This window comes from Gordonia sp. NPDC003504 (genome assembly GCF_053587995.1).
Genome location: NZ_JBSFPC010000005.1, coordinates 111,700 through 223,655 on the forward strand (window position 1 = coordinate 111,700; position 111,956 = coordinate 223,655).

The window sequence follows — 111,956 nt, forward strand, 5'->3', positions numbered from 1 at the left end:
CCAGTGCCGCCACCACCTCCTCGAAGGGGGCTTGGGCCAGGGCGCGGGGATGCTCGGCGGACGGGGTGCCCGCCATCCCGGAATCGCGCCAGCGTCCGGCGCCGCCGAGAAACCGCGGACGCAGTGGCTCCCGACCCTCGGGGGTCAGTTCGGCCAGGGCGCGGGTGAGTTCGTGGATGCGGTAGCCGCCGAGTTGATCGGCACCTCCGTCGGCGACGAGCCGGGCCCACTCGTCGCCGATGACCTCGCCCTCCTCACCGAGGGTGAAGGTGAGCACCCGCACGTCGACGCCCTGCGCCAGATGGCGGGCGATGGTGCCGCCGGTCATGATCGTCTCGTCGTCGGGATGGGCGTGCAGGAGCAACAGGCGTCGTGACGGGGTCATCGCACATCCCAGGTGGCCGCGGTCCCGTAGACGGAGACCTGGATGGGTCCGGACAGCGGCACCCCGGTGACCGCGGGTGTCAACGCGACCACCATGCTGTCCTGGTAGAGCGGCAGATAGATCGCCGCGTCCGCCAGCAGTGGCTCCGCGTCATTGAGCAGGTCGGTGGGGTCTTCGGCCGAGAGTGCCGCTCGCGCAAGGTCGATCAGTGCCGGATCGCACACGCCCGAGATGTTGCTGGCGTAGACGCTGTCGGCACCGGAGGCATCCTGGCTCGGCGCGACACTCGTCGGGGTCGGCGGCGTCGACAAGGAGGGTTCGGTTCCCGGCTTCGGCTGGTCGCAATCGACCTGGGAGGCGAGGGCCGCGGCCGGCGGCACCCCCAGTCCGGTCCAGCCGACGACGAGATCGACCCGGGACTCGGTGAGCGCGACACCGTAGAGGTCGCTGTTGGGCAGCGGTACCACCACCGCGCGGACCCCGTTGGCACGGAGCTGATCGACGATGTTCGACGCCGCCGACGTGGAGCGCGGATCACCGCTGATCGAGCCCACCCGCACCACCAGGTCCTGGCCGTCGCGCTGATACGGCGCAACACTTTCGGGAACCGCCGGGATCGTGGTGGTCGACGACGGCTCCGACGACTCCGGAGCGGACTCGTCGGCCGGGGACGACGGGGCGGTGGTACTCGCCGACCCGGAGGTGGGGGCCGAGGAGGCCGTGCCGCTCGCCGGCGTGTTCGACGCAGTGCTCGATGCAGTGTTCGACGCCGCCGCTCCCCGCCGGTATCCGGCCGCCGCGAGCAGACCGTCGATGGCCTCGGGGCCCGGACGCGTCCGGGTGACCGGGAAATATCCCGGATCGGTCGGCGCATACACGGTGTTCGCGTATTGCGCCACCACCCGGTCACCGGCGCCGGCCAGGGTCGCGAGGTTGGTGTCGATCATGCCGAGGATCGCGCGGCGGACCTCCACCCGGCTCATCACCGGGGTCCGGGCGTTGACGCTGATCGTCAGGGCCCGCGACGTCGGGCTGCGCTGGTCGGTCACGCCGGGTACCGCCGCCAGTTCGGCGGAGGTGGCCGGACCGGCACCGACCGTGGCCATCGCCGAACCGCCGGAGCGGATCGAATCGATCATCTGCGAGTCGGTACCCGCGCGCCGCAACACGATCTGATCCAGCGTCGACGGCGTCATCCAGTAGCGGTCGTTGCGGATCAACCGCACCTCGTCGCGGGTGGTGTCGATGGAGAACACCTGAAAAGGACCGGCCGACACCGGTTTCCCGGAGTCCATGCCCGTCTGGAAACCGGCCGGTGCGCCGCGCAGGACGTGGCTGGGCAGCAGATCGGTGAACAACTCACGCCACCGCGGATAGGGCTGGGCGAACCGGACCTCGACGACCTTGCTGCCAGAACTCGACGTCACCGAATCGATCAGCCGGTACCCGGCGGGGGCCACCACATTGGGTTGCCGCGACATCTGCTGCCACAGGTAGTTGAAGTCGTCCCCGGTGACGGGGAGCCCGTCGGACCACTGCGCGTTCGTCTGGATCCGGTAGGTCACGGTGAACGGGCTCGTCGAGGTCACCTCCGCCGAGGTGACCACCGCGTCGTTGCGCTGCCACACCACCCCATCGGGCGTCTGGATGGGCAGGAAGGCGCTCGGCAGGGTCATCGCGGCGATGGCCGTGGTCACCGGGCTCTGATCGGCACCGAGATGCGGGTTGAATCCCGCACCGATCGATTCGGTGGCGACGTAGATGGTCTTCTCGTTCGGGTACTCGGCCGGGGTCTGCGGGGTGGCGGTGTCGCGCACGGGCGGTGGCGGGTCGGCGGTACACCCGGCCATCGCGAGGACCGAGACGACGGCCGCCATCATCAGCGACCACCGACGCCACCTCGAACTCACCCGTCGGTGCACCCGTGCCTGCTCCTCCACCAACCGTTCACCCCCACACCTGCATGACCCCCGACTTCAACGCCTCGTACGGATCAGCCCGCGGCGGCGTCGCGCGTCTTGGCGCGCGACCGTTCCCGGGCGCGGGTCGTGGCATCCAGGTGCACCTTACGCACCCGCACCACCTCGGGGGTCGCCTCGACGCACTCGTCGCCGGCGCAGAACTCCATCGCCCCCTCCAGATCCAGCTGCATCGGCTTGGCCAGGGTTTCCATCACGTCCGCCGACGACTGACGCATGTTGGTCAGCTTCTTCTCGCGGGTCACGTTGATGTCGAGATCCTCCGCACGTGGGTTGATGCCGACGACATGACCCTCGTAGGTGTCGTCGCCGGGATCGACGAAGAAGGTTCCGCGGTCGGCGAGCTGGATCATCGCGAACGGGGTGACGGTGCCCGCCCGGTCACTGACCAGCGAGCCGGTGTGCCGCGCCCGGATCTCGCCGGCCCACGGGCCGTAGCTGTCGAAGACGGCGTTGGCGATGCCGGTGCCGCGCGTCTCGGTGAGGAAGTCGGTCCGGAAACCGATCAGGCCGCGCGAGGGCACGGTGAACTCCATCCGGACCCATCCGGTGCCGTGATTGTTCATCTGGTCCATCCGGCCCTTGCGTGCCGCCAGGAGCTGGGTCACCGCACCGAGATACTCCTCGGGGACATCGATGGTCAGGTGCTCGAAGGGTTCGTGCACCTTGCCGTCGACCTTGCGGGTGACCACCTGCGGCTTGCCGACGGTGAGCTCGAAACCCTCCCGGCGCATCTGCTCGACGAGGATCGCCAGGGCGAGCTCGCCACGGCCCTGCACCTCCCACGCGTCGGGGCGGCCGATGTCGAGCACGCGCAGCGACACGTTGCCGATCAACTCCGAATCCAGCCGGTCCTTGACCATGCGGGCGGTCAGCTTGTGGCCCTTGACGCGGCCGGCGAGCGGGGAGGTGTTGGTCCCGATGAACACCGAGATGGCCGGCTCGTCGACGGTGATGCGCGGCAACGGAACCGGGTTCTCGGCGTCGGCGAGGGTGTCGCCGATCATGATCTCGGACATGCCCGCGACGGCGACGATGTCGCCGGCGACCGCGGACTCGGCGGGTGCCCGGTCGACGCCGATCGTGGCCAGCAGTTCGGTGATCTTGGCCCTCTCCACGACGGGCTCGCCGTCGACTTCGCGGCACCATCCGATGGTCTGGCCCTTCTTCAGGGTGCCGTTGTGGATGCGGACGAGCCCGAGACGCCCGAGGAAGGGCGACGCGTCGAGGTTGGTCACGTGGGCCTGCAGCGGGGCGTCCGGATCCCCCTTGGGCGCCGGGACGTGCTCGAGCAGAACGTCGAAGAACGGGTCGAGGTTCTCTCCCTCGGGCACCTGACCGTTCTCCGGTTCGACGGTGCTCGCGATGCCGGCCCGGCCCGAGGCGTACAGCACGGGCAGATCGAGCACCAGCTCGGCGGCCGCGGCGGCCTCCTCGTCGAGATCGGAGGCGAGATCGAGCAGGAGGTCGTGGGTTTCCTCGACGACCTCGGAGATGCGGGCGTCGGGGCGATCGGTCTTGTTGACCACCAGGATCACCGGCAACGACGCCGAGAGTGCCTTGCGCAGCACGAAGCGGGTCTGCGGCAGCGGCCCCTCGGAGGCGTCGACGAGCAGCACCACACCGTCGACCATCGACAGACCACGCTCGACCTCGCCGCCGAAGTCGGCGTGACCCGGGGTGTCGATGACGTTGATGACGACCTCGGTGCCGTCGGGCTGACGACGGTGCACCGCGGTGTTCTTGGCGAGAATGGTGATGCCCTTCTCGCGTTCGAGGTCGCCGGAGTCCATGACGCGGTCGACGAGCTCGGCGCGCTCACCGAACACCCCGGACTGCCGGAGCATCGCATCGACCAGCGTGGTCTTGCCGTGATCGACGTGCGCGACGATCGCGACGTTGCGGAAGTTGGGAGCAGCGCTCACTGAGATCTCTTTCGTGTGCTTGGGGTGGGCCGACGATCAGGCCATGGGACTGACGACAGCTGACAGGGTATCGGGTCCATCCGGGAGACCGCGATCACAGCAGGTCGACCGGCACCGGCAGGGCCGATGCTACGGTCATGGGCATGGGCAAGCCCAACCCGGCGAAGGTACGCGATCTGACGCCCAAGAAGAAGTGCTGCAGGTCGAAGACCCGCTGCGTCCGCTGCCCCGTCGTCATCCACCGGATGGCGAAACTCGACATCGCGGGCATGAGCAAGAAGGACCTGAACAAGGCGCTCAAGAAGGCTCGCGCGGCCTGAGGCGCCGGCGGCACTCACCTACCCACGGACAGCGCTCAGCTCCGCACTGACAGCGCCCTCTCCTGCGTTGACAGCGCTCACCTCCTCACTGACAGCGCTCCCCGCACCGTTGACAGCGCTTCGTACTTCACTGACAGCGCTCTCGATGTCGTTGACAGCGCCCGGCCTGACGTTGACAGCGCCCTCACCCGCAGCGATCAGCCGATCGCAGCCTCGACGACGCCGACGAGGAGTTCGCGCACATCGAGGTCGATGATGTCGGCGACCGGGTCGAGTGCGCGGATGGAGGCCAGCACCGCGATGCCGTGGATCGACGTCCACAACGTCACGGCGCGACGCCACCGACGCCCCTCCGACATGGGGGCCTCTCGCTTTCCCGACGGTGCGGTGTCGATCGCCGCGTCGAGCACCCGACGGAGTTCGGTCAGCAAGGGCACCGACAGGCTGCGCAGGTCACCTCCGGCACCGTCGAGGATGTCGTGCCGAAACATCAACGCGAACATGGCGCGTCGCCGGACCGCGAAATCGACATACGCGGTGGCGGCATCGAAGAGCCGGGTCCGCGGGTCACGATCGCCGCCGAGGATCGGCCCCAGCTCATCCGCCAGGTCCTCGAGACCCACCCGGGCCATCGACGCCAACAGGGATCGGTGCGTGGGGAAGTACCGGCGTGGTGCCCCGTGCGACACCCCTGCTCGTCGTGCGATCGCCCGCAGGCCCACGCCGTCGATGCCGTCGGACTCCAGTAACTCGATCCCGGCGGCGACGATCCGGCCGGAGGTGGAGTCCGTCGGCGTTGCACTGGCCCAACCCGTCATGTAGACATTGTCTACCAGTTTCGCCGTAGACATTGTCTACGCAGGCCGATGAGGAGGAACCATGTGGTATGCGCTGGCGAAACACGCGGCGATCGGACCGATCCTGCGCATCGTGACCCGCCCGCAGGTCATCGGACGCGAACACCTGCCGCGCAACGGTCCGGTCATCCTGGCCGCGAACCACCACGCGTTCATCGACTCACTGCTGCTGTGCCTGATTTCCGGGCGGCGGGTCACCTTCGTCGCCAAGAGCGAGTACTTCGAGCGTCCGGGTGCCATCGGCGCCGCCACCCGATGGTTCTTCTCGGCCATGGGCCAGATCCCGATCGATCGGCGCGGCGGCGCGCACTCGGATTCGGCGCTCGGTGCGGCCATCGACACGTTGAACCGCGGTAAGGTCTGGGCGATCCACCCGGAGGGCACGCGCACACCGGGTGACGCCGTCTATCAGGGCCATACGGGTGTCGTCCGGGTGGCGCAGGCCACCGGCGCGCCGATTATCCCGATCGGCCTGCGGGGCAGTGCCCGGGTGAACCCGCCGCATACCCGGATCTGGCGTCCACATCGCGTCGCCGTCGTCATCGGACGCCCCGTCGAACACGATGACATCGCGAACTCCGATCCCCGGGCCGCCACCGACCTGATCATGCGTGAGGTGGCCGTCTTGGCCGGGCAGCCCTATGTCGATACGTACGCCTCGCGACCATGAGCCTCATCGCCGCGACATTCAGCGGAGGCGCCGTCAGTGAAAAGCCGGACGCCGTCAACGAATCAAGAGCGCTGTCAACGGAGAACTGAGCGCTGTCAACGGAGAACTGAGCGCTGTCAACGGGATTGAGAGCGCTGTCATCGAAAAACCGAGCGCTGTCAGCGTCGAGGAGGGCGCTGTCAACGACGGTGGGCAGCGGAGTTCGCCGGCCGGCAATCAGCTCGGGGGTGGCGTCGCCCGGCCGTCTCCGGTGACGGCACCATCGGTCTCGGCACCGTCGGCGTCGTTCACGGCGCCGGACGGCCGGACCGCCTGGACGACGATCGCCGCGGCCACCGCCGCGATACCCACGATCTCGACGGCGGGCGGGATCTGCCGCAGCACGATCACTCCCACGACCGCGGCGGTCACCGGCAGCAGGGCGAGCAGGATGGCGAACTGCGCGCGCCCGACGCTGCGCAGGATCACCTGGTCCAGTGCATACGGCAGTGCCGTGGACAGGATGCCCAGCAGCACACCGAGACCCAGCAGCCGAAGGGTCGGGGCGTCGGGATCGAACGCGTCGGTCAGGCCCCAGGCCAGCGGCGAGGTCAGGACCGCGGCGACGACGAAACCCGTTGCGAGATCCTCGATCCCCGAACCGCGCAGCGCCACCCGTTTGCCCAACACGATGTATCCGGCCCAGCACGCGGCGGCGATGAGCGCGAACGCCAGCCCGGCCGGCGTCGCCGACCACTGCACGTCGACGATCAACGCGACACCCACGACGGCCAGCAGCAGGGCGGCGATGTCGCGCCGCGTCCGGGAGCCGAACGCGGCCACGGCCACCGGACCCAGGAACTCCAGTGCCACCGTGGTTCCCAGTGGTAGTCGGTCGAGCGCCTCGTAGAAGGCGATGTTCATCGCGGCGGTGATCAGGCCGAACACCCCGGCAAGCACGAGTCGGTCCCGACGCCAGGCCGCCACCGGCGGACGCACCCACACCACCAGGGCGACGGCGGCACCGGCGATCCGCAACCACGCCACCGCGGCGGGCTCGAGACGATCGAACAGGCCCACCGCGATCGCGGCCCCGAGGTACATCGACGTACCGCCGACGAGCATCAATCCCGGCGCCGTCAGCGTCTGTGCGAGCCGACGACTCATCGCGAGCGCTCCCCCAGCGTCGCCACCAGTTGTGGCAGCCACGCCGTGTCCGCGGGCACCATCTGTGCCGCGGCGGCCAGTGCCGTCAACTCCTCGGCATCGACCCACCGTACGGCGCGATGCTCGAGCGCCACCGGCTCGCCGTCGACGACCCGCGCCCACATCGCCACCAGGACGAGGTCGCCGCTCAGCGAAACATGTTCGCGCAGAGCCTCACCCACGCTGACGTCGACGCCGAGCTCTTCGGCCAGTTCCCGGCGCAGTGCCGCCGCGTCGGACTCCCCCGGCTCCGCCTTGCCGCCGGGCAGCTCCCAGAGCCCGGCAACCTCGGGCGGTCGGTCACGTTGCGCGAGAAGAAGTTTGCGGCCCGAGGGATCGATGATCGCCCCGGCCAGGACATGTCGGGGCGTCATGACCCGATCACCGCCACCCGTTCGGGCACCAGGCGCAAGGTGACGACGTCGCCCACGCCGACCGACGCCGGCCCGACCGCGTCGTACTCGCCGGACTCGGTGCGCACCCGTAGTCGCGGTCCGGACGGCAGGTCGGCGACGACGAGGACCGAGCCCCGGATCGCCGATCCTTCTGCCGACGATCCCTTTGCGGTCGCACCGACCGGCGTCGCCCGGACCGACTCGGCCCGCAGGCCGAGTTCCACGGAGTCCGCGGCGACATCGAGGTCGATGTGCCCGAGGCCGGTGTCGAACCGGCGCGGACCGGCGTCAGAGCCGGGGCGGGCGTCGGCGGTCGCCGTCGCCGGGATCACCGAGGTGCATCCCAGAAACCGTGCGGCCCAGGCATCGACGGGCGTGCTCCATAGTTGCGCCGGGGTGGCCGACTGGACGATCGCACCGTCGCGCATGACCGCGATCAAGTCACCCATCAGGGCCGCCTCGGCATGGTCGTGGGTCACCACGATCGTCGGGGTTCCGGCCTCCCGCACGATCTCGGCGATCTCGGTCGCGAGGCTGTCCCGCAAGCGCCGATCGAGTGCGGCGAGGGGTTCGTCGAGCAACAACAGACGCGGCCGCGGGGCCAGCGCCCGCGCGAGCGCCACGCGCTGCGCCTGCCCGCCGGACAGCGCCTCCACCCGGCGATTCCCGGTACCGGGCAACCGGACGAGGTCGAGCATCTGCGCCACCCGCTCGGCGATGGCGGCCCGTGACCACCTGCGCATCCGCAGACCGTAGGCGACATTGGCGGCGACGCTGCGTCCGGTGAAGAGTTGACCGTCCTGGAAGACCACGCCGAAATCGCGCTTATGCGCGGGGATCCGGGCGAGATCCACGCCGTCGAAGCGGATCGTCCCGGCGTCGGGTCGCTGCAGTCCGGCGACCGCCCGGATCACGGTGGATTTGCCGCAGCCGGACGGTCCGAGCAAGGCGGTCACCAGCGAATCACGTTCGCCCACAGACCAATTGAGACCGTCGATGATGGTCTCCGAACCGTAGGAGACGCGCAGACCATTGAGCTCCAACATCAGATCAGTGCCCCCGTCCGCGGCCGCAGGAACTCCACGAGGAGCACTGCACCGGCGGTGACGAGCACCAGCACCATCGAGGCCGCCATCGCGGTGGCCAGTTCGGTCGCTCCCGGTCGATTGAGTGCCGACCCGATCATGACCGGCAGCGTCGTGGTGTCGGCACGTGCGAGGAAGCTGGTTGCGCCGAACTCGCCGAGCGCCATCACGAAAGCGAACCCTCCTGCCGCACCGACAGATCGGCCGATCAGAGGCAGATCCACGGTGGCGAACACCCGCAGCGGCGAGGCGCCGAGAACCGCGGCCGCTTCACGCAACCGCTGCGGCACCGCCTCCAGTGCCGGGATGACGATGCGGACGACGACGGGTATCGCGATCAGTGCCTGTACGCACGGGATGACCACCGGCGACGCCGCGACCTCCGGCGGGAGCGCGGCGAGCACGATGAGATAGCCGAAACCCAGTGTCACCGCACTGATTCCGAGCGGGATCATCGCAAGTCCGTTGCCGATCACCCCGGCCACTCCCCGCGAGCGATGCAACGCGAGGCCGGCGAGCAGACCCACCACCACCGCGATCACCATCGCCAGCAGCGCGGTCGTCAACGAATACCGCAGTGTGGCGAGGGGCGTCACACCGTTGACGGGCACCGACATGGCCCGGTATCCGTCGAGTGTCCACCGCCCACCGACGCTCGGACGCACCGAACGGATGGCGAGCGCCAGGATCGGCCCGACGAGTAGCGCCAGTGTCCAGGCCCAGGCGCCGATGATCGCGAGCCAGGTGACGCCGACGATCGGCGGCGGGCGACGACCGGCCCGGGCCGAACCCGACGACGAGCCGGTATCACTGAAGACCCTGCTGCACACCAGGACCGCGACCACCACCACGATCTGCAGCATCGACAACAGGACCGCTTCGGGGATACGGAAGTAGCCGACGGCCTGGGTGTAGATCTCGGTCTCCAGGGTGCGCAGCGCCCCGCCGCCGAGGATGATGATCACCCCGAAGCTGGTGGAGCAGAACAGGAACACCAGGGTGGCCGCCCCGCCCAGCGCCGGCATCAGCCGTGGCGCCACCACCGTCCACCACGCACGTGACCGCGAGGCGCCCAGGGTGCGCGCGGCCTCCTCGGCGCGGGTGTCCAGCGATCGCCACGCCGCCCCGACGACCCGCACCACGACCGCCACGTTCAGGAAGGCGTGTGCAGCGAGCACGGCGGTCCACCCGTCGCCGATACCCAGCCCGTCGAGGGGGCCACTGAACAGTGCCCGAAATGCCACGCCCACAACGACAGTCGGCAACACGAACGGCACCGTCACGATCACCGTGAGCACCACCGCCCCCGCGCCCGGCATCCGGACATACAGCCAGACGATCGGGATTGCGACGACGAGCGCGAGCAGCGTCGAGGCGCCCGCCTGGGCGAGCGTGACTCCCAAGAGGTGCCAGGCGTGGGTCCGATCGATGAGCGCGCCGATCGAATCATCGGGTTTGCGCACGGTGATCGCGCGCCGGACCAGCGCCGCCACCGGCCACAGGAAGAAGATCGCCAGAAACGCCACCGGGATCACCCGGAGCGCGACTGCCCCACTGGCGGTAGCCGCCCGGCCGGGAGTTGCGACCATCAGCGACCGACCGCGGCCCGCCACTGCTCGAGCCACGAGTCCCGGTTCTGGGTGACGTACTCCGGCGGCAGGGTCACCGTCCACTGGGGTAGCGGGGCACGTTGCGCCCAGCCGTCGGGCAGCGGCGTGTTCTTCTGCACGGGATAGACGTACATCGACGACGGCAGTGCGCGCTGCACCGTCGGACTGAGCATGAAGTCGATGACCTTGCGTGCCCCGGTGGCGTTGCGGGTGCCCTTGAGGATGCCGACGTATTCGACCTGACGGAAGCACCCGTCGAGCAGGGCGCTCGTGCCGGGTGTGGCGGCCGGCGACGAGGCGTAGGACAGCACGATCGGCTTGTCCCCGTGACCCTCACCCGCACTGAACAGTTGGTTGTAGGCGATCTCCCACCCGGACACGATGGCCGCACCGCCGCCGCTGACGTCCTTCCAGAAGGACTGCCAGTTGCTCCCGAACATTCCGACCGTGGTGAGCAGGAACGCCATTCCCGGCGACGATGTCCCCGGGTCGAGCAGCGCGGCCTGCGCGGCGAACGACGGCTCGGTCAGGTCACGGATGCTCTTCGGCGGTTGCTGGCCGCGGCTGGAGTACCAGGTGTCGTCGATGTTCAGGCACACGTCACCGCGGTCGACCGCCGTCAGCTGATCTTCGGCGCCGGCGATCGCGAACTCCGAGGCACCATTGGCGGCCGCGGGAGGGGCGTAGGCCTCCAACGCCCCGGCGTCGATGGGCCGGGAGGCGAAGGTGTTGTCGATGCCGTAGACGACGTCGGCCTTGGGCGATCCGGGGGTCAGCGACACCGTCGAGGCGAGTTGGCCCGCATCGCCGCTCTTGATCACCTTGAGCGTCAGTCCGGTCTCGTTGCGGAAGGTGTCGAGGACGTCGTGGGGCAGGCTGAACGAGTCGTGGGTGAGCATCGTGACCTCGGCGCCGGACTGCGCGTTGTCGCCACAGGCGGTGATGGTCGCCGCACCGACGATCATCGTGATCAGCGCGACGCCGACACGCACGAGTCGTGCGGGCATCGGCGATCGGGGCGGTCGGACACGGCCATATGGGTTGCTCACGGGACTCCCTGTACGGGTGAAGCTGGACGGTGATGCGGTAAAGGATGGTGCGGTGAGGATCAGCGCGCCCGCGGGAGCACACCGGATCGATCTAACCAGGTCGTCGCCCGTCACACGACACCACCAGCGACGCACCATCAGTAACAATTGCATCAATAGTCACATCTGCAACAGCTGGCGCGCGGTAGGCTGCCTGGACACCGCCCCTCCCATGGGGCTTAGACTGATCCGCGACCTCGTGGGCCCGCTCCGATGTCGGCCCACACCGACTCTTGTGAGGACACCAGCCTCGTGCGACATCATGCATCGATGCGACGACCCCATCGCCTGATCGCGGCCACCACCGCCGCCCTCGCGATGTCGTTGGCCATCCCTGCCGTCGTCTCCGCAGCACCGACGACACCCGCCGCCCCGTCCACATCGGCAGCGCCGAGCACCCCGGCCCCCCAGCCGGATCAGCGCACCCTCGACTCGCTCGGCGCGTTCGCACCCGCGATCATCGGCTCGGTGACCACGCCGGGTCCCGACGGGCAGATCAATCCCGATCTGATCCACCAGGCCCAGGCCATGGCCGACAATCGCCAGCTGCCCGCCCAGGTCCGCGAGATCTGGCAGCAGATCGTCGATTTCCTCGGCGAACCGGGTGAACGGCAACTCGCCGCCGCACAGGTCGCCGAGCGCCGGGTCGCCAAGCCGGGCGAGCCGGAGATCCCGCAGGGACCGGGCGCACCGAAGATCCAGCAGTTCCTCTACCCGACATTGGGCTTCGGCTGCATGCCGGGCAACGGCAATTCCCTCGGCCGCGCCCTGGTGACCGCCGGCCCGCAGGCCGCGCCGGCCCCCGGCCCGAAGCGTGGACAGGCCGGATACGTCTACACCAGCCTCGGCACGGGCCCGGCGATCAACAGCCCGTCGCGGAAGCTGTGGGCCAGCTGGATCAACATCGACAACGGTCGTACCGGGCAGACGCAGCTCAAACGCAACGACAAGATCAATGCGACCAGCGGGCCGGGAACCTTCACCGGCATCGCGAGCACCGGCAAGGGCCGCATCATCTCCACGATCTACGGCGACGTGACCACCAAGACCAAGGGCCGCGTCATCTCCTGCACAATCGCGCCGACCATCGGGCTCGCAATCATCTGAGCACACCCACGACGCCAGCGCCCCGGCCGATCGGCCGGGGCGCTGCTGCGTTCCGAGCATCTCCCATCGATCGCGGCCACATCACAACTCGGCTTCTCAGCTTGTTCACATCGCAACATTCGTGTTCTCTTTTAACTTAAGCATCATCTGTCACATCCGTCCCACCTTCCCGGGTGGGGCGTTTTGCGCCCGAGGAGAACTATGAGCAGCGCCATCCGTACCCGACCTCGCCGCCTGGTGAGGACCGTCTCCGGCCTCGCCGTCGCGGTCGCCGTCGCGACCGGCGGTGCAGGACTCGCACATGCGGCCCCGGCCACCACTCCGGCAGCACCGGCATCCCCGGCCGCCCCCTCGACGGCGACGCCCTCGACTCCGAACGGTCTGCTGCCCGATGAGATGGAACTCGGCGCCGTGCCCCTCGACAGCGCACTGGCCCAGGGCGTGCGCACGCTGAAGGATGCCGGCGCCGATCAGATCGCCCTCAAGGCCGCCGAGACCATCAAGAACAGCGTGGGACAGATCTCTCCGGATCAGATCACCGCGTTGCTCGGTCAGTTACCTCTCGACGGGCTGACCGGTGGCGGCACCACCGTTGCCGCGAGCACCGATGTCGCCGCCTCCACCGATCCACTGTCAGTGTTGCGCACCTTGGGAATTCAGTCCTTCACGCCCTCTGTGGCACCGTTCTGCGCGGCCCCCACCGCCGACAACCCGCTCGGTCTGGTCACCGCGGGCGCCGGTGCGGTGGCCGGCCCGTGGCCGATGAAGACCGAACCGACCACCGCCCTCAACACACTGCTGCAGCAGCTCTTCCCGAACCTTCCCGCTCTCAAACCGTTCAATCTCGTCCAGGACGGCCAGACCGCATACGCGTTCGTGCCGGCCACCGCGACCACCGGCGGCAAGATCCAGGTGGCGTGGTTCAACACCAGCACCCTGCAGGGCGGTTTCGCCGACCTCGAACCCCTGGGCGGCCAGAACAACGCCATCATGTCGAAGATCTTCGACCAGCTCGGCGCCGTACGTCTGGCACCGGTGAACACCGGCAAGGGCACCATCCTCTCGGCCGTCTACGGAACCGCCCAGAACGGTGAGACCACCTGTTACTTCCTTCCCGCGGTCGGCGTCGTCAGCGCATGATCACCATCCGACGCAGACCCCGCTGGGTCGCACGCAGAACCCGGACGGCAACCGCCGCGGTGGCCACCGTGATCGCCGTGGCCACCGGGGTCACCGGATCGGTCATCGGCCTGGCCCAGGCCGATCCCGAGGCCGCCGTCGATTCGGCATCCCCGGCCGACACCACCACCTCCGCGCCGACAACATCGACGGGGACCGCGGCGATGACCGCCGGCGGACAACCCGGGACCGTCTACGCCAATCGGGAAATCCCCGGCTCGCGGCTGTATGCGGGCGCCGGGCGCGGCTATCAGTTCACGTACTGGAGCGTGGGTGCCGACGCCCAGCCGCATCTGTCGACCGGATCGCTCTACCTCCCCACCCGTTCGGCGCCGCGCGGCGGCTACCCGGTCGTGGCGTTGGCACACGGTTCCCGTGGTATCGCCGACGAATGTGCGCCGTCGGTCCACCCGACCGACGCCGACCTCGACGCGCTGCGCACCTGGCTCAGCCGTGGCTACGCGGTGGTCGGCACCGACTATGCGGGGCTCGGAACCAGTGGCACCCCACAGTATTTCGACCTCCAGGCCACCGCACGCAACATCGTCGACGCGGTGGCGGCCGGGCACGACATCTCCGACCAGCTGTCCCGCAGGTGGGCGGTGGTCGGCGAGGGTCAGGGCGCGTCCGCGGCGGTCGTCCTGGCTCGCGGCGTCTCCGGTGCCCGTAGTGCGGATATGGACTACCGCGGCTCCGCGGCCACCTCCATCCCGGCCGAATTCGCTTCCGTGATCGGCAAACTCGGGCCCGCCACCACGATCACCGCACCCCCGGTGTGGGTGGCCGACGCGCTGTACACCTTGGCCGCGATCGGTGAGACCCACCCCGAGGTCGGCCTGAACGCCTACCTGACCGACACCGGGCGGTCCTGGGTCGCCAAGGCCAAGGACCTCTGCGTCGGAGACCTCACCCGTGCGGCCACCGGACTCGACCTCGGCTCGTTGTTCAGCAAACCACTCTCCGGCAACACCGACCTCACCACGCTGCTGACGAGCGCATCCACTCTGCCGACACGCGGATTCACCCGACCGGTGCTGATGTCGCAGACCCTGCAGGACTCCGCGGTGATCGTGCCGTTGACGCTGAAGTACATCACCGACGCCCGCACCGACCGCCTCGTCGACGGCCGGACCTACCTCACGCCCGTCGCGTCGCAGGCGGAGTCCATGTCGGACAACGACGTCCGCGCCTTCGTCGCGCGTGTGACCCGGTGATCTCGCGAACCTACGTCGCCGCCGCCGCGCTCGCCTCCGTCGTCGGCGCCCTCGGATCCCGACGAGGCGCCGCCGTCACCAAGCCGATTCCGTTGGCGCTGTTGGCCGGGGCGGTCATCCGCGGATGGCGGGGCCGGTCGGGGATCGACAACGCGTTGCTCACCGCGGCAGTGACGTTCTCGGCGGCCGGCGATCGGGCGATGCTCCTCGAGGAGTTCACCGCTCCGTCGCCGGCCGACGGTGAGCGCCGGCTCGCAGTGGGGCATCCGTTGACCCTCAAGGACTCTCGGCTCGCGGGCGGCGCCACCCTGTTCGCTGGTGCCCAACTGTCCTACTGTGCGTTGCTCTGGCGACGGGGTGCTCGACCCCGTGCACGAACCCTGCTCCCACGGGTGGCGGTCCTCGGCGAGTCCGCCGCCGTGATCGCCGCGCACCGGCCTCGGCTGCTCGCGGTGCTCGGCCCCTACGGCAACACGCTCGCCACCATGTCGGCCCTTGCCGCCGACGCACCGACAAATCAGCCCGCGCTGCGCGTGGGTGGGCTGCTGTTCCTCGCATCGGATCTCACGATCCTCAACCGGCGTCATCTGATCGGCCACCCGGGCCTGCGGCAACTTACCGAGACCTGGGTGCTGGCAAGCTATTTCGCGGCGCAGGCGTTGCTCGTCGACGGCCTTGCGGACTGACGATCACCGAGGTGATCACTTGGCCTTGGCGGCCGTCCTACTCGCCCGTGCCGACAATTCCGAGTCGGCGACCGCATCCATGTCCTCGAGTTCCATCCCCTTGGTCTCGCGCACCTTGAACCTGACGAAGAAGAACGACGCCGCCGCACAGAACGCGAAGAAACCGTAGATCCAGCCGAGTCCGACGACCTTGCTCATCTGCGGGAACAGCATCGAGATGATGAAGTTCGCGATCCAGTTGAACGCAGTGCAGACGCCCAGTGCGACACCGCGAATGCGGTTCGGGAACATCTCGCCGAGCATCACCCACATGACCGGCCCCCAGGTGGCGGCAAAGGCGACGACGAACAGGTTCGCACCGATGAGGGCGATGGTGCCCCAGGGGTCGTCGAGGGTGGTCTTCGGCGCGCCGTCCACCACCGTGGTCGACGCCTGGGTGAACGCCACACACGCCATCACCAGACCGATGAACATACCGATCGAGCCCCACAGCAGCAGCACCCGGCGGCCGATGCGGTCGACGAACAGGATGGCTACGAATGTCATGCCGACGTTGATCGCCGAGGTGATCACCGAGGTCGTGAACGCGTCGTCGGTGGAGAATCCGACCGACTCCCACAGCGTCGTGGAGTAATAGAAGATCGCGTTGATGCCGACGAACTGCTGGAAGACGGCGAGCCAGATACCCACCCACACCAGCGGGTGCAAACCGAAGGACGGACCGCGGATATCCGAGAGCGAACTGGCCTTCTCCCGTTTGACCGTCAGTCGGATCTCCTTGACCCGATCAAGCGGATTCGGTTCACCGGTCACCTCCTGCAGGATGCGGGCGGCCTCCTCATCTCGGTTGCGGCCCACCAGATATCGCGGCGACTCCGGGATCGACAGGGCGAGCAGACCGTAGATCACCGCCGGGACGACACCGACGAGGAACATCCACCGCCATGCCTCCAGGCCCCACCACAATTCCTGTTCGGGACCGCCGGCGGTGTTCTGCAGCAAGGTGTCCGAGAGCAACGCCGCGAAGATGCCGAGGGTGATCGCCAGCTGCTGCATCGACGCGAGGGCACCGCGGTAGCGGGCGGGCGCGATCTCGGCGATGTAGGCCGGCGCGATGACCGACGCGATGCCGATGCCCAGACCACCGAGGACGCGCCACAGCAACAGATCCCACAGCGTCTGGGTGTAGGCCGTCCCGATCGCCGAGATGACGAACAGGATCGAGCCGAGCAGCATCACCCGTTTACGGCCCCAGACGTCGGCGAGTCGGCCGGCGAACCAGGCACCCACCGCACACCCGAGCAGCGCGATCGCGACGGCGAATCCGTTGACCAGGAAGCTCAATTCAAAGGTGTCCTGGATGGAGCTGACTGCACCGTTGATGACCGAACTGTCGAAACCGAAGAGGAAACCACCGACCGCCGCGGCGATCGACACCGCGATCACCTTGGCCGTATGTTGCTCCGCGATCTCCGCGTTGTGCGCTTCAGACATGCAGAACCCATCTGTCCGGGTCCGTCGCTTGGAATCGATCGGACGACTGCGGCTTACGCTACTCGGCCAAGTGGTGCATTCCGCGGGGTTTCACCCGGAGACCCGCCGTTCGATGTCCGATGGTTACCCGGGGAAACGGTTCGCCCTCAGTCGGGTGCAGCCGCTCAGGCCGTGGCCCGGCCACCACATGTAGAGGTCTGCGCGTTGACCATCGGCACGAACGCCAGCGCACCGATCTTCTGATGGATGGTGAACGACACCGGACCACGACCGGGGTGCAGCACCACCTCCCAGCTCACCGTCTGCGCGCGGCTCGGCACGCGCACCGTCCCGGTGCGACCGGTCGCGTTGTTGCGCCACGTGACCATCACCTCGACGGTGAACTCGAGCACGCCGGGTTTGCTCCGCGACGATCCGATCAGTGCGATAGCCGGTCCCGGCAGCCCGTCGGACGGGAAGGCGATCTGGTTGTAGACGTCCACCCACACCGGAAGCGGCGGCGCCGGCCACGGATTGGCACTGTCACAGCGGATGGTGGTGACGTAGTTGGACGGCGAACTCGGGGCCGCACCGGCCGTCGAGGACGCCCCGATCAACGCCGTGGCCGCCATCATCATCGCCACCACGACCGAACCGATGCGACGCATGAGGACTCCACCTCGTCGTATCGACAACCCCGACCCACTCCCCGATCGTCTACGTCCGGACCCACGCAGCATGGCGCTCATTCTAGGGGCACTACCCTCGGGGCATGGCGAAACTGCAGATTGCCCAGGACCCGGCCGCCGACGAGTTGCTGTCCACCGACCCGTTCGCGCTGCTCACCGGGATGCTTCTGGATCAACAGTTTCCGATGGAGCGCGCCTTCGCCGGGCCGGCGAAGATCCGCGACCGCTTCGGCAGCCTCGATCCCGCCGCGATCGCCGACGCCGATCCCGAGGCCTTCGCCGACCTGTGCGCCACCCCACCGGCGATTCACCGGTACGGCAGATCGATGGCCGGGCGTGTGCAGGAACTGGCGCGTGTCGTGGTCGAGGAGTATGGCGGCGATGCCGAACGGATCTGGACCGAAGCGTCCACCGGCGCGGATCTGCTGGCGCGGGTGCGTGCCCTGCCCGGCTTCGGTGAGCAGAAGGCCAAGATCTTCACCGCGCTGGTGGCAAAGCAGTTGGGGGTCACGCCCACCGGGTGGACGAAGGTCGTCGGCGACTACGGCAAGAAGGGCTTTCGGTCGGTCGCCGACGTGACCGACCCGGAATCCCTGCTGAAGGTGCGCGAGTTCAAGAAGGCCGCGAAGGCGGCCGCCAAGAAGTAGGCCGCAACCCCGCCGTGGAATGACGCCACCGTGGAATGACGCCACCGAGGAGTGACGCCGGCGACGATCGCCGCCTCCGATGGCCTACAGTGCGCTCATGGGTTCACCCACGGGCAAGGATGCGGGCCGACGCGACACGGGTAGCGCTCAGATCGATGTACGCGCGCTGGTCGAGTTCCCCTTCCAGATCGGTTTCGCCGTCACCGGCGTGACATTGACCGCCGCGGAATCGGCGATCAACATCGCCCGTATCACCGCCGCGAGCGTGCAGAGCGAGGTCAACCACGCCCTCGGCATCTCCGGTGACGAACTCGGCAGCACCCGGGCTCCGTTGGCGCTCCTCGGCCAACTCGCCGACCTGCTGGGTCCGGACCGGCCGTTCGGGCGGATCGTCGCGCCGGGCGGGCCGCTGGAACGCCTTCTGGTCCCCGGCGGGGTGATCGACCGACTCACCGCCGAACACGGCCTGCTGGACAAGCTCACCGCGCCGGGCGGCATCCTCGATCAGATGACCGAGGACGGCGGCATCCTGACGCGGCTGACGGCGAAGGACGGACCGCTGGACCGACTCACCCGCACGGGCGGTGTCGTCGATCAGTTCACCGAGAACGAGGGAATCCTCGAACGTCTCACCTCCGAGGGCGGCATCGTCGACAAACTGACCGCACCCGACGGCGTCCTGGAGAAGGTCACCGCTGCCGGCGGCATCCTTGATCGGATGGCCGAGGACGACGGGCTTCTCGATCAGCTCGTCGGTGAGAACGGTGCGGTGGAACGTGCCATCGCACCCGGCGGCCCCCTGGACCTGATCACCCAGCTGACCGAGGTCATCAGCGAACTCGCCCCGAATCTGCTGGCGATGCAGGACACCGTGCATGAGCTCGCCGAGACCGTCGATCTGCTGAATCAGTCGGTGGCGCCGCTCGGTGGGCTCGCCGACCGGCTGCCCAAGCGCCTGACGCGCGGGGCAAAGGGCACCGGCGACGTCACCGGGCCGCAGCGGGGCGGCCGGGAGACCCCGGACCAACCACAGATCTCGCCGTAGCGCCGCGGGCGGTCATTCGGCCCGGCTCAGCGCCGCGTACACCTCGCCGACGGCTGCGGTGAGCAATTGCACGTACCGATCCACATCCGGACAGATCCGCGGGTCGGCGATCACCGAGATCGTCACCGTGTCACCGAGTCCGTGCACTCCGTGGTTGAGTCCGTGGACCGATGACAGGGCCGGGAATCCCGCGGTGAACACCGACCTCGCACCGCCGCCGGCATCGGTGGCGCCGATCGTCAGGTCGGCGTCGCCGCGATCGACCGACGAGACCACCGTGAGTCCGTCGATCCGCGCCGGGACGGTGCCCAGGTCGGCACTGCGCACCCCGAGTATCCGCAGCGGTGCCGGCGTGAGATGTTCGGCCCGACGCGAGGCGCGCGCGGCGCCGGACTCGGGGTGGCGGGCGGCGGCGATCCCGGCCGCGATGGCCTCCGACCGCTCGCCGAGGTCGGCGATGTCGATACGCAGATCGATGCTCGCGTTCCGAAAGGTGTTGCGCGAATCCGACTTTGCACCGGTCCGTCCGACCGGCAGGGTCACCACGCACCGGTCGAGGTCGTCGCCGAGGTAGCGGGGCAGGGCCACCGAGATCACCAGGAGCGCACCGATGGTCACGGTGCGCGCGCGGCCGGACCGTAGTCGCCCGGCGTCGACGGTCACCGTCCGCAACACCCGGGCGTCACCCGGGACCTTGTTGATGCGAGACGGTGCAACACCGGATGGTTCGGCGCCTGCCGGCGGTCTCGCGGCGAGGCGCCGATGGCGATCGAATGCGACTGCACCCCAACCGAACATGAGCAACGTCTGGATCGGCAGCCATGCCAGTGCACGAACACCGGCCAGCCCGGTCGCGAGCGCCGACGGCACCACCGCCTGCCGCGGCCGGTCATCGGGAGGTATCCGATCCTCGGAAAACAGTTGTCGTGCAAGGGCGCTCGTGCGACGACCATCTCCCAGCGCATGCACGACCTGAAGCACCGCGACCACAAGATCTGTGCCACCGGAGCCGATGTCGCATCCGATCGGGGCCGGATCGTCCGGTGGGGACACTCCTTCGAAGAGGTGCAGCCGCCAGGGATGTTCCCGCGCGTCGAGCGGTGCGGTCATCTCCTCGGCGATCCGATCGAGACAGTCCTGCCATCGCATCGGTCCCGGACGTCGTCGAATCTGTTCGGCCGCTGCATATCTCGTGGCCCAGCAGGGACGGTCGAGATTCGCCGGGACGTCAACGACGTGGATGTTGAGATCTCCGAGCAGCCGAGCTCGGCGGAGTAGGGTGCCGGCCAGGTCCGCGTTCTCGGTCGTCGGTGAGGTGAAGGCGTACACCAGGAACTGGTCGCTGTGCGCCCGGCTCGCCATCCAGTACCACAGCGCGTCGGAGGGTTGCATCCGCTCCACCGCATCACCGTACCGAAGGTACGTGGATTCCGGTGTACGAAGGTACGTGGATTCCGGTGAACCGAAGGTACGTGGATTCCGGTGCACCGAAGGTACGTGGATTCCGGTGCACCGAAGGTACATGGATTCCGGTGCACCGAAGGCGCGCCGGTTACGGTGGCCCACACACGCGCGGACGGGCGACGCGAGGAGCACCGTGGTGTCCGTCGCGTCGCCCGTCGTAGGCAGCCGGGGAGCCGGGTGATCGGCCCCGCGGGGGTAGGTCAGTTGCCGGTCAGCTTGTCCTTGATGTTGCCGACGGCGTCCTTGACGTCCTCGATGCCGTCCTTGACGGCGGCCGAGACCTGATCTGCCTTGCCCTCGTTCTTCAGGTCCTCGTCGCCGGTGACGTCGCCGCCGACCTCCTTGGCCTTGCCCTTGGCGTCCTCGACCTTGTTGGAGACCTTGTCCTCGATGGCCATTGCGTATCCCTCCTTGTTGAGCCCCGTGTGGAGTGGGGCGCGTGAACGCACCGGGCCATTCCCGGCACGTGTCATTCGTTGCGCGACGGCGGGCGGATCTATCCCCGGTATCGGGATGACTGTCCGCCCGTGGACGCCGCCGCGACGTCATGGGTCGTGATCGATGCCCTCACGACGGATTCTGCAGATGCACCAGCGCCTGCACGTGGATGTCGGCTCCGTCGACGGCCGCTCGGATGTGCTCGATCGCGGGGTCGAGTGTGGCGGCCACCTCGTCGTAGGAGTAGCGCGGTGGTGCGGTGACCTCGATGCGGATGAGGCTGCGACCACGGTCGTCGACGGCCTTCACCGACGCCGCGTCGAACATGGTGTGCGCCGACAACTCGTCGGAGACGGCGGACGCCATCAGCTTCGGCGGCACCGTCATGATGCCGTCGGCGCCGCTGCCGGTCAGGACGAGGTCGTCGACCTTGCCTGGACGCGACGCCGCCGACAGCAGCCACAGCCCCCACAGCAGGGTCACGACGACGATGCCGAGCAGGACCGCCCACCACCAGGATGCGGTCGTCACGGTGGTTGCCCAGGTCGGGTCGAGCCGGTCCACCCATCCCTTGACGGGTTCCAGCCCGGCCTGCCAGGCGAGCGCCGCGCCGCCGACCGCGAGGAAGAGCAGGCCGAACAGTCCGACCGTCAGCCGGTGCACGATGACCGGACCTCTGTTCATGAGCGTCCCTCCTGCTCCCGCGCGACCTTCGCGCGAACGACCTTGCGTACCTTGATCTTCGGCGGATGTTTCAGTGCGGCCACCGCTTTCTCCGCCGGTGCGGTGAGCGCGGCGACGTCGACGTCGCCGGTGGTGGTGACGGTGATCCGGGCGGTGCGCCGACCCACGACGGTGGTCGCGTGTTCGACCCCGGCGACGGTGAGCAGCGACGCGCTGACGCGCCGGGCGACGTCGCCGCGGCGGGTCCACATCACCTGGTGATCCCCCAGTGGCACATGGGTTCTCCGCCGGGGTTTGACGGCGATCCACAACATCGCGAGTCCGACGATCACCAGGCCGATGGCGGCCGGCCACATCCAGGTCTGCCAGGTGCTCCGGGCGATCCAGTCGGCGGCGTTCTCCGACCACGGACTGCCGGAGATCCAGCCGAACCGCACGATGTGATCGCGGATGCCGATGGCGGCCACACCCAACAGCAGCAGACCGATGATCGAGCCGACGATCGCCGCTCCCGGGTAGGCGGCGGGTGCGAACACCTTGCCCTCGCCGATATCGGCGATGTCGGTTGCCTCCACCTCACGCGACGGTTCCGTGTCGGCCGGTGGCGTGGCATCGGTCTGGGCCGGCGGGGTCGAATCGACGGTTGCGCTCATGAGCTCACCCTCCTGTCCCGTGTGCCTGTGTGTCGTGTGTCTGTGTGTCGTGTGTCTGTGTCTCGAGCGGATCGTCGTCGCCCGGCCCATCGTCGCCGACGGGCGGCAGTGCGACGTAGCCGTCCTTGCGATCGTCGGTCTCGGTGGGCGCGACGAGCGCCGCGACGGTCACATCCACCTGCCCGGGACGGATGCCGGTCTGCCGGGCCAGTTCGTCGGCCACGTGGGTGCGGACCCGTCGGCAGACCTCGGCGACCGCACACGGCCACGACAGCGCGACGGTCACTGACACGACGGGTGCGGTTTCCGACATGTCCACGCGCGCAGACGGATACGAGGTGCCGATCCCGCCGGGCCCGAGAAGTGATGCCAGCCCACCGCTGTAGGCGATCACCCCGTCCACATCGAGCGCGGCGCGGCCGGCGATCTTGGTGCCGACCCGGCCGGCGATCACCAGGGAACCCCGGGCGTCCGCGGTGGCGGGTGCGGCGGTACCCACCCGGCGCGGGTCTTGTTTGGCACTGCCGCGGGTGACGGTGTCGTGTGCGGCTGCGGTTGCGGCCATGCTCAGCCTCGGTTCCGGCTGCGCAGCAGTGCGCCGAGGTCGATGGTGCCATCGCGTTGCAGACCCAGCGCCAACCCGATCGCCCCGAGGACCAGCGCGAGAACGAACCCGCCGAATCCGCCAGTGGTCACCGCCAGCGCGAGCAGCAGACCCGCGAACAGTCCGATCGTTGCGTTGTTACCCATCGTTTTTCACCTCTGTCATGTCATCACGTGATGAGAGTTGTTGGTGCCCGGCAGAATCGTCCTCGTCAGCGCCCTCGTCGCGCGGGGTGAGGCTCACATCCTCGACGGTGACGTCGATGGGCATTCCGGCGATCTCGCTCGCCACCTGCGACACCTGTTCGCCAACCGCACGGAGGTCGTGGCCGATGTCGACGATCACATGGACCTCGCCACCGGAATCGGTCAGGCGCACGCCGTTGACCCGGCCGCCGGGGAGGTAGGTCGCGATCTCCCCGAACAGCCCGCCGTGCAGTCCGGTGACCCCGTCGATCGCCGATACGGCGCGTTCGATCGCCTCGGCGGTGCCGGTCTCGGTGTCGGCGCCCTCGGCCATCATTGCACCCGCGGGGTGTCCGACGCCTGATCGTCATCGTCGTCACCGAAGTGGATGTCGTGCACGGTGACGTTGACCTCGGTGACCTCGAGTCCGGTCATCGACTCGATGGCGTTGATGACGTTGCGTCGGATCGCGGCGGCGAGTTCGTGGATGGCGACCCCGAACTCGGCGACGATGGAGACGTCCACGGCGGCCTGCCGCTCGCCGACCTCGACGCCGATGCCCTGGGTGGTGCTGACCGAGGTACCCGGGATCACCCCGCGAACCTTGCCGACCACACGCTCGGCGGCGCCGCCGACGTCGTGCACACCGTCGATCTCGCGGGTGGCGATGCCGGCGATCTTGGCGACCACGGCGTCGGCGATCATCGTCTTACCTCGATCACCTGCCGGCGTGTCGGTGCGGGCCAAGGCGAGGCCCTTGCCGGCGGCGTCGGTGTCGGGACCCGTTGCGGTGGTGGTCCGGGTGTCGGTCTGGGCTGCGTCGCTCATGAGAACTCCTCTGTACTCGGGCGCGGGCCGCTGCCCCATGGGCCGGCCCGCAGTGGACACTGCGGTCGTCCGGTACGCCGATCGGTGCACTCCACGTGATGAAAGACCGTGTGCGGGTCCCATCCTCGGCGAGATCCCGGTATCGGCGTGCCGGTATAGAGTCAGTCGTAGTGGAACCGAAATCTGCACGCGTGAGTTCGGGTGACCCTGATCACAGGGCACTCTCGGCCGCACCGGGGGTGCCTGCCACCGATGAGTCGCCGCGATCGCCGCTGGCCGTGGCCGACCTGTCCGACGAGGAGCTGGCGGCGGCCGCCGGAGTCGGTGACACCGAGGCCTTCACCGAGTTGGTGACCCGGCTGCTGCCGGTACTGCTGCGCTACCTCCGCCGGATGGTCAATGATCCTCAGGTCGCCGAGGATCTCGCCCAGGACACCCTGCTCGATGCGTGGCGAGGGCTACCGGACTTCGCATTTCGTTCCACGTTCAAGACCTGGATGTTTTCCATCGCGCATCGCAAGACCGTCGATCACCGCCGCAAGAAGCGCGACATCCCGACCGATGACACCCGTTTCGTCGACCTCGCCGCGGCGGAACCGTTACCGTCGGATGAGGCACTGCGGCACACCTTGGTCGACGCCCTCGGTGTCGAATTGCGGTCGATGCCACAGACCTCCCGCGCGGTGTGGTGGCTGCGTGAGGTCGAGGGCATGTCCCTCTCCGAGATCGCGCGGGTACTGAACATCTCGACCGGCTCGGTCCGGGGACACCTGCAACGCAGTCGTAAGTATCTGGCGACCCGGCTGGAACCGTGGCGGCCCGATCGCACCCACACCGGCGCACCGGAAGGAGCGTAGACATGACCTCTCGGATGGACGACGACCACACAGACGTCTGGCTGCGCGATGCCGGTCGACAACTCGACCCCGCCGACGGGCAGAACTTCGATGCGTCGCGCCTGGTGGCCTCGATCACCGCGCACCTGCCCCGCGCTCGGCGCCCCGGGCGTCCGCTGCTCACGGACTCCCCCGGCGTGTGGATCTCCGACCGTGTGCTCACCCAGGTGGTGGCCGTGCGGGTGCGGCAAACCGTGGGTCGGCTGGTGGTCGGCATCACCGCCGAGGGCAGCGACGGCCGCGTCGAGCGGATTCGGCTGGGACTCGTCGCCCGCTACCACGACATCCTGCCCGAGGAATCCGATCTGATCCGCGATGTCGTCACCGATGTGCTGACGCTGCTGCTGGGACCTGATCACGCACGCACGGCCGCCGGCGCCATCGACGTGCGCTGGGGCGATCTCGACACCGGCGAATGACGACCGGCCCGGGGCCTCCGACGGTGTGTCGGCGGCTCCGGGCCGGTGAGTCGATGTCCCTGCCGAGTCGATGTCCTTGCCGAGTCAATATCCCTGCCGAGTCAATATCCCTGCCGAACAGCCACTTCCGGGTGGGTTATGCGGTCTTGCGACTTCCCGCGCTCCACGCGTAGGGCAGTTCGGTGCCGTTGAGTTCGTGATCGCCGAGGGCACGCAGTTTGAAGATCAACGGGTTGTGCGCCGAGATCACCCGCGCGTTGCGCCAGTGCCGGTCGAGGCGAAGTCGTTCGGAGGTGATGGACGCGCCGCCGACCTCGAACAGCTCGGTGGTGGCATCGAGCACGGTGGTGATGACCGCGTATTGTGCTCTGGCCACATCGAATTCGAGATTGTCGAGCAGCGCCTCGTCGGTCGCCCCACCGTCGAGGAGCAGATCGAGCTTCTCGGCGATGTCAAGGACGAGGGTGCGGGAGGTGTATGCGGCCGAGGTCAGTCGGCCGATGACCTGCTGGACCAACGGATCCTCACGGGGCAGATCCGCCGAACCGTGGGTGAAGGTGCGGGTGCGCGCACGTACCCATTCGACGGTGTCATCCAGTGCGCGGGCGGCGATCCCGGCGAGTACGGACAACTGCACCAGCTGCAGGTACGAGGTGGCGTAGGTGCGGCCGGGCGCGCCGTATCCGGCACCGAGAAGCCGTTCCGGCCGGACCTGGACGCCCGTGAATTCCGTTGTGCCACTGGCGGTCAGACGCTGCCCGAAGCCGTCCCAATCGTCGTGCCGGTGCACGCCCTCGGCGTCGGCGTCGACCAGCACCGAGACACGTTCGCCATTGTGGTCGGCGGCCACCAGAATGTGATCGGAGTAGAGGCTGCCGGTGCTGTAGTACTTGGTGCCGTCGAGCCGGTATCCGCCGTCGACGTCGGTGACGGTGGTGCGGTAGCGGTCCACCGCACCGACACCGGGTTCGGTGATCGCGTTGCCGACCAGCGTGCCGTCGGCGACGGCCCGCAGCCACTGTTCACGCTCGGCCGCGTCGGTGGAGAGGAGCTGATCCTCGACGAAGGACCAGTGCACCCGCAAGGCCTGGGGCAGGTTGGATTCCGCGGTCGCCAGGTCGATCAGGAGGCGGAACAGCGAGCGCACCGACGCCCCGTACCCACCGAATTCGACGGGCACACGCAGTGCACCGAACTTGACGTCCTTGAGCCAGCCGATCTCGTCGTGGGCCAGTCGCCGGTCTTCTTCGCGGCTCACCGCCCCCTGCGCGATCCGGGCGAACACCGGGGCGAAGATCTCGTCGAGGTCGGTGTCGGTGTATTCACGAACGGTCGTGGTGCTCACGTAGTTCCTTTCATCGCGAACCAAGCCACGACAGTCTGCCCCCGCGGCAATCTCGCGCCCACCCTTGCGATCACCGCGCGCGTAAGCACGATTCGGGTCTCATCCCTCCCGGATGATTGTCGGCCGCCATATCGCGGCGACCCTCCCGGATCCGGCATCTCTGGCCTAACATCACCGTTTGCGACACCACCTGTGTGCGTCCGCGGATTCCCGTGTGCGGCACCGGTCCGGACGAGAGGCACCACGATGGCCAAAGGCCACAAGTCGAAGCCCACGGAGATGGCGATCCGGATGGACGCCCCGGCATGGTCGATGCCGCGCGGCACCATCATCCTGATCACCCTGGCCGGTCTGGTGGTGGCGGTGGCGGGCATCCGGTCGATCGCGGGTCTGGTGGCGCCGATCTTCCTGGCGATGATGCTCACCGTCGCGGTGTCCCCGGTTGCGAGTTGGATACGCCGGAAGGGCGCACCCGCGTGGGTGGCATTCCTGGTCACCCTGCTTTTGGTCTATGCGATCATCATCGGGCTCTTCGCGTCGCTGGCCTTCTCCATCGCCCGGTTCGCGACGATCCTCCCCACCTACAGCGACAAGTTCAACGACCTCGTCAAGCAGTTCCAGGACTTCCTCACCTCCCACGGTGTGAGTCAGCAAAAAGTGCACGACATGGTCCACAACGTGGACTCCAGCAAGATCATCAGTGCGGTCGGCGACGTCGTGTCCTCCACGGCCGGTGTCGCCTCGATGCTGGTGCTGGTCCTCGCACTGCTGCTGTTCATGGCCGCCGACACCGTCAACTTCGGTGACCGCATCACCATCCTGACCGCCGAACGGCCGGATATCGCCGCCGCGTTCAGCGCCTTCGCCCAGGCCACCCGCAGCTACCTCTGGGTGTCGACGGTGTTCGGTCTGATCGTCGCGGTCTTCGACAGTGTCGCCCTCGCGATCATCGGCATTCCGCTGCCGATCCTGTGGGGCCTGCTGTCGTTCATCACCAACTACATCCCCAACATCGGGTTCATCATCGGTCTGGTCCCGCCGGCCCTGCTCGGGCTCCTCGATGGCGGCGTGTCCCAGATGATCGTGGTGATCGCGGTCTACAGCGTGATCAACGTGGTGATCCAGTCGGTGATCCAGCCGAAGTTCGTCGGCGACGCTGTCGGATTGTCGACGACGCTGACCTTCGTGTCGCTGATGTTCTGGGCGTGGGTGCTCGGGCCGCTCGGCGCGATCCTCGCAGTACCGCTGACCATCATGTGCAAGGCCCTGCTGCTCGACATCGACCCGTCGACCCGCTGGGCCGACGTGCTGCTGAGCTCCTCGCTACCCAAGCGCGGTGATCCCGCCACGCCGGCCGACGATGACGCGAGCACGCCCGACGCCCCGGCGGACGACGCCGTCGGCGCGTCGGTTCCCGACGCCGACCGGCCCGGCGACGGCGATTCGCCCGCCGGCCCGGCCGATCCGCCCGCGGATGACGCCTCGGACCGCGGCTGATCATGCAGTGGGCCGAGCCGCACCCCGGCGGCCCTCAGCTGTCGGTCCACACCGGCGTGCGCTTGCCCAGGAACGCCGACATCCCCTCCTGCGCGTCGCAGGTGACCGCATTGGTCGCCATCGTCTCCGCCATGAGTTCGTAAGCGCGCGACTCACTCTCATCGATCTGCCGGTAGAACGCACGCTTGCCGATGGCGAGGGTGGACGCACTCGACGAGGCGATCCGCAGGGCGAGCTCTCGCACGGTCTCGGCGAGCTTCTCGGGGGCGACCACATCGTTGACCAGACCCCAGTCGGCGGCGGTCTGCGCGTCGATGGGGTCACCGGTCATCAGCATCTTCATCGCCCTTTTCCGGCCGACGGCGCGGGTCAGCGCCACCATCGGCGTCGAGCAGAACAGCCCGATGCGCACGCCGGGGGTCGAGAAGGTCGCCGCCGACGAGGCGATGGCGAGATCACACGTCGCAACCAGCTGACATCCCGCCGCGAAGGCCGCACCGGCGATCTCGGCGATCACCGGTTTGTCGAGTTCGTGGACGGCGGTCATCATCTCCACGCAGGTGTCGAAGACGGCGCGCTCGTCGTCGAGGGTGCGCTCGACGAGCTCGCCGAGGTCGTGTCCGGCCGAGAATGCGGGTCCGTAGCCGCGGATGATGACGACGCGGACCGCGGGATTCTCGGCGAACGCCCGCAGGGCTGCGGTGATCGCACGCATCGTGCCCGTCGACAGGGGGTTGCGGCGACGCGGGTTGGCCAGCGCGAGAATGCCCAGTGGGCCGTCCACGATGGTCTCGATCGATGCTGTGTCCGTCTGCGTCATGCCGATGCTCCTCGAGGTGCGGTGGTCCCCGGATTCCGATGCGGTGTCCGGTGGTGGCCGCCAATCAGACTGCCTCACCGGGCCCGGTTCACGCTCGCGATCGCGGCAGCGCCGGAGCCGCATCGAGGAGCCACAGGGGGCCACCAGCCGCGGTGACGGGCACCACATATCGGCCGTGACCTTGGTCACGTCAGGGGCGGATCGCTCGCCGGAATGCCGCCGACCGACACGCCGCGATGCGCAGGGGTTTCCCGGTGGGTTCACAGCGTTATCTCACCGTGATCAACAAGCCGCAGGTCGCGATGTCCGACGTGACCTTGCCGTTACCGAGCCCGTATGGTCGCCACCGGTCCGAGAATCACCCACCCCACACCGGGTGGATGAGAGGAGGAAAGATGACGACCACCATGAAGAAGCTCGCCGTCCGCGCCGGAGTCATCGGCGCCCTGGCCGTGGCACCTTTCGGAGTCGCCACCGCGACCGCGTCGGCCGACACCGGCCACAACTGGGATGCCGTCGCACAGTGCGAGAGCGGCGGAGACTGGGGCATCAGCACCGGCAACGGCTACTACGGCGGCCTGCAGTTCACGCAGTCGACGTGGGAGGCCAACGGCGGCTACGGCAACCCGGCCAACGCCTCGCGCGAGGAGCAGATCCGCGTCGCGGAGAACACCCTGGCCACCCAGGGTCCCGGCGCCTGGCCGGTCTGCGGCCAGTACCTCTGAGGTAGCGCCGCGCCACACGCATGACGGCGAGGGGGCGATCCACATCGTGGGTCGCCCCCTCGCCCATGTCTGACGCCGCCGCGCGGTCTCGGGCGTCAGCCGCCGACGCCCGGCCGGCCGTCGTCCGCGCGGTCGGCGACGACGTCGGGCCCGGCCGGGTCCGCCGCGTCGGCGCGCGTGATCAGCCGCGCCACCATCGGGAACACCAGCACGGTCGTGGCCCCGGCCGCCACCAGGGTGGAGGCCAGGGTCTGCGACATCAGTTCCGCCGCAACAGCAACCTGCGTGACGGCGACGATGATCGGCAATCCCGTCGCCGCGTACAGCGCCAGCTGCACGCGTTCCCGTCCCACCCGCAGACTCGCCTCGTGGGTGATCGTGCGTTCGGCGATCCATACCGGAAGCCCGCGCGCCACACCGATTCCCAGCACCAGCAGCACCCACACCAGCGGTTGCGAGATCACCGCACTGGGATCGATGTTCATGCCCGAGGTCACGAAGAAGGCCGGGATCAGCATGCCGAAACCGATGGTCTCCAACCGTTCGACGACCGTCGTCCCTTGAGGCAGCAAGCGGCGCAACACGATTCCCGCCGCGAAGGCACCGAGCACCACGTCGAGGTCGAAGACCGCGGCCACGGCCATCAGGGCCGCGAGCAGCGCCACCACCACCCGAACCGGTAGCTGGAAGGTGCCGCCGTTCATCTCCTCGACGGCCGCACGCAGGGCCGGGACGTGGGCCGCACGACGCGGAACGGCGGCGATGACCACCGCGGCCGCAGCGAACAACACCAGCACGAACGCCGCCGAGCCCACACTGCGGCTGGTCAACAGCAACGACATGGCGATGATCGGGCCCAGTTCGCCGACAGCACCGTGCGACATCACCGCACGCCCCAACGGCTGATCGAGCAGTCCGTCGGACTTGATGATCGGCAGCAGGGTGCCGAGTGCCGTCGACGTCATCGCGATGGCGATCGCGACATGGGCGGAGAAGTCGCCGATACCGGTCAGCACGGCCACCACCGCGGTCGCGATGAGCAGACTGATCAGCCAGGTACCGCCCGCCACCGCACCCGGCTTGCCGCGCAACAACTGCGGATCGAGTTCGTATCCCGCGAGCAGGAACAGCATGCCCAGACCCAACTGACTGACCGCCGACACCGATGCCGGGTCCGCGAAATCGAGAAGGTGCGGACCCACCACCATCCCCAGCACCAGCAGGACGACCACCTCCGGCACGTACCGGCGGGTTGCGCGTGCGACCAGTGGTGCGATCACCGCGGCCAGGGCGATCCAGAACAAGGTGACGGCGCTGGTGCGGTCGGGACTGACCGCGGCCTCGGCGAGTGTGAGCACCCGCATCATCCTGCCGCAGGCGGCGAGTCCGGGTGCAGTCGATGGTCCTGCAGGGCCCCGGTGTCTGTGCCTAAGATTGCCCATGTCCTCCCCCAGCACGCCGACGACGGCGGGCCCTGACGTCGACCCGTCCGTCCAGCCCGGAGCCGACCGGTGCACGTTGTCGATGTCGCTGCTGATGACGCCGGACCTGGCGAATTTCGCCGGGAACGTGCACGGCGGAGCACTGCTGAAACTCCTCGACCAGGTCGCCTACGCCTGTGCCATTCGGTACTCGCGGCACTACGCCGTCACGCTGTCGGTGGATCGGGTCATCTTCCGCGAACCGATCCGCGTCGGGGAACTGCTGATCCTGTCGGCGTCGGTCAATTTCACCGGCCGCACGTCCATGGAGGTCGGCATCCGGGTGGAGACCGAGTCGATCCAGACCGGGGAGCGCCGTCATACCAACAGCTGCTACTTCACGATGGTCGCGATGGGCGACGACGGTCGCCCCATCGAGGTACCGCAGCTGAATCCGCAGACACCGGTGGCCCAGCGACGATTCGCCGAGGCGAAGGCGCGCCGCGAGGCGCTGCGCTCAGCGCAGTGAGTTCACCAGTGCCGCTGCATATCAGCCGCGATCGGCGCCGTTGTCGGCATCTCCGTCGCTTGAATCCAGCGCGGATCCTTCCAGCGCACTGACGGCGATCCCGTACGGGAGGAAGCGGACCCGGCGCTTGGGGTCGGTGTTGTGCTGATTGGCGCGCAGCGCGTCGATCTCACTGGAGAACACCTGCTCGACTCGGGCACCGCCCGGCTCGTCGACAACGAACACGGCCCACACGCCGGCGCCGGCCTCGCCGGCGGTCTTCGGCTGGGGTGCGGACCGTCGCGCCGACGATCCCTCCATGAACGTCGAGAACACACTCGCCGCACCGGGTTCGGACATCGCACGTCCGAAGACCTGCCGCAGCCCTTCCCCGGCTTCCCGCGCGAAGCGGTCGAAATCCTCGGGATCGAATCCGAAGGGTCCGTTCTGACCAGCCATCGAGGGCCTCCCTTGTCGCGGCCCGGCATCGGTGACAGGCATCTACTGCGATCCAGTGTGCCGACGGACGAGCGACTTCGCCACCACATGGCGGGGCCGGCCGGGTTCGGATCCGAGTGCCGCAGTGGTGTGCTGCTCATCGTCGGATGCGAACCCGCGCAGTTTCTCTGTGGACTTGTCAAAGAACGAAGACTTGTGGTGGCCCGTTTGGTACCGGGTCAGACGTCGCGCGCTGGTCTGTTGCGGGGGTGGGTCAGGCGGCGTCGTCGAGTCGCATGGTGCGGCGGTTGTAGGCGGGCTGAGGACGTTGCTTGGGGTCGACGGTGGCTGGTGGGATGAGCCATGGGTGTCGGTCGGCGCCCATGATGACGGCCCATCCGCCGTGGTGGATGTCGTCGTGACACGACGGGCAGAGCAGGCATCCGTTGTCGAGGTCGGTGGCGCCGCCCTCGCTCCACGCCTGGATGTGGTGGGCGTGGCAGCGGGAGGCGGGTGCGCCGCATTTGATGCAGCCGTCGTCGCGGACGATGTAGGCCTTGCGTTGGGCGTTGGTGAAGAACCGTTTGCGGCGGCCGACGTTCAGTGGGACGCCGTCACCGTTGGTGGTGATGTCGGTGACGGCACTGTCACAGCTGAGCATGTCGGCGGTGGATTCGGTGACGGGCCCGGAGTGCGGCAGTGAAGCTGCGGCCGGGTCGTCGGCGGAGCGGATCATGAGGACCTCGAGGCGGGCGGTGGTGGGGATGGTGTCATCGGCCAGGCCGCGGACGGCCGCGTCGAGGAGGGTTTCGAGGGCGTCGGCTTGGCGGCGTTCGGTGGAGCGGGGATCGTTGCTGCCGTCGGGTTGGGGTACGGGGGCGGACAGCACGTCGATCGCGGTGCACAGTTTCTCTCCGACGGTGACATCCAGGTCGGCTTTCACGGCGAGTCGTCCGTCCGCATCATGGTGCAGGGACAGTTCGTTGACGCTGCGGTCCTCGGCGGCGGGGAGGCCGCCGTCGGCGTCGGCGGCGAGGTGGTTGCCGAGTTGTCGGGCGTACTTCTGGATGTCGGAGGGGGCCATTCCGGCTCCGGCGTGGGAGAGCAGGGTGATGGTGTGGTCGTGCCGCATGTCGGAGGTGACGTCTTCGGGGGAGCGGTGGGCGATGTGGGTCAGTCCGCGGATGATGGCGTCGGCGTGTTCGGAGCTGAGGGAGCCGAGTGCGGTGCTTGCGGTGACGCGGGGGATGTCGGTGGCGGCGGCTAGTCTGAGGTAGCGCTGTGCGACGGCGGGTGGATATCCCATGCAGATCAACAGTTCTCGGAGTTTCCGTCCTTGGCGGGTGGCGACGTGGAGTTGTTCGAGGTGTCCGGTGAACACCACGCACAGGTGGTCGACGAGGTTGCGGATGAGGCGCAGTTGGGTCATCACCTCGGTGGCGTGCCGGTCGGTCAGCGACTTCTGGTCGATGCTCGGTTCGGTGAGGTTGTCGATGATGACGTCGAGAATCTCGGCGAGATCGTGGTCGCTCATTCGTCCCCCTGTGTGAGTGCCGCTGCCATCTATTATAGCCGATCACCAGTTCGCCATGGGGTGGATCACAAGATGAATATGTAACGGTTGCAATGCATTTCGTACCTTCAGTGAACAGTTTCCCCTGCGGTGAACTGTGGTGAACGCAAGCCCCTGTGGTGAACAGAATTCACACGGGCGCGCATGTACGCCCCTCCGACGAAGCCCCGACCCGATCAACAACTCAGCGCGCGGTGCGCAGGCCCGCCGAGAGTCGCTCGAGAACCATTCGCGCGGTGAGTAATTCAGCTTCAGAGAGGGATGAATCCGCGGAAGCCTGGTCGAGAGCACCGGTCAGTCGCCGCCGCCAGAAGTCGTGGAGTCGCGCGATCGAGGTCTCGGCTCGTCGTGTCGCATACAACCGCACCGACCGCGCGTCGTCGGGATCGGGACTGCGTCGCACCATGTCCTTGGCCTCCAGTGAACGCAGCACGGCCGAGAAGTTGCTGCGCTTGAGGCCCGTCGCCGTGGCCCCCTCGGCGGGACACGTCCCGGGATTGTGATGAATCCAGCGCATCACCAGGACTTCGCTGCCATTGAGCGGAACGACCCCACTGACTCCGGCCGGCCCATGGGGTTCGATCTCTCGTGCCACCCGCAGAACCACCTCGGCGATATCGACGAGAAGGTTCACGCTCAACCCGGCGTGGCCCATCGACCCCGCAGCAGGGCCGTACGATTCGACATCACTCATTTGAATATGATCTCATAACTATATGGCCTCGTCGACCACCGCGTCCGTGACCAGCGAACCGCGCACCGAGCGAGCGATCACCGGTCCGCTGCTGCTGGTACTCGCGCTGCTGTCGGCGGTCGCACCCTTCGCCACCGACCTGTACCTGCCCGCATTCCCCGAGATGACCGGCGAATTGTCGGCCTCGGCGACCGCCATCCAGCTGACGCTGACCGCCTTTCTGGTCGGCGTGACGACCGGGCAGTTGGCGTTCGGCCCGCTGTCGGATCGGTTCGGTCGTCGCGGTCCCCTGCTGTTCGGCGCAGCACTGTGCGTGGCCGCCGGCATCGTCGCGGTGATCGCGCCGTCGGTGGGCGTCCTGGTGGCCGCACGCTTCGCGCAGGGATTCGGCGGTGCGGCCGGAATGGTGATCGGCCGGGCGATCATCTCCGACCTGGCAGCCGGCCGGGCCGCGGCACGGGCGTTCAGCCTGATGATGATCGTCGGTGGCGTGGCCCCTGTCCTCGCACCACTGCTGGGCGGATTCCTGGTGAACCCGATCGGCTGGCGCGGGATTCTCGGTGTGGTACTGGGCATTTCGGTCCTCATGCTGGTGTCGATCATCGGCGTCGTCCGCGAGACACTGCCCCCGGACCGACGTCGGCGCGATGCCGCGGCCACCACCGCCACGGCCGCCGCCGCGGCCTCACCGCGTGAGCTGCTCCGGCCGGGATTCCTCGGCTACGCCGGCACATTCGCGTTCTCGTTCGCGGTCATGATGGCCTACATCTCCGCGTCGCCGTTCGTCTATCAGGACATGATCGGACTCAGCAGCGGCGGCTACGGGCTGGCATTCGGCGCCAACGCGCTCGCCCTGATGGCCATCAGTGCACTGGCCGCACGACTGGTCGCCACCCGCCAGGTCCGCCACCTGGTCGGCATCGGACTATCGGTGATGTCGTTGGCGGTCATCACCTTCGGGATTCTCGTCGTCACCGCCGCACCGGCGATGTGGCTGGCCGTGCCACTGTTCGTGATGGTCGGGAGCCTCGGCATGATCTTCGGCAACGCGACCGCCCTGGCGATGTCGGCGGTCGGCTCGCACGCCGGCAGCGCCTCGGCGGTGCTCGGCGCGCTGCAATTCGGTCTCGGCGCACTGGTGTCCCCACTGGTCAGCATCCAGGGCCCGGACACCGCCGCCCCACTGGCCGTGGTCATGCTGATCGCCGCCGTGATCGCGATCGCTTCCTTCCTCGCCGCCGGACGCGGGAGGCCGACACCGGTCCCCGAACCCGTCTGACACGGACAGATCCGGGCCGACCCCGCTACTCCCACCCGGCATCGTGGACGAGGATCGCCACCTGAACCCGGTTCGCGACACCGAGTTTCGCGAAGATGTGGGTGATGTGTGCCTTGACCGTCGCCACGCTCATGTAGAGCGCCGCCGCGATCTCCGCATTCGATGCCCCCTTGGCCAACCAGATCGCCACGGTCCGTTCCCGTTCGGTCAGCGAGTCGAGGTTCGCCCGGGCCCGGACCGTGCCCGCGCGGTCGGGGGAATCCACCACCTGCTTGATCAACGCCGCCGTGACCGACGGACTGAGTGCGGGCTGACCGGCGAGCACATCGGCGATCGCCGCGACGATCTTCTCCGGCGGGGTGTCCTTCAGCAGGAATCCGTCGGCGCCGACGGCCAACGCACGCATCACATAGTCGTCGGCGTCGAAGGTGGTCAGCACGATGACCGCGGGCGGTGCCTCGAGTTCCTTGAGCGCCACGGTAGCCGCGATCCCGTCCATCACCGGCATCCGCAGATCCATCAGCACCAGATCCACCGGATCGGCGGCGAAGACCTCCAGTGCCGCACGACCATCGGGTGCCTCGGCCACGATCGACAACGCCGGATCGCCACCGAGCAACAACTTCAGCCCCGATCGGACCAGTGGATCGTCGTCGACGATCATCAGACGTGCCATGGCGGTCACCACTCCCTCACTCGGGCGCACCCGTGCCGGGCAGCCACACATGCAGAATGAACATCCCGTCGTCGGTGCGCGTCGTCGAGTGCCGACCGCCGCTGAGTTCCACTCGTTCGGCGACACCGATCAGCCCGAGACCCGAACGCGGCAGGGCCGCGGGGACACCGCCGATCGGCAACGGATTGACCACGAGCAGATCCACACCCGACTCGCGGCCCGCCTCGATCCGCACGGTCACCGCCGACGACGGAGCGTGCTTACGCGCGTTGGTCAACCCCTCCTGCACACAGCGATACAGGGTTCGCACGGTGCTCGCCGGCATCTCGTCGAGATCCGCTGTGCGCGTGTAGGTCACCCGAATACCGGTGTCGTCGGCCGCTGCGACGAGATCATCGATCTCGGCCGGACCCACCTGCGGCTGCTCCGGATCGGCGTCACCCGGACCCTCACGCAGCACGCCGAGCACCTCACGCAGTTCGGTCAGCGCGAGCCGGGAATTCTCCTCGATGGTCCTCGCGGTGTCGGCCACCTCGTCCGAGCTCAGATCGGTACGGTAGGCCAACGCCCCGGCGAACATGCTGACGGTCGAAATCCGATGCGCCAGAACATCATGCATCTCCCGTGCGATACGCGCCCGCTCCACCGAGCGCGCCTGGGCGACCTTGGCCTGCTGCTCCTGTTCGGCGAGCATCGCCCGAGATCGCCAGGTGGCCAGCAGTTCTCGACGCGATCCGATGTACATACCCCAGGCCACCATGACCGCGGTGATGGCGGTGAGGAACACCAGCAGCACCAGAAGGGGTTCTCTCGCACCGCCATCGCTCGACGTCCGGAAGATCTCCTCGGACATCAGCCCGCAGACCAGACCCAGCACGGCCTGCGGGATGATCTCCCGCCAGCGCCGCCGCGTCGACAGCGACACCAGGGCGAGCGCACCGGCACCGGTCGAACTCAGTGACACCGCACCACACAGGGTGGTGAACGTGCACACCAGAACCGGGTGCGAGCGCCGCCACCAGGTGGCCACGTAACTCGCCACGCCGAGTCCGAGGTCCACCGCCAACCACCACGTGGTACCGCCCAATCCGGTGTCGGCCCGTGAGCTCACCACCAGGCCCGAGATCGCCAGCATGAGCAGCAGACGCCAGATGTGACTCCACCACGTCAGTGGTGGTTGATAGTCCTCGGGGCGCACCCCCTCACCGTAGTGGGGGGCAACCCTGATCCGCGTCCCACCGGCGGCCACCGTGCATCCGACTTTGGTCGTAGACCGATCCCGGCCTCATGCCCGATGCACACGACCATTCGTCACGCCGACGATGGGACACATGATCACCGTCACCGAACTCACCAAGCGATACGGCGAGTACACCGCCGTCGACAACGTCACCTTCACCTGCCGATCGGGGCAGGTCACCGGCTTCCTGGGCCCCAACGGCGCAGGGAAATCGACCACCATGCGCGTGATGACCGGGCTCACTCCCGCGACGTCGGGCACCGCACTCATCGACGGGGTCGCCTACCGCGACATCCCGAATCCGGCTGCCGAGGTCGGCGTCCTGCTCGACGCGTCCGCCCAGCATGCCGGGCGTACCGGCGACGAGATCCTCCGCCTCGCGGCCATGACCATCGGCGCACCCCGCAGCCGGGTCGACGACATGCTCGAACTCGTCGGCCTCACCCCGGACGAGGCGGGACGACGCGTCCGGAACTACTCCCTGGGCATGCGTCAGCGTCTCGGTCTGGCCAACGCGTTGATGGGTGACCCACGCATCCTGATCCTCGACGAACCCGCCAACGGTCTCGACCCCGCAGGCATCCACTGGATGCGGTCACTGCTGCGCAACTACGCCGATCGCGGTGGCACCGTCCTGTTGTCGTCCCACCTGCTCCACGAGATCGAGATCATCGCCGACGACCTCGTCGTCATCGGCAACGGCCATATCGTCGCCCAGGGCACCAAGTCGGAGTTGCTCGCCGGCACCGGCACCGTCGTCGCCTCCACCGACGACCGAACACTGGCTGACGCGCTCGATCGCGCCGGCCTCACCGTCACGCAGACCGCGACCGGTGGCCTGTCCGTGGACGCCGAACCCGTCGACGTCGGACGCATCGCCGCCGAACACTCCATCGCGCTCACCGAGTTGCGGCGCGGCGACGGAGCACAACTCGAGGAGATGTTCTTGTCCCTGACCGCCGATACCCAACGCGAACAACGACTCACCGCAGGAGCCTTCTGATGACCGCACTCGCCGCATCCCCCACCGCCACCATGGCCGTCGCCCCCGAACGGGCCACCGCCATTCCGATGAGCCGTCTGATTCGGGTCGAACTCCGCAAGCTCGTCGACACCCGTGCCGGATTCTGGCTCGCCGCCTCCATCGGACTCGGCTCGGTGATCGTCATGGTCGCCATGCTGATCGCCAACCGCGACAACCCCGCGAACCTCACCTTCGGCCAGTTTTTCGGCATGATGAACATCCCGATCAGCATCATTCTGCCGGTGATGGCGATCCTGCTGGTCACCGGTGAATGGAGCCAGCGCACCGCACTGACCACCTTCACCATGGAACCCCGCCGTGAGCGCATCGTCGCGGCGAAGCTGACGACGGCGCTCCTCGCGGCCGTCGGGGCCGTCGCGGTGGCGCTGGCCATGGGAGCCCTCGGCAACGTGATCGCCGCGATCGCCCTGCCAGACCCGGCGGGCGCGTGGTCGTTCACTGCCGCCGGACTCGTCAATTCCTTTGTCACACAATTGTTCGGCCTGCTCCTCGGTTTCGGGTTCGCCGCCCTGTTGCTCAGTACTCCCGGTGCGATCGTCGCGTACTTCGCCCTGCCCACCCTGTTCACCCTCATCAGCCAGGTCGTCCCGTGGTTTGCCGACCACCTCGGCCAGTGGATCGACATGGCCGCCACCCAGGAACCGTTCCAGACCGAGTTCTGGCCGAGCGGCGGCGAGTGGGCCAGGATCGCGGTCACCGCGCTCATCTGGATCGCCGTCCCCCTCGCGATCGGTGTCGCACGCATCCTGCGCAGTGAGATCAAATAGATCTGCACCCGCAGATGACGGCGAAGTGTCAGAGAATTCTTGATGTTTCGCTTGGCCTCCTCTCAGCGAGCGTCGGCAACGTGGTCTGGTGACCAGCGATCCCCATTCCGAGACCACCGGACCGGGCACCACCGGACCGGACACCACCGGACCGATCGGACCCCAGCCGACCATCCCGATGACACAGGGCGCCCACCCCGGCCCGACCGCCGACGTCCCGCCGGAGTGGCGCCGTCCGGACACGCAGTGGACCGACCCGTATCCTCCCGGCACCCACCAGGTGCCGGGAGGATACGCGCCGCCGCCGATGCCTCCGGTCACCGGAGTGCTGCCGCACCACGCCGCACCTGCACCCGTCGCGCGACGGAGATCGACGCTGAAGCCGATCATCGCCACCGCCCTCATCGCCGGCCTCTTCGGCGGGGCGGTGGCGCTCGGGGGCGCCACGTTGATCGATCACACCACCACCGCTACACCACAACTGGGGACGGCGGCCACCGCTCCGGCGCAACCGTCACAACCGGGCTCGGTGACTTACGCGGCGGCTCAGGCCTCGAAGTTCACCGCGGACATCGAGGTGGCGACGGCCCAGGGCACCGCGATCGGCAGCGGGATCGTGTTGTCCCCAGACGGCTACGTCCTGACCAACAATCACGTCGTGAACGGTGTGGGTAGCGGTGCCCGGATCCAGGTCACCACTGCCGATCAAAACACCCATGCGGCAACGGTTATCGGCACCTCACCGTCCTACGATCTCGCGGTCATCAAGCTGCAGAACGTATCCGGTCTCACCGCGGCACCACTGGGCAGCTCGGCGAATCTCCAGGTCGGCGAGCAAGTCGTCGCCGTGGGCAGCCCCGAGAGCCTCTCGAACACGGTGACCTCCGGCATCATCAGCGCGCTGTCGCGGACGGTGACCGCCGGCGACGAGCAGGGTTCGCAGGTGACGGTGTACAACGGCCTGCAGACCGACACGCCCATCAATCCCGGCAATTCCGGTGGGCCGCTGGTCAACCTGTCCGGACAGGTGATCGGCGTCAACTCGGCCGTCGACACCGGCCAGTCCGCACAGGGTGGCGTCCAGGCATTCGGCCTCGGTTTCGCCATTCCCATCGACACCGCACGACGCGTCGCCAACGAACTACTCCAGGACGGGAAGGCCACCAAACCCGTTCTGGGCGTGACCGGTTCGATCAGCGATACGCGCAATGCCGCCGCCGGCGGGGTCAGTGGCGCGCAGGTGACCGGCGTGACCCGCGACGGCGCCGCGGCAGCGGCGGGTATCGGTGCCGGCGACGTCATCACCAAGGTCGGCGACCAAAAGGTCGACTCGTATGCCGATCTGATGGCCCAAGTCCTCACCCACACGCCCGGTGAGTCCGTCCCGGTGACCGTGTCCGGCAGCGGGGGCGAACGCACCGTGTCGGTGACGCTCGGCAGCGCCGTCGACACCGAGCAGACCACGGTGCCCGGCAACGGCACACCCTGAGCGCCTCGAGACCCGACGACGAGCAGCCGTCACCGCAGGATGAATGTCACTGCGGCGGCGGCCACCTCGTCGAGGTCGTCACCGAGGTGACCGCCGATCCACTGTTCGGCGAGCGCGGTCATCGCACCGGTGTACATCGCCGCAGCCACTCTGCCGCCCACGACATCCCGACCCCGACCACCCGAGATCTGCTGTCTGCTCAGCGTTTCCGCGAGCACCGAGGTCATCAGCAGTTCCTCGGTGGCCGCTCGGCGCTCCGCCAGCACCGGATTGGCCCGACCGTGGGTGAACAGAATGCGGCCACGGCGCACGTCCTGCGAGCAGAATCCGAGAACCGCACGGATTCCGGCGGCCGTACGCGCCCGAGCCGAACGGCCGGCGGCCGTCACCGCCGCCGACACCTCCCCGGCCAAGTCCCGTGCGACCTCGTCATAGACTGCTCCGAGCAATTCGTCGACGCCGGTGAAACTCTCGTAGAAGTATCGCGTGTTGAACCCGCAGGCGCGGCAGACCGACCGCACCGACAGGACATCGGGGGTCTCGCCGCCGACTTCGGCAAACGCGGCATCGATGAGCCGGGCGCGCCGATCGGCACGCCGATCACTCAGGGGCACCCCCGCCCATCGGGTCGCATTCGCCATCGCATCACCGTACGACGGGATCGGCGCCCGGCGAAACCCTGGTCACGTCCGTGACCAGAATGTAGTCTGGGTACACCTGTGACCAGACCCTCTTACCCGGGAGGCCCTGCCGATGTTGTCGCTCGCCACACTGCCCCGCCGGGTCACACCCACCGGCCCGCTGCGCCTGCCCGAGTTGCCGGTCGTGCCCGTCGGGTCGCCGGTCCCCCTGCCACACCAGCTCCTCGGACAGTGGTTCAACCAGTTCTTCGATACCAACGTGCGCTCGAAGTTCTTCCGCGGCATGGTGTTCGATCAGCCCACCGGCGATCCCGGGTGGTTCGGTCCCGACAGCGCCACGTGGTATGTCCACTCGCACACGCCGGCGCTGATCTTCGGCCTGCAGTGCGCGTCGTATCTCGAACGCCTCGATCCGAGCATCTACTGGATGGGAATGCACCATTCCCGACTCGTCGAGCAGTCCGACGACCCAGCAGCACTGCCACGTCTCGATCCCGACGGCGCGGCCACCCGACTCGGCCACTCGCTCGCCTTCTTCATCGGCACCGCCTACGGCACCACCGACACCGCCGAACGTCTGGCGCGAACCGTGCGCGCGATGCACCACACGATCAAGGGCACCCGGCCCGACGGCGCGGCCTACGACGCCGACGACCCGGACTGGTTGCGCTGGAACTATGCGACGGTCGTCTGGGGAATCGCCACCGCCCACGAGATCTATCACCCGCGCCCGCTGCGCGGCGACGACCTTGATCGGTACTACGCCGAGTTCGTGCGCGTCGGGCACGCGTTGGGCGCCACCGACCTGCCGGCGACCAAGGCCGACACCCTCACCTGTCTGCGGGAATATCTTCCCCGACTGTCCCTCACCTACGGCGCCGCCATGGCGACCGGCAGCAACGTCACCGATCCCACTCAGGCCGCCGTGGACTGGGCCATCCGCGACACCATGCCACGGTGGGCGGCCCAGTTGGTGATGCACCGGCCGCCGTCACCGATCGAACGGCGCGCGCGTCGCGCGATCGTGTGGAGTCTGCTCAACGGTCTGCGGGCCACGATGGGCGACACCCCGGAGTTCGAGCAGGCCCGACGGCGGGTGCCGGCCGGGACGACCGCCGACCACACCGCGCCCACACACGTTCCTGGTAGCGACCTCCCACTGGATCGGACCGAGGTCGAGCGCCGCATCTCCGCCGCCCAGTTCTGAGTCGCCGGGCGATCAGGCCCGCGACAGCCGCTCGAATCGAGCCAGATGCGCATCGGCGGAACCGAATTCGTACTCGATGACAGTCAGCCGACGGAAGTAGTGTCCCACCGCCAGTTCCTCGGTCATCCCCATCCCGCCGTGCAGTTGCACCGCGTTCTGCCCGATGAACCGTGCCGCCCGACTGATCGTGGCCTTGGCCGCCGACACCGCCGCCGCACGTTCGGCCGGTTCAGAATTCAGTGACAGTATCGCGAGATACTGTGCGGCAACGGCCTGTTCGAGTTCGATGTACATGTCCACCATGCGATGGGCCAGTGCCTGGAATCCGGCCAGGGGGCGGCCGAACTGCTGACGCTGCTTGGTGTACTCGACGGTGTCGGCCAGCACCTTGCGCATCAGGCCGACGGCCTCCGACACGACCGCCGCGGTGGCGGTGTCCCAGGCCTGCTCGAGCAGGCCCAGTGCCTCCTCGCCGGAGGCGATGAGCGCCGAATCCGGCAGGCGCACACCGTCGAGGTTGATGTCGGCGGCCTGCCGGTCGTCGACGGTGCGGAACGCGTGCAGCGTCAAACCGTCCGGTGTCGCGTCACCGAGCGGGATCAACAACAGCGCGGTGCCGTCGCGGTCGTCGGCCTCGCCTGCGGTGCGCGCGGTCAGGATCAGATGCCCGGCGATCGGGGCGGTGGTGACAACGGTCTTGGCGCCGTTGATGATCCATTCGTCACCGGAGCGATCGGCGGTGGTGGTGACGTGATGGAGCCGACCGCCCGAACCCTCCTCGAGTGCCGCGGTGGCGAGCAGTTCGCCGCCCTCGGCGACGGCACGGGCCACCGCGAGGGCGCCTTCGTGTCCGGTCCGGGCCAGCAGGGCCGCACCCAACACCACGGTGTCGACGAACGGCTCGACGACCAGCGCATGGCCGAGCGCCTCGGTGACCACCATCAGTTCCTCGGGGCCGCCGTCGAAACCACCGACCGACGACGGAAGGCAGGCGCCGACCACGCCCAGTTCGTCGACGAAGGCACGCCAGATCGCCGGCTGCCAGCCGTCGCCGACCTTCGCGGCCTTGCGGCTCTCGGTGAGGTCATATCGGGAGTCGAGAAATTTCGTGAGTCCGTCGGAGAGCAACTGCTGCTCGGCGGTGAGATCGAAGTCCATGGGTTCCTACTCGGTATCGGGCCGCGCGGCCGGTCAGAATTGGGGCAGGCCGAGAGCGGCCTTGGCGAGGATGTTGCGCTGAATCTCGTTGCTGCCGGCGTAGATCGAGCCGGCGCGATCGTTGAGGTACAGCAGCGGCGCAACCGCCTGCCACGGTTCGCCGGAGACGTATCCGTCGGCCGGAGGCACGTAGTCGGCGATCGGGCCGCCCGGCTTGGCCGCAACGGGCTGGTAGGCGCGACCGCGGGTTCCGGCCGCCTCCACGGCGAGGGTGGTGATCTCCTGGCTCAGTTCGGTGCCGAGCACCTTGAGCATCGACGAGATGGCACCCGGGTTGCGGCCGGCGTTCATCTCCGCGAGGGCACGGAACTCGAGAATCTCGAGAACCTTGGCGCGTGCCCGCGCATCGGAGATCTTCGCGGAGAACGCCGGATCGTCGGCCAACGGAACGCCGGCGGGCCCGATGACCGTCGCCGCGTGCTCGGTGAGGTTTTCCACCATCACCTGCAGGGCGGGTGCGGCCGCGCCGCCGCCACGCTCGAACACCAGCAGGTACTTGGCGACGGTCCAGCCGTCGTCGATCTTGCCGAGGACATTCTTCTTGGGCACGCGAACTCCGTCGAAGAAGACCTGCGCCTGCACCTTCTCACCGGAGGCCATCACCAAGGGCTGCACCTCGATGCCCGGCGAGTTCATGTCGATGAGGACGAAGGTGATGCCCTCCTGCTTCTTCCCGGTGCGTGAGGTGCGCACCAGGCAGAAGATCCAGTTCGCCTCTGCGGCATGGGTTGTCCAGATCTTCGAGCCGGTGCAGACGAGGTCGTCACCGTCCTCAACGGCCGACATCGACAACGACGCGAGGTCCGAGCCGGATTCGGGTTCGGAGTAACCCTGGCAGAAGAACACCTCCCCGGTGAGGATGCCGGGCAGGAAGTAGTCCTTCTGCTCCTGGGTGCCAAAGGCGATGATCGCGTGGCTCACCATCCGGATACCCATCGGCGAGAGCGCGGGCGCACCGGCGAGCACCGATTCCCGGCTGAAGATGTAGTGCTGGGTCAGCGACCAGTCACAGCCGCCGTGCTCGACCGGCCATGCCGGAGCGGCCCACCCCCGCTTGTGCAGGATCGCCTGCCACTCCATCGACGCCTCGTGGTCGGTGTAGACGCTGGTGCGCAGGCGGCCCGCCTCTCGCAGCTCTCGCGTGAGTTCGGCGTCGAGGAATTCGCGCACCTCGTCGCGGAACGCGATGTCCGCGTCCGAGAAGTTCATGTCCATCGGTGTGCCACCTTGTCCGTGTCGGCCAGTATGCGTATCACATATATGATCGCACTCAATCTACGACATAGATCACTCTGCGTACACCGCGGGGCCGCCTCACACAGCCCATGCGCGAACTCAACTCCGCAGCGCCGTCGACGGTGGACGGCCGTACCGTCGTCGGTACGCCGCCGCGAACCGGCTCGCGCTGCTGAATCCCCAGCGGGCCGCGATGTCGCTGACCGTTCCCGCGCAGGCCTCCACGTCGCGGTGTGCCCGCGCGAGCCGGATGTCACGCAGCGCCACCGTCGGACTCACCCCGAGATGTTCGGCGAACGCTTCCTGCAGGCGCCGCACACTCGTCGGCGCCTGCGCGGCCATCTCCGCGAGGGTCCACGGATGCGCGGGGTCCGCTTCGAGGGCATCGAGGACACGTTTGACCGTGCGCGGACGCAGCGGCCGCGCGGCGTCGACGGGTTCGGGACCCACCATCAGCAGGAACGCCGCCGTGACCGCGGTCGCCAGTTGTGGACCGACCAGCGGATTCGCCAGCAGATCGACGGGTTCACGTTGCTGCGCCGACAACGCGGTCACCAGGTTGAGCCACGAGCGGCCCTCGTCGGTCCGCAGGTCGACCTGCTCGGGGAGGACCAGTCGTCCGTGCGAGCGCGCCGCGTGCACGCGGTCGGCCTCCCGCTCCAGATGAGCGGCGTCGAACTTCACGCCGATCACGTCACAGTCGGCCGTCCAGCGACTGATCAGCGACGCCCGGCCCGCGGTGAACACGGTGCCCCGGCCGGGTGTCGACACGATGTCGGTGACGTCACCGCGCGACGCCCGCGACCGGGAATGCAGGCGTCCCGACAGCGGGATGTTGACCTCGTAGGCACCCGGATAGGCGCATTTGATCGCGACGTCGGTGCCCCAGGACAGGCGGCCGATGGTCACCGCGCCGAGTTCGACGGTCTGCAGCGACAGGTCGACCTTTCCGTCGCCGTCGAGATCGGTGAGCTCGTGCGGGAAGTACGCAGCGGCGACCGCCCGGTGGGCGCTGTCCCAGTCACGGGTGGCGGAGCCGTCACCGTGAGCGCGTTCGGTGGACATCGAGTGCGTCTTTCGGTCTGTTCTGGAGTCGGCGGGCTGAACCGACCCACACCTTGTCTACCTCACAGTCACCCGCGATAGCGATGCCCGTCACAATCTCGCCGCGCATTTCGTACCACCGCCGCGTGGTCGGTGTCGTGGACCGACGCCGCACACCCCTACCGTCGGCGACACGTCATCAGTCCCCGACTTGTGAGGAACGCACCATGACCACGACGCTGACCTGGATCGACGAGATCACCATGACCGAACTCGAACGCAACCCGTACCCGGTGTACGAACGGCTGCGGGCCGAGGCACCGCTCGCCTACATCCCGGTGCTGGGCTCCTACGTCGCCAGCACCGCGGAGATCTGCCGGACGATCGCCACCAGCGATCGGTTCGAGGCGATCATCACCAAGGCCGGCGGCCGTACCTTCGGGCATCCCGCCGTCATCGGCGTCAACGGGCCGATCCAAGAGGACCTTCGGTCGATGGTCGATCCGGCCTTGCAGCCGCAGGAGGTCGATCGGTGGATCGACGATCTGGTCCGTCCGATCGCGCGACGCTACCTCGAGCAGTTCGAGGACGTGGGCAGCGCCGAGTTGGTGGCCCAGTACTGCGAACCGGTGAGCGTTCGCGCCCTCGGAGACCTGCTCGGACTGCACGACGTCAGCTCCGACACGCTGCGCGAGTGGTTCCACAAACTGTCGCACTCGTTCACCAACGCCGGGGTCGACGAGAACGGCGAGTTCACCAACCCGGACGGATTCCGTGAGGGCGACGCGGCGAAGGCCGAGATCCGGGCGATCGTGGACCCCAAGATCGATCACTGGATCGCCCATCCCGACGACAGCGCGATCTCGCACTGGCTGCACGACGGGATGCCCGACGGCCAGACCCGCGATCGCGAATACATCTACCCGACGCTGTATGTGTACCTGCTCGGCGCGATGCAGGAACCCGGCCACGCGATGGCCTCCACCTTGGTCGGACTGTTCACCCGGCCCGATCAGATGGAGCAGGTCGTCGACGAGCCCGGCCTCATCCCGCGCGCCATCTCCGAGGGCATGCGCTGGACCTCCCCCATCTGGTCGGCGACCGCGCGGGTCGCGATCACCGACGTCGAAGTGGCCGGCGTCGAACTGCCGGCGGGCACCGTGGTGCTGATGTCATATGGGTCGGCCAATCACGACAGCGCCACCTACACCGCGCCGTCGGAGTACGACCTGTCGCGACCACCGCTGCCGCACTTGGCCTTTGGTGCCGGAAACCACGCCTGCGCCGGCATCTACTTCGCCAATCACGTATGCCGGATCGGTCTCGAGGAACTCTTCGAGTCCATCCCGAACCTCGAGCGTGACACGTCCTCCGACGTGGAGTTCTGGGGCTGGGGTTTCCGCGGACCGACCTCGTTGAACGTGGTGTGGGAGGCCTGAGATGGACCCCGTGACCCATCAGATCGTCATCGATGGCGCGGTCGCCGGAGATGCCGAACGCTCGGTGGACTGCACCGAGGATCAGACGCTGCTCGACGCCTTTCTCCGCAACGGTGTCTACCTGCCCAACTCCTGCAATCAGGGCACCTGCGGACCTGCAAGGTGCGACTGTGCACCGGGAGCGTCGACACGCCTGACATCCCCGACACCGTCCTCGGAGCCGACGACCGGGCCGCCGGCCACGTTCTCGCGTGCCAGTCGCGGCCACGGTCGGCCGCCCGGATCGTCGTGGACACCGCAAGCGTTTCCGGTCCGGCACACCGTCTTCGCGATGTGGACGGCACCGTCACGGCACTGCGGCGCGTCGCCGAGGACACCGTGGCGATGCATCTGGAACTCGATGAGCCGCTGGAGTTCTCGGCCGGACAGTACGTCGAGGTGGAGATTCCGGGGACAGGTCATCGACGCCAGTATTCGATGGCCAACACACCATCGGAGAACTCGACGCTGGAGTTCCACATCCGGCGGGTGCCGGGCGGCGCGGCCACCGACAACTGGATCTTCGCCGAGCTGGCGGTGGACCATCGCGTCCGGGTACGCGGCCCGTGTGGTGACTTCGTCCACGACGACGCCACCGATGCACCGTTGGTCCTGGTGGCCGGCGGCACCGGGCTCGCACCCTTGAAAGCGATTGCGCGGCAAGCACTCACGATCAACCCCGACCACGAGATACATGTGTATCACGGCGTTCGCCACCAGGGGGATCTCTACGACCTGGACTTTTGGGCGGAACTCACGCGGAACCATCCGCACGTGAGGTTCACGCCGTGTCTGAGTCGCGAGGAGTGGGACGGTCGGCGTGGCTACGTGGGAGATGCACTGCTCGAGGACTTCGCATCGCTGCGGGGATATGTCGGTTACCTGTGTGGGCCGCCGGCGATGGTCGACGCGACGGTCAAGGCGTGCAAGCGCCGCCGGATGGCCGGACGAAACATCAACCGAGAGCGGTACTCCGCTGCCGCCACCACCCCCGAGTCGACGGAACTCACCGCCTGATCCGTGACGCTCGCTACCCTGACACCGTGGATGTACTACGCAGCGTCATAGTCCTGGTGCACATCATCGGCTTCGCCGTGACCTTCGGCGCGCTGGTCGCCGAGGCCGCGGCACGCCGGTTCCGCTTCACCCGCGTGATGGATCACGGACTGCTGGTGTCGCTGCTGACCGGCATTGCCCTGGCCGCACCGTGGCCCGCGGACTTCGAGCCGAATTACCCGAAGATCGGCGTCAAGCTGGTCATTCTGCTGATCCTCGGGGGTGTGCTGGGGATGGGCAGCGCACGTCAGCGTCGGACCGGTGAACCCGTTGCACGTGCGCTGTTCGTCCTCGCGATGGTCCTGTCGGCGGGGGCAGCGGCGGTCGCGGTCATCTGGTGAGTGCGCCCGGTCACCACCGCAGGCGGTATCCGGCCCGCACGCCGGCGGTCCCGGCACCGCGGTCGAGCGCCAGAATCAGTACCACAACCGATCCCGGAGATCGGCAGACTACTACCTAAACTCTGGGCGAAGGACAACGCCGACAACACGCCCGCGGTGGTGGCGACCGCGGTGCGGCGGGGCGGTGGTCGTGGCCGCCCCATGATGTCAGCGCATGTGAGGTCAGCGCACGTGAGGTCAGTGCATGTGAGGTCAGTGCCGAACGGTGACCACCCGAGCCGCACCGAACCCGTTGAACGCCGACGCGGTGACCGTCGTGTACGCCCCCATCATCGGGCTGATCACCAATTCACCGGCGGCCATGGGCGGCATCGGATGATCCACGACGATGACGTCGGTGCTGTCACAGGTGGGGCCGGCGAGCACCACCGGCGTGACGGCGTCCACACCGTCGAAGACCTCGGCGCCGGCGAGGATGGCCGGCCAGATCCGTTCGGTGAGGATGTTGGAATACGTGCCGTAGATCCCGTCGTCGAGGAAATGCCACCGCCGACCGGCCCGAGTGGTCGACCCGATCACACTGCTCAGCAGCGTCATCGCCGGGGCGGCCAGCACTCGTCCGGGTTCGGCGATGATCCGGAAGTCGGTACGCCGCGCGCCGAATGCCGCGTCGATCGCCATCGCGAAATCGGCCAGCGAATACGGCAACGCCGCCCGGTAGGCCACCGGGAAACCACCTCCGATGTCGATCGTCGCCATCGACGCACCGGTGGCCGCGGCGACGGCGTCGACGATCTCGAGGGCGGTGCCGATCGCGACCGAGAACGCGGCCGGGTGCACGCATTGGCTGCCGACGTGGAAGCTCACCCCGCCCGGCCGCGCTCCAACGGCCAGGATGCGCTTGACCAGCGCGACCACCTCGTCGGGCGTAACGCCGAACTTGGCGGAGAGATCGAGGTGAGCGGCCGGTATAGCGGCGTCGCCGGTATCCGGCGGCGCGAACCGCACGAGCAGCTCCGGGACGACCGGCAGCGCCGCGAACCGCTCGATCTGTTCCTCGGAATCGACCACGAAGGTCCGGATCCCGGCGGCGACGGCGTACTCGACGTCCGAGCGTGTCAGGTGGGGATTGGTCACGATGCAGCGATCCGGTGCGATGCCCGACGTCACCGCCAGCGTCACCTCCGACCGCGACGCGAGGTCGAATGCCGCCGAATGATCCCGCAACACCGACAACATTTCCCGGTGCGATTGGCACTTCACCGCGAAATGCCAGTCGATGTCGGGCATCAGCGAGCGCAGCTCGCAGATGACGTCGCCGACCGCTGCCGGGTCGAACACCAGCAGCGGGGTACCGTGCTCGGCGACGAGTCGCGACCAGTCGTGGCGAGCGGCGCTATCGGCCAGCGTCCTCACCAGCTGCCGGCGATACCGTGAGTCCATGCGGGTGTCCTTCCGGGGTTGCGTCGTAGCGCACGACGCGAGAACGATTCAGTTCGTAGGAGACAATGGCGCAGGCGTAGAAGATGCTGTCCGACAACAGCTTTCCGATAACCCAGCCGAGCGCGGTCCAGCCGGCCGAACCCGACGACGCCGAGCCGGCCAGCAGCAGCGGCAGCGGCAGCAGATAGTAGGCAAGGGGACGGATGATCATCGAGTCGACGATCTCACCCGACCCGAACTCGATGAGGATGCTGCGCAACGACCATCCGTTCGCGGCGAGGATCCCGACGCCCTGTGCCCGATAGGCACGGATCGCCCGCACATAGTTGGTCGCGTAATAGCCCACCGTGGCACTGATCGTGGCCGCGACCGCGGCCGCCACCAGCGACCCGGTCGCCAGATAGACCAGCGCCGCGCCGCCGAGTTCGGCTGCGGTGCCGATGATCTCGCCGGGTAGATACCGTGTGCACCACTCGAGGGCCTTGTGCCGCCACCTCTGTTCGGACATGGCACAACCGTCGCGGCTGCGAAGGAAAACGGCACGAGTAGGCCGCTACCCGTCCGACGCCGGCCGAAGCCGAGCGCGTCGCATCCACTACCTCATCGGCGCGTCGCGAAAGGTCGGGTACGCCGGTCGGATTACGGTGGTCGTCGTGGCCACGCCCAACCGCACCCGCGCACGCCGATACGCTCGACGCCGCAAACGCCGGATGGATGCCGTCGAGCACGACCTCACCGCGGCGCAGTGGTATCGGCTGACGTCGCTGTGGGACGGGTGTGCCTACTGCGGACAGACGGGGACACCCGTCCAGAAGGATTGCGTGCTGCCCATCTCCCGAGGCGGGCGCTACACGGTGACCAACGTGGTGCCGAGTTGCCGATCCTGTAACGCCGGCAAGTGCAATCTCGAGGTCACCGCCTGGATGCGCCGCAAGCGTCTCGACGAACGCCGGTTCCTGTTGCGCCATGCCGAGATCTGCGCGCTGATCGGCTCCGACGACGAGTGAGGGTTTCACTCACGGAACCCTCATCACCGGAGTCGATGGTGATACTTCTGGCGGCAATACGCCGAGCCCGTGACGAAAAGGAATCTCCATGCAGACCGACCGGCCCGACGCACCGACCCCGGTGAGCACCGAACGACGGCTCAGCGCCGCTCTTGCGTTGATCGCCGGTGCCGCCCTCATCGTCGTCACCGCGCTGTTCCTGATCCACCACGGGGTGTACCTGGTGTTCGGACTCCTAGGTCTGGGGATCGCCGCCACGGGCGCGTGGTTCGCGATCACCGAGCGCGACCGGCGAAGGATCATCGGTTCGTCCGTGGCGATCATCGGGTTGGCGATCGTCATCCTCGCCTTGGTGCTCGCCATCGTCGACACCGGACGGTTCGTCATCACGATCATCGTCCTGGTCGGGCTTTTCGCGGTGGCCACCGGCTGTGCCCGGCACGCACTGACACCACATCTGCACGAACTCGACCGGCTGCACCAACCGTTGCGGCCACGCCATCCGGTGCTGATCTGCAATCCCAAGTCCGGCGGCGGCAAGGTCGAACGTTTCGGCCTCGTCGAGCACGCACGGGATCTGGGTGTGGAAACGATCGTCCTGGCGCCGGGCGACGATCTCGAACAACTCGCCCGTGATGCGATCGCCCGGGGTGCCGATTGTCTGGGGATGGCCGGTGGCGACGGTTCACAGGCGCTGGTGTGCTCGGTGGCCGTCGAACACGACGTCCCGTTCGTGTGCGTGAGCGCGGGAACACGCAATCACTTCGCCCTCGATCTCGGCCTGGACCGGCTCGATCCACGCACGAACCTGACGGCGTTCGTCGACGGGGTGCAACGACACGTCGACTACGCGACGGTCAACGACCGCGTCTTCGTCAACAACGTCTCCCTCGGCGTGTACGCCGCGATCGTGCAGCAGGACTCGTATCGCAACGAGAAGGCCCAGACCACCGCGGCCATGCTGCCCGAACTGCTCGGCAGCACGGCGCAACCCTTCGATCTGCAGTTCCGGACCCCGGACGGCCGTGACATCGACGGGTCCTTCCTGATCCTGGTGTCCAACAATCCGTATTCGGGTGCGCTGTTCGACGCCGGGAGTCGCCGGCGGATGGACACCGGCACCCTCGGGGTGGTCGCCGTCTCGGCACAGACCGGCGCCGACGCCGCCCGACTGGTCGCATTGTCGGCGGTGGGCCTGCGCAAGACCAGCCCGGCGTGGCACGAGTTCACCACCGACGAGTTCGAGGTGCGCTCCCGAGGCGGCCAGGCGTATGCGGGAATCGACGGCGAGGCACTCGATCTCGCCACGCCCCTGGTATTCCGGAGTCATCACCGCGGTCTGCGACTGTTGGTGCCCGCCGACAATCCGCTGGCCGAGTCGCGTCGGCGCGCCCGTAACGTGGATCTGCGGGCGATCGTCCAGATCGCGCTGCAGCACAGCACCGTTCGCTGATCCGCCTCAATCGACCGGGCGCGCGGACCGGGCCGCGAAGACGGGGTAGTCCGCGCTGATCGACTCAAAGTCGGCGACGGGTTGTGTGTAGGCCACCGGTATGTGAGTACGGGCTCCGGGAACCTGCCGAAGGTACTCCCGGAGCAGGGGTGGGCGCGCCGCGACCGGAACCTCCACCAGGTGCACCCGGCGTCGCCCGCGTCTCTCGATGATCGCGTCACCGTTGTTGGCGCGGACGTTGCGCACCCAGTTGCAGTCGTTGCCCAGCATCGCGCCCAGATAGTCCTGCCCGTCGACGGTGGCCATTCCGAGAGGAAACCGGGTGGGATTCCCGGTCTTTCGGCCGGGCACCTCCAGCGTCACCCAGCGCCTGCCCGGCATGATGCCCTTGCCGAACGCCCACGCCCAGACCCGGGCGAACCGTCGTGCGGTGGCATTGCCCTTGCCGCCGGCATACATCGCGCGCAACGCGTCGCCGCGGCGGGTGACGAGCGCGCGGACCGCCCGGTCGAACGTCATACCGCCGAGTGTAGTGCGCCGGTGTGGACCGGCCCGCGTATCCGATAGCCTCCCCATGGTGGCCCTGTCTGCTCCCCTGCCGGTCCGCGACGGTGTCGGTCCCACGCGCCTGCGCGTCCCGACGTCGGGACCGTGGTCGACGGTCGCCGACTTCGTCGTCGAGCGGTTCGACCACCTCGACCCCGACGACCTTCGCCGACGATTCGACGCCGGCGAGATCGTCGACGACGACGGAACGCCGATCACACGCGAGACCCCGCTGGGCACAATCGAATTCCTCTGGTACTACCGACAACTTCCGGCCGAGGAGCCGGTGCCATTTCACGAGGAGATCCTGTATGTCGACGACGACCTCGTCGTCATCGACAAACCACACTTCCTGCCGACCACACCGGGCGGCCGCTTCCTTCGGGAGTCGGCCCTCGTCCGACTGCGCACCCGCCTCGACAACCCCGACGTGACGCCCATCCATCGGCTCGATCGTGCGACGGCCGGGCTGGTGATGTTCTCGGCCCGGCCGGCGTCGCGCGGCGCCTACCAGTCGCTGTTTGAGAAGAGGGAAGTCACCAAGGTCTACGAGGCGGTCTCGGGGCGGCCGGCCGCCTGGGATGCCGACGCGCAGATCCCGGCGCGATACGCCACTCCGTTCGCGTACCGCAACCACATCTGTTCGCGCCGTGGGGAACTGCGGGTGATCGTCGACGACACACGAGAACCCAACGCGGAGACGCTGATCGAGGTGCACGGTACCGGTACCAGCGCCTCGGGACGGACCGTCGTACACACGAGGCTGCGGCCCCACACCGGACGCATGCATCAGTTGCGCGTCCACCTCGCCGCTCTCGATCTGGGCATCCTCGGCGACCGCTGGTATCCCGACCTGCAACCCGAGGAGCCCGACGATCATCGGCTGCCCCTCCAATTACTGGCCCGCGAACTGGGTTTCACCGATCCACTGACCGGACGACGACGCCGGTTCGTCACCCGCCGGACGCTGAGCGAGGTGCCCGTGCGACACGGCTGAGCCGATGGGTCGTTCATGCCAGGTGACGAATCGTCGATACTGAGAGTCCGTCAGCAGCGCACCGCGGGCGGTCGTGACCGCCGGTCGACGTCGGTCGTGATCGTCACCCACCGAGTGAGAAAGGGGGACGTGTGAGCGTCGTCGCCATCTATCTGGTCGTCACCTTCGGACTGGGCGGCCTCGCCCTCGCGATCCGCCTGCCGCCGCTCGTCGGTTTCCTGGCCGCCGGATTCGTACTCAACGCGGTGCACGTCGAACATCTCTCGGGATTGGACACCCTCGCCGATCTCGGCGTCACCCTGCTCCTGTTCGCCATCGGTCTCAAGCTCAACGTGCGCATCCTGTTGCGCCGGGAGGTGTGGCTGACCACCTCGATCCACATGCTGGTCAGCGTCGTCATCGGGGGTGCGTTCCTGTGGCTGGCCGCGGTCGTCGGCGTGACGATGCTCTCCGGCGCGAGCCTGACGACCATCGCACTGTTGAGTTTTGCGTTGTCGTTCTCCAGCACGGTGTTCGTCGTCAAGATCCTCGACGAACGCGGCGAATCGCACTCGCTGTACGGGCGTGTCTGCATCGGCATCCTCGTGATGCAGGACCTCATCGCCGTCATCTTCCTGACGGCCACCAGCGGTCACGCGCCCAGCCCGTGGGCACTGACGCTGGTGGCTCTGTGGCCGGTCACCCTGCTCGCCCGTCGGATCTGGGGCGGCCTGGGCCACGGTGAGATGCAGTCACTGTTCGGGATCGTCATGGCTTTGGTGCCCGGCTACGTGTGGTTTTCCTCGGTTGGGCTCAAGGGCGATCTCGGGGCGCTCATCGTCGGTGTCCTGCTCGCCTCGCACCCGGCCGCCACCGAACTGTCCCGGTCGCTGTTCCACATCAAGGAACTGCTGCTGGTGGCGTTCTTCGTGTCGATCGGCCTGACCGGTCTCCCCGATGCACCCACCATCGGTGTCGCGTTGCTGATGATGCTGCTGCTGCCCATGAAGGCGATCGGATACACCGCACTGCTGGCCGTGCTGAAGCTGAGGTATCGCACCGCGATTCTGGCCGGGCTGGGGTTGATGAACTATTCGGAGTTCGGCCTGATCGTGGTGTCCGTCGGGGTGAGTGCCGGACTGCTGACCCAGGCCTGGCTGGTCGAGTTGTCCATCGCCGTCGCGTTGAGCTTCGTCATCTCCGCGCTGGTCAACGGGCGCGCGAATGCGCTGGCGGAGAAGATCGTGGCGCGTCTGCCCGACCAGGACGAACACACTCTGCAGCCAGAGGAACGGCCCGGCGACGCCGGCGACGCCGAGGTCGTCGTCATCGGCATGGGTCGCGTCGGATTTGCCGCCTACCAGCGCCTGACCGAACAGCACCGCTTACGCGTGGTCGGCGTCGATTACGACGGCAGCCGGATTCAGCGACTCTCCGATCGCCGAATCCGGGTCATCGAGGCCGACGGCACCGACCTGGACTTCTGGATCCGGCTACGTCATTCGGACTCGGTCCGGTACGCGGTGCTGGCCATGCCCAGTCACAGCGCCAATGTGGTCGCACTCGAGTGCCTGCGAAAGTCCGGTTTCAGTGGTCGCATCGCGTCGGCTGCTCGATACGAGGACGAAGTGCAATGGGCCAAGGATCACGGCGTCGACATCGCGTTCAACGTGTACTCGGGTGCCGGCCTGGAACTGGCGGATCAGGTGGGTCGCAGTGCCACGGAGCCGCCACCTGCCCCGCCTCCACCCGACCCCGCACCCGACACCGACCGGTGATCACGCCGGTTCTCGCATCACCCCGGCATGTCGCACGATGCCCGACACCTCCGGCAGTACCGACGGGGCGGTCCAGGTCCGCATCCCGTCGCCGCTGTCGGAGTAGAGATACTTCCCGGCCTTGTAGGAGTCCAGGTAGATGCGCCAGGTTCCGTTCGGCAACTGGACAACCTCGGGGCCTTCCACGAAGGTTCCCCAATTGCCGGGCGTCACAAAGGAATACGGACCGATCAGCGACGACGACACGGCGTGTTGGACGAATTTGTGCGTCTCGTTCTTGGTGAATGCGTGATAGGTCGATCCCACCTTGACGATGGTGGTGTCGATGTGGTCGGCGCCGATGCCGAGGATCGGGACGGGCGCACTCCACGATCGCAACGACGAGTCGTTGGCGGTCATCAGGTAGGGCACGAAGCCACCGCCGGTCGACATCGACAGGATGACGTGGACCCGCCCACCGTCGACGAACCAGTCGGGCGCCCACGCCTTGGTGGTGAACGGCGAGAGCGACGGGATGTCGACCGACCCCGCCGACCCGAGCGACCCCGTGCCATCTCCCGTTCCGGGAAGCAGAAAGCAGCACAGCGGGACCGGGTGGTTCTGCAGGAATGTCCAGTTGATGCGGTCTTTGCTGCGCGCGAACCCGATGTTCGCCCCGTCGGCCGTCGTGTAGGTGACGTAGTACCACCCGTCGGAATGGCGGAAGATGCTCGGATCGCGCACGCTGCCGGCCGGAGGGGTGAACGCGTCCTTCTTGAGTACGTGATACGTGGTGCCGTCCGACGATTCGTAGACGTCCATGGCGCGGTCGCTGGCGTTGCTGAACGCCACCATCGTGTAGCGCCACCCGGCTGGCGGTGCCGCCGCACCGACTCCGGGCACCGCGATCAGCAGCGCGGCGACGGTCAGCAACGCCACCGACGCGATGGACAGCATGGTTCGAGCGGGAAACCTCACCGGAGCAGTATCGGTGAGGACCGGCCCACCGCGCATCACTTCGGCCTCGGACGCACCACATCGTTATGCGCGACGGCGCCGGCCCGAGATGTCAGCCCTTGGTCAGATCCTGGGCGAGCATGACGAGAATGCCGCTCGGGCCGCGCAAGTAGGTGAGCTTGTAGACGTCGTTGTAGGTGGCGACGCCACGCAGTGGATGGCACCCGTGCCCGGCCGCCACCTCGAGGGCCGCATCGATGTCGTCGACGGAGAAGGCGACGCGGTGCATGCCGATCTCGTGGGGAAGGGTGGGTGACGTGGCGATCGCCTCGGGGTGGATGTATTCGAAGAGCTCGATGCGGCCGTGCCCGTCCGGGGTCTGCAGCATCGCGATCTTGGCGTGATTGCCGTCGAGTCCCACGGCGGTGTCGGCCCACTCGCAGCTGACGGTGTCCCGCCCGACGACGGTGAGGCCGAGGTCGGTGAAGAAGGCGATCGCGGCGTCGAGATCTTCCACTGCGATACCGACGTTCTCGAGTGTGATGGCCATGGGCGACACCCTACTGCGGAGCAAGATTCCTTCCCCTGCCTTCGGCAGTCGTCGGCTCAGTTCTTTCGGGTTTGCGCCGCGTGACCAACGGCCAGAACCGGCGCGCCGGATCCCGCAGATTCACCGGTCTGCGATCTCCTCAATCCGAGCACCCCTCGCCTGATAGGTGGTTCCCACCCGCGCATTTCGCGTGACCACCGACGGCGTCAGTTGCCGAGCCTCGACCAGGTGCAGCAACTCCACATGAGTGAGAACGGGAAATCGGTCACGCAGAATCTGTGTCACTCGGTGAGGCCACTGGACGTGCCGAGTTCGCTTTCAAGGTCGGTCAGTCCAGCGATGCCCTCGATCATCGCAGCCTGCTGCTTCGAGGCGATGAGCCTGCGCAACGCGAGGTCGATCACGGCCCGGTTCGAGCGCTCACCCGCGAGGGCTCGGGCACGCTCGACACTCAACTACACGTTGAACCGGAACTCCACCACGTCACCATCGGCCATGACGTAGTCCTTGCCCTCCATGCGCACCTTGCCCGCGGCCTTGGCCGCGGCCATCGAGCCCGCGGCATCGAGGTCGTCGAAGGAGACGATCTCGGCCTTGATGAAGCCCTTTTCGAAGTCGGTGTGGATGACGCCGGCCGCCTTGGGGGCGGTGTCACCCTGGTGAATTGTCCACGCGCGGGACTCTTTTGGACCGGCGGTGAGGTAGGTCTGCAGTCCGAGGGTGTGGAAACCGGCGCGGGCGAGCGACCGCAGTCCGGGCTCGTCCTGCCCGATCGAGTCGAGCAGTTCCTGCGCGTCCTCCTCGTCGAGTTCGAGGAGTTCGCTTTCCACCTTGGCGTCGAGGAACACCGCATCCGCCGGCGCCACAGTCTCGCGCAGCTGCGCCTTCTTCGCGTCGTCGGTGAGGACCGACTCGTCGGCGTTGAAGACGTAAAGGAAAGGCTTGGCCGTCATCAGGTGCAGTTCGCGCACCGACCCGAGGTCAAACGAACCCTTCTGCGAGAACAGGGTTTTGCCGCTGTCGAGGAGTTCCTGCGCCTGATTGGCGGCGGCGAGGGTCTCGGCGAGGTCCTTGTTCTTGCGCGACTCCTTCTCCAGCCGCGGGATCGCCTTCTCCAGGGTCTGCATGTCGGCGAGGATCAACTCGGTCTCGATGACCTCGATGTCGGCGAGCGGATCGACGCGACCGTCGACGTGCACCACGTCGTCGTCGGCGAACACGCGCACCACCTGACAGATCGCGTCTGCCTCGCGGATGTTGGCCAGGAACTGGTTGCCCATCCCCTCCCCCTCGGAGGCACCCTTCACGATGCCGGCGATGTCGACGAAGGACACCGTCGCGGGCAAGATGCGCTCGCTGCCGAAGATCTCGGCGAGCCGGCCCAGCCGGGCGTCGGGCAGCTCGACCACACCGATGTTGGGCTCGATGGTCGCGAACGGGTAGTTCGCGGCCAGCACGTCGTTGCGGGTCAGCGCGTTGAACAGGGTGGACTTGCCGACGTTGGGCAATCCGACGATACCGAGGGTAAGACTCACGGGCGATCAGTCTATCCGCCGCGGGCCGGCGGTAGGCCGCGCCCTCACCTCAGGTGGCCGCCGCGCCGGACGGTTCCGGGTCATCGACGGGATCGGCGTCATCGCCGCCGCCGCCGTCGTCATCCCCGTCGCCCGGCTCCCCCGACGGCGGCAGGGCCTCCCCGGCACGCAGGGCGATCTGCTCGTTGAGGTAACGCAGGATCACCGCGATCGTCGCCGCGGCCGGCACCGCGAGGAACGCGCCGGTGATGCCGAACAGGCTGCCGCCGAGCGTGACCGCGAGCAGCACGATCACCGCATGCAGATCCATCGACTTCGCCTGCAGCCATGGTTGCAGGACATTTCCCTCGAGTTGCTGCACGGCGATGATGATCGCGAGCACGATCAGCGCGGTGGTGAATCCATTGGAGACCAGCGCGATGAGCACCGCGAGGGCCCCGGCGACGAACGCACCGACGATCGGGATGAACCCGCCGAGGAAGGTGATCACGATCAGCACACCGGCCAGCGGCACCTGCAGGACGAGCAGGCCGATACCGATCAGGGAGGCGTCGACGAAGCTGACGATCGCCTGGGTCCGGATGAAACCTCCGAGCGCATTCCACATGCGCTGCAACACTTCCCCGATGTGCGCACCGGCCGGGTGGCCGACCGTCCGACGAAGCCACGGCACGAACTTCGGGCCGTCCTTGAGGAAGAAGAACACCAGCACGATCGTGGTGAACACGGTCACCAGCATCGACGTCGCGGTGCCCACACCGGTGAACACACCGGCCGCGATGGTGCTCGCACTCGACTTCACCTTGCTGGTGATCGCGGCCACTGCGTCGTTGAGTTGCTCGTCGCGCACATTGAACGGCGGCCCCTGCACCCACTCCTGCAGTTCGTGGACCCCCTTCACGGCGCCGTCGGCAAGCTGCGGCGACTGATCGACGATCGACGGCACGATCACCGCGATGACCCCCGCGAGCACACCGATCCCCACCAGCATCATCACCAATGAGGCCGCGGCCGCCGGGACGTGGCGGTCACGCATCCATCGCACCGGCGGCCACAGCAACGTACAGACGATGATCGCGAGCAGGACCGGCAACAAAACCACCCAGGCGCGGCCGACCACCCACATCAGCACGGCGAAGGCGGCGACGACGATGACGAATTGCGCTCCGACGACGGCGGATGACCGCAGTCCGTTGAGCAGCACCCGCAGCCGCGTGGGTGGGGTCGGGTTCTCGGGCGGTCCGTCCGGGGTCGCGTCGCCAGTTGCGGTCACGCGTCGATCCTCACATACCCGGCACACGCGGGCACGCGGGTGTCTCAGCGACGACGAACGAGCCGCATGAAAAACGCGCCGAGCGCGTCGAACGCCAGGAGTTCGGCCTCCAGGGCGGTGATGGCGGGTTCGGCCCGGTCCACCGGCGGCGGCTCGGGCCGGGTCCGCGCGCGCCCGCGTTCACATTCCGCGGCGACGGTATCCGGGCCGTACAGGCCGCGCATGATGTCCAGTGCCCACTCGGGGAAGTCGTGCAGGTCCATGTGTGCGCCCCGAACCTGTCGGACGCCGCGAGAGTACGTGCCCATGCGCACATCGTGACATGAAATATGATCTACGTCACCCGAATCGGTGAACTGATTGAGCACGGAGAGCTGTCGTGCGGCCGTGTCCGATTCCCGCCAGATTTCTCCGGTTCGGGAATGCCAGAGTGGAGGGGTGACGACGACCGACCTGGATTTCGACAGCTGCTACCGCGCACTGTGCGCACGCGATGCGCGCTTCGACGGCCAGTTCTTCGTCACCGTCCGCACCACCGGGATCTACTGCCGGCCATCGTGCCCGGCGCAAACCCCCCGGGCACACAACGTGGACTTCGTGGTGACCGCGGCGAGCGCGGTGGCCCGCGGTTTCCGTGCCTGCCGACGCTGCCTGCCCGATGCGGTACCCGGATCACCCCGATGGAATCTCGGCGAGGATCTGTCGGCACGCGCGATGCGACTGATCGGCGACGGCATCATCGAACGCGAGGGGGTCGACGGCCTGGCCGCCCGACTGGGCTATTCACCACGCCATGTCACCCGGGTACTCACGACCGAGTTGGGTGCGGGTCCACTCGCCCTGGCACGCGCGCACCGCGCGGCCAATGCCCGGGTCCTCATCCAGTGCACCGACCTGCCCATGGCCGACGTCGCCTTCGCCGCCGGGTTCAGCAGCGTGCGTCAGTTCAACGACACCATCCGCGAGGTGTTCGCGTCGACGCCGCGGGCACTGCGCAGTCTGCGTCCGGGGCAGTCGGGCACCGGGTCGGCGTCGGGGGTGTCGGCGTCAGGGGTGTCGGCGTCGGGGGTGTCGGCGTCGGGGGTGTCACTGCGGCTGGCTTTCCGGGAGCCCTTCGATCCCGCCTGGTTCCGGTGGTATCTGGGGGCACACGCCGTCGACGGACTCGAGCATCTCGACGTCGACGCCGACGGCGGCTGGACCCATCGCCGGGTGCTGACCCTGCCCCATGGGCCCGCACTCGCCGAGATACGGCCTGCGACAGGGTTTCTGCGCGTCGTCCTCGATCATCTGGACCTGCGCGATCTCGGCGTCGCCGTCAACCGGGTGCGGCGGATGTTCGATCTCGACGCCGACATCGTGGCCGCCACCGACGTCCTCGCCGACGATCCGGCCATGGCGCCGCTGGTGGCCGCCGCACCCGGCATTCGGGTTCCCGGAACCGACGACGGCGCACAGACCCTCATCCGCACCATGATCGGCCAGCAGATCAGTGTGAAGGCGGCGCGTGCGCACATCACCCGCCTGGTCGAGGCGCTCGGCGAGCCCACCGGATGGGCGGACGGTTCGTGGCGGCAGTTCCCCACGCCCACCGCCATCGCCGAACACGGCACCGAGGTGCTGCGCGGTCCGGGCCGTCGGATCGACGCGGTCGTCCACGCCGCGCGGGCGATTGCCGAAAATTGGGTGGAACCGAATGCGGGGGCCGCTGCGTCAGATCTACGTGCGCACCTCCTCGAGCTTCCCGGTGTCGGTCCGTGGACCGCCGACTACGTCACCATGCAGGTCACCGGCAACCCCGACATCCTGCTCCGCCACGACCTCGTGATCCGGCACGCCGCCGACGATCTCGGTCTCGACCTCGACGATCACGTCCGGTGGGCGCCCTGGCGGTCGTATGCGTCCATGCATCTGTGGCGCCATCGCCTGCTGCCCCGATCACCCGCACCCGACACACCGTCACCGAGCGTGTCGACGCCACCGCCCCCGCTGCTCTCCACCATATTCCCCGAAATGACAGGACATCCCCGATGACGATCACCGCACCCGACAGCTCCGACACCACCGACGCGGCGCCCACGGCCGGCTGGACGACGGTGTCCACCCCCGACGGACCGTTCACCGTCGTCGTGAACGATTCCGGCACTGTTCTGGCGTCCGGCTGGACGTCGGAACCCGAATACCTCCTCCAACTTGTCCATCGTGACCTTCGGCCGGCCGACATCGGCCGGTCCGCCGGCCTGTCGGCGATCGGTGAGGTCGTCGACGCGTACTACGCGGGTGAGCACGACGCACCGCAGTCGGTCCCGGTGTTCCAGCATGGTGGACCGTTCCTCGAGAAGTCCTGGACCGCCCTGCGCACCGTGCGTGCCGGCGCCCCGGTCACCTACTCCGATCTGGCCGGGCTCGCCGGCGAACCGGCCGCGATACGCGCCGCGGCCACGTCGTGCGCCCGCAACGCGGCGGCGTTGTTCGTCCCCTGTCATCGAGTGCTGCGCCGTGACGGCAAACTCGGCGGTTTCCGCTACGGGGTGGAGCTCAAGCAGCGGCTGATCGACCGCGAGGCCACCACGCCCACGAACTGACGTCGACGAGGTGCTGCTCGTGGTCGGCGATTCAGTCGGCGATTTCAGTCGGCGATTTCTGTCGGTGGCATCCGACAGGATCGTGGCCATGACATCCACCCTCGTCGCTCTCGTCATCGGACTCGCCGTCGGCGTCGCACTCGGCGTGGTGCTCGGTTGGCTCGCATGCACCGGACGATCCGCCGGTGCCGTCGCCGCGGCGCGCGCCGAGGCCAAGGCGTTGCGGTCGTCGCAGGATCTCGTCGGCCAGTCCCTGGCCGCGGCCTCCGAGGACGCCGCGCGGCGGCAGTCGGCCGCGATCGGCGCGCAACTGACCCACATCGTCGAACCACTGCATTCGCTGGTCGGGCAGATGGGAGACGAGCTCCGTCGCGTCGAGCGCGACCGGACCAGCGCCTACGCGGGACTCAGCGAGCAGGTGCGTGGGATGCATGTGGCGTCGATGCGTCTCGGTGATCAGACCCAGGCGCTGGCCACCGCGCTGCACACCCCGCACCTGCGCGGCCGGTGGGGCGAGGTGGCGCTCGAGCGGGTGGTGGAACTTGCCGGCATGACCCGGCACTGTGATTTCGACACGCAGGTTTCGGTGCGATCGACGCTGACCGGGGATCTGCGCCCGGACATGGTCGTCCACCTCGCCGGGGGCCGCGACATCGTCGTCGACGCGAAGGTGCCGCTGCAGGCCTACCTACAGGCCGCCGACTGCGATGATCCCGAGATGCGTCGGGATCTGCTGTCCGATCATGCGCGGGCGGTTCGGTCGCACATCTCGGCGTTGTCGTCGAAGGCGTACTGGTCGGCCTTCGACCAGTCACCGGAACTCGTCGTGCTGTTCGTGCCCGCCGACGGCGTGCTCGAGTGGGCGGCCCGCGCCGACCCGACACTCATCGAATTCGGCATCACCAAGAATGTGGTCCTGACCACCCCGTCGAGCCTGGTGTCGTTGTTGCGAACCGTCGCCCTCGGGTGGCGTCACGACGCGATGGCCCGCGACGCGGCGGTGATCCACGAGCTCGGCGTCGAACTGCATCACCGACTCGAGACCGTCCTCGGCCACCTCGATCGGGTGGGCGTGGGCCTTCGTCGAGCCGTCGAGGCGTACAACTCGACCGTGGGGGCACTGGATTCGCGCGTGGGTGTGACGGCCCGCCGACTCGCCTCCCTCGAGGCGCTCGGCGACCTGCCCGAGCCGACGGCACCACGTCATGTCGACGATCCCATCCGCACCGCGAGTCGGACACACGGCGTCGGCATCGATACCTGACGGATCACCACGACACGTCGGTTGCCGGGAAAGCAGCCCACAACCGGTACCGTCTAGGGGTGCCCTTTCCGCAACGAAGCTCCTCCGCGGTACCACTGGATCAGCAGTCGGTGCTGCCGACCGTCCGTGGTGTGCCCTGGTGGGGCGCCGTCCTCATTGCGACGATCCTGACCGCGATCGGTGCCGTCATCGACGCGAAGAACAATGACAGCCTGGGTGCGACCTTCAACTTCTGTCTGCTCGTCGGTTGCTGCCTCGCTGCGCTGGCGGTGCGTCGCCGCGCGCTGTTCACCGCAGCGGCTCAGCCTCCGCTGATCGCCTTCGTCGTCGGCATGCTCGCGCTCTACGGACTCAACGCCGACGATTCGTCGGGTCTGCGGTCGCTGGTGCTCAAGGTGCTGCTACCGATCGCCGCGAACTTCCCCTGGATGGCCATCACCTTCGTGGTGACGTTGATCCTGGTGCTGCTGCGGTGGTACCTGACGCGTCCCGCCTCCACACCGACCCCGACCACGGCGAAGCGCACACCCACCCGGCGTCGTGCGTCCGGATCGCCGGCGCCCGAGGCCCAGCCCGGTCGCCGAACCCGGGCCCGGGCCGACGCCGCGGGTCAGCAGTCGCCACGCCCGGATACGGTGCGCGCTCAGAAAAGCAGCGCGACACGGGCGTCGCGCGCAGGTGAGCGTCCCCGACGCCGACGCTCCGACGAACCGACCGCGGTTGCCGCCACGGCGAGTCCGTCGACCCGTCGCCCCGCCGGTGAGACGCCGCCGCGCGGGACCGAACGTCCGGTCGCGGCAACCGAATCCGCCGACCCCGGTCGCCGACGTGCCCGATCCGCCGCCGCCGATCTCGATCGATACGAACCCCGGGCCGCCGGCGCGGCGCCCTATCGGACGAGCCGCGAGGGCGGCAACCGCGCCTGAACCCCAGGACACGGTGGCGGTCAGCGCCCGGTGTCGGTCAGCGCACGGTGCCGATCAGCGAACGTTGTCGGTCAGCCAGGCCCCCAGGCGCGCGGCCGCGTCGTCGACCAGCGCCGGCCAGTCCATCGCCCCTTCGTCGGCGGTGTCGGTGACGACCTTGACCAACCGGCATCCGACGCCGAACGCGGCACAGACGTGGGCGATCGCGGCGCCCTCCATGTCGACGAGGTCGGCCTGCTGCGCGAGACGGTCCCGGTGCGCCGGGTCGGCGACGAAGGTGTCGCCGGTCGCCAGTACCGTGCCGTCGCCCTCGGGAAGATCCCAGCGATCGGTGACCGGATAGCCCATCGCGATCAGTTCGGCGCTGCTGATGTCGTGTTCGACGACCACCGACGGCACGAACAGCCCACTGTGGTGCGTGCGCAACGCGCCGGCGGTCCCGATGTTGACGACCTCGCGGACCGCGGGTCCGGTCGCGAGTTCACGGGTGAGCGCCAGTGAGGTGGCCACCTTCCCGATACCGGTGATGAGCAGACGGGCGCCCGGGGGAACGTGAGCCGCCTCCGACCGTGTGGCGGACACGATCAGGACCGTGGAATCGGTGTGCATCAGATGATTGTCGCCAAGTCCAGCGTCGCCCGCGCCGCCCGCCCCAGTTCATCACCGTAGGACGGTCCGTGCCCGGCTGCGTGGACGGCGAGCGGATGAAGTTGATGTACCGGTATCCGCTCACGCCATCCGGCGCGCAACGGGTGGGCCGCGAGGTAGCCGTCGAGAATCGCCGACAGCTGCGGCGTCCCGAACAGTGCCAGCATCGCCAGGTCGGTTTCGCGGTGCCCGCCGTGGGCGGCGGGATCGATCATCACCACCCCGTCGGGTGTCCACATCACGTTCCCGCTCCACAGGTCGCCGTGCAGACGGCTGGGCGCCTCGTCGTCGTCGAAGGCGCCGTCGGCGATCGCCTCGCAGGCGCGTCGCGTGAGTCGTTCGTCCGCGCGCGTGAGGTACCCGGCCCGCACCGCGGTGTCGAGGTAGGGCTCCACTCGCTCGCGCGCATAGAACTCGCCCCACCGGTCGTGGGTACGGGAACTCAGCGGTCGTTCCCCGATGAACTGGCGGCCGGTGTATCCCTGCGGCGGCGACCCGAATGCCGGCGCACCCGCATCATGTATCGCCGCGAGTGCGGCCCCGAAGGTGCGGGCCGCGACCGGGTCGGGTCGTGTGGCGGCCAGTCGACGCAGCTCGATGGCGTCGCCGGACACCGAGATCACCTCGACGACCGGGGCACCGGCCGCCGCCAGCCAGCGCAGGCCGGCGGCTTCGGCGGCAAAGAAGTCGGGATCGGAGCCGCGACTCGACTTCCGAAAGACGTTGTCGGTCAATGGAGATCAGCTTTGCGGGGAGCCGATCCCGGAGTCGGAGTCGACCGCCTCGCCCCGGGCGGAAGCGCTGATCCGGGCCAGTCGCGCGAAACGGTCGTTGGCGATCCGCATGACGATTTCGTAGGGCAGGGCGAACTTGCGCGCCCACCAGTACCCGAACCGGATGTCGAACGAGGTGTAGACGAGGAACCGATTCTTCTTGATGCCCTTGATGATCGACGACGCCGCCTTGTCCGGACTGACGGCGACCTTGTGGAAGTTGTCGATCTGACGGGCCACCCGCGGATCCGCACGATCAATGCCGGCGATCTCCACGGTGTTGACCAGCGGGGTGTCCACGCCGCCGGGACAGACCAGGCACACCCCGATGTGATGACGCCGCAGGTCGAAACGGAGGACCTCCGACACCCCGCGGATACCGAACTTCGAGGCGCTGTAGGCGGCATGCCAGGGCAACGCGAGCAGCCCGGCCGCCGACGACACGTTGACCAGCTGCCCACCGCGGCCTCGCCGGACCATCTGCGGCACAAAGCATTCGATGATGTGGATGGGCCCCATCAGGTTCACATCGACCATCGTGCGCCAGTGCCGGTGCTCCAGATTCTCCACCGTTCCCCACGCCGAGACGCCGGCGATGTTCATCACCACGTCCATCACGCCGACCTCGGCGTCGACCTCCCGCGCGAACCCGCACACCCAGTCGAAGTCGGAGACGTCACCGGCGGCATGGAACACCACACTCGCGCCGTCGCCCACCAGATCGGTGACGGCACGGTCGAGCGCATCCGCGTGTAGGTCGGTGAGAACCAGTTCGGCGCCCTCACGTGCCGCAGCGCGCGCGGTGGCCAGACCGATCCCGCTCGCCGCTCCGGTGATCAGGACCCGGCGCCGGCGCAGGGTCGGTACGGGCGGAGCCATCCAGACGAGATCTCGAAGTGCCATGCCTCGACCCTAATCGTGGGGGTTCGGATCACTCAGCCGATCGGGAGCTTTCCGCCGAACAGCCCGTAGATCACCTCGAGCATCGCGTTGAGCACCTGCGCGGAGGCGTCCTGCCCTTCGGTGAGCATCAGTTGGGCGATCTCGGCCGGATCCTCGGTGCCCAGCAGTTTCTGGATGAACGGCAGCACGGCCGAGAGTTCGGAGTCATCCCCCGACGGCGTGGTCGTGGTCGTCGGCGGTGTGGTCGCCGCCGCGCCGGGAGCGCTTGTCGTCGGGGCGCTCGACCCCGAGGTGGCCGCAGCACCCGAGACGTAGTTGAGGATGCCGTCGGTGATGGCCATCGAGTACTTGAGCTGGCCGTCACGCCCGGACAACGCTGCGGCTTCCTGCGGGTTGGACAGGTTGCCCATCTCGATGAACACCGCGGGCACCTTGGTCAGGTTGACCGCCGCGATGTCGGAGCGGGTCTGGATGCCGTTGACGACCCCGGCGTAGTTGGCTGCCGGGAACCCGGCCTTGAGGAACGCATCGCGCATCAGGTTCGACGCGGTGCGTCCGCCACTGCCCTGGACCTGGTTGACCGTGGCGTCCGGCACCGGCAGCGTCGGCACGATCATGTGGAAGCCCTTCTTGGTGGCATCCGATCCGGTTGTCGTGGAGTCCGCGTGCAGGCTCACCGCGACGGCCGCACCCGAGCGGCTCGCCGCCGCGGCCCGCTCGTCGACGCATCCTCCCCAGCCGGTGTCGTCGTTGCGGCTGAGCACCACGCGGGCGCCCTGACTTTCCAGTCCGGCCTTCACCAGCTGGGCGATGTCCCAGTTCACCGTGTGCTCCGGTGTGCCGTTGACTCCCGTCGCGCCGGTGGTCTGGCAGTCCTTGGTGCCGCCGCGACCGTCGGGGACCTGCTTGGCGAGGTCATGTCCGGCGGCGCTGCCCTGGTGACCGGGATCGAGGAAGATCGTCTTGCCGGTCAGGGCTCCTACCGTCGGGGCCGCCGCGGCGGGTGCGGTTCCTGTTGTCGCGGTCAGCAGCGCCGAACCGGCCAGGGTGGCGGTGGTGACCGCCGCGATCGACAGCCGCAGTCGCGAGAATCGTGTCTGGGTCATTGCGGTACGGGTGCGCATGCCCGGTCGGCAGTCGCACCACACTCCTTCCATCCAGCAACAGTGGCCACAATAGTCACAGCTGTCACACAGTCAAACAGTCCTGGTCCGGAAGGGGAAATCGGTGACCTGACCCGATCGGATTCGTTAGCCAGCTGTGACGTGACGCGGACTGCGCCGAGACCGAGCGGCGACGGTCACCGCGTCGGCAGATGTCGGGTGATGTGCAGAATGCCGTGTTCATCGTCGCCGGTGGCCGCTGTCGCGACGGCCGCCCGCAGCCCCGTGAGCACCTGCTGCTCGTCCATTCCCGCACCGATCGCCACCAGCGACGTCGATCGTGGACGACCCGACCACGATTCGCGCCGGACCTCCACGAATCCCCCGACCCCGTGCACGACGAACCGCTGCCGGCGTCCGGGCAGATCGAACCACACGATTCCCTTGATGCGGTAGCAGCCGGCCGGTGGCCGCTCCAGAAAGGCCGCCAGAGCTCGTGGGTCCATCGCCTCGTCGGTGCCGAAGTGGACCGAGGTGAACGAATCGTGCAGGTGCGGGTGCGGATGGCCATGGCCGACGTGGTCGTCGGCATGATGGTCGTCGGGATCGGGGCCACCGGCACGGTCGTCGGATTCGGCGAGCAGCGCGTCGAGCGTCAACTGTTGCGGTCCACGGCCGGGGCCGGCCGTGCCCGCACCGTCGGCCGCCACCGGATCGAACAACACCTGCGGGTCGATCCGGGCATCGGTGACCGTCACCTGCGCCGCGGTCGAATTCAGCTCGGCCAGCGCGGTGCGCAGGTGCGCCAGGGCGTCCGCGTCGACCAGATCGGCCTTGTTGACCATCACCAGATCGGCAACCCCCACGTGGCCGTCGATCTCGGGATGCTCGGTCCGGATACGCTCGAACATGGCGGCGTCGACGACGTAGATCAGACCGCCGTAGCGCATCCGTGGATCGGCGGCGGAGACGACCATCCGGATCAGGGCCTTCGGCTCGGCGATCCCGCTCGCCTCGATGACGATCGCGTCCAGACGTGCCGACGGTCGCAACAGCGAGTCCAGCGCCGCTTCCAGACCGTCACGGTCGACCGAACAGCACATGCAGCCGTTGGTGAGGCTGACCGCCCCGTCCGCCTGCCCGGCGACGAGCATCGCGTCGATGTTCACCGCCCCGAAGTCGTTGACCAGCACACCGATTCGCGTACCGGACGCCGCACCTCCGGTGCGCAGGAGATGGTTGAGCAGGGTCGTCTTGCCCGATCCGAGGAACCCGGCGACCACGATGACCGGGATGGGGGCTCGACTCATCGCTCCCCGACGAGGCCGGACACCGATTCCGCACTCGCCGAATAACATTCAGCACAGATCACCGCGAGATCGCGTCCCAGCCGGTCGGGATGGTTGGCCACATTACTTGTCGGACTGCCACATTCGACGCAGGTGGAGATCACGGTGGCGCGTTCGGTGAAGTCGACGGTCATCCGCTTGTCGAAGACGTACAGCGATCCCTCCCAGAGCCCGTCGTCGCCGAACTGTTCCCCGTAGGTGACGATGCCGCCGTCGAGTTGGTAGACCTCCTCGAACCCGCGATGGCGCATGAGTGCGGTGAGTACCTCGCAGCGGACACCGCCGGTGCAGTAGGTGACCACCGGCCGGTCCTTGAGATCGTCGAATGCGCCGCTGTCGAGTAGCGGAAGGAAGTCCCGCGTGGTCTCCACGTCCGGGGTGATGGCGTTGGCGAACCGCCCGATGGACGATTCGATGCGATTGCGGCCGTCGAAGAACACCACGTCGTCGCCCCGGGCGGCGATGAGTTCGTGGAGTTCGGTGGGACTGAGCCGGGTTCCCCCGTCGATCACGCCGTGCGCATCGACGGCGACCTCCTGCGGAGCACCGAAGGTGACGATCTCCGGGCGCACGCGCACGGACAATCGCGGAAAGTCATCACCGATGCCCTCGGACCATTTGATGTCGGCATCGGCGAATGGCCGGTAACCGCGGGTCGCTCTGACGTAACGTTTGACCTCGGCCAGATTTCCGCCCACGGTGCCGTTGATGCCGTGAGGTGACAAGATGATCCTGCCGTGGAGCCCGAGCGACTCACAGAGCGTCTGCTGCCACAGTCGAATCGCCTCGGGATCCGGCAAGGGGGTGAACACATAGAACAGGACGATCTTGGGGGTCGACACAGTTGTCAGATTACGGAGTTCGACGACGTCGGCGTCTGGCACTCCCGGCGAGTGCCGCGCTCATCGTCGGAGCCGGCGCAGTGATCACCGCGTGTGCGATGTCGAACGACACCGAATCCACCTCGTTGGTGCTGCCGCCGACCGACCAATTGACAACCGAATCGGACACATCGAGTTCCTCGTCGTCATCGACCTCCCGCATAGCGGAGACCGCCACCGAGTTACCCGATTGGAGTATCGGCCGAGTGATCTCACTCGCACCCCGCGCCGATAATTCTCGATATCACGATGGGGCCACCGGGCCGCAGCAGCCACTGGAACAGACATCGGGTTTCCATTTCTCCACCCCCGACCGCACGGTCAATTGCTCAACCGGCGTCAACGGCAACACAACACTCGCCTGTCGGCTCAACGATCAGCCGGCCGAGGGAAACCCGCCGGCGTCGACCCCCTCCGGGTGCCAGTGGGAGGCAAATCTCGCCGTGTTGGACTCCTCCGGACCCCAGCGCGGCGCCTGCGCCGACGACACCACGGTGCTCTACCGTTCGGCGATAGTCGACTTCGGAACGACTATCGCAATCGGACGATTCTCATGCTTGGTCGAGACCGATGGAACTTACTGCCTGGAATCGAGTTCGGATACCGGATTCGCGCTCACCACAACGGGTTACCGCAAGATATACGCAAACGAACGAGCCCCGGCGGCGTTGATCGGAACCAGTGATACAGATTCCATTCCATCGACAACCGCCACCCCCAGTTGATTCGCCGAATCATAACCGAATCGACGGAGCGAAAATCAGTAAGGCTCACGTCCACGAATTCAGCCAAGTCTTAAAGTCGGGGGCTATGATCGACGCTGGCAGCGGTAACTCAGAGGAGCCGTCTCCGGAAGAGGGTTTGACATTCACCGAGACGCGTCCCCACGATTTGTCCACAGCGATTTGCCCACGCAGACTCAGGAGATTTGACATGGCAAAGGTTCAGTCCGTCCAGATCGTCGACGACATCGACGGCAAGGTTCTCGACAAGTACGAAACGGTGCGCTGGGCGATTGACGGCAAGGAGTACGAATTCGATACTTCGACCAAGCACGCTCAGCAATTCCGTGATGCGGTGGCGAAGTATCTCGAGGTCTCGCGGACCGCGGATGCCGGTCGTGCGGTGGCCGCCAAGCGTCGCATCGTCGGCGGCGCCCGCAGCAAGGAGCAGACCCAGGCCATCCGCAAGTGGGCGGTGGCTAACGGTTTCGAGATCAGTGACCGGGGTCGCATCCCGGCGAATGTCCTCGAGGCATTCGAAGCCGCCCACTGAGCCGACGACGGGGTCCGCGCCGCACCCATTACAGTCGAGTGCGTGACCGACTCGCGGAAGAAGGCCAACGCCGACGCCTCGCGCCGTCGGAAAACCGATACATCGACGCGGCATCAGCCGAAAGCGACGTCGAGTAAGGCCACCTACGTCCTCCTCGGCGTCGCCGTGGTCGTGGTGGCCGCGCTCGTGGTGATGGGCATCATCTTCAACGCGAACAAGAAGGATCTGGGGCCGGTCAGCGACACCGTTCTCAACGAGAACGCCGCACTGATCGTCGGCGAACCGGCAGCAACCACCACCATCGATGTCTTCGAGGATTTCCTGTGCCCGGTCTGCCAGGAGTTCGAGAAGGAGTCCGGGCAGGCGATCGTCGACGCCGTGAACGCCGGCACACTGCGCGTTCGGTACCACATGTTGACCTTCCTCAACTCGAAGTCGGCGTCGGGCGACTACTCCGAACGAGCCGCCGGAGCACTGCAATGTATCGGCGATGCCAAAGACCCCGCCCTGTTCTTCCGATTCCACACGGCGCTGTTCGTCGACCAGCCCAAAGAGGGCGGCGACACCGATCATTCCAACGCCGATCTCGCCCGGATCGCCGCCACCCAGGGGGCGTCGCCGGCCACCCAGCAATGCATCTCCGCCAACGCGAAGCTCGTCGAGGCCAAGGCGGCCGCAAAACAGTCGACGACGCAGTTGCAGAAGGCACTCGACGGTGCCGTCGCCACTCCGACGGTGTTGCTCAACGGAGAATCGGTGCCCGACATCACAGAGGGCCCGCAGTGGTTGGCAACGATCCTGACCAAGGAGACCCAGTGACGTTCCGGTGAATACGCGGCGTCGCCAACCAACTCACTGACCAGGCGATTTGTTGCCCGCCGACACAATGGTGTAACTTCCTCAGTGCCCATTTCGAGGGGCGAGATCAACACGATACGGGGCTATGGCGCAGCTGGTAGCGCACCACACTGGCAGTGTGGGGGTCAGGGGTTCGAGTCCCCTTAGCTCCACAGCAAGAAACCCGCTCTGACCTGCGTCGGAGCGGGTTTCTTCTTGCCTAGACAGTTGGCTACGTCCTGGAAGTTGGCTAACTATTGGCTACGGCTTTCGAGATTGCCGCCGACGCAGCTGCCAACCGCTCGTCTGACACCCGCCCGTAGACCGCCTGCGTCATCCGCTCTGAGTGCCCGTGCCACGCCGCCACGACGTCCGCAGGGACACCGGCCGCCCGCATCCGCGACACCGACGAGTGCCGCAGGTTCCGCAACGTGATCGCCGGGAGCCCGGCCGCCTGCCGCTGATCGCTGAACAGGTCGCTGTAGGCGCGGACGGGTAGCACGGTGCCGTCCTCGCGGGACATGAGCAGGTCGTCGTCAGCCAGAGGTCGACCGACCGCCATGCGCTCGCGTAGGTGGGTGCGTCGCATCGCTTTCAGCATCGTCAGCTCGCGCGCCGGGATCGGCAGATCGCGGGTACTCCTCGCGTTCTTCGGGTCGCCGATCACGTCGCGGCCGTTCACGTCGACGCGCGCCTGCCTGATCCGCAGCTCTCCGGCGTCGAGGTCGATGTCTGACCATCGCAGCCCGCCGACCTCCTCACGTCGCAGCCCGAGGAGCGTCAGCGCGAAGCAACCGCCGAGCCGGTGCGTGCTGATGTGGTCGAGGAACCCGGACATCTGCGCAGGGCTCCAGATGTCGCCCTCGCCGACTGCCACGATGACCTTCTGCGCCGGGGGCTCCAGATGTTCGGTCGGGTCGTAGCTGATCCACCGCATACGCACCGCGTGGCCCATGACCGACTTTACGGTGACGATCGCTCGCCTCTTGGTCGACGCAGCCAGCGGACGCCCCGGCGTCTCGGTGCCGTCACGCTTGCGCTTGGGCTTGGTCGTCAGGTTTAGCGACCAGTCGGTGAGAGCTTGGGGCGTGAGCTTCTGCACCGGCGTCTCGTCGAACGCGCGGCGTGCGTAGGCCAGGCTCTCGCGGTCGGCGCGCACCGTGTTCGCGCGGGTCGAGTCGTCTGCCTCGCGGACTTTCAGCCAGTGGTCGGCGACCTCGCCGAACGTCCGTTCTGACTTGGCCGTCCACGTGTTCGCGGCCCACTTCTTGCGCTCGTCGATGATCCACGCCTGCGCCGCCTTCTTGGTGGGGAACCGCTTGTAGACGCGCACCTGTTTGCCCGTCGTCGGGTCGGTGCCGAGCGTCGGGCGTGCTGCCCAACCCTTGCCGTCCGGTAGCCGCCGGATCGCGTCGTCTGCGCGTTCTCCACGCTTGCGCTCACTCATAGCTCTTGACTCCTCTCGGTAGCTCTCCGGGCTGTAGGTACCCGTGCTCTTCGGCTTTCCGTAGCCGTGTGTCGACCGTCGACGGGGATAGGTCGAGTCGCTGACTCAGGAACCGCCGCACCGGCTTTCCGTCGCGGACCGCCTGCCGTGCAAGCTCCGCGACTCTCCGGTGATCGTCGTCTGTCAGCTTGGGCGGTCGCCCGCGTGGTCTCGCACGCTTCGGGGGCCGGTCGGGTTCACCGAACGTCGACCAGTCCAGATCGGTCACGCCGCTGCCCGGTAGCGGTATGACGTTGCCGACTGCCGCCGCTATCCGCCGCAGCGGTACGGCGCGCAGGTCCGCGACCGTCAGGGGTCTCCCGCCGTCGGTCGTTAGCGATAGAGCAACGACGTGGGGACCGGTTGCGCCCGTCTCGCAGGTGGCCGTGTATTCGAGGTCTCGACCGTGCAGCCGGACCACGCCGGTGCCAGCCGTGCCCGTCACGCGGACGCTCTCGACTCGACCCGAGTCGCTATTTACCTTCGCCATAGTTGAGACAATACAGGATGGACAAACCCTAGTTACTCGACGAAATTGGATGGCATGACTCAGATACAGCAGACGGGCACGCTCGTCGATCAACTCCGCTCCGCCCCAACGGCTTCCGTCGAGACTTCCGCCCACGTACTGGGGGTCAGCCGCGCTTACGCCTACGCCCTCGCTCGCTCCGGTGAACTCCCGACGATCAAGGTCGGCAACCGTATCCGCGTGCCGTCCAAGCACCTGCTGAAGCTCATCGGGGAGGACTGAGCCGGACGGCCGGAACCCGAGACCGGCCACCACGACGCCCAGCCCTCACCGATCAGAGAAAGCCGCCGATGACCACAACCCACGAACGACGCCGCCCCGCGACCGGGGCAGGTGCGGGGCGAGCCGAGACGACAGGAACCGTCGACCCCGAGACTACCGCCGCCCGCGCCGCCGAGGACTTCACCGCCTGCGTCCTCGCGTCCCGCGCCCCCGTCGCCCTCAACGTGCTCGACCGACTCGACCTCGAAGCCGTCGCCCGCGTCGACCAGCCCACCGGCCGCGTCCTCACCGCAGCCCACGCCCTCGCCCTCCACGACGTAGACCCCACTCCGGTCCTGGTCCTCGACGAACTCCGCCGCACCGGCAACCTCGACGACGGACACCGGGGCCGACTCACCGCGCGCCGCCTCTCCGCCGCCGCGACGAACTACCAACCGGCCGAACGACTCCGCCCGCTGTGTGCCGCTCTCGCGGCCGAACTCCACCGCACGCGGGGAGTGACCGCCGGTGAGGCTATCGCCGCCGCCTACCGCAGCCTGTCCGAGTCCGACGCCTACACGACGTTGTGCCGTGAGGGTGCAGCGGTCCGACGTGCTCACGACCTCGTGGCCGATCTCCGCGAAGGGGCCGGACAATGAACGAAAGATATTCCCCCGCAGACGAACACGACCAGTCCGGGGCCGACGCCCTCAACGCTGTAGAGATGTTCCTACGGCAGTTCGTCGCCTACCCGTCCGACGCCGCCGTGATCGCTCACGTCCTGTGGATCGCTCACGCGTGGCTCATCGATGCGTGGGAGTCGACGCCGCGAATCGCGTTCCTCAGCCCCGAACCAGGCTCCGGGAAGTCCCGTGCGCTCGAAGTGACCGAGCCACTAGTTCCACGCCCGGTACACGCGGTGAACACGACCCCGGCGTATCTGTTCCGCAAGGTGTCCGACGACGCCGGACGCCCGACGATTCTGTACGACGAAATCGACACAGTGTTCGGTCCGCGCGCGAAGGACAACGAGGACATTCGGGGAATGCTCAACGCCGGGCACCGTAAGGGTGCGACCGCCGGTAGGTGCGTGATCCGGGGTAAGGCCGTTGAGACCGAAGAACTCCCGGCCTACTGCGCCGTTGCGCTCGCGGGCCTGGATGACTTGCCCGACACGATCATGACGCGCGCGGTCGTGATCCGAATGCGCCGCCGGGGTCCGGGTGAGCGGGTCCGACCGTGGCGACTGCGTACGTGCGGAGCCGAGGCCGAACAGGTCGCGCTCGCGATCAAGGGCTGGACTTCCCGTGTCGCGACCGAGGTCGGTAGACGCTGGCCCGATATGCCACCGGGAGTGGAGGACCGCGACGCCGACGTATGGGAGGCGTTGTTAGCCGTCGCCGACCTCGCGGGTCACTGGCCCGACCGTGCCCGCGACGCCGCCGTGACGCTGGTCAAGGCGTCCAGGGACCGCGCGCCGACGCTCGGTGTGCTGCTGTTGCGCGACCTGCGCCGCGTGTTCGGTACCGCCGAGAGGATCACGACTACGGCACTACTGACCGCGCTCAACGGAATTGAGGAATCACCGTGGTCGACGATCCGCCGGGGGGAACCGCTTGACGCCAGGGGCCTATCCAACCGACTCGGCAAGTACGGCATCAAGCCGCACCTGTTCCGCGACCCTGAACCGGTACGCGGCTATGCGCGCGCAGACCTTGCCGACGCGTGGGGTCGTTACCTTCCGCCACTTGACGACCCGGAGGACACCGCCCCGGTAAGCCCCGACGAACGCGTTACATCCGTTACAGCCGCTACAACCGGCCCACGACGTAACGGTGTAACGGCTGTAACGGATAAATCCGGGCCTACCCACACCGGCGACGGTCAGACGACGATCGACGACCCGACGCGATGCACGGTCTGTGGCGAGGGGCCTATGACGCTCGCCGACGACATCAACGCGGGCGCACACATCGGCTGTCTGAGCCTCCCCGCACCACGACCGCTCACCACGACCACCGGAAGGAACCACCGATGACTGACCGACCGACCCTTGCACCGATCTACGACGAACTACGCGTTCACCGGCACCTCTGGGAGCGGGTGCGCGACCTGGACCACACACCCGAGTTCCCGGTGGACGACACCGAACCCGCCGAGGTCGCCGCCGACCGAGTGCAGTCTCATGTCCGTCTCTGGGAGGCACGCCGCCAGTGGGAGCGTGAGCAGCGCGACCTGGACGCCAAGGCCGCGAACCTCGCACGCATCGAGCGTGAACGCCTGCGCACCGTCGCCGACCGCAACACACCGACACCCGAGCAGCAGGCCGAGCGCGCCGCCGAGCGTGACTACCGCGACCGCGTGGCCCGCGTCCGTCTCGCCGCCAGCCAGGCCGGACTGGAGCACCGCGTGGACTACCTGCGCCTGCCCGGCGCGAATGACCGCGAGACACACCGCCTCCTCGCCCCCGAGGGCCACCCGGCACTGCGCCGCGTCCACCCGTGGGAGCCAGACCCGTCACCGACTCGCCTCGCTGGCCTCCTCACGGTCGACGTCGGCGACACCCTGGAAGACGTCGAGGACTGGCTAGGACTGCCGCACAACGGCACCGGACGCCGACGCGACCACGACGCCGCCACCGGTCGCGCCCTGGAGAGCACCCGATGACCGGCCCAGTGCTCGCCCTGCGCGTCGAGGGATACACGATCGAGGAGATAGCTCACCTCCTCGCCCTGGACGCCACAGAGGCCCGCCAGCAGCTCGCCGCCGACCTGGACGCCAGCCCGTACGCCCTACTCGGTGAGACCGTCGCCGTGCACCTTCACCGGTGCGACGTCCTCGCCGCAGCACTGGAACTCGCCGAGAGCCGACCGTGCACGCCCGCGCACACCGCGCTCATCGACCAGCACCGAGCAGCCGTCGACCACCTCCGCGACGCCGCCACCGACCGAGCAACCGAACGCGCCGCCGACCACCTCGCCGAGGCAGCTATAACGCGGGCAGATCGAGACCAGCCATGAGCCGCCCCGGTGCCAGCCGACCCGACCGCATCGACCACCGCGCCCGCGCCGCCGAAGCCGTCACGCTCCGCACGCAGGGAATGACCTACCGGCAGATCGCCGACCAACTCGGCTACCCGACCGAGAACGCCGCGAACAAGGCCGTGCTTGGTGTCCTGCGCCGCGCCGAGGTCGAGGCAGCCGACGCCCTGCGCGTCCTGGAGGTCGCACGCCTAGACCTGTTGTGGTCCAAGACAATTCGAGGCATCACCGCCAGCGAGAGCAGCCCGCAGGGACTCTCTGCCGCCCTGGTATCCGCCGCCGTCCGGGTGTCCGAACGCCGCGCCCGCCTGTTGGGCCTGGACGCGCCGACGCAGCTGGAGAACGTGTCACCGGTCGACATCGAGCGCGCACAACGCGAGTTCGAGCACCTGATCGAGCTTGCGTACGCGACGCCGCCCGAGGACGCGCCTCGATAGTTAACGAACTAGTCGAATCCATGCCAATGCCCGACCTTCGGTGATTCCTTAGCTCGGCACTGGTTAGGGTCAGGTGTGTCCTTGCCTCCGCTGCCCGATACCAACTGCTTCTTCTGGCTGTATGGCCACGAAGCCGCACCTTCACGTGGATTTTTGGAACTCCCCAAAAGCGGACTCGCGGTAGCGACCGTCGACGAAGTTCTCCACGATGACCCGACTGTTTCGGAACAACGTGAAGAGGGCCAATACTCGCTAGCCATCTCCGCTGAGGCAGACAAGCAAGTTAAGTCGTTCGCGGCGCGTGACGTTCATTGCACCCTGGATTCAGGGGACTTGGTGAGTCTGCTCCGAGCTAATAACCACGGAGGCACTGGTCACCATACCTATCCCGAATATCGATCGAGACGTGTCGTGTTCGGCGCACATGTCGCAGATACGCAGGTCTATTCTGCGATGCGCTTCCGACTGGATGCGCGTTGGTGGCTAAGCCACATAGTCGATGGTGAGACCGCCGAGGTGCCTGACGATCGTTCTGTTCTCAGTTTTGAGGTCCACGGGGATGAGGCTTGGTTGGTCTACGAGGCAGCTCGGCCTGCAACGCTTGAGGGGCTGTCACGCAGAGTAATTTCCGCGTGCCGATTTCTTTCCTGGCTCACATTGGGTACAACACTGGAAGTTCTAAGGACTGAAGTTCGAGCATGCACTGAGGGGCAGTGGATGAGAGTCTATGGCCAGTCCTTCGAGAGCGAGGAAGGCGCAGAGCGGACGTCCCTCTTTCTCGATCCGGCGCTCCTCACACTTGAACGTTTTGCCGGATGGATTGCGGTCCATGAGCAACTCGATGGCCTGGACTGGGCAGTGAAAGAACTGACTGGCGGTGGGCCTGTCCAGGTCCGAACTCTCCTCGGTGCCACCCTGATCGAGGGCTATCACCGAAGGCTTCGGTCGTTTAGCGACGGTACGATGCGCTTCCCCCAGCGGCGGTTTCCGGAAGCGTCCAAAAGCGAACTTCGCAACGTTCGCTTGGCGGCCAAATCCGGCGCAGAGGTTGAAGCGACGAAGTATGCAACCATCGACGCTGAAGTCATCGCCAAAGCGACGAACGACGCTCTGAGCCACCTTGGCGATGTGGGATTTGCCAACCGAGCTGTCGACATCCTTACAGACATCGCTGACGTGGTGCCGGACTTGATTCAGTCGGTGCCTAACCTGGCCAAGGTGGTCAAGGACGCACGAAACGACCTGGCTCACCACCTGACTGGACGGGACGGCCCGGGTGGCACTGCGTTCCATCGATGGACGATCGTGGCCCACTCGATTCCTTGGCTGTTGCGGGCGTTCCTCTTGGGCTTGGTTGGGTATGAGAAGGATCGACTTAACAGGGCCTTCTTGCAATGTCAGCAGTACGAGTTCGCATGCGCGAACGTCCGCTTGTTCATTGAAGAACTGGAACAGATGGAAGCATGACTTGGAAAACTGGGCCGGGAACACGTTCGAATCGCCGTGCGATTGGCTAACTATTGGCTACGACGCCGCGCCATACGCTGACACTCAGTAGACACAGAACTACGGGAACATGCAGGTAGGCGCGACGTAGTGACACCCGACGGACACCCCGATACAACCCCCTTCACACTGGCAGTGTGGGGGTCAGGGGTTCGAGTCCCCTTAGCTCCACAATCGAGAAACCCGCTCTGACTTCGGTCGGAGCGGGTTTTTCTCTGTCCTGAGCGGACTCGGCCGCGGCCGGTCTGTCCTGGCCCTGTCTTTTCGCATTCGAGATCGTGACCGCGGCGGGGGCCAGACGCTCCCGCGGTAGCTCTATCGCTCAGCGGGCTAGGTGCTCCAGACGCAGAATCCATTCCGTCACTTCAATTCTGGAACTCTGAACCATCACTGAGACGATTGCGACCAACAGCCGGAAGCCCGATTCGAAGGGATGACCACGCGATGAAATGGACCCTGGCTGCGCGATATCACCAGCCGCACCGACCACTTCTTCTATCCCAGGGCCCGCGAGTACGCGTGGAGTAAGCGACAGACCATCCAGGTCAGACGCACCCTGAAGGCCGTGCAGCTCGTGTTAACCGGCGCAAATCTCCGCTTCCGCGCCTCCGACATTCGCGCAATGCACAACTACGACGAACGCTTGGCCTCGATCAGGTGACGAGTGGAGTGGGCGATGAACGGTCCGTCCTGCCGGATGAGTTCGTCGAGGTCACGGAGCCGATCCCGGTACTTCTCCACCGTGAACCCTGGCACCCACCAGACCACCTTCCGCAGCAGGTACACCACGGCCGCAACATCGTGGATCACGATCCGCAGCTTCGCTGTTTGCAGATTGACGATCTCCAACCCGGCGGCCTCTGCCGCGGCTGCCTCGTCGTCAGGGTGGCGTCCTCGCCTGGCTTGGGGTTGCGGGCCGAGGAAGAACTCGATCAGCTCGAACACGCTCGCCGGTCCGACGTGCTGGGCGAAGTAGGTGCCGCCGGGCCGGAGCACGCGGGCAATTTCCTCCCACCAGATCGTCGCGGGATGCCTGCTGGTGACCAGATCGAACCCCTCGTCAGCAAACGGCAACGGAGGCTCGTCCGGGTCTGCCACGACGACAACACCGCGAGGATGCAGCAGCCGGGTGGCCTTCGCGACGTTCGGCGGCCACGACTCCGTCGCGACAGCGGTGGGAGGGAAGGACTCGGCCTCGGCGAGAACCTCGCCGCCGCCGGTCTGGACATCCAACGACGCTGATGCCCTGCCAACCCGCTCGGCGAGCTGGCGGGCATAACCCCAGGCGGGGCGTTCCTCGGTTGCTCGTCCATCCACCCAGGAGAAGTCCCAGCCGGACACGTCAGCAGAAGCTCCGGCCTCGATTAGTGAGTCGAACGTGTCAGGCATGAGGAACATACTCCCTGACAGCGTGCCAGAGTGGTGGGGTCGCATCTTCGATGTGGCGCGAGCGACATGGGCCGGCCGTCGAGGATCACCGTGGCGTCGGGCACACACCGGACGGTCGGGCGCGTCGCCGGGCGAATGACTCAGACACCCTCACCCGGTGCGTCCTCGACCAGCCGCGTGAGCAGCTCGCCGAACACTGAACGCTCCTGCACCGAGAGGCGTCCGAAGGACTCCTGCATGACGCGGTCGATCGCCACGTTTGCGGCCTTGAGCACCTTCTCGCCTTCGGGAGTCAACTCAGGCCGGATGGCACGTCCTGGTCCGCTCACGCGACGTATCAGTCCGCGCCTCTCCATCCGGGTGGCGAGGGTGCCGAATGCCTGGTCGGTCTGAAAGGTCAACACCGCGAGGTCATGCAACGAGGCTCCGGGGTGAGCATGTAAGTGGCGCAAGGCATCCCACTGCACGATCGAGATGTCCAGCGCCCTCAACGCATCGTTGCCGGCCCGGTGGTGTTTGACCTGTAGACGTTTCACGGCCTGGCCGAGCTGCTGGATGGTCATCGCCATGTCCTGATGGTAGGACATCGGAACAACTTGCTTATATAAATATCCTTATCTAAGGTTGTTTATATGATGGCGAAACACCTCATGAACAGCGAATCCACGCTCACCGTAACCACTTCGGCAGGCCGAATCCCGATCACGGTAAGCGATCGTGGCATGGGCCCGGCCGTGCTGCTGCTGCACGGTGGCGCCGGCCCGGACTCTGTCGCCGGCTTCGCAAACCTGCTCGCAGACCGGACTGGCAGTCGCGTGATCACGCCGGTTCACCCAGGCTTCGGAGGTACCTCCCGCCCCGAGGCCCTGGCCACCATCGGGGGGCTGGCCGAGGCCTACATCGCATTGCTGGACGCGCTCGACATCGACGACGTCACCGTGATCGGCAATTCGATCGGCGGCTGGACAGCCGCCGAGATCGCCGTAGGCCGGCCGTCACGGCTCGGTCGCCTCGCACTCGTCGACGCGGTCGGCATCGATGTCCCCGGTCATCCCGTCGTCGACTTCTTCGTACTGACCCCGCGTCAGATCGCCGAGCGCAGCTTCCACGATCCCGCGAGATCTGTCGTCCCCGACGTCGCGACACTGCCACCGTCCGTACGGGCGATCACCGAGGGCAATCGCGAGGCACTGCGCGTTTACGGCGGTCCGATGACCGAGCCCGGTCTGCTGGAGCGGCTGGCCTCGATCGATGTGCCCACGACTGTGATCTGGGGTGAGAGCGACGGTATCGCTGACGTCGATTACGGCCGCGCGTACGCCGACGCGATCCCTCGTGCACAGTTCATCGTGCTCGAGGGCGCCGGACACGTCCCACAGATCGAGACCCCCGAGACCTTGTTGGGTGCGCTGACCCCGGTGCTTGGCTAACCTGTCCGGCGCCCGCACCGCGCAAGTGTTGACCTTCATGTTGGTTGAGACCCGACAATGAGCTGGCGACCGGCTATCGGTACTACGCGCCTCCCAGATTCCGCGGGCGATACAAATTCGGCAGCTCCGCGATATCGGCATGTCGCTGCCGACGATCGCCCAATACCTCGCGTCGAACGATGCGATGCAACGCAGCTGATCGACGACCGTGCGCGTCGAACTGCGCAAGCTCGTCGACACGCGCGCCGGCTTCTGGCTGATCGTGTCGACGGGGAGTGATCACCGTGGCCGTCGTGGTCACGATGCTCATCGCGAACAGCACAAAACCGGAGGTGTTGAACTTCGGCGAGTTCTTCGGCAAAACCAATATCCAGACCGCCATCATCTTGCCTGTACTCGCGATCCTGCTTGTCACGAGCGAGTGAAGTCAACGACACGCGTTGACCACCTTCACGATGGAGCTTCGACGCGAACGAGTCATCCTCGCCAAACTCGGCGCCGCACTCATCGCAGGAGTCAGCGCCGTGGTGTTCTCGCTGATCGTCGGGGCGATCGCCACAGTGCTCGCGCGGGTCATCTACGGTTCGCCCGCCTGCGAATGGAGCTTGACCGCTGCCGGAGTGGTCAACTCTTTCACCATCCAGATGTTCGGGCTGCTCGTCGGATTCGCCTTTGCCGCACTCATCCTCAATACCCCCGGCGCCGTCGCCTACTTCGCCTTGCCAACCGTCTTGTCCATGCTCACCGAGTTGGTGCCGTGATTCAAGGACAACCTGAGCGGATGGATCGACATGGCGTCGACGCAGACGCCCTTCCAGTCCGGAGACTGGGCCACCGGCGGGGAGTGGGGGCGGCTGATGGTCTCGACACTCGTCTGGATCGCAATCCCATTGACGCCGGGTGCGATCCGACTATGCGGACAGAGGTCAAGTAGCCGTGAGGTGACGGCACTCTGAACGCACGAACTACGCGGACCCGCATCCCTCCGGGTCCGCGTAGTTCCCCCTGATCCCATATATTGGTACTGGCGTGTCCCCCGTGAACCGGTCCGGTTGGTTTTAGAGTCCTGATTGCCCTGATGAGGGCACGAAGGGACGATAGGGATCATGGCAGGACGTAAGCGTCACTCGGCGGAAGACATCGTGCGCAAGTTGCGCCGGGCAGACGAGCTGGCCGCCGAAGGCAAGACCGGCGAGGAGATCGCCGCCGACCTCGAGGTGTCGGCGGCGACCCTGTACAACTGGCGCCGCCAGTACGGCGGCATGGACGGCGACGCCGCCAAAGAACTCAAAGAACTGCGCGAACAGAACAGCCGGCTCAAGCGGCTACTCGCCGACGCCGAACTCGAGAAGGACGCGCTGCGGGAGATCGCGAAGGGAAAATTCTGAGCCCGACCGCCAAACGCGCCGCTATCGACATGCTCAAAGACGTGATGAACATGTCAGAACGCAAGGCGTGCAAGGTTGTTGGGCTCGCCCGCTCCGCCTATCGGCAGCTACCTCAAGCACAGACACCCGCCGACCCCGACGCCGGCCTGCGTGAGCAGCTACGGACCTACGCCCGCAAGAATCCCCGTCATGGGTTTCGACGTGCGTGGGCGTGGCTGCGTTTCGACGAGGGCGATGAGGTCAACAAGAAGAAAGTCCACCGGTTATGGAAGGACGAAGGATTGCAGGTGCGCCGCGCTCCGCGCCGTAAACGGGCTGGCCAGTCGTCGGTACCGATCATGGTCGCCGATGCACCGAAAGTGGTGTGGGCATTGGACTTTCAGTTCGACTCCACCGTCGACGGGCACAAGATCAAGATCGCGTCGATGGTCGATGAACACACCCGCATGTCGCTGCTGGACATCGTGGACCGCTCGATCACCGCCGAGCGACTGATCGAGGAGTTGAAGAAGGTCTTCGCGATCTGGGGCGGCCCGCCGATGGTGCTGCGCATGGACAACGGCCCTGAGTTCATCTCCGAGGCCCTGCGCGCGTTTTGTGCAGGGTCGGTGGGGATCGCCTACATTCCGCCCGGCACGCCGTGGAACAACGGGTTCATCGAGTCGTTCAACAACCGGCTGCGCGATGAGTGTTTGAACCGCAACTGCTGGCCCACCCTGTTGGAGGCGCGCGTGGTCATCGGCGACTTCAAAGACGACCACAACCACCGACACCGGCATTCGGCACTGGGCTACCAGACCCCGGCCGAGTACGCTGCCGGATGCACCCACCAGCATCACCCCGTGGGCTGCGAGATCGACTGACCAAACGTAAGAAGGAACTGGCTCTAGCACCGACTGGACCGGTTATCGGGGACCTGCCAGTACCAGGTTTCCATTGTATGAAATAGGGATGATAGTCTTCACACACGGTACGCAGAATCTGATGTCGTGCCGACACGGTGACCACCCGCATCACCCCTCGCCCTTCTCGTATGTCTCCCGGTGGTGGTGTTCCATGCTCGCGTCCCAACCTCTTCCGCCAAGCTCCATGGCTTTCAACGCCATTGGCGGATCAGCAATTCGTGACCTGCTGAAGGTCACCGAACAACCGGGAGTCCTCAGCCTCGCCGGCGGACTGCCCGCAACGGAGTTCATTCCGACATCCGCGATCGCCGCAGCAACCCAACTCGTGATGACCGACGACGCGGCGCTGCAATACACGGCCAGTCGCGGCGCGGCAACGTGTCTCCGCGCCGTCGCTGCCTTCATCGGCGGCTCACCCGACGAAGTGTTGATCACCCACGGCTCTCAGCAAGCGCTGTCGATGCTGGCGCATGCGTTTGTTGATCCCGGTGACGTCGTGATCGTCGACGACCCGGTCTATGTCGGCGCGCGTCAGGCATTCCAAGCCGCACGAGCACGCATTGTCGCGCTCCCCATCACCGCGACCGGTACCAACACCGCACACCTTGCTGAGCTACTCGAGTCGGGTCTCCGACCGCGGATCGTGCACACTGTCAGCAACTTTCACAATCCCAGCGGCGTCACCGCCGATCCCGACACTCGACAAGCACTCGCCGACCTTGCACAACAGTACGGCTTCTGGATCATCGACGACGACCCGTACGGATGCCTGCGCTTCAGCGCCGACGACGGCCGTCGCCGGATCGCACCCGACCCGATACCCGGCGACCGGGCCATTCGACTCGGCTCTGCGTCGAAGATTCTTGCTCCGGCGTTGCGCGTCGGCTGGTTACAGGGACCCACCGGTGTCATCGATGTCGTCGAGCGCCTAAAACAGAGCGCGGACCTCTGCGGTTCCACCTTCAGCCAGCTCGTGGTGGCTCAACTGCTCTCCGACACCCAGTGGCTCGACGAGCATATCCGCACGCTGTGCGTTGAGTACGGCGCCCGCGCAGCAGAATTGGTGAAGTCGCTACACCGACACCTCGGCGACGGCGTCGAGCTGACGGTGCCCTCGGGCGGAATGTTCTGCTGGGCAAGACTTCCCGGCATCGACAGCTCGGCACTGCTCGACGCCGCACTCATCGAAGGTGTCGCATTTGTGCCGGGCGCCGCATTCGCGGTCGACGCCGACTTCAGCGACCACCTGCGACTGAGCTTCGCGACGTTGCCACCCGACCTGCTCGGTGACGCGATCCGTCGACTCGCGATCGCGCTCGACCGGACACACTGACGTGCCGCCCGTCGACACCACCGGGCATGTCACGGATCGGTGGGAACGCCGAACATCCAGGTGCGCAACGCATCTCGGCGGTCGGAGCCATTTCCCCGATGAGTAGCTCGACATCGAGGCACGGCTCAATCGTCGGCCGCACCTCGCTCCCCCACACCCAACGATGAGGCTCCTTCACTTCGAGTGAAGGAGCCTCATCAGAGTGGGAATCGCTCAGCTCGCGAACTTGGCCGTGACCTTGGCAATGCGCTCGTCGCGCTTCTCCTTCTTCTCGGCCTTCTTCTCCTCGTGGATCTTCTTGCGAACAGCGTCGGAACAGCTTCAGCGGCGTCCTGCTGCGCCTCGATCTCAGCGAGCACCTCGTCAAGTGGGCGACGGACGATCGCGCCACCGTACTTGGCGACGAGGGCGTCGAACGCTGCGGTGTCCGCCTCATCCGTCTCTGCCAGAATGGCATTGCCGCCTGGTCGAATGGTCTTGCCGAACTCGGTGATCGCGACGTCGCAGTCATCGGCGCGGCTCGCGTCGACCAGCGCGCCTCCGGCTGCACCGAGACCGAATCCCAAGAGCACACCGAGCGGTCCGCCGAGCACGCCGATCAGCATGCCGAGCAGTGAGCCGCCGACGGTGGCGTCGCCCGACTTGACGTCGCCGCCCTCGGTGACATTCAGCCGTCCGTTCTCATCACGCCGGAGGATTGCTGCGGCAGTCACCCCAGCCGACGCGGAGTTGCACCTCGGTGGGCAATCCATCGCCGACCGACGCCGCGTCGCTGCTCGATAGGTGCCGGCCCGCCGTCGTCGAGCTGGCACAGGTGCTCAACGCACGCGGCGAGATCGGCGAGGGCGACGTGATCCGCGCGCTCCGCAGCCCGCCCGGACCGGCGGGAGATCGGTATGTCGCCGAGCTGCAATCCGGCTACCGGGCGGTATCGTGACCAGCACGGGCACACAGCCCGTGAGCGGGTGATGTTTCGAACTCGGGTTGTCCACCTACCGTCCGTTACCTGTACCAACACCGCCGTCCTGCGAGGCCATCGAGGGGCGGCGGTGTTGTCTGAGCCGGGCCATGTCCGTACCAATCCATAGAATTTGAAGAGTTGGTCATCGTCACCAGGAGGACGAGGCCCCTATGCCCGACGTACGCTACAAGTTTCCTGCCGATATCAAGCGTGAGCTAAGGCGCACAAGAGGATTCGGCTGGCGACCTCGCTCCCGGGTCCGGCTGGCGAATAGCGAACCAGTGGTTCGCAGCCGTCCACGGCTTTGCGATGTTCGAGCTGGTGCGGGTACATCCGATCCGATGACGGCGTCGAGAAGGTACTACTCCCGCTTCTCGACGATCCGCTCGCAGGCCTGGCCGCCGGTCGAGTCCGGCTCGAGGACGGCAAGCCTGCCGGATCTCCATTCCGCCGGAATCGTTGCACGGGAGGACACTTCACCAGACCAGTGCGCCGGCTGGGAACGCATCGACCGATCTGCTCCCAGTTTTCCCACGGCTCGTTGGTCGTTCAGATGGCCTGAGCGCCCAGCATTCTCCAACGGCCCTGGCTTCGCGTGCCGGTGCGGTGTGTTGGCGCGCCTGTGACGCCGGACGATCCCGCGGGCTCAGGTCGGCCCGGTCGCTTACACCAGTCCGTTCATGTACGCGAGAGCAACGAGGTGCGCACGGTCACGAGCCTCGAGCTTTCGCATCGCATGGTGTGCGTGGGTCTTCACGGTCAGTGGGGCAATGAACAGCTTCTCGGCGATGTCGGTATTGCTCAGGCCGATTGCGATGAGGGCGACGATCTCCCTTTCACGGGGCGTCAGCTGTTCAACCGGTGGCGACGGCGTCGACGCCGCGGTGGCAGGCGTCGCGACATAGGAGTCGATGAGCGCCCGAGTTGCCGTTGGCGACAGGGTGGGCTGCCCGGCGGCGGTATCTCGTACGGCGGCAAGCAGATCGTCAGGGCTGATGCCCTTGCCGACAAACCCGAGGGCACCTGCGCGCAACGCCTCGGTCACGTAATCGTCGTTCTCGAACGTCGTCAGGATCAGGATCGCAGTGTCGGCGAGGGCTGGATCGGCCCGGATGCGCCTCGTAGCCTCCACCCCATCGAGATCTGGCATCCGCACATCCATCAGCACCACATCTGCTCGGGTGCGTCGCGCGATGTCGAGGGCCTGACATCCCGTCGACGCCTCGCCTACCACCTCCATATCGCTCTGAGCGTCAAAGAGGGCGCGAAACGCGTTGCGCAACAAAGCATGATCGTCAGCCAAGAGGATTTTAATGCTCACGACACCACCCTTGAATTCCTCATTTCCCGATCGCTCGCAATGATCGGAAGCCGGGCGTGGATCACGAACTGATCGTCGCGATAGCCCGCATCGATCGACCCCCCGAGGCCACGACGGTGTCGCGGAGCCCGGTGAGTCCAAGCCGCGTGCCCTCACCCTGAACCGCCGGACGCGCGGGATTGATGACCTCGATGTCGATGATCCCGCGCACCATCCTGATCCGGACTGTCGCCGATGCGGCGGTGCCGTGCTTCCGAGCGTTGTGCAGAGCGTCCGCGAGAACACGGTAGGCGGCCACCGATCCCGGGGTCCGTGCGACGCTGCCCGTCATCGGTCCTCCGTCGACGGGTTCACCCATGCCGTATTCGGTGTGCTCGATGGTCATTCCCGCCGATCGAAACGATTCGATCAGCTCGGCGCGGGCGTCGAAGTGGGCGACCGGCAAGCGATTCACGTCGGGTGCGGACGTCAAGAGGCCGACCGTCGATCGCAATTCATCGAGTGCGAGCCTGCTCGCCTCCTCGATCGCCGTCAACGTCTCGGCGACCTTCGTCTCCGACTCCGAGTGCGGTGTCGCCATGAGGTAGCGGGCAACCCCGGCCTGCGCGTTCACCAGAGTGATGTGATGCGCGACGTCGTCGTGCAGGTCGCGCGCGATGCGCATGCGTTCGGCCTGTACCCGCTGATCGGCTTCGCGCTCCCGCGACGCAGCCGTTGCCACCGCCTGTGCGCGCACCGCGTCGATCCGTTCGGCACGCGTGCGCACCATCGTGCCGACGGCCACCGCGATCACCACATAGTCGAACACCACCAGGTGGGTCAGCTCGATACTGTCGGGTGTCACCCAGATGAATGATGCCGCGGTCAGCCACATGCCGATCACCACCCCGACCAGCCAGCCGACACCCACCCAAAAACGTGTCGACGATGTGGCGAGGTAGATCGCCGCAATCGAGGCCAGCGGTATCCAGGGTGTGTGTGGGGGCACCGCAACCAAGAGGGTCTCGGTCACGACTGCGGCGGGCAGAGCGAACCACGGTTGTCCGCACGCCCACAGGACACAGACCCCCGCAATGAAGGCCAGCACAACCCGGAGCGGCAGAGTCGAGCGATCGCCCGCGAACAGGACGACCACCATCGGGAGGCACGCCACACACGCTGCAGCGATCCACTGCGACGTGCTCCCTGAGAAGCTCCCGTGTGTCCTCGTCACAGACGACGCCTCCTATCCGGTTATCCAGTATGCCCGGACACGCGCTGCTGGTCGTGGTCTGCGGACGGCGCTGCGGCATCATCGTCATCCGCTGATGCCTCTATCGAGAGGTTCGGCAGCAGTCGTCCCAGCCATCGGGGCAGCCACCAGTTGGCGCCACCCGAGACGAACATGAGCGCTGGGATCATTGCGAGTCGGACGACGAATACGTCGAGTAGGACGGCAAGTGCCAGGCCGAGGCCGAACTCAGCGATGAGCCGGACCCCGCCCGCGGCGAACGAGGCAAAGACACTGAACATGATCAGCGCGGCGGCGATCAGCACCGGCGCGGTGTGCGTGACACCGTCACGAATCGAACGCCTGGTGTCGCCGGACTGATGCCAGCGTTCGTAAATGCTACTGAGCAAGAAGACCTCGTAGTCCATTGACAATCCGAACATCACACCGACGATCAGCACGGGCACCACGGACTCGACCGGACCCGCCGATCCTGCGCCGAGCAATGCCGAACCCCACCCGTGGCCGAATACCAGCACGATGATCCCCGCAGCAGCGCCGAGCACTGCCGTGTTCGCTACGGCGGCGATCACCACGATGAGGACACTCCGAAATGCCATGAGCAGCACCAGCATCCCAGCGATGAGCATGATCGCCACCAGTATCGGCAGCTTGTCAGTGATGGTGTCGGCGAAGTCGAACCCACCAACGGCGGCCCCGGTGACCGTGACACGAAGCGATGTATCGGCCGCCGCAGAAGGGATCACGGCCGCCCGCAGGTGTTCGACGAGGTCCTCCGTACGCTCATCCGACGGTCCGGTCTGGGGGGTGACCGTCACCACAGCCCGACCCGGTGCCACCTGACTCTCGGTGACGCGTGCGACGCCGGGCACATGAGGCAGTTCTGAGATCAAGGTCGAGTAGGCCTGCTCTGCAGCCGGATCGGGCGCATCGATCAGCAGCGTGAGGGGACCGTTGATGCCGACGCCGAAGCCCTCGGCCAGCATGTCGTAAGCCTGGTGCCGTGACGTCGATTCCGGTGCACTACCAGCGTCTGCTGCGCCGAGGCGCAACGAAAGCGCGGGGATCGCGACGAGTGCCATCACTGCCGCGGCGCTGATCGCGACCACCACGGGGCGTCGTTCGACGAAGGCCACCCACCGCCTGGTGCGAACACCCGCCTCGGTGTCGTCGCCGATCCGCTCGCGCTGAGCAGCACTGAGCGCTTTGCGTCCCGCAACCGATAGCAGCGCGGGCAGCAACGTCAGCGCGGCGACGAGGGTCAGCAGCACGGTAAGGGCGGCGCCGATGGCCATCCCGGTGAGTGTCTGCACGCCCAGGACGGTCATGCCGAGCAGCCCGACGATGACCGTGGCCGCGGCGAACACCACCGCACGACCCGACGTCGACACCGCGCGTCACACCGCGACGTCGACTGCGGCGCCACGCATCAGCTCCCGGCGAAAGCGATAGGTGATGAACAATGCGTAGTCGATGCCGACTCCGAGACCAATGAGCGCTCCGAGAGTCGGTGTCGAGTCCGGAATTGCTCAGCAGCATTGCGGCCATCAGTCCCGCGACAACGCCGGCTGCCCCGGTGACAATCGGCAACAGCGCCGCCCACGCCGAACGGAACATCACCACAAGGATGATCAGCGCGCCTGTCACACCCACGATCTCAGTGATCTCCGATACCGCGATCGTGCCCGCAAAGGCCTGCCCACCGGCCGCCTGAGTGAGTCCGGATTCCGCAGATTCCGACTCGAGGATGTCGGTGACGACGTGCTCCGCTCCCGACGAATTCGGGCCGAATGTGACCACCGCGTACGCGGTACGGCCGTCGGCGCTGACCTGCCCCGGATGGTCGATGGGTGAAGCCACTGAAACGACTCCCTCGGTCTGACCGACCTTGGTGAGCACGGAGTCGATGTGGTTGTGCCCGTGAGCCAGTACATCGTCGCCCTGCCAGACCACCTCACCGGTCACCGCCGTCGCGCCGCCGGTGGCGGACTCGAACGATGCCCCCACCGACAGCGCTGCACCGGTGAGCGTCACGATCGCCAGCACCCATCCGATGATCACCCCGATCCTGTGGTCGTGACACCATCTGCCAACTGCCGACATCCGTCTCCTCCTCAGCTGAACTCGGGCCCGTTGGCCCCGTGTTCCAGTCAAGTGGAGGACGATGCGCGGCGCCTCATGCCCGCCGACGAGATCCGACTACTCCATTCGTAGTAGTTCTCCATTCGTGGTAGCCGGCACATCTCGGGCCGGTCCTCGACCGGCCCAGGTCGTCGGATCACGCCGCCTCAACGGAACTCCCACTGGCACAGTGGTGATCATGGCTTCACGCATCGCCGAAACGTTCACGGTCGCGACATTCAACGTCAACGGCATCCGGGCAGCGCGTCGCCGCGGCTTCGACGAGTGGCTGGCACAGCGATCCGCCGACGTCATCGCACTGCAGGAACTGCGGTGTCCCGCACCGGAGGTGGGGGTGTTCCCCGGCTATTCGACCGCCCTCGACGTCGGATCGGTGCCGGGGCGTAACGGTGTGGCCGTGCTGACCAGAACACCCGCCGCCGCGGTTCGGACGTGGGTGACCCACCCACCCCGGGCCCGCGTGCTCGGCGAGTTCGCAAAGCACGGTCGCTACATCGAGGTCGACCTGGCCGACCATCCCGTAACGGTGGCCTGCCTGTACCTCCCCAAGGGCGGACTGCCCGCACACCTGCAACGTCCGGGCTCTATGCGTGAGCAGCCCGACGGTGGGGCGAAGTACGAACGCAAGCAGCGATTCCTCGCCGCGTTCGCGCGCGAGGTGAACCGCAACCGACTGGCCGCCCTGCGCGCGGGGCGCGAGTTCCTCCTCGTCGGCGATCTGAACATCGCCCACACCCGGCACGACGTGACCAACTGGCGCGCCGCACGCACCATGGACGGTTTCCTCCCGTCCGACCGCGACTGGTTCGACGAACTCCTCGGCACGCGCAGGCTCGTCGACGTGGTGCGCGCCGTCCACGGAGACCGGCCGGGACCGCTGACCTGGTGGAGTTGGGCGGGTCAGTCCTTCGTCAAGGACGTGGGTTGGCGGGTCGATCATCAACTCGCGACGCCCGGACTGGCTCGGCTGGCCACCCAGGTCACCGTCGACAAGGAGCCGTCGCCCGCCGAACGACTGTCGGATCACGCACCGCTCGTGGTGACCTACGGATGAGTCGAAAAACCGCGGCTGTCAACAGCTTCCCGGAAGTCAGCCGGGTGAGGCGACCCCGGACCGCGACTTCGCGTTTCGACGACGCGCCACCCCTGCCGCCACGGGGATCGCGACCGCGGCGATCATCACCAGCGTCGAACTGAGCGCGGCCGGCAGACCCGCGGCCGCATCGGTCGCCGAGGTGAGGTTGAACGCGGTATGCCACAGCGCGACGATCAGCACGCTATGCCCCGAGCGCGCGTAGATCCAGGCCAGCACGATCGAGCCGGCCGTCAGACCGACGAGCCATCCGACGGTGCCCGCCACACCGAAGTCGCGAAATGATCTGACCACCCAGAACATCGGCAGGTGCCACAGCGCCCAGGGCAGCGCGACGATCAGACCGGTGGTGGTGATGCCGAACCGCCCCAACAGCCCCTCGGCGAGGTATCCGCGCCATCCCGTTTCCTCGCCGAGTCCGTTGACGACGACGACGTAGATCAGCATCACGACCACCGGCCATGCGCCGACGCCGGAGTACGCGGCGAAGTCGGCGGCCGTGGGCGCAGCCGAGTCCGATAGCCACGCCGCCGGATAGGCGAGCAAGGCGCATGCGGCGGTGGCCAGCACCAGGACAAACCACCACCAGGACACTCGCCACCGGATCACCCGCGCCCACAGCCGCCGCAGGCCTTCCCGCCCTTCGGTCACCGCGACCACGACCACCGCGGCCACGGCCGGCCCGAGCAGCCCAGGCAGATGACTGGGCCATCCCTGACCGGGACCCACCGCGACATCGGTGAGCGCCAGCGGAATCCACCACGACCACGAGAACGCACAGGCCAGCAGCCAGTAGGCCACCAGTCGACGCCACCGCACACTCTGATCGCCGAGGGGACCCGCACTCGCCTCCACGTCCCCACTGTGGCCCGATCCGCCACAATCGGGCAAGTGCCGTTGGACACCATTGGCCGATCCGTCGGTCGCTCCCCACCGCATTCACCCACCCTGACTTCAACCGTGGCATTCGGCACCCCGCAGCGATTAGCTGTGCGGCGTAGACGATTCCCGACACCACAAGGACATCCGATGACACGACAGCTGCACCTCGGCGGCTTCCTGATCGCCTCCCCCGTCACCCACTCTCATGCGGCGTGGCGGCATCCGGGCTCGGTGACCGACTACTTCGGGCCCGACCACTATCATCGCGTCGGCCGCATCCTCGAACGCGGAAAGTTCGATTTCGCCTTCTTCGCCGACCTCCTCGCGGCCCCGGTCCGGTTCGGCGGTGACCAGTCCGAGCCGTTCCGACGCGGCACCCAGGCCGCGGCCACCATCGATCCGTCGCTCGTGGCCGCCAGTATCGCCGCCGTGACCACTCACCTCGGCATCGCGGTCACCAAGTCCACCACCTACTTTCACCCGTATGAGCTGGCGCGTGTCTTCGGCTCGCTCGATCACCTCACCCGCGGCCGCATCGCCTGGAACATCGTCACCTCGCTGTCGGAGGCCGAGGCCCACAACTTCGGACGTGACACCCACGTCGAGCACGACGAACGCTATGCGCGGGCCGAGGAGTTCGTGCAGACCGCGGTCAAGCTGTGGTCGAGTTGGGAGGCCGATGCCGTGGTCGCCGACAAGGAGTCCGGCGTCTGGGCAGATCCCGCCAAGATCCGGACCGTCGACCACGACGGGAAGTATCACCGCACGCGCGGCCCCCTCAACCAGCCACGCTCACCACAGCATCGTCCGGTCCTCATCCAGGCCGGATCGTCGAACACCGGCAAGGACTTCGCCGCCCGCTGGGCGGAGGCCATCTTCGAGATCGACCCCACCCCGGAGGGACGCCGCGCCTACTACGACGACGTCAAGTCGCGCGCCGACAATTTCGGCCGAAATCCCGATCACGTCAACATCTTTCCGTCGTTCATTCCGTTCATCGGGGAGACCGAATCGATCGCGCGGGAAAAGCAGGCATTCCACAACGAACTCGCCGACCCGATCTCCGGCCTCATCACGCTCTCGGTGCACACCGACCACGACTTCTCCCAATACGACCTCGACGCACCGGTCGAGGATGTCCAGGTGAGCGGAACGCAGGGACTCTTCGATGTGGCACGTCGCCTGAGCCACCGCGATCAACTGACGTTGCGCGACATCGGGAAGCTCTACGCCCAGGGCGTCTTGCTGCCGCAGTTCGTGGGAACCGCCTCCGATGTCGCCGACCAGATCGAGCAATCGTTCACCGGCGGCGAGGCCGACGGGTTCATCGTCTCCAGCGCGCAGACACCGGGAACGTTCAACGACTTCGTCGACTACGTCGTCCCAGAGCTGCAGCGGCGCGGGCTGTTCCGACGGGAGTACCAGGGCAGTACTCTGCGCGAGCATTTCGGCCTGGGATCACCGGACGAGGATCTGCCCGCCGACATCCGAGAGGGTTCGGGACTCGTCGCGGTCTAAACTGCGGTGTGACGTCCGCAGCGCAGGATCCGATGAGCGTGCGGCGAGCAGCACTGGTGCCGGTGGCCGCCGGTGACCTCGCCGCCACCCGCGAGTTCTACGCGCACCGTCCGAGTGGGGTGGGTGCACAGTCGCTCGACGAGGTGCACCGCGCGCGGTCGGCGCACACAGCGCCGCCCGCGGCCGGGCGCACGTCGGCCCTCACCATCGAGACCGGTGACCGCGAGGTCGCGATACGCATCACCCTGCCGCACCGATCTGCGATCACCGGCGTCCACCTCGCCATCCACGGTGGCGGTTTCTACCTGCGGCCCTCGGCCCGTGATGACGCCCGGAACGAACGCATGGCAGATGCGTTGGGTGTCGCCGTGATCGGGGTCGACTACCGTTTGGCTCCGGAGAATCCGTGGCCCGCGGCACCCGACGACTGCGAGGCGGTGGCCCACTGGATCATCGACCACGCGCAGCATCGCTTCGGCACCACCCGGCTCACCATCGGTGGGATGTCGGCGGGCGCGACCCTGACGATGACCACCCTGCTGCGGCTTCGGGATCAGGGATCGGCCGAGAGTTTCGCGGGGGCCGTACTCGAGGCGGGAACCTACGACCTCAGCGGCGCGACCCCCGCCGGGGCCACCATCACCGGCGAGTATTTCATCGAGGCATACGCCGGGCACGTCCGCGATCGCACGATTCCGGACATCTCCCCCATCTTCGGTGAGGTGTCCGGGCTCCCACCGACGCTGGTCGTGATCGGCACCGACGATGTGCTCCTCGACGACAATCTCGCAATGGTGGAGCGTCTGACCGATGCCGGAAACAACGTCGACCTTCGCCTGTATCCCGATGTGCCCCATGGCTTCACCGGTCATGCCACGCCGGTCGCCACGCAGGCGCAACGAGACATCGACAACTGGTTGGGCGGCCGGGCCGATGGCCACGGCCGTGGTACACCGGGTCAGGAGTGATCGGCAAACGCGAGCACCCGTTCCACCGGCCACGTCGTGAGGATCCGATCCGGCTCGATACCGTGCTCCTGGGCGCGCCGCGCACCGAGAATGGGGAACTCCAGCTGACCGGGCGCGTGCGCGTCGGAATCGATGGCGAACAGACATCCCCGATCCCGCGCGATGTCGATCAGGTCGTCGGGTGGGTCGACACGCTCGGGACGTGAATTGATCTCCACCGCAGTGCTGTTCGCCGCGCACGCCTCGAAGACGGCGTGCGCATCGAAGGTGGACGGCGGCCGGTGACCGCGACCGGTCAGCACTCGACGGCCGGTGCAGTGCCCCAGGACGGTGACCCGCGGATCGCTCGCCGCCGCCACCATCCGCGCGGTCATCGCATCGTGATCCATCCGCAGTGCCGAGTGCACGGACGCCGTCACGACGTCGAGACGGTCCAGCATCTCGTCGGACTGATCGAGCGAGCCGTCGTCGAGGATGTCCACCTCGATCCCGCGCAACAGACGAAATCCGGTGCCGGATCGAGCATTCCACTCATCGATCTCATCGATCTGTCGGCGCAGTCGCTCGACACTCAACCCGTTGGCGACGGCGAGTCGGGGCGAGTGGTCGGTGATGGCCATCCAATCGAGCCCGAGTGCTTGTGCCGCAGCGGCCATTTCGTCGATCGATGCGCCACCGTCACTCCAGGTGGTGTGGGCGTGCAGATCTCCGCGCGCCTCGGCGACGAGTTCGGCGGCCACGCCGGGGTCATGGGGCGAACCCTCATCCTGCAATCGCGCGAGGTAGTCCGGTAGCCGACCATCGAGCGACTCCGCGATGACGGCGGCGGTGGTCTTCCCGATTCCCGGAATCGCCGTGAGAGTCCCCGCCACCGCGCGCGTGGCCAGATCCCCGGCCGGGTGCCCGGCGACGGCATGCGCCGCCCTACGGAAGGCCTCGACGCGGTAGCTGCTCTCCCGGCGGCGCTCGAGCAGCCACGCGATCCGCGTCAGGGCCGTCTCCGGCGACAACGGAGCCTCTACGGGCGCGAACGGCATCATCGAGCCAGGGTAACTGCCGATAGCGGCGATCTTGCGGCCAAGCTATTACTCAGTTAGAGTAATTTCATGTTCGCCACCACCCCCACCGACGCGATCACGCTCATCGAGGCGGCACGTCGACCCGCCGACGTCTTCAGCGGATCGGCCACCGACCCGGCCGATCGACGAGCAGCCCGTCGTCGCCATCGCATCCTTCTCGGCGCCGTCCATCCCGACCGCGCCGTATCGGTGGGCATCGACCCCGACGTCGCACGTGACGCGACGATGACCCTCAACGCGCTCTACGCCGCATTCACCGCCACCGCGGACGTCTCGGCCCCCACCGAGCCACATGTCCGTGGCTCATCCGGCACATACGCTCTGCGAGAAAGGCTCTGGGCGACCGACTCCGTGGCCGGCTATCGAACCGACAACCCGTCTGTACGCATCGAGATCGCCCGCACGCGATCAGCGAACGATGCCATCGGCACCGTGGGTCACGCGATATGCCGGCTGGACCGACACGGGATGTCCCGATTCGCCGCCGACATCGTCGACGACGCCGTCACCGCCAACCGACGCTGGATCGCCTATCGGCTCCCCGACGGACTGGTGTCGTTGCGTGCGGTGCGTGCCGCGAGCCCGCAGGGACTCGACGGGCGGGACTGGGCCTGGATGGCACGTCGCATCCTGATGACCCTCGACGCCGCGGCCACCCGTCACGGAAACCTCGGACTCGACACCGTCCTGATCCACCCGGGCGACCACGGTGTCGTGCTCACCGGCTGGTGCGGAGCACACGGCGGAGCCACATCCGACGGCGCCGCCCTGGCCGACCTCTTCGCGACGATGCTCGCGGATCGGGCACCGCGGCAGACCACCTTCGCACGGCGCAGCGCCGCACTCACCCCACGGGAGTCGCTCCGCGAATACGACCTCCTGATCGGAGTCCTGCACGGCCCCCGCAGATTTCGACCCTTCACCACACCCGTTCGAGAAAGGAATTGATCATGGGACAGGGATACTGGGACACCGGCGCCTACCAGGCGGCCGCCGACGCACGCCGCGCCGCCGGAGCCGACGATTTCGGCTACTCGGCACGGATGCGTAACACCCCGCGCCACCTGCGGATGGCCGCACCGGCACTCGATGCGTATGGCGCCACCGTCCGGGAGGCACGAGACAGCGCCGATCACCCCCGCTCCACCCCGATCGTCGTCCTGTACGACGTCACCGGTTCGATGGGCCGGGTACCGATCACGGTGCAGAAACGATTGTCGGATCTGCTCGGGTTGTTGACGCGCGGCGGCTACGTCGACGACCCGCAGATCATGGTGGGCGCCATCGGCGATGACCAGTTCGATGCCGTCCCCCTGCAGATCGGGCAGTTCGAATCCGACAATCGGATCGACGAGCAGTTGCGTGAGATCTACCTCGAGGGCGGCGGCGGCGGCGACAAACGCGAAGGGTACGCCCTGGCCGCCTACTTCCTCGCCACTCGCTGCGTCACCGACGCCTGGGAGAAGCACGGGCGCAAGGGATATGTGTTCTTCATCGGCGACGAGATGAACAAGCCCGCGCTGTTCGCCGACTCGGTGCGCCGCTTCGTCGGCGACGACATCGGTGAGGATCGTGACGTCGCCGACGTGTACCGGCAACTGGCGCAACGCTTCCACGTCTTCTACGTGCTGCCGAATCTGACGAGTTACTACGACGATCCGGAGGTCGAAGACCACTGGCGAGCCATCGTCGGGGAACGCTTCGTCAAGCTCGACGATCCCGACGGGGTCGCCGACCTGATCGCCGTCACCATCGGTGTCACCGAGGAGTCGATCAGCGTGGCCGAAGGGGTGGCCGACCTGGATGCGGCCGGAAGCAGTGCCGGTGCGGCGGTCGGGACGGCGCTGGCACGACTCACGCCCATCGCCGACGGCGGTGGCATCCTGCCGACAGATCTGTAAGGAGCGCACCATGACTCACCAAGAGAACCGGACGCCCGCCACCCGTCCCCACGGGTCACCGATCGTGGTCGTCGGCCTGGGGTACGGCGATGAGGCCAAGGGTGCGACCGTCGATGTCCTGGCGTCGACGATTCCCGACACGGCCGCGGTCGTCCGGTTCTCCGGGGGCGCGCAGGCAGCCCACAATGTCTGCCACGGCGCCCGGCACCACACCTTCCGGCAGTTCGGTTCGGCCTCCCTGCTGGACGTGCGTACCATCTTGCGCGCACCGATGATGATCAACCCGCTGCTGCTGGCGGTCGAGGCCGCCGGGTTGGCGCGCCTCGGCGTCGTCGAACCGCTCGGCCTGATCGGTGCCGACGCCCGCGCCCTGGTCACCACGCCGATCCATGCGGCGATGAATCGCGCCCGGGAATCGTTGCGCGGCAACGCCCGTCACGGCTCGTGCGGGGAGGGCATCGGGGAAACCCGGGCCTATGACCTGGCCGTGGCACGCGGCGCCCGCGCCGGCGAGACGATCGGGAATTTCCGGGTGTACGCCGACGCTCCCGATGTCGCGCCCCTGACCATGGGAATGCTGCGTGACCGGCGGGCCATCGTACGGTCCCTGGATGCGTTGAGCGCCTTTGCCCGACCCTTGTTGACCGCGGCCGGTGCCGATGGGATCGAATCGGTCGGGACGATCGCCGACGCGCTGACCGACATCGCGTCGGCGATCACCATTCTCGACGACGCCGACGCACATCTGGCGGCGACGCTGGCGTCGGGCACCGTGATCTTCGAGGGCAGCCAGGGTGCCCTGCTGGACGAGTGGCACGGTTTCCATCCGCACACCACGTGGTCGACGGTGCTGCCCGGTGCGCTGCGGCGAGAGCTCACCGCCGCCGGACACCGCCCGACGGTGCTCGGAGCGACCCGGTGCTACGCGACCCGCCACGGCGCGGGCCCGATGCCGACGGAGGCGGCCCATCCGGAGTTGCCCGACACCCACAATCGGGAGGGGCGATATCAGGGCGCGTGGCGGACCGGGCACCTCGACCTGCCGGCCCTGCGGTACGCGGCGGCGATCTGTGGTGGACTCGACGGCGTCGCGGTGTCGCACCTCGACGTGCTCGGCACACCGGGATTGGCGGTGGCCGACAGCTGGAACGGCGTGCACACCCCGGTGCGCCCGACCCCGGCCGGGGATCTCGACCGGTTGGGCGAGCTGACCCGCATCGCCGCGGCGGCGCGCCCGGATCTGCGACCACTGCCCACGTCGGCGGGTGAGGTGACTAGGTTGATCTCCGAGGCAACCGGCGCTCCGGTCGTGATCACCGCGGACGGGCCCCGACGGACCGACAGGAGCATCACGTGGCCAGCGCCGACAAGAACACCACCGACGAGCCCGGCGCCGACCGCACGACCTCGGGCGGTATCGACCCGGCCATCCTGAGCGTCGTCAGCGTCGACGTGGTGGCGCTGACCTACGACGTCTCCGCGCGCCGGGTGCTGGTGGCCACCCATGCGCGCGAGACCGAACCGTATCGGGGCCGGCGGGCGCTACCGGGCGTGGTGGTGCGCAGCGGTGAACGTCTGCGCGAGGCGGCCCTCCGGGCGGTGACAAAACTCGGCATCGCCGCGGTGCCGAGCGCACTCGGTCAGTTGCAGACCTTCGACGAGCCCAGCCGGGATCCGCGTGGGCCGTCGTTGTCGATCGCAATGTGGGCAACCTTCTGGAACGACGGGAGCATCCACACGGCCCGCACCCTGTGGGAACCACTGGATCACCCTCCGGCACTCGTCTTCGATCACTCGACGATCGTCACCACCGCCCGCCGGTTGCTCGCCGAACGGCTGTGGCGGGACCTCGATTTCACCCGGGGACTGACCGGCGCCGAATTCACCGCCACCGACGCCGTCGCCATCACCCGGCAACTCACCGGCGCCGAGGTCCACCGCGCGAACCTCAATCGCGATCTCGCCCGGATCGATGTACTCACCGAGGCCGGCGTGGCACCGACCTCCGGCGGACGCCCGCCCAAGTTGTGGCGGTGGGCAGCCGACCAGGTGGACCTGACCTAGGGCATTAGCCGAGTGCGGCGTCCACCACTTCCTGCGCCTGCACCTGGACCTCCTTGAGATGGTCTGCGCCCTTGAAGGATTCGGCGTAGATCTTGTAAACGTCCTCGGTGCCGGACGGGCGGGCGGCGAACCAGGCGTTGTCGGTGGTCACCTTGACCCCGCCGATCGCCGCGTCGTTGCCGGGTGCGTGGGTCATGATGGCGGTGATCTTCTCGCCGGCGAGTTCGGTCGCGGTGATCTGATCCGACGACAACTTCGACAGGACGGCCTTCTGCTCCCGCGAGGCCGGTGCGTCCACCCGCGCGTAGGCCGACTCCCCGTACTCGTCGGCGAGTTCCCGGTACCGCTGCGACGGCGTCTTGCCGGTCACCGCAAGGATTTCCGAGGCCAGCAGGGCCAGGATGATGCCGTCCTTGTCGGTGGTCCACGGTCCACCGTCGAAGGTCAGGAAGGATGCTCCCGCACTTTCCTCACCACCGAAGGCGATCGACCCGTCGAGCAGTCCGCCGACGAACCACTTGAAGCCGACGGGTACCTCGACGAGTCGGCGGCCGATACCGGCGACGACGCGGTCGATCAGCGAGGACGACACGAGGGTCTTGCCGACTCCCGCGTTCTCCGACCATCCGGAACGGTGGGTGAACAGGTAGTCGATGGCGACGGCGAGGTAGTGATTGGGATTCATCAGGCCGGCGTCCGGGGTGACGATGCCGTGGCGGTCGGCGTCGGTGTCGTTGCCGGTGGCGATGTCGTAGTGATCGCGCGCGGCGACCAGCGATGCCATCGCGTTGGGCGAGGAGCAGTCCATCCGGATCTTGCCGTCGGTGTCGAGGGTCATGAACGAAAAGGTCTTGTCCACGGTCGGGTTGACGACCGTGAGTTCCGGCAGGTTGTAGCGGAATCCGATTGCGGCCCAATATCCCACCGCCGCCCCACCGAGCGGGTCGGCGCCGATCCGGATGCCCGCCGAGCGGATGGCCTCCATGTCGATGACCCCGGCCAGCGCATCGCAGTAATGCCTCATGAACGGATACTCCGACACGTACTCACTGGCCCGCGCGGTCTCGAACGGAATGCGTTGGACGCCGACGAGATTCGCCCGTAGCAACTCGTTGGCCCGGTTGGCGACCCACGAGGTGATGTTGGTGTCGGCGGGCCCCCCCGACGGCGGATTGTATTTGAAGCCACCGTCGCGGGGCGGATTGTGCGACGGAGTCACCACGATGCCGTCGGATTCCACACCGGGATTCTCCGCATTGAACTTCAGGATCGCGCGACTGACGGCCGGTGTCGGGGTGTACCCATCCCCCTCCGCGGTCAGGGTGGTCACCTTGTTGGCGGCGAGCACCTCGAGCGCCGAACGCCACGCCGGGATCGACAACGCGTGCGTGTCGTAGCCGATGAACAGCGGGCCGGTGATCCCGGCGCCGGTGCGATATTCGACGATCGCCTGCGTGGTGGCGAGGATGTGCGCTTCGTTGAACGCGGTATCGAGGCTCGAACCGCGGTGACCCGAGGTGCCGAACACCACCTGTTGCAGCGGGTTCTCGGGATCGGGAATGTTGTCGTAGTAGGCCTTTTCCACTGCGGCCACGTCGATGAGGTCTTCGGGCAGTGCCGGAGTGCCGGCGCGAGGATGTGCCATATGCCAAATTGTGCCATCGATCCGCCGGTCCGGAAGGCCTGCCGAGCCGAACGGTTACTGTGAATCCCAATTGCCATTCGGTTGTGAAAGGAACCCGCGTGACGCTGTTCCCCCTGCGCCCGGCGGCCACGCCGGAGTTGTTGGTCCTGGTGTTACCGGGCGGCACCGACGCCAGCTATCGACGCTTCTCGCCCTGGCAGGGCTCGGCGCTGCGGATGTATCCGTTCACCTGGTCGATCCGGTTGCGGTTCGGTCGCCGCGTCGAGGTCCGTCAGGTGCGCTACCGCGTCTACGGCTGGAACGGCGGACAGGCCTCACCGATGCCCTACGCACGGGCCGCCCTCGAGGCGATCACCCGCGACCATCCCGACACCCCGGTCGCGGTGATCGGCCATTCGATGGGCGGCCGGATCGCCGCACGACTCGCCGCCGACGAACGGGTGAGCGGTGTGCTCGGCCTGGCACCGTGGTGGCAATTCGCCGACTGGCGCGTCATCCACGGCACCGCCCGGGTGGTCGCGATCCACGGTGAGGCCGATACGGTGACGTCCGCCAAGCGAACCGCTCAGGGTGTCGCGGAACTGCGCGCGGCCGGGAACGATGCCACCTACCTCCCGGTGCCCGGCGGAGGACATCCGATGCTCGATCACCTCCGGCTATGGCAGGGTGCGGCACTCGATTTCGTGCGTGATCAGTTGGTGCGCGGTGGTCACGATGACGTGGCGGTCGGGCGCGGCGAACCCAGCGAGTCGACGAACCCCTCGTAGAACTCCACATACTCGCCGCCGGAGAACACGTACACCGCGTCGTCACCGGCGCCGGAGAACGATTCCCGCCGTAGGTCCGAGCGCATGTTCTTGAAGGTCGAGGTGTGTTCGAGGTGATCGGTGATCCGGACGAAGAGCGGTACGGCGTAGCCCGGTAGACCGTCGGCGACGTGGCGGGCCAGATCGGCGGCGTCGAAGGTCGCGCCCTCGATGAGGCTGACCGCGGCCATCCCGGCCTTCCCGTCGGCACCGGGAACCGGCACGCCGAACACCACCGCCTCCGCGACGGCCGGGTGGGCATCGAGGACCGCCTCCACCTCCGTGGTGGCGACGTTCTCCCCCTTCCACCGGAAGGTGTCGCCGATGCGATCGACGAACCCGATATGCGAAAAGCCTTGGTCGCGAACCACATCGCCGCTGTTGTACCAGCGGTCGCCGGTCTTGAAGGCGTCGGTGACGATCTTCTTCGCCGACGCCTTCGCATCGGTGTACCCGTCAAAGGGCACCCGGCGATTGATCTCGGCGAGCAGCAGTCCGGTACCACGTCTGCCGACCTTGATGACGCGGCCGGCGGCGTCGCGTCGCGGTTCACCGGACTCCTCGTCGTACGCGACGATGGCGTACTTCAGAACCGTCCATCCTGCCGTCTTCGGGATGCCGAGGATGTTGACGAATCCGATGTTGGCCTCGCTGGCGGCATACAGCTCGACGATGCGATCGATGCCGAAACGCGCGGTGAACTCGTCCCAGATGTCGGGTCGCAGCCCGTTGCCGACGGCCAGCCGGAGCCGATGGGCGCGGTCGGTGGGTTTGGCCGGCTGCGCGAGCAGATACCGGCACAGTTCGCCGATGTAGCAGAACGCCGAGGCATCGTTCTCGATGATCTCGTCGATGAACCGCGACGCGGAGAACGTTCGGCCGACGGCCAGGCACGCCCCCGATGCCAGCACCGACGACACCGAGATGGTCAGCGCGTTGTTGTGGTAGAAGGGCAGCGCGGTGTACATGACGTCGTCGCTGCGCAGCCGGATCCCCACGCCCCCGATGCCCGCCATCGCGGTGAGCCACCGGAAGTGACTCATCTTGGAGGCCTTGGGATATCCGGTGGTTCCCGAGGTGAAGATGTAGAAGGCGGTGTCGCCCAGGGTGATCGCGTCGGTGGCGACCGGGTTGACCGGCGAGCACGTCGCGACCTCGCGGTGCAGTTGGTCGAAGGAGACACGCAGCGGCGGGAGCACCTGCTCGGAAACCGATTCGAAGGCCTCGGCGAGGTCCTCCTCGTAGATCACCAGGGACGCATCGATCAGCCCGAGGCTGTGTTCGAGCACCGCCCCGCGTTGATGGAAGTTGAGCATGCCCGCGATGGCGCCCACCTTCACGATCGCCAGCATCGTGATCACCACGTCGGGGTGATTGCGGGACAGCACGGCGACGACGTCGCCCTTCGAAATACCTTGGCGTGTAAGATAATCGGCGATCCGATTGGCCTGGGAATTGGCCTCACGGTAGGTGATCGACCGGCCCTCGAATCGCAGGAAGTCGTTGTCCGGGTACTTCTCGGCGGCCTGCACGAACCGCTTCCCGATCGACATGCGCCGGGTCGGCGGTTGCGGGATCAGGGCGGGCAGCGTCCGCACGATGCTGCCGAGGTCGCAGCGGAGCGACCCGATGCCGCGGAGGATGTCCCACAGTGAGATGTCGGGCAACAACCCGGAATCGGATGTCGTCTGTGCGGACTCGGATGTCGTCTGTGCGGACATGGTCCCTCCTGAACTCATTGGACAACGATGACGCGTGGGCAACACTAGCGGGTCGGTATGACATAGAACACAGCCAGAGCTCAGTGAATCACCGACGACGGCATCAGTTCCCCGGAAGCGCTGCCACCCCTCCGGCGATGTCGCTGCTCCGACAGCCGTTGCGATCCACCGTGATCGGACACGTCGGCGGGGAAGTCGATGCCGCCGTCCACGGTGAACCGCACCACCACCTGCCCGTCGTGGGCAGCGATCGACGTGACCGACCCGACGGGCAGACCCGTGCCGAACGCCTCGACACCGATCGATCCGCCGACCGACGCGCCGAGCACCACCAGCACCGCCACGGTGCCGCCGCCCACGATGCCCGCGGACCAGATCCGCACCCGCGGCTCGCGGCGGTCGCGAACAGTTCGAGCAGCCGACCGAGCGTCGCGATCGCCGAGCCCGCGGTGGACACCACGCGCCCCGCAGACATCTGCTCGAATCGCTTCACCGTCGCCAATGCCACCCCATTGTTCGATTCGCGAACCAATGTGCAGAGATTTCAAATTCTGGCTCATTTTCACGTTGTCGCCGCCATTCAGGCGTTTTGCCACTTCAGAGGGCATTTGAACCTGGTGGCGGATTGCCCCGGAGGCCCGTCCCCGGCCACACTGAAGGGATGAGCGCTTCCGCATCCCGGCCGACGGCACCGTCGAACGACGAGCCCACCGGCCCCCTCGACGGGGTCACCGTGCTCGAACTCGGCACCCTCATCGCCGGCCCGCATGCCGCCCGGCTCCTCGGCGACATGGGCGCCGACGTGATCAAGATCGAACCGCCGAATCGACCCGACCCGATCCGTACCTGGGGGCAGGCCGAGGTCGACGGGAACCGCTTCTACTGGACCGTGCACGGCCGCAACAAGCGGGCCATCACCCTCGACCTGCGCTCCGATCGTGGCCGGGAGATGTTTCTCCGTCTCGCCGACCGCGCCGACATCATCGTCGAGAACTTCCGGCCCGGAACGCTCGAACGTCTCGGCATCGGACCCGACGTGCTCCTCGAACGCAATCCCGGCATCGTGATCGTCCGGGTGTCCGGGTACGGACAGACCGGACCCGATGCGTCGCGTGCCGGATACGCCTCGGTCGCCGAGGCGGCGAGCGGGTTGCGCTACATCAACGGCTATCCCGGCCAATTGCCGCCGCGATTGTCGCTGTCACTCGGCGACACCCTGGCCGGAATGTTCGCCACCCAGGGCGCGCTGGCCGCACTGTATCGGCGCAGCGTCACCGGCAAGGGGCAGGTGGTCGATACCTCGCTGCTGGAATCCTGTGTCGCCGTGCAGGAATCGGCGATCGCGGACTACGACGTGGGTGGCGTGGTGCGCGGACCGTCGGGTACTCGACTCGACGGGATTGCCCCGTCGAACCTCTACCCCACCGCCGACGGCACGCACGTGATCATCGCCGCCAACCAGGATTCTGTGTTCGCGCGGCTGTGCGCGGCGATGGGGCAACCCGAGTTGGCCACCGATCCGCGTTTCGCCGATCATGCGGCGCGCGGCCGCAATCAGGACGAGCTCGATGCGCTGATCGGTGAATGGTCGACGCAGTTCTCCGCCGACAAGCTCACCGACGTGCTGTCGGAGGCGGGCGTCGTGGTCGGCCCGGTGAACACCATCGCCGAGGTGGTCGCTGACCCCCATCTGCAGGCGCGCGGCATGATTGCCGACCATTTCGACGAACGGGCCGGTCGGGTGGTGCGCGGTCCGGGTGTGGTGCCGCAGTTCAGCGAGACGCCGGGACGGATCCGCAATGCCGGTCCACCCGAACCGGGATGTGACAACGCGGCGGTTTACGGTGAGGTGCTCGGGCTCTCCGCGGAGCAGGTGGCCGAGTTGGCCGACGAGGGAGTGATCTGATGGATGTGACCATTCGCGACGTCGCGATGCGCGACGGCCTGCAGATCGAGGAACCGATCTCCACGGCCGCGAAACTCGAACTGCTCGAGGCGATCTGCGACACCGGCGTGCGTGAGGTGGAGGTCACCGCCTTCGTCTCGCCGAGTAAGGTCCCGGCGCTCGCCGACGCCGCCGAACTGTGTACCCACCTCGATCGCTTTCCGGGCGTGAGCTTCTCGGCCCTGGTCGCCTCAGTGGGCGGGGTGCGACGCGCCCTTGACGCGGGGCTCACCAACCTCGAATACGTGGTGTCGGCGTCGGATGCGCACAGCCGCGCCAATGTCGGCCGGGACACCGAGGCGTCGGTCGCCCTCATCGAAGGGATCGTCGCGATGGCACATGCGGCGAACGCCGGCGTCGAGGTGATCGTGGCGACCGCGTGGGATTGCCCTTTCGACGGTCCGACGCCCCCGGAGCGGGTCACCGGAGTGATCTCACGGGCCGTCGACGCGGGCGCGGACCGCATCAGCGTCGCCGACACCATCGGCACCACCACCCCGGGGCGCGTGCGTGATCTTGTCGCGCAGGTGGTTCCGCTGATCGGCGAACTGCCGTTGGGCGCGCATTTCCACAACACTCGCGGCAGCGGCCTGGCGAGTGCGTATGCCGCTGTGCAGGCCGGCATCTCGCGTCTCGATGCATCGGTTGGCGGCCTCGGCGGCTGCCCGTTCGCGCCCGGGGCGAGCGGCAACATCGCCACCGAGGACCTCGTCTATCTGCTGCGCGACAGCGGCGTCGAGACCGGAATCGACCTCGACGCCGCGATCCGTGCCGGGCGGGTGGCGATCGGAGCCGTCGGCGGTGGAACCGGGAGCGCGTTGATGCGTGCCGGCGATCGGACGTTGGTGGCGCCCGCGGTGGCGCGGTGAGCGGTCGGCCGAACGAGTGTCTCCTCAGCCGTGACCAGCATCAGACTGCGTGCGTTGAGATTCCGTTGCCGAGGCAGAGGTGGACGCATGCCCGCCTCGGACGTCACTTCCCGGGCGTCCCACCCATTGCGTGGCTGAGGGTCCACGAGCTACGCAGGCATCGTCTCGCGGTTGATGTCCAGCGGAGCCACGGTCCCGTCGGGCCTTTTTCACCATGAGTTCGAGTTCACTGCCGAGCGCCTCGACGTACTTCTGCAACGTCGAGCCCGTGGTGGTGGCCAGGTCACCCTTCTCGATTCGTGACACACGGTTCTGTCCAACTCCCACGATGTCAGCCACCTCCTTCTGCACCAACCCCGCATCCCTACGGAGTTGCACAAGCCGATAGATCGCGGTGTCGTGATTCATCTGGGCGCGAACGCGGTCGATCCGCTCACGGTTTCCGGGACGGCGTGCGCGGAGGTCATCGAGCGTGGTCGTCGCTTCTTCCCCGTCTTCTTCCCTGCGCGGTCTGCTTACGAGATTCACGTTGCACAGCCCGTCGTACCACGCTGACCAATTCCCTCCCGCCCGCATGGCACTCACCCACATGGCACGCCAGGAATGAAATGTGCCCCCTACCTGACATAGGTAGGGGGCACATCGCTGTGGAGCTGCCGGGAATTGAACCCGGGTCCTCCGTCGTGTCAGCGGGGCTTCTCCGTGTGCAGTTCACTGTGTCTCTACTCGGATCTCCCGGTCACGCGAACAAGCCGAGATGACGATCCCAGTCGCTGTTGAATGTCCCATCCGCACCCGCGACCGGTGCGAACGGTGAGCTCCCGAAGCTGATGCCGGCACCGGATCCGGGAGCATGATCCGGGCCGACAGATTACGGGCTCGCTGTCAGGCAGCGAGGGCGTAATCGCGCTGATTCTTATCGGCGCTTAATTGGTTGCCGCGACGCTTATACGGTGGTCTCTGGCCTGCACCGACACGCTTCCCCCGCCTCGGCGAACGTAGTCGAAACCGATCAGCCCCGAGACGAGACCCGCCCGGTGAGGGGCGAGCAGTTCATTGTAACAACCCGGACGGACAGGTTCATTCCCATTTCTCGCAGCCGTCCCCGCACCGCCGCGACCACGTCACTGAATCGACAGCATCGCGGTGTCGGCGACACCCACGGGAACCGACAACTGCCCGTCGGAGGCCTGGTAGCGCTTACCGGTCCAGGCGTCGACGCCGGCCACCGACGCATCGCCGTTGAGACCGAGACTGGTCAGCGACACCGACATCGTGCGCGCATGATCGCCCCGGTTGGTCAGTGAGACGACGAGGCCCTTGTCGCCGAGTGCCCGACTCCAGATCTCGGGATCGTCACCGACCATCGCACCGGCGCGGACCCGCGGGTCCTGATCGACGCCGATAATCGCGTCATTGGCGAGGATGTCGCGGGTCTGGGTGCTCATCGTGGTGAGGTCGTTGCCGGCCATCAGCGGCGCGGCCATCATCGCCCACATCGACATCTGGGTGCGTTGCATCGCCGGCGTGAGTGCGTTGCCGACCCCGACCACCAGCATGTCCGGATCGACGAACCGACCATCGGAGACCCGATTGCCCAGCGGAGCAGCGGCGTCGACGATGTCGGTGATGCCCTGATAGCCCGACGGTCCCGCGTCGGTGGACCATGCCGGGGTGATGTCGTTGGTGGCCCGCGTCATCGTTGCCACACCGCCCCAATCGAATTCGGCTCCGGGCACCGATCCGGACACGCCGCTGTTCGGGTTGATGCCGTAGACGATGGGCCGCCCGGTCGCCCGGATCGCGTCGCGCATCGCGGTGAAGGCCGAGACCTGATCGTCGTGCGAGGAGGTACCGGAGCACCAGTCGTACTTGAGGAAGTCCACTCCCCACGACGCGAAGGTCGCCGCGTCGGTGCTCTCGTGGCCACCGCTTCCGGTCGCGCCCGGATAGCTTCCGGTGTACTGCGCACACGTCTTGTCCTGCGCGCCGGCGTAGATGCCGAACTTCAGTCCGCGGGCGTGGATGTAGTCGGCGAGTGCGGCGATCCCGGCGGCGAAACGCGTGGGGTCGGCACGTAGTCGGCCGTCGTCGTCCCGGGTCGGGGCCATCCAACAGTCGTCGACGACGACGTAGCGATACCCCGCGTCACGGAGTCCGGAGGAAACCAGCGCATCGGCCTGGGCGCGCACGATCTGCTCGGTGATTCCGCAGCCGAAGGTGTTCCAGCTGTTCCAGCCCATCGGCGGGGTGGCGGGTAACCCCGCGATCGCCGGCCCGGAGCCGCCGATCTGTTCGGCAGCGGACTGCTCGGGGGCACATCCGGCCAGCGACAGCACCGCGACGACCAGAGCGCTCAGCCAGACCACCCACCGTCGACGACGGCGACCGAGTCCGGGCGCTGTCACCGCAGCGATCACATACCCTTCACGCGCCGGCCGACCTCGCGGGCCACCTCACGCTGGGCGGTGCGCCGGGCGAGATCCTGGCGCTTGTCGTGGGCCTGCTTACCGCGGGCCAACGCGATCTCCACCTTGGCCCGACCGTCGTGGAAGTACATCGAAAGCGGCACCAGGGTGAGATTGCCGTCGCGGATCTTGCCGATCAGGTTGTCGATCTCGCGACGGTGCATGAGCAGTTTTCGGTTGCGGCGCGGTGCGTGGTTGGTCCACGACC

General features: G+C 67.3%; 115 protein-coding genes, 1 tRNA gene, 1 other RNA gene and 5 pseudogenes (2 of these 122 only partly in view). 56 read left to right on the top strand and 66 right to left on the bottom strand.

Annotated features, from left to right (window positions below):
- The 3 genes from mshB to typA all read right to left on the bottom strand — a co-directional run.
- A protein-coding gene (mshB, locus tag ACWDPV_RS11610; RefSeq protein ID WP_449743081.1) for an N-acetyl-1-D-myo-inositol-2-amino-2-deoxy-alpha-D-glucopyranoside deacetylase crosses the window boundary here: on the bottom strand, positions 1-385 show its 5' portion. 488 nt of this gene lie to the left of the window's left edge; only the first 385 of its 873 coding nucleotides appear in the window; its start codon is at positions 383-385; its stop codon lies off the left edge, out of view.
- Complete coding sequence (locus ACWDPV_RS11615) at positions 382-2,265, bottom strand: ABC transporter family substrate-binding protein (RefSeq protein ID WP_449743272.1); 1,884 nt, start codon at positions 2,263-2,265, stop codon at positions 382-384. The genes mshB and ACWDPV_RS11615 overlap by 4 nt, the downstream gene beginning before the upstream one ends.
- A gap of 113 nt (positions 2,266-2,378) precedes the next feature.
- Complete coding sequence (gene typA / locus ACWDPV_RS11620; RefSeq protein ID WP_348807226.1) at positions 2,379-4,289, bottom strand: translational GTPase TypA; 1,911 nt, start codon at positions 4,287-4,289, stop codon at positions 2,379-2,381.
- A gap of 143 nt (positions 4,290-4,432) precedes the next feature.
- Between typA and ACWDPV_RS11625 the strand changes: the two genes are divergently transcribed.
- The gene (locus ACWDPV_RS11625) at positions 4,433-4,609 is read left to right on the top strand and encodes a hypothetical protein (RefSeq protein WP_348807225.1); all 177 of its coding nucleotides are present in this window, start codon (positions 4,433-4,435) and stop codon (positions 4,607-4,609) included.
- Between the two features lie 197 nt (positions 4,610-4,806).
- On the opposite strand, the gene ACWDPV_RS11630 is transcribed toward ACWDPV_RS11625, so the two are convergent.
- A complete protein-coding gene (locus ACWDPV_RS11630; RefSeq protein WP_449743082.1) occupies positions 4,807-5,427 on the bottom strand; it encodes a TetR/AcrR family transcriptional regulator in 621 nt (206 codons plus the stop codon).
- A 61-nt stretch (positions 5,428-5,488) separates the two neighbouring features.
- Here ACWDPV_RS11630 and ACWDPV_RS11635 point away from each other — a divergent pair, with 61 nt between their 5' ends.
- Complete coding sequence (locus ACWDPV_RS11635) at positions 5,489-6,136, top strand: lysophospholipid acyltransferase family protein (RefSeq protein WP_449743083.1); 648 nt, start codon at positions 5,489-5,491, stop codon at positions 6,134-6,136.
- A 216-nt stretch (positions 6,137-6,352) separates the two neighbouring features.
- Here the strand turns inward: ACWDPV_RS11635 and ACWDPV_RS11640 are convergent, their stop codons facing one another.
- From ACWDPV_RS11640 to ACWDPV_RS11660, 5 genes are read right to left on the bottom strand one after another with little or no spacing between them, the layout of a single operon-like run.
- Positions 6,353-7,282: an EamA family transporter gene (locus ACWDPV_RS11640; RefSeq protein WP_348807222.1), complete on the bottom strand. Its 930-nt coding sequence runs from the start codon at positions 7,280-7,282 to the stop codon at positions 6,353-6,355.
- The gene (locus ACWDPV_RS11645) at positions 7,279-7,695 is read right to left on the bottom strand and encodes a (deoxy)nucleoside triphosphate pyrophosphohydrolase (RefSeq protein ID WP_348807221.1); all 417 of its coding nucleotides are present in this window, start codon (positions 7,693-7,695) and stop codon (positions 7,279-7,281) included. The genes ACWDPV_RS11640 and ACWDPV_RS11645 overlap by 4 nt, the downstream gene beginning before the upstream one ends.
- A complete protein-coding gene (locus ACWDPV_RS11650; RefSeq protein WP_449743084.1) occupies positions 7,692-8,762 on the bottom strand; it encodes an ABC transporter ATP-binding protein in 1,071 nt (356 codons plus the stop codon). Before ACWDPV_RS11650 ends, ACWDPV_RS11645 begins: the two co-directional genes overlap by 4 nt.
- The gene (locus ACWDPV_RS11655; protein ID WP_449743085.1) at positions 8,762-10,390 is read right to left on the bottom strand and encodes an ABC transporter permease; all 1,629 of its coding nucleotides are present in this window, start codon (positions 10,388-10,390) and stop codon (positions 8,762-8,764) included. The genes ACWDPV_RS11650 and ACWDPV_RS11655 overlap by 1 nt, the downstream gene beginning before the upstream one ends.
- On the bottom strand, positions 10,390-11,418 hold the full coding sequence (locus ACWDPV_RS11660; RefSeq protein ID WP_449743086.1) for a thiamine ABC transporter substrate-binding protein: 1,029 nt from the start codon (positions 11,416-11,418) through the stop codon (positions 10,390-10,392). The genes ACWDPV_RS11655 and ACWDPV_RS11660 overlap by 1 nt, the downstream gene beginning before the upstream one ends.
- Before the next feature lie 351 nt (positions 11,419-11,769).
- On the opposite strand from ACWDPV_RS11660, the gene ACWDPV_RS11665 reads away from it, so the two are divergent.
- From ACWDPV_RS11665 to ACWDPV_RS11680, 4 genes are all read left to right on the top strand, one after another.
- Positions 11,770-12,606 carry an Rv1157c family protein gene (locus tag ACWDPV_RS11665; protein ID WP_449743087.1) on the top strand — a complete coding sequence of 279 codons (837 nt, stop codon included), beginning with the start codon at positions 11,770-11,772 and terminating at the stop codon, positions 12,604-12,606.
- Between the two features lie 201 nt (positions 12,607-12,807).
- Entirely contained in the window at positions 12,808-13,746 is a 939-nt protein-coding gene (locus tag ACWDPV_RS11670) for a hypothetical protein (protein ID WP_449743088.1), read from the top strand.
- Complete coding sequence (locus ACWDPV_RS11675) at positions 13,743-14,999, top strand: alpha/beta hydrolase family protein (RefSeq protein ID WP_449743089.1); 1,257 nt, start codon at positions 13,743-13,745, stop codon at positions 14,997-14,999. Before ACWDPV_RS11670 ends, ACWDPV_RS11675 begins: the two co-directional genes overlap by 4 nt.
- A complete protein-coding gene (locus ACWDPV_RS11680; RefSeq protein WP_449743090.1) occupies positions 14,996-15,685 on the top strand; it encodes a lysoplasmalogenase family protein in 690 nt (229 codons plus the stop codon). The genes ACWDPV_RS11675 and ACWDPV_RS11680 overlap by 4 nt, the downstream gene beginning before the upstream one ends.
- Positions 15,686-15,700: 15 nt before the next feature.
- Here the strand turns inward: ACWDPV_RS11680 and ACWDPV_RS11685 are convergent, their stop codons facing one another.
- Both ACWDPV_RS11685 and ACWDPV_RS11690 read right to left on the bottom strand, forming a co-directional pair.
- Entirely contained in the window at positions 15,701-17,179 is a 1,479-nt protein-coding gene (locus ACWDPV_RS11685; protein ID WP_449743091.1) for a sugar porter family MFS transporter, read from the bottom strand.
- A 164-nt stretch (positions 17,180-17,343) separates the two neighbouring features.
- On the bottom strand, positions 17,344-17,826 hold the full coding sequence (locus ACWDPV_RS11690) for a hypothetical protein (RefSeq protein ID WP_449743092.1): 483 nt from the start codon (positions 17,824-17,826) through the stop codon (positions 17,344-17,346).
- Positions 17,827-17,930: 104 nt separating this feature from the next.
- Between ACWDPV_RS11690 and ACWDPV_RS11695 the strand changes: the two genes are divergently transcribed.
- Both ACWDPV_RS11695 and ACWDPV_RS11700 read left to right on the top strand, forming a co-directional pair.
- Positions 17,931-18,494, top strand: coding sequence for an HhH-GPD-type base excision DNA repair protein (locus ACWDPV_RS11695; protein WP_449743093.1), 564 nt, complete (start codon positions 17,931-17,933; stop codon positions 18,492-18,494).
- A 97-nt stretch (positions 18,495-18,591) separates the two neighbouring features.
- Complete coding sequence (locus ACWDPV_RS11700; protein WP_449743094.1) at positions 18,592-19,539, top strand: hypothetical protein; 948 nt, start codon at positions 18,592-18,594, stop codon at positions 19,537-19,539.
- Positions 19,540-19,551: 12 nt separating this feature from the next.
- Here ACWDPV_RS11700 and ACWDPV_RS11705 read toward each other — a convergent pair whose 3' ends face one another.
- The 8 genes from ACWDPV_RS11705 to ACWDPV_RS11740 form a co-directional block, all read right to left on the bottom strand.
- The gene (locus tag ACWDPV_RS11705) at positions 19,552-20,931 is read right to left on the bottom strand and encodes a hypothetical protein (RefSeq protein ID WP_449743095.1); all 1,380 of its coding nucleotides are present in this window, start codon (positions 20,929-20,931) and stop codon (positions 19,552-19,554) included.
- A gap of 272 nt (positions 20,932-21,203) precedes the next feature.
- A complete protein-coding gene (locus tag ACWDPV_RS11710; protein ID WP_348807209.1) occupies positions 21,204-21,401 on the bottom strand; it encodes a CsbD family protein in 198 nt (65 codons plus the stop codon).
- 169 nt (positions 21,402-21,570) lie between these two features.
- Entirely contained in the window at positions 21,571-22,125 is a 555-nt protein-coding gene (locus ACWDPV_RS11715; RefSeq protein ID WP_449743096.1) for a hypothetical protein, read from the bottom strand.
- Positions 22,122-22,778 (bottom strand): DUF6286 domain-containing protein, encoded by a 657-nt coding sequence (locus tag ACWDPV_RS11720; protein ID WP_449743097.1) that lies wholly within the window; start codon positions 22,776-22,778, stop codon positions 22,122-22,124. The genes ACWDPV_RS11715 and ACWDPV_RS11720 overlap by 4 nt, the downstream gene beginning before the upstream one ends.
- A 4-nt stretch (positions 22,779-22,782) precedes the next feature.
- Positions 22,783-23,343, bottom strand: coding sequence for an Asp23/Gls24 family envelope stress response protein (locus ACWDPV_RS11725; protein ID WP_449743098.1), 561 nt, complete (start codon positions 23,341-23,343; stop codon positions 22,783-22,785).
- A 2-nt stretch (positions 23,344-23,345) separates the two neighbouring features.
- Positions 23,346-23,528 carry a DUF2273 domain-containing protein gene (locus ACWDPV_RS11730; protein WP_348809073.1) on the bottom strand — a complete coding sequence of 61 codons (183 nt, stop codon included), beginning with the start codon at positions 23,526-23,528 and terminating at the stop codon, positions 23,346-23,348.
- Positions 23,521-23,904: a hypothetical protein gene (locus tag ACWDPV_RS11735; protein ID WP_449743099.1), complete on the bottom strand. Its 384-nt coding sequence runs from the start codon at positions 23,902-23,904 to the stop codon at positions 23,521-23,523. Before ACWDPV_RS11735 ends, ACWDPV_RS11730 begins: the two co-directional genes overlap by 8 nt.
- Positions 23,901-24,395 (bottom strand): Asp23/Gls24 family envelope stress response protein, encoded by a 495-nt coding sequence (locus ACWDPV_RS11740; RefSeq protein WP_348807203.1) that lies wholly within the window; start codon positions 24,393-24,395, stop codon positions 23,901-23,903. The genes ACWDPV_RS11735 and ACWDPV_RS11740 overlap by 4 nt, the downstream gene beginning before the upstream one ends.
- A 239-nt stretch (positions 24,396-24,634) precedes the next feature.
- Between ACWDPV_RS11740 and ACWDPV_RS11745 the strand changes: the two genes are divergently transcribed.
- Both ACWDPV_RS11745 and ACWDPV_RS11750 read left to right on the top strand, forming a co-directional pair.
- A complete protein-coding gene (locus ACWDPV_RS11745) occupies positions 24,635-25,252 on the top strand; it encodes an RNA polymerase sigma factor (RefSeq protein WP_348807202.1) in 618 nt (205 codons plus the stop codon).
- A 2-nt stretch (positions 25,253-25,254) separates the two neighbouring features.
- Positions 25,255-25,710, top strand: a complete 456-nt coding sequence (locus tag ACWDPV_RS11750; RefSeq protein ID WP_449743100.1) for a hypothetical protein — start codon at positions 25,255-25,257, stop codon at positions 25,708-25,710.
- A 136-nt stretch (positions 25,711-25,846) separates the two neighbouring features.
- On the opposite strand, the gene ACWDPV_RS11755 is transcribed toward ACWDPV_RS11750, so the two are convergent.
- Complete coding sequence (locus ACWDPV_RS11755; RefSeq protein ID WP_449743101.1) at positions 25,847-27,055, bottom strand: acyl-CoA dehydrogenase family protein; 1,209 nt, start codon at positions 27,053-27,055, stop codon at positions 25,847-25,849.
- Positions 27,056-27,367: 312 nt separating this feature from the next.
- Between ACWDPV_RS11755 and ACWDPV_RS11760 the strand changes: the two genes are divergently transcribed.
- The gene (locus ACWDPV_RS11760; RefSeq protein WP_449743273.1) at positions 27,368-28,552 is read left to right on the top strand and encodes an AI-2E family transporter; all 1,185 of its coding nucleotides are present in this window, start codon (positions 27,368-27,370) and stop codon (positions 28,550-28,552) included.
- A 34-nt stretch (positions 28,553-28,586) separates the two neighbouring features.
- Here the strand turns inward: ACWDPV_RS11760 and ACWDPV_RS11765 are convergent, their stop codons facing one another.
- Positions 28,587-29,372 (bottom strand): enoyl-CoA hydratase, encoded by a 786-nt coding sequence (locus ACWDPV_RS11765; RefSeq protein WP_449743102.1) that lies wholly within the window; start codon positions 29,370-29,372, stop codon positions 28,587-28,589.
- Positions 29,373-29,767: 395 nt separating this feature from the next.
- Between ACWDPV_RS11765 and ACWDPV_RS11770 the strand changes: the two genes are divergently transcribed.
- Positions 29,768-30,097: a transglycosylase family protein gene (locus ACWDPV_RS11770; RefSeq protein ID WP_348807197.1), complete on the top strand. Its 330-nt coding sequence runs from the start codon at positions 29,768-29,770 to the stop codon at positions 30,095-30,097.
- Positions 30,098-30,192: 95 nt separating this feature from the next.
- Here the strand turns inward: ACWDPV_RS11770 and ACWDPV_RS11775 are convergent, their stop codons facing one another.
- Positions 30,193-31,461: a cation:proton antiporter gene (locus tag ACWDPV_RS11775; protein WP_449743274.1), complete on the bottom strand. Its 1,269-nt coding sequence runs from the start codon at positions 31,459-31,461 to the stop codon at positions 30,193-30,195.
- A gap of 160 nt (positions 31,462-31,621) precedes the next feature.
- Between ACWDPV_RS11775 and ACWDPV_RS11780 the strand changes: the two genes are divergently transcribed.
- Positions 31,622-32,047: an acyl-CoA thioesterase gene (locus tag ACWDPV_RS11780; RefSeq protein WP_449743275.1), complete on the top strand. Its 426-nt coding sequence runs from the start codon at positions 31,622-31,624 to the stop codon at positions 32,045-32,047.
- A gap of 21 nt (positions 32,048-32,068) precedes the next feature.
- On the opposite strand, the gene ACWDPV_RS11785 is transcribed toward ACWDPV_RS11780, so the two are convergent.
- The 3 genes from ACWDPV_RS11785 to ACWDPV_RS11795 form a co-directional block, all read right to left on the bottom strand.
- Complete coding sequence (locus ACWDPV_RS11785) at positions 32,069-32,485, bottom strand: hypothetical protein (protein ID WP_348807195.1); 417 nt, start codon at positions 32,483-32,485, stop codon at positions 32,069-32,071.
- Positions 32,486-32,738: 253 nt separating this feature from the next.
- Entirely contained in the window at positions 32,739-33,998 is a 1,260-nt protein-coding gene (locus tag ACWDPV_RS11790) for a DUF222 domain-containing protein (protein ID WP_449743103.1), read from the bottom strand.
- Between the two features lie 223 nt (positions 33,999-34,221).
- Positions 34,222-34,731: a MarR family winged helix-turn-helix transcriptional regulator gene (locus ACWDPV_RS11795; RefSeq protein ID WP_449743104.1), complete on the bottom strand. Its 510-nt coding sequence runs from the start codon at positions 34,729-34,731 to the stop codon at positions 34,222-34,224.
- A gap of 22 nt (positions 34,732-34,753) precedes the next feature.
- On the opposite strand from ACWDPV_RS11795, the gene ACWDPV_RS11800 reads away from it, so the two are divergent.
- Positions 34,754-36,010, top strand: coding sequence for a multidrug effflux MFS transporter (locus tag ACWDPV_RS11800; protein ID WP_449743105.1), 1,257 nt, complete (start codon positions 34,754-34,756; stop codon positions 36,008-36,010).
- A 25-nt stretch (positions 36,011-36,035) separates the two neighbouring features.
- Here the strand turns inward: ACWDPV_RS11800 and ACWDPV_RS11805 are convergent, their stop codons facing one another.
- Positions 36,036-36,686 carry a response regulator gene (locus tag ACWDPV_RS11805; protein ID WP_449743106.1) on the bottom strand — a complete coding sequence of 217 codons (651 nt, stop codon included), beginning with the start codon at positions 36,684-36,686 and terminating at the stop codon, positions 36,036-36,038.
- Positions 36,687-36,702: 16 nt separating this feature from the next.
- Positions 36,703-37,884: a sensor histidine kinase gene (locus tag ACWDPV_RS11810; protein WP_348804271.1), complete on the bottom strand. Its 1,182-nt coding sequence runs from the start codon at positions 37,882-37,884 to the stop codon at positions 36,703-36,705.
- Between the two features lie 124 nt (positions 37,885-38,008).
- Between ACWDPV_RS11810 and ACWDPV_RS11815 the strand changes: the two genes are divergently transcribed.
- The 3 genes from ACWDPV_RS11815 to ACWDPV_RS11825 all read left to right on the top strand — a co-directional run bounded on the left by ACWDPV_RS11815 (position 38,009) and on the right by ACWDPV_RS11825 (position 41,227).
- Entirely contained in the window at positions 38,009-38,929 is a 921-nt protein-coding gene (locus tag ACWDPV_RS11815; protein WP_449743107.1) for an ABC transporter ATP-binding protein, read from the top strand.
- Entirely contained in the window at positions 38,929-39,738 is an 810-nt protein-coding gene (locus tag ACWDPV_RS11820; protein ID WP_449743108.1) for an ABC transporter permease, read from the top strand. The genes ACWDPV_RS11815 and ACWDPV_RS11820 overlap by 1 nt, the downstream gene beginning before the upstream one ends.
- A 376-nt stretch (positions 39,739-40,114) precedes the next feature.
- Complete coding sequence (locus tag ACWDPV_RS11825; RefSeq protein WP_449743276.1) at positions 40,115-41,227, top strand: S1C family serine protease; 1,113 nt, start codon at positions 40,115-40,117, stop codon at positions 41,225-41,227.
- Positions 41,228-41,256: 29 nt separating this feature from the next.
- Here ACWDPV_RS11825 and ACWDPV_RS11830 read toward each other — a convergent pair whose 3' ends face one another.
- Entirely contained in the window at positions 41,257-41,868 is a 612-nt protein-coding gene (locus ACWDPV_RS11830) for a TetR/AcrR family transcriptional regulator (protein ID WP_449743109.1), read from the bottom strand.
- Positions 41,869-41,980: 112 nt separating this feature from the next.
- On the opposite strand from ACWDPV_RS11830, the gene ACWDPV_RS11835 reads away from it, so the two are divergent.
- Positions 41,981-43,075, top strand: a complete 1,095-nt coding sequence (locus ACWDPV_RS11835) for an oxygenase MpaB family protein (RefSeq protein WP_449743110.1) — start codon at positions 41,981-41,983, stop codon at positions 43,073-43,075.
- A 12-nt stretch (positions 43,076-43,087) separates the two neighbouring features.
- On the opposite strand, the gene ACWDPV_RS11840 is transcribed toward ACWDPV_RS11835, so the two are convergent.
- From ACWDPV_RS11840 to ACWDPV_RS11850, 3 genes are all read right to left on the bottom strand, one after another.
- Positions 43,088-44,233: an acyl-CoA dehydrogenase family protein gene (locus ACWDPV_RS11840; protein ID WP_449743111.1), complete on the bottom strand. Its 1,146-nt coding sequence runs from the start codon at positions 44,231-44,233 to the stop codon at positions 43,088-43,090.
- A 33-nt stretch (positions 44,234-44,266) separates the two neighbouring features.
- Positions 44,267-45,508, bottom strand: a complete 1,242-nt coding sequence (locus tag ACWDPV_RS11845; protein WP_449743112.1) for an acyl-CoA dehydrogenase family protein — start codon at positions 45,506-45,508, stop codon at positions 44,267-44,269.
- A gap of 120 nt (positions 45,509-45,628) precedes the next feature.
- A complete protein-coding gene (locus ACWDPV_RS11850; RefSeq protein ID WP_449743113.1) occupies positions 45,629-46,594 on the bottom strand; it encodes an AraC family transcriptional regulator in 966 nt (321 codons plus the stop codon).
- 206 nt (positions 46,595-46,800) lie between these two features.
- Between ACWDPV_RS11850 and ACWDPV_RS11855 the strand changes: the two genes are divergently transcribed.
- From ACWDPV_RS11855 to ACWDPV_RS11865, 3 genes and pseudogenes are all read left to right on the top strand, one after another.
- On the top strand, positions 46,801-48,012 hold the full coding sequence (locus tag ACWDPV_RS11855; protein WP_449743114.1) for a cytochrome P450: 1,212 nt from the start codon (positions 46,801-46,803) through the stop codon (positions 48,010-48,012).
- Between the two features lies 1 nt (position 48,013).
- Positions 48,014-49,068, top strand: a pseudogene (locus tag ACWDPV_RS11860) (2Fe-2S iron-sulfur cluster-binding protein).
- Between the two features lie 26 nt (positions 49,069-49,094).
- Complete coding sequence (locus tag ACWDPV_RS11865) at positions 49,095-49,448, top strand: Fe-S protein (protein ID WP_449743115.1); 354 nt, start codon at positions 49,095-49,097, stop codon at positions 49,446-49,448.
- A gap of 252 nt (positions 49,449-49,700) precedes the next feature.
- Here ACWDPV_RS11865 and ACWDPV_RS11870 read toward each other — a convergent pair whose 3' ends face one another.
- Both ACWDPV_RS11870 and ACWDPV_RS11875 read right to left on the bottom strand, forming a co-directional pair.
- Positions 49,701-50,891, bottom strand: coding sequence for a type III PLP-dependent enzyme (locus ACWDPV_RS11870; protein ID WP_449743116.1), 1,191 nt, complete (start codon positions 50,889-50,891; stop codon positions 49,701-49,703).
- Complete coding sequence (locus tag ACWDPV_RS11875; RefSeq protein WP_449743117.1) at positions 50,845-51,399, bottom strand: hypothetical protein; 555 nt, start codon at positions 51,397-51,399, stop codon at positions 50,845-50,847. Before ACWDPV_RS11875 ends, ACWDPV_RS11870 begins: the two co-directional genes overlap by 47 nt.
- A 145-nt stretch (positions 51,400-51,544) precedes the next feature.
- Here ACWDPV_RS11875 and ACWDPV_RS11880 point away from each other — a divergent pair, with 145 nt between their 5' ends.
- Both ACWDPV_RS11880 and ACWDPV_RS11885 read left to right on the top strand, forming a co-directional pair.
- Positions 51,545-51,898, top strand: coding sequence for an HNH endonuclease (locus ACWDPV_RS11880; protein ID WP_449743118.1), 354 nt, complete (start codon positions 51,545-51,547; stop codon positions 51,896-51,898).
- Positions 51,899-51,986: 88 nt separating this feature from the next.
- On the top strand, positions 51,987-53,351 hold the full coding sequence (locus ACWDPV_RS11885; protein ID WP_449743119.1) for a diacylglycerol/lipid kinase family protein: 1,365 nt from the start codon (positions 51,987-51,989) through the stop codon (positions 53,349-53,351).
- Between the two features lie 6 nt (positions 53,352-53,357).
- Here ACWDPV_RS11885 and ACWDPV_RS11890 read toward each other — a convergent pair whose 3' ends face one another.
- Positions 53,358-53,870 (bottom strand): nitroreductase/quinone reductase family protein, encoded by a 513-nt coding sequence (locus tag ACWDPV_RS11890; protein WP_449743120.1) that lies wholly within the window; start codon positions 53,868-53,870, stop codon positions 53,358-53,360.
- 55 nt (positions 53,871-53,925) lie between these two features.
- On the opposite strand from ACWDPV_RS11890, the gene ACWDPV_RS11895 reads away from it, so the two are divergent.
- Positions 53,926-54,894 (top strand): pseudouridine synthase, encoded by a 969-nt coding sequence (locus ACWDPV_RS11895; protein WP_449743121.1) that lies wholly within the window; start codon positions 53,926-53,928, stop codon positions 54,892-54,894.
- A 131-nt stretch (positions 54,895-55,025) separates the two neighbouring features.
- Positions 55,026-56,651 (top strand): cation:proton antiporter domain-containing protein, encoded by a 1,626-nt coding sequence (locus ACWDPV_RS11900; protein WP_449743122.1) that lies wholly within the window; start codon positions 55,026-55,028, stop codon positions 56,649-56,651.
- On the opposite strand, the gene ACWDPV_RS11905 is transcribed toward ACWDPV_RS11900, so the two are convergent.
- The 6 genes from ACWDPV_RS11905 to ACWDPV_RS11930 form a co-directional block, all read right to left on the bottom strand.
- Positions 56,652-57,587 carry a glycoside hydrolase family 43 protein gene (locus ACWDPV_RS11905; protein WP_449743277.1) on the bottom strand — a complete coding sequence of 312 codons (936 nt, stop codon included), beginning with the start codon at positions 57,585-57,587 and terminating at the stop codon, positions 56,652-56,654.
- A 112-nt stretch (positions 57,588-57,699) separates the two neighbouring features.
- Positions 57,700-58,137, bottom strand: coding sequence for a VOC family protein (locus tag ACWDPV_RS11910; protein ID WP_449743123.1), 438 nt, complete (start codon positions 58,135-58,137; stop codon positions 57,700-57,702).
- 281 nt (positions 58,138-58,418) lie between these two features.
- Complete coding sequence (locus tag ACWDPV_RS11915; protein WP_449743124.1) at positions 58,419-58,592, bottom strand: type II toxin-antitoxin system VapB family antitoxin; 174 nt, start codon at positions 58,590-58,592, stop codon at positions 58,419-58,421.
- Entirely contained in the window at positions 58,593-59,672 is a 1,080-nt protein-coding gene (ychF, locus tag ACWDPV_RS11920; protein ID WP_449743125.1) for a redox-regulated ATPase YchF, read from the bottom strand.
- 49 nt (positions 59,673-59,721) lie between these two features.
- Positions 59,722-60,945: an AI-2E family transporter gene (locus tag ACWDPV_RS11925; RefSeq protein WP_449743126.1), complete on the bottom strand. Its 1,224-nt coding sequence runs from the start codon at positions 60,943-60,945 to the stop codon at positions 59,722-59,724.
- Positions 60,946-60,989: 44 nt separating this feature from the next.
- The gene (locus ACWDPV_RS11930; protein WP_449743127.1) at positions 60,990-61,253 is read right to left on the bottom strand and encodes a hypothetical protein; all 264 of its coding nucleotides are present in this window, start codon (positions 61,251-61,253) and stop codon (positions 60,990-60,992) included.
- Positions 61,254-61,383: 130 nt separating this feature from the next.
- Here ACWDPV_RS11930 and ACWDPV_RS11935 point away from each other — a divergent pair, with 130 nt between their 5' ends.
- The 4 genes from ACWDPV_RS11935 (at position 61,384) to ACWDPV_RS11950 (ending at position 65,720) form a co-directional block, all read left to right on the top strand.
- Positions 61,384-62,979, top strand: a complete 1,596-nt coding sequence (locus ACWDPV_RS11935) for an AlkA N-terminal domain-containing protein (RefSeq protein WP_449743128.1) — start codon at positions 61,384-61,386, stop codon at positions 62,977-62,979.
- On the top strand, positions 62,976-63,530 hold the full coding sequence (locus tag ACWDPV_RS11940; RefSeq protein WP_449743129.1) for a methylated-DNA--[protein]-cysteine S-methyltransferase: 555 nt from the start codon (positions 62,976-62,978) through the stop codon (positions 63,528-63,530). Before ACWDPV_RS11935 ends, ACWDPV_RS11940 begins: the two co-directional genes overlap by 4 nt.
- A gap of 88 nt (positions 63,531-63,618) precedes the next feature.
- A complete protein-coding gene (locus ACWDPV_RS11945) occupies positions 63,619-64,794 on the top strand; it encodes a DNA recombination protein RmuC (RefSeq protein WP_449743130.1) in 1,176 nt (391 codons plus the stop codon).
- A gap of 59 nt (positions 64,795-64,853) precedes the next feature.
- Entirely contained in the window at positions 64,854-65,720 is an 867-nt protein-coding gene (locus ACWDPV_RS11950; RefSeq protein WP_449743131.1) for a DUF6542 domain-containing protein, read from the top strand.
- A gap of 54 nt (positions 65,721-65,774) precedes the next feature.
- Here ACWDPV_RS11950 and ACWDPV_RS11955 read toward each other — a convergent pair whose 3' ends face one another.
- From ACWDPV_RS11955 to ACWDPV_RS11985, 7 genes are all read right to left on the bottom strand, one after another.
- Positions 65,775-66,329, bottom strand: a complete 555-nt coding sequence (locus ACWDPV_RS11955; RefSeq protein WP_449743132.1) for a nucleosidase — start codon at positions 66,327-66,329, stop codon at positions 65,775-65,777.
- Positions 66,329-67,102, bottom strand: coding sequence for a fructosamine kinase family protein (locus ACWDPV_RS11960; RefSeq protein ID WP_449743133.1), 774 nt, complete (start codon positions 67,100-67,102; stop codon positions 66,329-66,331). Before ACWDPV_RS11960 ends, ACWDPV_RS11955 begins: the two co-directional genes overlap by 1 nt.
- Before the next feature lie 6 nt (positions 67,103-67,108).
- Positions 67,109-68,044, bottom strand: coding sequence for an SDR family oxidoreductase (locus tag ACWDPV_RS11965; protein ID WP_449743134.1), 936 nt, complete (start codon positions 68,042-68,044; stop codon positions 67,109-67,111).
- 32 nt (positions 68,045-68,076) lie between these two features.
- Positions 68,077-69,150, bottom strand: coding sequence for an N-acetylmuramoyl-L-alanine amidase (locus ACWDPV_RS11970; protein ID WP_348804305.1), 1,074 nt, complete (start codon positions 69,148-69,150; stop codon positions 68,077-68,079).
- Between the two features lie 194 nt (positions 69,151-69,344).
- Complete coding sequence (locus tag ACWDPV_RS11975) at positions 69,345-70,457, bottom strand: CobW family GTP-binding protein (RefSeq protein ID WP_449743135.1); 1,113 nt, start codon at positions 70,455-70,457, stop codon at positions 69,345-69,347.
- Positions 70,454-71,338 carry an oxygen-dependent tRNA uridine(34) hydroxylase TrhO gene (gene trhO, locus ACWDPV_RS11980; RefSeq protein WP_449743136.1) on the bottom strand — a complete coding sequence of 295 codons (885 nt, stop codon included), beginning with the start codon at positions 71,336-71,338 and terminating at the stop codon, positions 70,454-70,456. The genes ACWDPV_RS11975 and trhO overlap by 4 nt, the downstream gene beginning before the upstream one ends.
- 10 nt (positions 71,339-71,348) lie before the next feature.
- Complete coding sequence (locus ACWDPV_RS11985; RefSeq protein WP_449743137.1) at positions 71,349-71,555, bottom strand: hypothetical protein; 207 nt, start codon at positions 71,553-71,555, stop codon at positions 71,349-71,351.
- A 28-nt stretch (positions 71,556-71,583) separates the two neighbouring features.
- Here ACWDPV_RS11985 and ACWDPV_RS11990 point away from each other — a divergent pair, with 28 nt between their 5' ends.
- The 4 genes from ACWDPV_RS11990 (at position 71,584) to ACWDPV_RS12005 (ending at position 73,662) form a co-directional block, all read left to right on the top strand.
- Positions 71,584-72,102, top strand: a complete 519-nt coding sequence (locus ACWDPV_RS11990; protein WP_348804309.1) for a hypothetical protein — start codon at positions 71,584-71,586, stop codon at positions 72,100-72,102.
- Positions 72,103-72,310: 208 nt separating this feature from the next.
- Positions 72,311-72,652, top strand: a complete 342-nt coding sequence (locus ACWDPV_RS11995; protein WP_348804310.1) for a histone-like nucleoid-structuring protein Lsr2 — start codon at positions 72,311-72,313, stop codon at positions 72,650-72,652.
- 174 nt (positions 72,653-72,826) lie between these two features.
- Positions 72,827-73,471 carry a DsbA family protein gene (locus tag ACWDPV_RS12000; RefSeq protein ID WP_348804562.1) on the top strand — a complete coding sequence of 215 codons (645 nt, stop codon included), beginning with the start codon at positions 72,827-72,829 and terminating at the stop codon, positions 73,469-73,471.
- A gap of 118 nt (positions 73,472-73,589) precedes the next feature.
- Positions 73,590-73,662 (top strand) — tRNA-Ala (locus ACWDPV_RS12005).
- Between the two features lie 77 nt (positions 73,663-73,739).
- Here ACWDPV_RS12005 and ACWDPV_RS12010 read toward each other — a convergent pair.
- Positions 73,740-74,936 carry a tyrosine-type recombinase/integrase gene (locus ACWDPV_RS12010; RefSeq protein WP_449743138.1) on the bottom strand — a complete coding sequence of 399 codons (1,197 nt, stop codon included), beginning with the start codon at positions 74,934-74,936 and terminating at the stop codon, positions 73,740-73,742.
- Positions 74,929-75,465, bottom strand: coding sequence for a hypothetical protein (locus tag ACWDPV_RS12015; protein WP_449743139.1), 537 nt, complete (start codon positions 75,463-75,465; stop codon positions 74,929-74,931). The genes ACWDPV_RS12010 and ACWDPV_RS12015 overlap by 8 nt, the downstream gene beginning before the upstream one ends.
- A gap of 54 nt (positions 75,466-75,519) precedes the next feature.
- Here ACWDPV_RS12015 and ACWDPV_RS12020 point away from each other — a divergent pair, with 54 nt between their 5' ends.
- The 7 genes from ACWDPV_RS12020 to ACWDPV_RS12050 all read left to right on the top strand — a co-directional run bounded on the left by ACWDPV_RS12020 (position 75,520) and on the right by ACWDPV_RS12050 (position 80,650).
- The gene (locus tag ACWDPV_RS12020) at positions 75,520-75,726 is read left to right on the top strand and encodes a helix-turn-helix domain-containing protein (protein WP_449743140.1); all 207 of its coding nucleotides are present in this window, start codon (positions 75,520-75,522) and stop codon (positions 75,724-75,726) included.
- Between the two features lie 68 nt (positions 75,727-75,794).
- Positions 75,795-76,364 (top strand): hypothetical protein, encoded by a 570-nt coding sequence (locus ACWDPV_RS12025; protein WP_449743141.1) that lies wholly within the window; start codon positions 75,795-75,797, stop codon positions 76,362-76,364.
- 293 nt (positions 76,365-76,657) lie between these two features.
- Entirely contained in the window at positions 76,658-77,743 is a 1,086-nt protein-coding gene (locus ACWDPV_RS12030) for a DUF3631 domain-containing protein (RefSeq protein WP_449743142.1), read from the top strand.
- Positions 77,740-78,372 carry a hypothetical protein gene (locus tag ACWDPV_RS12035; protein ID WP_449743143.1) on the top strand — a complete coding sequence of 211 codons (633 nt, stop codon included), beginning with the start codon at positions 77,740-77,742 and terminating at the stop codon, positions 78,370-78,372. The genes ACWDPV_RS12030 and ACWDPV_RS12035 overlap by 4 nt, the downstream gene beginning before the upstream one ends.
- Positions 78,369-78,725 (top strand): hypothetical protein, encoded by a 357-nt coding sequence (locus tag ACWDPV_RS12040; protein WP_449743144.1) that lies wholly within the window; start codon positions 78,369-78,371, stop codon positions 78,723-78,725. The genes ACWDPV_RS12035 and ACWDPV_RS12040 overlap by 4 nt, the downstream gene beginning before the upstream one ends.
- Positions 78,722-79,183, top strand: a complete 462-nt coding sequence (locus ACWDPV_RS12045; RefSeq protein WP_449743145.1) for a hypothetical protein — start codon at positions 78,722-78,724, stop codon at positions 79,181-79,183. The genes ACWDPV_RS12040 and ACWDPV_RS12045 overlap by 4 nt, the downstream gene beginning before the upstream one ends.
- A gap of 81 nt (positions 79,184-79,264) precedes the next feature.
- Positions 79,265-80,650 carry a HEPN domain-containing protein gene (locus ACWDPV_RS12050; protein WP_449743146.1) on the top strand — a complete coding sequence of 462 codons (1,386 nt, stop codon included), beginning with the start codon at positions 79,265-79,267 and terminating at the stop codon, positions 80,648-80,650.
- Between the two features lie 669 nt (positions 80,651-81,319).
- Here the strand turns inward: ACWDPV_RS12050 and ACWDPV_RS12055 are convergent.
- On the bottom strand, positions 81,320-82,078 hold the full coding sequence (locus tag ACWDPV_RS12055; RefSeq protein WP_449743147.1) for a class I SAM-dependent methyltransferase: 759 nt from the start codon (positions 82,076-82,078) through the stop codon (positions 81,320-81,322).
- 140 nt (positions 82,079-82,218) lie between these two features.
- Complete coding sequence (locus tag ACWDPV_RS12060) at positions 82,219-82,647, bottom strand: MarR family winged helix-turn-helix transcriptional regulator (protein WP_348804313.1); 429 nt, start codon at positions 82,645-82,647, stop codon at positions 82,219-82,221.
- A gap of 63 nt (positions 82,648-82,710) precedes the next feature.
- Here ACWDPV_RS12060 and ACWDPV_RS12065 point away from each other — a divergent pair, with 63 nt between their 5' ends.
- From ACWDPV_RS12065 to ACWDPV_RS12085, 5 genes and pseudogenes are all read left to right on the top strand, one after another.
- The gene (locus ACWDPV_RS12065) at positions 82,711-83,508 is read left to right on the top strand and encodes an alpha/beta fold hydrolase (RefSeq protein WP_449743148.1); all 798 of its coding nucleotides are present in this window, start codon (positions 82,711-82,713) and stop codon (positions 83,506-83,508) included.
- A gap of 208 nt (positions 83,509-83,716) precedes the next feature.
- Positions 83,717-84,442 (top strand): annotated as a pseudogene (locus ACWDPV_RS12070) (ABC transporter permease).
- A 172-nt stretch (positions 84,443-84,614) separates the two neighbouring features.
- Positions 84,615-84,782: pseudogene (locus ACWDPV_RS12075) on the top strand (transposase); the annotation flags it as partial.
- Positions 84,749-85,759, top strand: a complete 1,011-nt coding sequence (locus tag ACWDPV_RS12080) for an IS3 family transposase (protein ID WP_449743278.1) — start codon at positions 84,749-84,751, stop codon at positions 85,757-85,759. The pseudogene ACWDPV_RS12075 and the gene ACWDPV_RS12080, both read left to right, overlap by 34 nt.
- A 226-nt stretch (positions 85,760-85,985) precedes the next feature.
- Positions 85,986-87,134 (top strand): aminotransferase-like domain-containing protein, encoded by a 1,149-nt coding sequence (locus ACWDPV_RS12085; protein ID WP_348804315.1) that lies wholly within the window; start codon positions 85,986-85,988, stop codon positions 87,132-87,134.
- A gap of 197 nt (positions 87,135-87,331) precedes the next feature.
- Here ACWDPV_RS12085 and ACWDPV_RS12090 read toward each other — a convergent pair whose 3' ends face one another.
- On the bottom strand, positions 87,332-87,847 hold the full coding sequence (locus ACWDPV_RS12090; RefSeq protein ID WP_449743149.1) for a DUF1269 domain-containing protein: 516 nt from the start codon (positions 87,845-87,847) through the stop codon (positions 87,332-87,334).
- Positions 87,848-87,873: 26 nt separating this feature from the next.
- Between ACWDPV_RS12090 and ACWDPV_RS12095 the strand changes: the two genes are divergently transcribed.
- Positions 87,874-88,071 carry a hypothetical protein gene (locus ACWDPV_RS12095; RefSeq protein ID WP_449743150.1) on the top strand — a complete coding sequence of 66 codons (198 nt, stop codon included), beginning with the start codon at positions 87,874-87,876 and terminating at the stop codon, positions 88,069-88,071.
- Positions 88,072-88,759: 688 nt separating this feature from the next.
- On the opposite strand, the gene ACWDPV_RS12100 is transcribed toward ACWDPV_RS12095, so the two are convergent.
- The 5 genes and pseudogenes from ACWDPV_RS12100 to ACWDPV_RS12120 form a co-directional block, all read right to left on the bottom strand.
- Positions 88,760-89,416 carry a response regulator transcription factor gene (locus ACWDPV_RS12100; protein WP_348804318.1) on the bottom strand — a complete coding sequence of 219 codons (657 nt, stop codon included), beginning with the start codon at positions 89,414-89,416 and terminating at the stop codon, positions 88,760-88,762.
- A gap of 61 nt (positions 89,417-89,477) precedes the next feature.
- Positions 89,478-90,428 (bottom strand): sensor histidine kinase, encoded by a 951-nt coding sequence (locus ACWDPV_RS12105; RefSeq protein ID WP_449743151.1) that lies wholly within the window; start codon positions 90,426-90,428, stop codon positions 89,478-89,480.
- 221 nt (positions 90,429-90,649) lie between these two features.
- Positions 90,650-91,729: an MMPL family transporter gene (locus ACWDPV_RS12110; protein ID WP_449743279.1), complete on the bottom strand. Its 1,080-nt coding sequence runs from the start codon at positions 91,727-91,729 to the stop codon at positions 90,650-90,652.
- 36 nt (positions 91,730-91,765) lie between these two features.
- Positions 91,766-92,173, bottom strand: a pseudogene (locus tag ACWDPV_RS12115) (MMPL family transporter); the annotation flags it as partial.
- 10 nt (positions 92,174-92,183) lie between these two features.
- Positions 92,184-92,750: pseudogene (locus ACWDPV_RS12120) on the bottom strand (MMPL family transporter); the annotation flags it as partial.
- A gap of 217 nt (positions 92,751-92,967) precedes the next feature.
- Here ACWDPV_RS12120 and ACWDPV_RS12125 point away from each other — a divergent pair.
- Positions 92,968-93,843 carry an exodeoxyribonuclease III gene (locus tag ACWDPV_RS12125; protein WP_449743152.1) on the top strand — a complete coding sequence of 292 codons (876 nt, stop codon included), beginning with the start codon at positions 92,968-92,970 and terminating at the stop codon, positions 93,841-93,843.
- Positions 93,844-93,879: 36 nt separating this feature from the next.
- Here the strand turns inward: ACWDPV_RS12125 and ACWDPV_RS12130 are convergent, their stop codons facing one another.
- Positions 93,880-94,737, bottom strand: coding sequence for a CPBP family intramembrane glutamic endopeptidase (locus ACWDPV_RS12130; RefSeq protein ID WP_348804326.1), 858 nt, complete (start codon positions 94,735-94,737; stop codon positions 93,880-93,882).
- A gap of 174 nt (positions 94,738-94,911) precedes the next feature.
- On the opposite strand from ACWDPV_RS12130, the gene ACWDPV_RS12135 reads away from it, so the two are divergent.
- Both ACWDPV_RS12135 and ACWDPV_RS12140 read left to right on the top strand, forming a co-directional pair.
- Positions 94,912-96,282: an LLM class flavin-dependent oxidoreductase gene (locus tag ACWDPV_RS12135; RefSeq protein ID WP_449743153.1), complete on the top strand. Its 1,371-nt coding sequence runs from the start codon at positions 94,912-94,914 to the stop codon at positions 96,280-96,282.
- 32 nt (positions 96,283-96,314) lie between these two features.
- The gene (locus ACWDPV_RS12140; RefSeq protein WP_348804328.1) at positions 96,315-97,250 is read left to right on the top strand and encodes an alpha/beta hydrolase; all 936 of its coding nucleotides are present in this window, start codon (positions 96,315-96,317) and stop codon (positions 97,248-97,250) included.
- Here the strand turns inward: ACWDPV_RS12140 and ACWDPV_RS12145 are convergent.
- Positions 97,241-98,290: a PHP domain-containing protein gene (locus ACWDPV_RS12145; protein WP_449743154.1), complete on the bottom strand. Its 1,050-nt coding sequence runs from the start codon at positions 98,288-98,290 to the stop codon at positions 97,241-97,243. The two genes, ACWDPV_RS12140 and ACWDPV_RS12145, sit on opposite strands and share 10 nt — an antisense overlap.
- A 66-nt stretch (positions 98,291-98,356) precedes the next feature.
- Between ACWDPV_RS12145 and ACWDPV_RS12150 the strand changes: the two genes are divergently transcribed.
- The 4 genes from ACWDPV_RS12150 to ACWDPV_RS12165 are packed head-to-tail and all read left to right on the top strand — an operon-like array spanning position 98,357 to position 102,294.
- Positions 98,357-99,277, top strand: coding sequence for a hypothetical protein (locus tag ACWDPV_RS12150; RefSeq protein ID WP_449743155.1), 921 nt, complete (start codon positions 98,357-98,359; stop codon positions 99,275-99,277).
- Positions 99,278-99,279: 2 nt separating this feature from the next.
- Complete coding sequence (locus ACWDPV_RS12155; RefSeq protein WP_449743156.1) at positions 99,280-100,230, top strand: hypothetical protein; 951 nt, start codon at positions 99,280-99,282, stop codon at positions 100,228-100,230.
- A 10-nt stretch (positions 100,231-100,240) separates the two neighbouring features.
- Entirely contained in the window at positions 100,241-101,665 is a 1,425-nt protein-coding gene (locus ACWDPV_RS12160) for an adenylosuccinate synthetase (protein ID WP_449743157.1), read from the top strand.
- A complete protein-coding gene (locus ACWDPV_RS12165) occupies positions 101,647-102,294 on the top strand; it encodes an NUDIX hydrolase (protein ID WP_449743280.1) in 648 nt (215 codons plus the stop codon). Before ACWDPV_RS12160 ends, ACWDPV_RS12165 begins: the two co-directional genes overlap by 19 nt.
- Positions 102,295-102,298: 4 nt before the next feature.
- Here ACWDPV_RS12165 and pgm read toward each other — a convergent pair whose 3' ends face one another.
- Positions 102,299-103,939 (bottom strand): phosphoglucomutase (alpha-D-glucose-1,6-bisphosphate-dependent), encoded by a 1,641-nt coding sequence (gene pgm / locus ACWDPV_RS12170; RefSeq protein ID WP_449743158.1) that lies wholly within the window; start codon positions 103,937-103,939, stop codon positions 102,299-102,301.
- Between the two features lie 98 nt (positions 103,940-104,037).
- On the opposite strand from pgm, the gene ACWDPV_RS12175 reads away from it, so the two are divergent.
- On the top strand, positions 104,038-104,706 hold the full coding sequence (locus tag ACWDPV_RS12175) for an alpha/beta fold hydrolase (protein WP_449743159.1): 669 nt from the start codon (positions 104,038-104,040) through the stop codon (positions 104,704-104,706).
- On the opposite strand, the gene ACWDPV_RS12180 is transcribed toward ACWDPV_RS12175, so the two are convergent.
- Both ACWDPV_RS12180 and ACWDPV_RS12185 read right to left on the bottom strand, forming a co-directional pair.
- Positions 104,649-106,466, bottom strand: coding sequence for a long-chain-acyl-CoA synthetase (locus tag ACWDPV_RS12180; RefSeq protein WP_449743160.1), 1,818 nt, complete (start codon positions 106,464-106,466; stop codon positions 104,649-104,651). The two genes, ACWDPV_RS12175 and ACWDPV_RS12180, sit on opposite strands and share 58 nt — an antisense overlap.
- An 80-nt stretch (positions 106,467-106,546) precedes the next feature.
- Positions 106,547-107,143, bottom strand: a complete 597-nt coding sequence (locus ACWDPV_RS12185) for a hypothetical protein (protein WP_449743161.1) — start codon at positions 107,141-107,143, stop codon at positions 106,547-106,549.
- Between ACWDPV_RS12185 and ACWDPV_RS12190 the strand changes: the two genes are divergently transcribed.
- Together ACWDPV_RS12190 and ACWDPV_RS12195 are read left to right on the top strand one after the other, a co-directional pair.
- Positions 107,128-108,372: a CaiB/BaiF CoA transferase family protein gene (locus ACWDPV_RS12190; RefSeq protein ID WP_449743162.1), complete on the top strand. Its 1,245-nt coding sequence runs from the start codon at positions 107,128-107,130 to the stop codon at positions 108,370-108,372. The two genes, ACWDPV_RS12185 and ACWDPV_RS12190, sit on opposite strands and share 16 nt — an antisense overlap.
- A complete protein-coding gene (locus ACWDPV_RS12195) occupies positions 108,372-109,280 on the top strand; it encodes a hydroxymethylglutaryl-CoA lyase (RefSeq protein ID WP_348809434.1) in 909 nt (302 codons plus the stop codon). Before ACWDPV_RS12190 ends, ACWDPV_RS12195 begins: the two co-directional genes overlap by 1 nt.
- Before the next feature lie 24 nt (positions 109,281-109,304).
- On the opposite strand, the gene ACWDPV_RS12200 is transcribed toward ACWDPV_RS12195, so the two are convergent.
- The 4 genes from ACWDPV_RS12200 to smpB form a co-directional block, all read right to left on the bottom strand.
- Positions 109,305-109,871 (bottom strand): helix-turn-helix domain-containing protein, encoded by a 567-nt coding sequence (locus tag ACWDPV_RS12200; RefSeq protein ID WP_449743163.1) that lies wholly within the window; start codon positions 109,869-109,871, stop codon positions 109,305-109,307.
- 54 nt (positions 109,872-109,925) lie between these two features.
- Positions 109,926-110,300, bottom strand: a transfer-messenger RNA (tmRNA) gene (gene ssrA / locus ACWDPV_RS12205).
- A gap of 104 nt (positions 110,301-110,404) precedes the next feature.
- Positions 110,405-111,688 carry a glycoside hydrolase family 27 protein gene (locus ACWDPV_RS12210; RefSeq protein ID WP_449743164.1) on the bottom strand — a complete coding sequence of 428 codons (1,284 nt, stop codon included), beginning with the start codon at positions 111,686-111,688 and terminating at the stop codon, positions 110,405-110,407.
- Between the two features lie 8 nt (positions 111,689-111,696).
- Positions 111,697-111,956: the 3' portion of an SsrA-binding protein SmpB gene (smpB, locus tag ACWDPV_RS12215; protein WP_348804345.1), read on the bottom strand. 214 nt of this gene lie beyond the right edge of the window; the window shows 260 of its 474 coding nt (coding positions 215-474); the start codon falls outside the window, past its right edge; it ends in the stop codon at positions 111,697-111,699.

Bases quoted from the DNA above. Each gene is read 5' to 3' on its own strand.
- ACWDPV_RS11945 (WP_449743130.1), top strand. From the start codon at position 63,619: ATGACATCCACCCTCGTCGCTCTCGTCATCGGACTCGCCGTCGGCGTC.
- ACWDPV_RS12145 (WP_449743154.1), bottom strand. From the start codon at position 98,290: ATGATGCCGTTCGCGCCCGTAGAGGCTCCGTTGTCGCCGGAGACGGCC.
- ACWDPV_RS12135 (WP_449743153.1), top strand. From the start codon at position 94,912: ATGACACGACAGCTGCACCTCGGCGGCTTCCTGATCGCCTCCCCCGTC.
- ACWDPV_RS11890 (WP_449743120.1), bottom strand. From the start codon at position 53,870: ATGACGTTCGACCGGGCGGTCCGCGCGCTCGTCACCCGCCGCGGCGAC.
- ACWDPV_RS11660 (WP_449743086.1), bottom strand. From the start codon at position 11,418: ATGCCCGCACGACTCGTGCGTGTCGGCGTCGCGCTGATCACGATGATC.
- ACWDPV_RS11905 (WP_449743277.1), bottom strand. From the start codon at position 57,587: ATGCTGTCCATCGCGTCGGTGGCGTTGCTGACCGTCGCCGCGCTGCTG.
- ACWDPV_RS11775 (WP_449743274.1), bottom strand. From the start codon at position 31,461: ATGCGGGTGCTCACACTCGCCGAGGCCGCGGTCAGTCCCGACCGCACC.
- ACWDPV_RS11650 (WP_449743084.1), bottom strand. From the start codon at position 8,762: ATGTTGGAGCTCAATGGTCTGCGCGTCTCCTACGGTTCGGAGACCATC.
- ACWDPV_RS11665 (WP_449743087.1), top strand. From the start codon at position 11,770: ATGCGACGACCCCATCGCCTGATCGCGGCCACCACCGCCGCCCTCGCG.
- ACWDPV_RS12125 (WP_449743152.1), top strand. From the start codon at position 92,968: ATGGCTTCACGCATCGCCGAAACGTTCACGGTCGCGACATTCAACGTC.
- ACWDPV_RS12200 (WP_449743163.1), bottom strand. From the start codon at position 109,871: ATGTGGGTGAGTGCCATGCGGGCGGGAGGGAATTGGTCAGCGTGGTAC.
- ACWDPV_RS11705 (WP_449743095.1), bottom strand. From the start codon at position 20,931: ATGCAACCCTCCGACGCGCTGTGGTACTGGATGGCGAGCCGGGCGCAC.
- ACWDPV_RS12195 (WP_348809434.1), top strand. From the start codon at position 108,372: ATGGATGTGACCATTCGCGACGTCGCGATGCGCGACGGCCTGCAGATC.
- ACWDPV_RS12150 (WP_449743155.1), top strand. From the start codon at position 98,357: ATGTTCGCCACCACCCCCACCGACGCGATCACGCTCATCGAGGCGGCA.
- ACWDPV_RS11770 (WP_348807197.1), top strand. From the start codon at position 29,768: ATGACGACCACCATGAAGAAGCTCGCCGTCCGCGCCGGAGTCATCGGC.
- ACWDPV_RS11855 (WP_449743114.1), top strand. From the start codon at position 46,801: ATGACCACGACGCTGACCTGGATCGACGAGATCACCATGACCGAACTC.
- ACWDPV_RS12160 (WP_449743157.1), top strand. From the start codon at position 100,241: ATGACTCACCAAGAGAACCGGACGCCCGCCACCCGTCCCCACGGGTCA.
- ACWDPV_RS11615 (WP_449743272.1), bottom strand. From the start codon at position 2,265: ATGATGGCGGCCGTCGTCTCGGTCCTCGCGATGGCCGGGTGTACCGCC.
- ACWDPV_RS12110 (WP_449743279.1), bottom strand. From the start codon at position 91,729: ATGGCACTCGTCGCGATCCCCGCGCTTTCGTTGCGCCTCGGCGCAGCA.
- ACWDPV_RS11995 (WP_348804310.1), top strand. From the start codon at position 72,311: ATGGCAAAGGTTCAGTCCGTCCAGATCGTCGACGACATCGACGGCAAG.
- ACWDPV_RS12060 (WP_348804313.1), bottom strand. From the start codon at position 82,647: ATGGCGATGACCATCCAGCAGCTCGGCCAGGCCGTGAAACGTCTACAG.
- ACWDPV_RS11695 (WP_449743093.1), top strand. From the start codon at position 17,931: ATGGCGAAACTGCAGATTGCCCAGGACCCGGCCGCCGACGAGTTGCTG.
- ACWDPV_RS12010 (WP_449743138.1), bottom strand. From the start codon at position 74,936: ATGAGTGAGCGCAAGCGTGGAGAACGCGCAGACGACGCGATCCGGCGG.
- ACWDPV_RS11910 (WP_449743123.1), bottom strand. From the start codon at position 58,137: ATGGCCATCACACTCGAGAACGTCGGTATCGCAGTGGAAGATCTCGAC.
- ACWDPV_RS11875 (WP_449743117.1), bottom strand. From the start codon at position 51,399: ATGTCCGAACAGAGGTGGCGGCACAAGGCCCTCGAGTGGTGCACACGG.
- ACWDPV_RS11975 (WP_449743135.1), bottom strand. From the start codon at position 70,457: ATGAGTCGAGCCCCCATCCCGGTCATCGTGGTCGCCGGGTTCCTCGGA.
- ACWDPV_RS11625 (WP_348807225.1), top strand. From the start codon at position 4,433: ATGGGCAAGCCCAACCCGGCGAAGGTACGCGATCTGACGCCCAAGAAG.
- ACWDPV_RS11725 (WP_449743098.1), bottom strand. From the start codon at position 23,343: ATGGCCGCAACCGCAGCCGCACACGACACCGTCACCCGCGGCAGTGCC.
- ACWDPV_RS11715 (WP_449743096.1), bottom strand. From the start codon at position 22,125: ATGAACAGAGGTCCGGTCATCGTGCACCGGCTGACGGTCGGACTGTTC.
- ACWDPV_RS11640 (WP_348807222.1), bottom strand. From the start codon at position 7,282: ATGAGTCGTCGGCTCGCACAGACGCTGACGGCGCCGGGATTGATGCTC.
- ACWDPV_RS11750 (WP_449743100.1), top strand. From the start codon at position 25,255: ATGACCTCTCGGATGGACGACGACCACACAGACGTCTGGCTGCGCGAT.
- ACWDPV_RS12045 (WP_449743145.1), top strand. From the start codon at position 78,722: ATGAGCCGCCCCGGTGCCAGCCGACCCGACCGCATCGACCACCGCGCC.
- ACWDPV_RS11795 (WP_449743104.1), bottom strand. From the start codon at position 34,731: ATGAGTGATGTCGAATCGTACGGCCCTGCTGCGGGGTCGATGGGCCAC.
- ACWDPV_RS11730 (WP_348809073.1), bottom strand. From the start codon at position 23,528: ATGGGTAACAACGCAACGATCGGACTGTTCGCGGGTCTGCTGCTCGCG.
- ACWDPV_RS11655 (WP_449743085.1), bottom strand. From the start codon at position 10,390: ATGGTCGCAACTCCCGGCCGGGCGGCTACCGCCAGTGGGGCAGTCGCG.
- ACWDPV_RS12085 (WP_348804315.1), top strand. From the start codon at position 85,986: ATGGCTTTCAACGCCATTGGCGGATCAGCAATTCGTGACCTGCTGAAG.
- ACWDPV_RS11765 (WP_449743102.1), bottom strand. From the start codon at position 29,372: ATGACGCAGACGGACACAGCATCGATCGAGACCATCGTGGACGGCCCA.
- ACWDPV_RS12055 (WP_449743147.1), bottom strand. From the start codon at position 82,078: ATGCCTGACACGTTCGACTCACTAATCGAGGCCGGAGCTTCTGCTGAC.
- ACWDPV_RS11790 (WP_449743103.1), bottom strand. From the start codon at position 33,998: ATGAGCGACCACGATCTCGCCGAGATTCTCGACGTCATCATCGACAAC.
- ACWDPV_RS11740 (WP_348807203.1), bottom strand. From the start codon at position 24,395: ATGAGCGACGCAGCCCAGACCGACACCCGGACCACCACCGCAACGGGT.
- ACWDPV_RS12025 (WP_449743141.1), top strand. From the start codon at position 75,795: ATGACCACAACCCACGAACGACGCCGCCCCGCGACCGGGGCAGGTGCG.
- ACWDPV_RS12185 (WP_449743161.1), bottom strand. From the start codon at position 107,143: ATGCGGAAGCGCTCATCCCTTCAGTGTGGCCGGGGACGGGCCTCCGGG.
- ACWDPV_RS11815 (WP_449743107.1), top strand. From the start codon at position 38,009: ATGGGACACATGATCACCGTCACCGAACTCACCAAGCGATACGGCGAG.
- ACWDPV_RS12155 (WP_449743156.1), top strand. From the start codon at position 99,280: ATGGGACAGGGATACTGGGACACCGGCGCCTACCAGGCGGCCGCCGAC.
- ACWDPV_RS11760 (WP_449743273.1), top strand. From the start codon at position 27,368: ATGCCGCGCGGCACCATCATCCTGATCACCCTGGCCGGTCTGGTGGTG.
- ACWDPV_RS12040 (WP_449743144.1), top strand. From the start codon at position 78,369: ATGACCGGCCCAGTGCTCGCCCTGCGCGTCGAGGGATACACGATCGAG.
- ACWDPV_RS12065 (WP_449743148.1), top strand. From the start codon at position 82,711: ATGATGGCGAAACACCTCATGAACAGCGAATCCACGCTCACCGTAACC.
- ACWDPV_RS11670 (WP_449743088.1), top strand. From the start codon at position 12,808: ATGAGCAGCGCCATCCGTACCCGACCTCGCCGCCTGGTGAGGACCGTC.
- ACWDPV_RS11800 (WP_449743105.1), top strand. From the start codon at position 34,754: ATGGCCTCGTCGACCACCGCGTCCGTGACCAGCGAACCGCGCACCGAG.
- ACWDPV_RS11895 (WP_449743121.1), top strand. From the start codon at position 53,926: ATGGTGGCCCTGTCTGCTCCCCTGCCGGTCCGCGACGGTGTCGGTCCC.
- ACWDPV_RS11630 (WP_449743082.1), bottom strand. From the start codon at position 5,427: ATGACGGGTTGGGCCAGTGCAACGCCGACGGACTCCACCTCCGGCCGG.
- ACWDPV_RS11675 (WP_449743089.1), top strand. From the start codon at position 13,743: ATGATCACCATCCGACGCAGACCCCGCTGGGTCGCACGCAGAACCCGG.
- ACWDPV_RS11720 (WP_449743097.1), bottom strand. From the start codon at position 22,778: ATGAGCGCAACCGTCGATTCGACCCCGCCGGCCCAGACCGATGCCACG.
- ACWDPV_RS11845 (WP_449743112.1), bottom strand. From the start codon at position 45,508: ATGGACATGAACTTCTCGGACGCGGACATCGCGTTCCGCGACGAGGTG.
- ACWDPV_RS11850 (WP_449743113.1), bottom strand. From the start codon at position 46,594: ATGTCCACCGAACGCGCTCACGGTGACGGCTCCGCCACCCGTGACTGG.
- ACWDPV_RS11820 (WP_449743108.1), top strand. From the start codon at position 38,929: ATGACCGCACTCGCCGCATCCCCCACCGCCACCATGGCCGTCGCCCCC.
- ACWDPV_RS11805 (WP_449743106.1), bottom strand. From the start codon at position 36,686: ATGGCACGTCTGATGATCGTCGACGACGATCCACTGGTCCGATCGGGG.
- ACWDPV_RS12140 (WP_348804328.1), top strand. From the start codon at position 96,315: ATGAGCGTGCGGCGAGCAGCACTGGTGCCGGTGGCCGCCGGTGACCTC.
- ACWDPV_RS11970 (WP_348804305.1), bottom strand. From the start codon at position 69,150: ATGACCCAGACACGATTCTCGCGACTGCGGCTGTCGATCGCGGCGGTC.
- ACWDPV_RS12180 (WP_449743160.1), bottom strand. From the start codon at position 106,466: ATGTCCGCACAGACGACATCCGAGTCCGCACAGACGACATCCGATTCC.
- ACWDPV_RS11840 (WP_449743111.1), bottom strand. From the start codon at position 44,233: ATGGACTTCGATCTCACCGCCGAGCAGCAGTTGCTCTCCGACGGACTC.
- pgm (WP_449743158.1), bottom strand. From the start codon at position 103,939: ATGGCACATCCTCGCGCCGGCACTCCGGCACTGCCCGAAGACCTCATC.
- ACWDPV_RS12015 (WP_449743139.1), bottom strand. From the start codon at position 75,465: ATGGCGAAGGTAAATAGCGACTCGGGTCGAGTCGAGAGCGTCCGCGTG.
- ACWDPV_RS12190 (WP_449743162.1), top strand. From the start codon at position 107,128: ATGAGCGCTTCCGCATCCCGGCCGACGGCACCGTCGAACGACGAGCCC.
- ACWDPV_RS11780 (WP_449743275.1), top strand. From the start codon at position 31,622: ATGTCGCTGCTGATGACGCCGGACCTGGCGAATTTCGCCGGGAACGTG.
- ACWDPV_RS11645 (WP_348807221.1), bottom strand. From the start codon at position 7,695: ATGACGCCCCGACATGTCCTGGCCGGGGCGATCATCGATCCCTCGGGC.
- ACWDPV_RS11700 (WP_449743094.1), top strand. From the start codon at position 18,592: ATGGGTTCACCCACGGGCAAGGATGCGGGCCGACGCGACACGGGTAGC.
- ACWDPV_RS11685 (WP_449743091.1), bottom strand. From the start codon at position 17,179: ATGTCTGAAGCGCACAACGCGGAGATCGCGGAGCAACATACGGCCAAG.
- ACWDPV_RS11930 (WP_449743127.1), bottom strand. From the start codon at position 61,253: ATGGGCACGTACTCTCGCGGCGTCCGACAGGTTCGGGGCGCACACATG.
- ACWDPV_RS11940 (WP_449743129.1), top strand. From the start codon at position 62,976: ATGACGATCACCGCACCCGACAGCTCCGACACCACCGACGCGGCGCCC.
- ACWDPV_RS11830 (WP_449743109.1), bottom strand. From the start codon at position 41,868: ATGGCGAATGCGACCCGATGGGCGGGGGTGCCCCTGAGTGATCGGCGT.
- ACWDPV_RS12035 (WP_449743143.1), top strand. From the start codon at position 77,740: ATGACTGACCGACCGACCCTTGCACCGATCTACGACGAACTACGCGTT.
- ACWDPV_RS11690 (WP_449743092.1), bottom strand. From the start codon at position 17,826: ATGCGTCGCATCGGTTCGGTCGTGGTGGCGATGATGATGGCGGCCACG.
- ACWDPV_RS11735 (WP_449743099.1), bottom strand. From the start codon at position 23,904: ATGATGGCCGAGGGCGCCGACACCGAGACCGGCACCGCCGAGGCGATC.
- ACWDPV_RS11635 (WP_449743083.1), top strand. From the start codon at position 5,489: ATGTGGTATGCGCTGGCGAAACACGCGGCGATCGGACCGATCCTGCGC.
- ACWDPV_RS11785 (WP_348807195.1), bottom strand. From the start codon at position 32,485: ATGGCTGGTCAGAACGGACCCTTCGGATTCGATCCCGAGGATTTCGAC.
- ACWDPV_RS11835 (WP_449743110.1), top strand. From the start codon at position 41,981: ATGTTGTCGCTCGCCACACTGCCCCGCCGGGTCACACCCACCGGCCCG.
- ACWDPV_RS11885 (WP_449743119.1), top strand. From the start codon at position 51,987: ATGCAGACCGACCGGCCCGACGCACCGACCCCGGTGAGCACCGAACGA.
- ACWDPV_RS11870 (WP_449743116.1), bottom strand. From the start codon at position 50,891: ATGGACTCACGGTATCGCCGGCAGCTGGTGAGGACGCTGGCCGATAGC.
- ACWDPV_RS12020 (WP_449743140.1), top strand. From the start codon at position 75,520: ATGACTCAGATACAGCAGACGGGCACGCTCGTCGATCAACTCCGCTCC.
- ACWDPV_RS11965 (WP_449743134.1), bottom strand. From the start codon at position 68,044: ATGGCACTTCGAGATCTCGTCTGGATGGCTCCGCCCGTACCGACCCTG.
- ACWDPV_RS11710 (WP_348807209.1), bottom strand. From the start codon at position 21,401: ATGGCCATCGAGGACAAGGTCTCCAACAAGGTCGAGGACGCCAAGGGC.
- ACWDPV_RS11955 (WP_449743132.1), bottom strand. From the start codon at position 66,329: ATGCACACCGATTCCACGGTCCTGATCGTGTCCGCCACACGGTCGGAG.